This is a genomic window from Nitrospira sp. CR1.1 (assembly GCA_014055465.1).
GTDB lineage: Bacteria > Nitrospirota > Nitrospiria > Nitrospirales > Nitrospiraceae > Nitrospira_A.
In genome coordinates this window covers 1-115343 of sequence record WIAF01000009.1, presented here as the reverse complement: position 1 = coordinate 115343, position 115343 = coordinate 1, and the positions used below count along the sequence as shown (strand labels likewise).

Annotated in this window: 94 protein-coding genes and 1 pseudogene (1 of these 95 running past the window's edge); 77 read left to right on the top strand and 18 right to left on the bottom strand. The window is 59.0% G+C overall.

Annotated features, from left to right (window positions below):
- From GDA65_15455 to galU, 6 genes are all read right to left on the bottom strand, one after another.
- On the bottom strand, positions 1-2616 hold the 5' portion of the coding sequence (locus GDA65_15455; GenBank protein MBA5864091.1) for a PAS domain S-box protein. It extends 168 nt beyond the left edge of the window; only the first 2616 of its 2784 coding nucleotides appear in the window; it begins with the start codon at positions 2614-2616; the stop codon falls past the left edge of the window.
- A 212-nt stretch (positions 2617-2828) separates the two neighbouring features.
- Positions 2829-4250, bottom strand: coding sequence for an HD domain-containing protein (locus GDA65_15450; GenBank protein MBA5864090.1), 1422 nt, complete (start codon positions 4248-4250; stop codon positions 2829-2831).
- A gap of 23 nt (positions 4251-4273) precedes the next feature.
- A complete protein-coding gene (locus GDA65_15445; GenBank protein MBA5864089.1) occupies positions 4274-4753 on the bottom strand; it encodes a DUF2062 domain-containing protein in 480 nt (159 codons plus the stop codon).
- Positions 4754-4776: 23 nt separating this feature from the next.
- Positions 4777-5856, bottom strand: coding sequence for a thiamine-phosphate kinase (thiL, locus tag GDA65_15440; protein MBA5864088.1), 1080 nt, complete (start codon positions 5854-5856; stop codon positions 4777-4779).
- Between the two features lie 37 nt (positions 5857-5893).
- On the bottom strand, positions 5894-8389 hold the full coding sequence (gene lon, locus GDA65_15435; protein MBA5864087.1) for an endopeptidase La: 2496 nt from the start codon (positions 8387-8389) through the stop codon (positions 5894-5896).
- 86 nt (positions 8390-8475) lie between these two features.
- Entirely contained in the window at positions 8476-9402 is a 927-nt protein-coding gene (gene galU / locus GDA65_15430) for a UTP--glucose-1-phosphate uridylyltransferase GalU (GenBank protein MBA5864086.1), read from the bottom strand.
- 315 nt (positions 9403-9717) lie between these two features.
- Here galU and bamA point away from each other — a divergent pair, with 315 nt between their 5' ends.
- The 21 genes from bamA to GDA65_15325 all read left to right on the top strand — a co-directional run bounded on the left by bamA (position 9718) and on the right by GDA65_15325 (position 33350).
- Positions 9718-12042, top strand: a complete 2325-nt coding sequence (gene bamA, locus GDA65_15425; protein MBA5864085.1) for an outer membrane protein assembly factor BamA — start codon at positions 9718-9720, stop codon at positions 12040-12042.
- Positions 12042-12659: a hypothetical protein gene (locus GDA65_15420; GenBank protein MBA5864084.1), complete on the top strand. Its 618-nt coding sequence runs from the start codon at positions 12042-12044 to the stop codon at positions 12657-12659. The genes bamA and GDA65_15420 overlap by 1 nt, the downstream gene beginning before the upstream one ends.
- A 10-nt stretch (positions 12660-12669) precedes the next feature.
- Positions 12670-13206 (top strand): hypothetical protein, encoded by a 537-nt coding sequence (locus tag GDA65_15415; protein ID MBA5864083.1) that lies wholly within the window; start codon positions 12670-12672, stop codon positions 13204-13206.
- Positions 13207-13248: 42 nt separating this feature from the next.
- Positions 13249-13698 (top strand): 3-hydroxyacyl-ACP dehydratase FabZ, encoded by a 450-nt coding sequence (gene fabZ / locus GDA65_15410; GenBank protein MBA5864082.1) that lies wholly within the window; start codon positions 13249-13251, stop codon positions 13696-13698.
- Positions 13699-13828: 130 nt separating this feature from the next.
- A complete protein-coding gene (gene lpxA, locus GDA65_15405) occupies positions 13829-14638 on the top strand; it encodes an acyl-ACP--UDP-N-acetylglucosamine O-acyltransferase (protein MBA5864081.1) in 810 nt (269 codons plus the stop codon).
- A gap of 5 nt (positions 14639-14643) precedes the next feature.
- On the top strand, positions 14644-15486 hold the full coding sequence (locus tag GDA65_15400; protein MBA5864080.1) for a DUF1009 domain-containing protein: 843 nt from the start codon (positions 14644-14646) through the stop codon (positions 15484-15486).
- A 52-nt stretch (positions 15487-15538) separates the two neighbouring features.
- A complete protein-coding gene (locus GDA65_15395) occupies positions 15539-16528 on the top strand; it encodes a gfo/Idh/MocA family oxidoreductase (protein ID MBA5864079.1) in 990 nt (329 codons plus the stop codon).
- Positions 16529-16567: 39 nt separating this feature from the next.
- Positions 16568-17701 carry a lipid-A-disaccharide synthase gene (gene lpxB / locus GDA65_15390; protein MBA5864078.1) on the top strand — a complete coding sequence of 378 codons (1134 nt, stop codon included), beginning with the start codon at positions 16568-16570 and terminating at the stop codon, positions 17699-17701.
- Entirely contained in the window at positions 17689-19434 is a 1746-nt protein-coding gene (msbA, locus tag GDA65_15385; protein ID MBA5864077.1) for a lipid A export permease/ATP-binding protein MsbA, read from the top strand. The genes lpxB and msbA overlap by 13 nt, the downstream gene beginning before the upstream one ends.
- Positions 19435-19467: 33 nt before the next feature.
- Positions 19468-20130, top strand: coding sequence for a DUF374 domain-containing protein (locus GDA65_15380; protein ID MBA5864076.1), 663 nt, complete (start codon positions 19468-19470; stop codon positions 20128-20130).
- Positions 20131-20179: 49 nt separating this feature from the next.
- Entirely contained in the window at positions 20180-21535 is a 1356-nt protein-coding gene (locus GDA65_15375) for a 3-deoxy-D-manno-octulosonic acid transferase (protein MBA5864075.1), read from the top strand.
- A complete protein-coding gene (gene lpxK, locus GDA65_15370) occupies positions 21532-22599 on the top strand; it encodes a tetraacyldisaccharide 4'-kinase (GenBank protein ID MBA5864074.1) in 1068 nt (355 codons plus the stop codon). Before GDA65_15375 ends, lpxK begins: the two co-directional genes overlap by 4 nt.
- The gene (gene waaF, locus GDA65_15365; protein ID MBA5864073.1) at positions 22592-24283 is read left to right on the top strand and encodes a lipopolysaccharide heptosyltransferase II; all 1692 of its coding nucleotides are present in this window, start codon (positions 22592-22594) and stop codon (positions 24281-24283) included. The genes lpxK and waaF overlap by 8 nt, the downstream gene beginning before the upstream one ends.
- Before the next feature lie 24 nt (positions 24284-24307).
- Complete coding sequence (locus GDA65_15360) at positions 24308-25351, top strand: lipopolysaccharide heptosyltransferase I (GenBank protein MBA5864072.1); 1044 nt, start codon at positions 24308-24310, stop codon at positions 25349-25351.
- Positions 25219-26451, top strand: coding sequence for a glycosyltransferase (locus GDA65_15355; protein MBA5864071.1), 1233 nt, complete (start codon positions 25219-25221; stop codon positions 26449-26451). The genes GDA65_15360 and GDA65_15355 overlap by 133 nt, the downstream gene beginning before the upstream one ends.
- Positions 26448-28589, top strand: a complete 2142-nt coding sequence (locus GDA65_15350; GenBank protein MBA5864070.1) for a sulfatase-like hydrolase/transferase — start codon at positions 26448-26450, stop codon at positions 28587-28589. The genes GDA65_15355 and GDA65_15350 overlap by 4 nt, the downstream gene beginning before the upstream one ends.
- A gap of 56 nt (positions 28590-28645) precedes the next feature.
- The gene (locus GDA65_15345; GenBank protein ID MBA5864069.1) at positions 28646-29443 is read left to right on the top strand and encodes a glycosyltransferase; all 798 of its coding nucleotides are present in this window, start codon (positions 28646-28648) and stop codon (positions 29441-29443) included.
- Positions 29444-29484: 41 nt separating this feature from the next.
- The gene (locus tag GDA65_15340; protein MBA5864068.1) at positions 29485-30246 is read left to right on the top strand and encodes a glycosyltransferase; all 762 of its coding nucleotides are present in this window, start codon (positions 29485-29487) and stop codon (positions 30244-30246) included.
- A gap of 49 nt (positions 30247-30295) precedes the next feature.
- Positions 30296-31399, top strand: a complete 1104-nt coding sequence (locus GDA65_15335) for a glycosyltransferase (protein MBA5864067.1) — start codon at positions 30296-30298, stop codon at positions 31397-31399.
- Complete coding sequence (gene rfaQ / locus GDA65_15330; GenBank protein MBA5864066.1) at positions 31396-32454, top strand: putative lipopolysaccharide heptosyltransferase III; 1059 nt, start codon at positions 31396-31398, stop codon at positions 32452-32454. Before GDA65_15335 ends, rfaQ begins: the two co-directional genes overlap by 4 nt.
- Entirely contained in the window at positions 32451-33350 is a 900-nt protein-coding gene (locus GDA65_15325) for a glycosyltransferase (GenBank protein ID MBA5864065.1), read from the top strand. Before rfaQ ends, GDA65_15325 begins: the two co-directional genes overlap by 4 nt.
- Positions 33351-33400: 50 nt before the next feature.
- Here the strand turns inward: GDA65_15325 and GDA65_15320 are convergent, their stop codons facing one another.
- Positions 33401-34276, bottom strand: a complete 876-nt coding sequence (locus GDA65_15320; protein ID MBA5864064.1) for a glycosyltransferase — start codon at positions 34274-34276, stop codon at positions 33401-33403.
- 117 nt (positions 34277-34393) lie between these two features.
- On the opposite strand from GDA65_15320, the gene GDA65_15315 reads away from it, so the two are divergent.
- The 41 genes from GDA65_15315 to cysE all read left to right on the top strand — a co-directional run bounded on the left by GDA65_15315 (position 34394) and on the right by cysE (position 82761).
- Positions 34394-35539 (top strand): glycosyltransferase, encoded by a 1146-nt coding sequence (locus GDA65_15315; protein MBA5864063.1) that lies wholly within the window; start codon positions 34394-34396, stop codon positions 35537-35539.
- 150 nt (positions 35540-35689) lie between these two features.
- Positions 35690-36424 (top strand): NTP transferase domain-containing protein, encoded by a 735-nt coding sequence (locus GDA65_15310; protein ID MBA5864062.1) that lies wholly within the window; start codon positions 35690-35692, stop codon positions 36422-36424.
- Positions 36425-37456, top strand: a complete 1032-nt coding sequence (rfbB, locus tag GDA65_15305; protein ID MBA5864061.1) for a dTDP-glucose 4,6-dehydratase — start codon at positions 36425-36427, stop codon at positions 37454-37456.
- The gene (gene rfbD, locus GDA65_15300) at positions 37441-38298 is read left to right on the top strand and encodes a dTDP-4-dehydrorhamnose reductase (protein MBA5864060.1); all 858 of its coding nucleotides are present in this window, start codon (positions 37441-37443) and stop codon (positions 38296-38298) included. The genes rfbB and rfbD overlap by 16 nt, the downstream gene beginning before the upstream one ends.
- A 375-nt stretch (positions 38299-38673) precedes the next feature.
- A complete protein-coding gene (locus GDA65_15295) occupies positions 38674-40053 on the top strand; it encodes a hypothetical protein (GenBank protein MBA5864059.1) in 1380 nt (459 codons plus the stop codon).
- A gap of 152 nt (positions 40054-40205) precedes the next feature.
- Entirely contained in the window at positions 40206-41213 is a 1008-nt protein-coding gene (gene gmd / locus GDA65_15290; protein ID MBA5864058.1) for a GDP-mannose 4,6-dehydratase, read from the top strand.
- A gap of 4 nt (positions 41214-41217) precedes the next feature.
- A complete protein-coding gene (locus GDA65_15285) occupies positions 41218-42141 on the top strand; it encodes an NAD-dependent epimerase/dehydratase family protein (GenBank protein ID MBA5864057.1) in 924 nt (307 codons plus the stop codon).
- Positions 42142-42808: 667 nt separating this feature from the next.
- Positions 42809-43801, top strand: a complete 993-nt coding sequence (pseB, locus tag GDA65_15280) for a UDP-N-acetylglucosamine 4,6-dehydratase (inverting) (GenBank protein MBA5864056.1) — start codon at positions 42809-42811, stop codon at positions 43799-43801.
- Positions 43801-44946, top strand: coding sequence for a UDP-4-amino-4,6-dideoxy-N-acetyl-beta-L-altrosamine transaminase (gene pseC / locus GDA65_15275; GenBank protein MBA5864055.1), 1146 nt, complete (start codon positions 43801-43803; stop codon positions 44944-44946). The genes pseB and pseC overlap by 1 nt, the downstream gene beginning before the upstream one ends.
- Positions 44943-45668 (top strand): pseudaminic acid cytidylyltransferase, encoded by a 726-nt coding sequence (gene pseF / locus GDA65_15270; protein ID MBA5864054.1) that lies wholly within the window; start codon positions 44943-44945, stop codon positions 45666-45668. Before pseC ends, pseF begins: the two co-directional genes overlap by 4 nt.
- A 44-nt stretch (positions 45669-45712) precedes the next feature.
- Positions 45713-47488 carry a UDP-2,4-diacetamido-2,4,6-trideoxy-beta-L-altropyranose hydrolase gene (gene pseG / locus GDA65_15265; protein MBA5864053.1) on the top strand — a complete coding sequence of 592 codons (1776 nt, stop codon included), beginning with the start codon at positions 45713-45715 and terminating at the stop codon, positions 47486-47488.
- A gap of 8 nt (positions 47489-47496) precedes the next feature.
- On the top strand, positions 47497-48183 hold the full coding sequence (locus GDA65_15260; GenBank protein MBA5864052.1) for a methionyl-tRNA formyltransferase: 687 nt from the start codon (positions 47497-47499) through the stop codon (positions 48181-48183).
- Positions 48173-48853: a PIG-L family deacetylase gene (locus tag GDA65_15255; GenBank protein ID MBA5864051.1), complete on the top strand. Its 681-nt coding sequence runs from the start codon at positions 48173-48175 to the stop codon at positions 48851-48853. The genes GDA65_15260 and GDA65_15255 overlap by 11 nt, the downstream gene beginning before the upstream one ends.
- Positions 48854-48868: 15 nt before the next feature.
- Positions 48869-49921 carry a pseudaminic acid synthase gene (gene pseI, locus GDA65_15250; protein MBA5864050.1) on the top strand — a complete coding sequence of 351 codons (1053 nt, stop codon included), beginning with the start codon at positions 48869-48871 and terminating at the stop codon, positions 49919-49921.
- Positions 49922-49925: 4 nt separating this feature from the next.
- On the top strand, positions 49926-51725 hold the full coding sequence (locus GDA65_15245) for a hypothetical protein (protein ID MBA5864049.1): 1800 nt from the start codon (positions 49926-49928) through the stop codon (positions 51723-51725).
- A gap of 30 nt (positions 51726-51755) precedes the next feature.
- Positions 51756-53072, top strand: a complete 1317-nt coding sequence (locus tag GDA65_15240; protein ID MBA5864048.1) for a hypothetical protein — start codon at positions 51756-51758, stop codon at positions 53070-53072.
- On the top strand, positions 53011-54111 hold the full coding sequence (locus GDA65_15235) for an FkbM family methyltransferase (GenBank protein MBA5864047.1): 1101 nt from the start codon (positions 53011-53013) through the stop codon (positions 54109-54111). Before GDA65_15240 ends, GDA65_15235 begins: the two co-directional genes overlap by 62 nt.
- On the top strand, positions 54104-55909 hold the full coding sequence (locus GDA65_15230) for an ATP-binding cassette domain-containing protein (protein MBA5864046.1): 1806 nt from the start codon (positions 54104-54106) through the stop codon (positions 55907-55909). Before GDA65_15235 ends, GDA65_15230 begins: the two co-directional genes overlap by 8 nt.
- A 257-nt stretch (positions 55910-56166) precedes the next feature.
- Positions 56167-57150, top strand: coding sequence for a glycosyltransferase (locus GDA65_15225; GenBank protein MBA5864045.1), 984 nt, complete (start codon positions 56167-56169; stop codon positions 57148-57150).
- A gap of 362 nt (positions 57151-57512) precedes the next feature.
- Complete coding sequence (locus GDA65_15220; GenBank protein ID MBA5864044.1) at positions 57513-58607, top strand: exostosin; 1095 nt, start codon at positions 57513-57515, stop codon at positions 58605-58607.
- Between the two features lie 196 nt (positions 58608-58803).
- Positions 58804-60618 carry a hypothetical protein gene (locus GDA65_15215; GenBank protein MBA5864043.1) on the top strand — a complete coding sequence of 605 codons (1815 nt, stop codon included), beginning with the start codon at positions 58804-58806 and terminating at the stop codon, positions 60616-60618.
- Positions 60615-61625: a hypothetical protein gene (locus tag GDA65_15210; protein ID MBA5864042.1), complete on the top strand. Its 1011-nt coding sequence runs from the start codon at positions 60615-60617 to the stop codon at positions 61623-61625. Before GDA65_15215 ends, GDA65_15210 begins: the two co-directional genes overlap by 4 nt.
- Positions 61622-62608 carry an NAD-dependent epimerase/dehydratase family protein gene (locus GDA65_15205; GenBank protein MBA5864041.1) on the top strand — a complete coding sequence of 329 codons (987 nt, stop codon included), beginning with the start codon at positions 61622-61624 and terminating at the stop codon, positions 62606-62608. Before GDA65_15210 ends, GDA65_15205 begins: the two co-directional genes overlap by 4 nt.
- A gap of 127 nt (positions 62609-62735) precedes the next feature.
- Positions 62736-64106, top strand: coding sequence for an FkbM family methyltransferase (locus GDA65_15200; protein ID MBA5864040.1), 1371 nt, complete (start codon positions 62736-62738; stop codon positions 64104-64106).
- 485 nt (positions 64107-64591) lie between these two features.
- The gene (locus GDA65_15195) at positions 64592-65731 is read left to right on the top strand and encodes an aminotransferase class I/II-fold pyridoxal phosphate-dependent enzyme (protein MBA5864039.1); all 1140 of its coding nucleotides are present in this window, start codon (positions 64592-64594) and stop codon (positions 65729-65731) included.
- A gap of 10 nt (positions 65732-65741) precedes the next feature.
- Entirely contained in the window at positions 65742-66758 is a 1017-nt protein-coding gene (locus GDA65_15190) for a glycosyl transferase (protein MBA5864038.1), read from the top strand.
- Between the two features lies 1 nt (position 66759).
- Positions 66760-67713 carry a glycosyltransferase gene (locus GDA65_15185; GenBank protein ID MBA5864037.1) on the top strand — a complete coding sequence of 318 codons (954 nt, stop codon included), beginning with the start codon at positions 66760-66762 and terminating at the stop codon, positions 67711-67713.
- Positions 67714-67756: 43 nt separating this feature from the next.
- The gene (locus GDA65_15180) at positions 67757-68986 is read left to right on the top strand and encodes a glycosyltransferase (protein ID MBA5864036.1); all 1230 of its coding nucleotides are present in this window, start codon (positions 67757-67759) and stop codon (positions 68984-68986) included.
- Between the two features lie 73 nt (positions 68987-69059).
- Complete coding sequence (locus GDA65_15175) at positions 69060-70214, top strand: glycosyltransferase (protein ID MBA5864035.1); 1155 nt, start codon at positions 69060-69062, stop codon at positions 70212-70214.
- Positions 70215-70221: 7 nt separating this feature from the next.
- Positions 70222-71622, top strand: a complete 1401-nt coding sequence (locus GDA65_15170; GenBank protein MBA5864034.1) for an undecaprenyl-phosphate glucose phosphotransferase — start codon at positions 70222-70224, stop codon at positions 71620-71622.
- 185 nt (positions 71623-71807) lie between these two features.
- On the top strand, positions 71808-72275 hold the full coding sequence (locus tag GDA65_15165; protein MBA5864033.1) for an HAD hydrolase family protein: 468 nt from the start codon (positions 71808-71810) through the stop codon (positions 72273-72275).
- Between the two features lie 48 nt (positions 72276-72323).
- Positions 72324-73772: a mannose-1-phosphate guanylyltransferase/mannose-6-phosphate isomerase gene (locus GDA65_15160; protein MBA5864032.1), complete on the top strand. Its 1449-nt coding sequence runs from the start codon at positions 72324-72326 to the stop codon at positions 73770-73772.
- A gap of 9 nt (positions 73773-73781) precedes the next feature.
- Complete coding sequence (locus GDA65_15155; protein ID MBA5864031.1) at positions 73782-75182, top strand: phosphomannomutase; 1401 nt, start codon at positions 73782-73784, stop codon at positions 75180-75182.
- 55 nt (positions 75183-75237) lie between these two features.
- A complete protein-coding gene (locus GDA65_15150; GenBank protein MBA5864030.1) occupies positions 75238-75996 on the top strand; it encodes a DUF3108 domain-containing protein in 759 nt (252 codons plus the stop codon).
- Positions 75997-76129: 133 nt separating this feature from the next.
- Positions 76130-77122, top strand: a complete 993-nt coding sequence (locus GDA65_15145; protein MBA5864029.1) for a class 1 fructose-bisphosphatase — start codon at positions 76130-76132, stop codon at positions 77120-77122.
- Between the two features lie 30 nt (positions 77123-77152).
- Entirely contained in the window at positions 77153-78082 is a 930-nt protein-coding gene (locus GDA65_15140) for a class I fructose-bisphosphate aldolase (GenBank protein ID MBA5864028.1), read from the top strand.
- Positions 78083-78109: 27 nt separating this feature from the next.
- A complete protein-coding gene (locus tag GDA65_15135; protein ID MBA5864027.1) occupies positions 78110-79660 on the top strand; it encodes a Do family serine endopeptidase in 1551 nt (516 codons plus the stop codon).
- Between the two features lie 50 nt (positions 79661-79710).
- Positions 79711-80736 carry a TRAM domain-containing protein gene (locus GDA65_15130; GenBank protein MBA5864026.1) on the top strand — a complete coding sequence of 342 codons (1026 nt, stop codon included), beginning with the start codon at positions 79711-79713 and terminating at the stop codon, positions 80734-80736.
- 167 nt (positions 80737-80903) lie between these two features.
- A complete protein-coding gene (gene ispD / locus GDA65_15125) occupies positions 80904-81590 on the top strand; it encodes a 2-C-methyl-D-erythritol 4-phosphate cytidylyltransferase (protein ID MBA5864025.1) in 687 nt (228 codons plus the stop codon).
- Positions 81587-82072: a 2-C-methyl-D-erythritol 2,4-cyclodiphosphate synthase gene (locus tag GDA65_15120; protein MBA5864024.1), complete on the top strand. Its 486-nt coding sequence runs from the start codon at positions 81587-81589 to the stop codon at positions 82070-82072. Before ispD ends, GDA65_15120 begins: the two co-directional genes overlap by 4 nt.
- A gap of 38 nt (positions 82073-82110) precedes the next feature.
- On the top strand, positions 82111-82761 hold the full coding sequence (gene cysE, locus GDA65_15115; protein ID MBA5864023.1) for a serine O-acetyltransferase: 651 nt from the start codon (positions 82111-82113) through the stop codon (positions 82759-82761).
- A gap of 138 nt (positions 82762-82899) precedes the next feature.
- On the opposite strand, the gene GDA65_15110 is transcribed toward cysE, so the two are convergent.
- The 3 genes from GDA65_15110 to GDA65_15100 form a co-directional block, all read right to left on the bottom strand.
- Complete coding sequence (locus GDA65_15110) at positions 82900-83217, bottom strand: phosphate starvation-inducible protein PsiF (protein ID MBA5864022.1); 318 nt, start codon at positions 83215-83217, stop codon at positions 82900-82902.
- A gap of 80 nt (positions 83218-83297) precedes the next feature.
- Positions 83298-84059 carry a tRNA pseudouridine(38-40) synthase TruA gene (truA, locus tag GDA65_15105; GenBank protein MBA5864021.1) on the bottom strand — a complete coding sequence of 254 codons (762 nt, stop codon included), beginning with the start codon at positions 84057-84059 and terminating at the stop codon, positions 83298-83300.
- Positions 84060-84106: 47 nt separating this feature from the next.
- Positions 84107-85465: an AMIN domain-containing protein gene (locus GDA65_15100; protein ID MBA5864020.1), complete on the bottom strand. Its 1359-nt coding sequence runs from the start codon at positions 85463-85465 to the stop codon at positions 84107-84109.
- 63 nt (positions 85466-85528) lie between these two features.
- On the opposite strand from GDA65_15100, the gene GDA65_15095 reads away from it, so the two are divergent.
- Positions 85529-86062, top strand: a complete 534-nt coding sequence (locus tag GDA65_15095; GenBank protein ID MBA5864019.1) for a hypothetical protein — start codon at positions 85529-85531, stop codon at positions 86060-86062.
- Here GDA65_15095 and GDA65_15090 read toward each other — a convergent pair.
- Positions 86049-86828: a YchF/TatD family DNA exonuclease gene (locus GDA65_15090; GenBank protein MBA5864018.1), complete on the bottom strand. Its 780-nt coding sequence runs from the start codon at positions 86826-86828 to the stop codon at positions 86049-86051. The genes GDA65_15095 and GDA65_15090 overlap by 14 nt on opposite strands.
- A 61-nt stretch (positions 86829-86889) precedes the next feature.
- Positions 86890-87948, bottom strand: a complete 1059-nt coding sequence (locus tag GDA65_15085) for a 3-deoxy-7-phosphoheptulonate synthase (protein ID MBA5864017.1) — start codon at positions 87946-87948, stop codon at positions 86890-86892.
- A 171-nt stretch (positions 87949-88119) separates the two neighbouring features.
- On the opposite strand from GDA65_15085, the gene GDA65_15080 reads away from it, so the two are divergent.
- The 10 genes from GDA65_15080 to GDA65_15035 all read left to right on the top strand — a co-directional run bounded on the left by GDA65_15080 (position 88120) and on the right by GDA65_15035 (position 100309).
- On the top strand, positions 88120-88440 hold the full coding sequence (locus GDA65_15080; protein MBA5864016.1) for a hypothetical protein: 321 nt from the start codon (positions 88120-88122) through the stop codon (positions 88438-88440).
- A gap of 98 nt (positions 88441-88538) precedes the next feature.
- The gene (locus GDA65_15075) at positions 88539-90971 is read left to right on the top strand and encodes a TonB-dependent receptor plug domain-containing protein (GenBank protein ID MBA5864015.1); all 2433 of its coding nucleotides are present in this window, start codon (positions 88539-88541) and stop codon (positions 90969-90971) included.
- 197 nt (positions 90972-91168) lie between these two features.
- Entirely contained in the window at positions 91169-91612 is a 444-nt protein-coding gene (locus tag GDA65_15070; protein MBA5864014.1) for a hypothetical protein, read from the top strand.
- Between the two features lie 422 nt (positions 91613-92034).
- Positions 92035-92334, top strand: coding sequence for a PAS domain-containing protein (locus tag GDA65_15065; GenBank protein ID MBA5864013.1), 300 nt, complete (start codon positions 92035-92037; stop codon positions 92332-92334).
- A complete protein-coding gene (locus GDA65_15060) occupies positions 92232-92672 on the top strand; it encodes a PAS domain S-box protein (protein ID MBA5864012.1) in 441 nt (146 codons plus the stop codon). The genes GDA65_15065 and GDA65_15060 overlap by 103 nt, the downstream gene beginning before the upstream one ends.
- 5 nt (positions 92673-92677) lie before the next feature.
- A complete protein-coding gene (locus GDA65_15055; protein MBA5864011.1) occupies positions 92678-93517 on the top strand; it encodes a PAS domain S-box protein in 840 nt (279 codons plus the stop codon).
- Between the two features lie 4 nt (positions 93518-93521).
- Entirely contained in the window at positions 93522-93890 is a 369-nt protein-coding gene (locus GDA65_15050) for a response regulator (GenBank protein MBA5864010.1), read from the top strand.
- A gap of 32 nt (positions 93891-93922) precedes the next feature.
- Complete coding sequence (locus tag GDA65_15045) at positions 93923-95125, top strand: PAS domain S-box protein (GenBank protein ID MBA5864009.1); 1203 nt, start codon at positions 93923-93925, stop codon at positions 95123-95125.
- Positions 95118-95564, top strand: coding sequence for a response regulator (locus GDA65_15040; GenBank protein ID MBA5864008.1), 447 nt, complete (start codon positions 95118-95120; stop codon positions 95562-95564). The genes GDA65_15045 and GDA65_15040 overlap by 8 nt, the downstream gene beginning before the upstream one ends.
- Entirely contained in the window at positions 95561-100309 is a 4749-nt protein-coding gene (locus tag GDA65_15035; GenBank protein MBA5864007.1) for a PAS domain S-box protein, read from the top strand. Before GDA65_15040 ends, GDA65_15035 begins: the two co-directional genes overlap by 4 nt.
- A gap of 150 nt (positions 100310-100459) precedes the next feature.
- Here the strand turns inward: GDA65_15035 and GDA65_15030 are convergent, their stop codons facing one another.
- From GDA65_15030 to GDA65_15020, 3 genes and pseudogenes are all read right to left on the bottom strand, one after another.
- On the bottom strand, positions 100460-102073 hold the full coding sequence (locus tag GDA65_15030; GenBank protein ID MBA5864006.1) for an efflux transporter outer membrane subunit: 1614 nt from the start codon (positions 102071-102073) through the stop codon (positions 100460-100462).
- Between the two features lie 31 nt (positions 102074-102104).
- Entirely contained in the window at positions 102105-103292 is a 1188-nt protein-coding gene (locus GDA65_15025; protein ID MBA5864005.1) for an efflux RND transporter periplasmic adaptor subunit, read from the bottom strand.
- Positions 103285-106471 (bottom strand): annotated as a pseudogene (locus tag GDA65_15020) (MMPL family transporter). The gene GDA65_15025 and the pseudogene GDA65_15020 overlap by 8 nt, the downstream one beginning before the upstream one ends.
- A 616-nt stretch (positions 106472-107087) precedes the next feature.
- Here GDA65_15020 and modA point away from each other — a divergent pair.
- Positions 107088-107948: a molybdate ABC transporter substrate-binding protein gene (gene modA, locus GDA65_15015; GenBank protein MBA5864004.1), complete on the top strand. Its 861-nt coding sequence runs from the start codon at positions 107088-107090 to the stop codon at positions 107946-107948.
- A gap of 175 nt (positions 107949-108123) precedes the next feature.
- On the opposite strand, the gene GDA65_15010 is transcribed toward modA, so the two are convergent.
- Both GDA65_15010 and GDA65_15005 read right to left on the bottom strand, forming a co-directional pair.
- Positions 108124-111321 carry a multidrug efflux RND transporter permease subunit gene (locus tag GDA65_15010; GenBank protein ID MBA5864003.1) on the bottom strand — a complete coding sequence of 1066 codons (3198 nt, stop codon included), beginning with the start codon at positions 111319-111321 and terminating at the stop codon, positions 108124-108126.
- 11 nt (positions 111322-111332) lie between these two features.
- Positions 111333-112496: an efflux RND transporter periplasmic adaptor subunit gene (locus GDA65_15005; GenBank protein ID MBA5864002.1), complete on the bottom strand. Its 1164-nt coding sequence runs from the start codon at positions 112494-112496 to the stop codon at positions 111333-111335.
- 140 nt (positions 112497-112636) lie between these two features.
- On the opposite strand from GDA65_15005, the gene GDA65_15000 reads away from it, so the two are divergent.
- From GDA65_15000 to GDA65_14990, 3 genes are all read left to right on the top strand, one after another.
- Entirely contained in the window at positions 112637-113170 is a 534-nt protein-coding gene (locus GDA65_15000) for a MarR family transcriptional regulator (protein ID MBA5864001.1), read from the top strand.
- A gap of 823 nt (positions 113171-113993) precedes the next feature.
- Complete coding sequence (locus tag GDA65_14995; protein MBA5864000.1) at positions 113994-114161, top strand: transposase; 168 nt, start codon at positions 113994-113996, stop codon at positions 114159-114161.
- Positions 114162-114349: 188 nt separating this feature from the next.
- Positions 114350-114901, top strand: coding sequence for an IS3 family transposase (locus GDA65_14990; protein ID MBA5863999.1), 552 nt, complete (start codon positions 114350-114352; stop codon positions 114899-114901).
- 15 nt (positions 114902-114916) lie between these two features.
- Here the strand turns inward: GDA65_14990 and GDA65_14985 are convergent.
- Positions 114917-115343 (bottom strand): transposase (locus GDA65_14985; protein MBA5863998.1); only part of this gene is annotated, 427 nt, incomplete at its 5' end.

The following is a 115343-nucleotide window of genomic DNA, read 5'->3' as shown; positions in this document are numbered from 1 at the left end:
TCCGGTTCCCTCGATGTCGCGTCCCACCGCCCGCCGGAACAACTCAAAGATGCGCTCGCGCTGATCCGCTGGAACCCCCGGGCCGCGGTCTCGCACGACCAGGCCGGGCATGTCCATTCCCTCGCTATCGATCTCGAGATGCGGGGCGATCTCGATGTCCGGAGGCATCCCCGGGGAGACAAACTTCAACGCGTTGGCGACCAGGTTGTAGATGCCCTGGACCGCCCACGTCGTATTGACCCGCAGGCGCGGCAACGGCGAGTGTACGGTGATTCTGGCGCCGGTCGTCTTAATCTGGTTGTCCAGTCGTTGCAGGGCTTTTTTGACCAGAAAATCGGCGTTGACCTCGTCGAGGGGGATCTCCATGCGTTGGGCGCGGGAGAGGTCCAGAATATCCGTGAGTAATTGATCGAGCCGCCGCGTGGCCCGGATGATGCGGCGAAGGAAATCCTGGCCCTTCTCGTCAAGCCGGTTCGCATACCGCTCCTGGAGCAGCAGCGAGAAACTGGTAATGGCGCGCAACGGTTCCTTCAGGTCGTGCGAGGTCACGTAGAGCAGGGTTTCGAGATCCTTGTTCTTCTTCAAGAGCATCAATTCGGATTGGCGGCGTTCGGTGATGTCCCGGTTCGTTTCGAGGACGAGGCAGCGGCCGCCTGTTTTCATCAGCCCCCAGCGGCTCTTCACCAGCACCTCCCGTCCGCTTTTGGTGCGATGGCGTAGTTCGCCGCTCCAGGAGCCGGTGGTTTCCAATTCGGCGAGAATGGTCTCAAGCGGGCGGGGGAAGGCGGTGTCCAGCAAGGCATGGCTGCTGTGGCCTACCGCTTCCGCGCGGGTGTAACCGTACAAATGCTCGCACCCGCGATTCCAACTCAGAATGCCCCTCCGGGTATCCCAGCAGAAAATCGGGTCATGCGACAATTCGATGAGCTGGCGCTGTTGATGCAAGGTTTCCTCGGCGCGCACGCGTTCCGTGATATCGCGGGCAATCGTCGAGACCGCCACAACCTGGCCGTGCGCATCCACTATAGGAGACATGGTCAGGGATACCTGAATGGCATGGCCGTCTTTATGGACGCGCACGCTCTCGAATTGTTGGACGCGGGTGCCTGCTTTGATCTGCTCGATAAGGGCCGTCTCTTCCTCCAGCCGGTCCGGCGGGAGGATCCGGGAAATCGGCTGGCCGACAATCTCTTCGCTGGAGTAGCCGAACAACCGCTCGGCGCCCTTGTTCCAGGTCCTGATCCCTCCCCTCAGGCACTTACTCATGATGGCATCGGAGGACGATTCCACGATGGCGGCCAGCCTGGCCTGGGCTTCTTGCGTTTGTTTACGATCATCGATGTCGGTGTAGGTTCCCACCCACTTCAACACCCGGCCGTCCTGGTCCAGGACCGGTAGCGCATGGGCATGGAACCAGCGGTAGACGCCATCCGCCCGCCTGACTCGCATTTCGGTGTTGAGGGGCTGAATACGAGTCACGGTCTCGCGCCATTCCGCGCTGATTCTCTCTCTGTCTTCAGGGTGGATGTACGGGAGGCAGCCCGCGCTGTAGGGCTCGTCTGAGGGCCGTCCCGTATATTGGGCCCATTGCGGACTGAGATAGTCGCAGGTGCCGTCGGGAAGAAAGGTCCAGATCGGCAGAGGCAGCGAGTTGAGCAGGTCTTGAAACCGGTGTTCGCTGGCGGACAACGCCTGATGCATCCGGTCGCGTTCCGCCAATTCCTGTTCGAGGCGCTGATTGGTGTCTTGAAGCGCAGCCGTGCGTGTGGCCACCAGGGCTTCAAGCGACTGATGACTTTCCCGCAAGGCCTGATCCGCGCGTTTCCGATCCGTGATATCGATGAGCGTGGAGCGGGACGCGATAAACCGTCCTTCGGAATCGGTCATGGCGGTGGCGTTGAGCATGACAGGAAAGGTCGTCCCGTTTTTCCGGATCAGCTCAAACTCTACATTGTCGATGTGCCCCTCGTGGAGAATTTGCGGGAATCGCTCCTTGAACCGGGCAACCCCGGCAGGCGTGAAAAACTCGGTCATGTGTTTTTTACCGATGACTTCTTCTTTGTTGTACCCCAACCAGTCCAGCTCCGTCTGGTTCATGGCGACAATCAGGCCGGCGGCATTGAGGGAATGGTACCCGCAGGGGGACCGGTCATACAGATCCCGCATCTCTTCGGCGGCATTCCTCAGCAACTGCGATCGATCGAGTAGGGCCGCGTGTTCCTTGGTCAGGGTTGTTGACTTGACCAATTCGCAGGTCAAGCGCTTTTGTTGATCAACCACATAAGCAACGAGTGGAAAGATGATCAGGCTGATTGAGCGGCCGGCTCGCGGGAGCCAGGCTGGCACGCCGGGCACGTCGGGCGAGACGAGATAACCCAGGTAGGTGAGCCCGGTACAGACCATTGTCACGGCGGGGGAACTCCAGCGAGGGGATATCCAGAAGGTAAGGACAATCGGCAGGATATAGAGCACCCACACGGGTATGGTCCGGGGGGTCAGGTAGTCCACGAGAAAAATGCCGCCGCTCAGGACGGCAATCACCGCGAACATGCGCCGGTCGCGAATGCGAGGCGTCAGTTTCCCGGTGGTTAGCCCATGGAGACCATTCCCGGTCATGGGGCTCCTGCTGCGTGGCACACGAATCCGTCGTTCAAACCACTACAATGGCGATCAATTAATTATGCGGCGTACTATGAGTAAGAACAAGGGGACCCAGTAGATGCGATAGGCCCTAGTGAAATCACTAGGGTATTTAATTCGAGGCTTGGAATTCTTGCGGATGAAACACTATCCGCCCGGGCTTCAGACCGGTCAGCCCGAACGGACCCTTAAAAATTCGTTTCGAGGCTCGCGGACGTTTTATTGAGGACGGTGGCCGCGGCGTTCGACAAGGCGGCGTCGTGATCGTGATCCAGCGCATAGATGCGAAATTGTACAAGCCTGGTCGGCAGCAAATCAAGAAACTCTTCCAAGGGCTCGGTTGAGAGCCCCTTGGTGCCGGGATCATAGACGAGCAGGGGAATGCCGCGTGTATCCTTCGGATCCGGGCGCGGGTCCAGCGGCGCCATATCAACGCGGAACGGTAGATTCTGCAATTTGGACGGCAAGGCTTTCTGAATCTGTTGCTGAAACTGTTCGTGGCTGGGAAAGTCCATTCCCCGCTCGATCCCCTTTTCCTTGAGCACCGTGCTGTACGCCATTTTCCATTTCACGTCGCGGCTCAGGATATGCGCCCACTCGTGATGCAGGCGGCGCAGGCTGCCCTGTCCGGCTTTTTTCCATCGCCGCACATCTTCCAGCAACGACCAGTCCGTCAGCGTCAGGTAGTCGTCCATGTGCTTGGCCGGATTCGACGGGAACAGCAGCTTCATGGTGTCCCCGAAAATGTCGCGCAGATGAATGTCGATGGCCCTGGTCGTCCGGTGAAAATACACATTTGAATACAAGTACATTCTGGTATTCAAAAACATATGGAGCGCCGGGAGGCCGGTTTTATGGATGGTGAACCCTTTGTCGGTGATAATGGTGTAATGGATCAGCCGGGTGAGATCGACCGGCCCCACCGCCACCCCGCACATGTACGCGTCCCGCAGCACGTAGTCCAGATTATCGGCGGTATAACTTCCTGCAATGACCGGTTGGAGGACATTGATCCAGCGAGGAATTTTGGAGTTGTCCTTTCCCTTCTCCTTCAGGATGACATGGGCGATGTGGTCAGGATTGAGCTCCTCGCCGCGCTCGAACGGCCCCGACGGGCTGCGGCGGATTTTCTTGATGAGCGGACCGAGATGCTCGCGCACGATGATCTGGCCGAGCTTCTCATGCGAGAGGCCGAAGCCGCGCAAATAGTTATCATCGAAGAAATGACAGAACGGGCCATGGCCGATGTCGTGGACGAGGGCCGTGATGCGCAGGAACTCCTCCACAAAGGCGGCCGAGGGAAGGCCGGGGATGGCGTTGCGCAAAAACGGATACAGGTGCTGCGCGAATCGTCCGGCCACATGCATGGTCCCCAACGAGTGCACAAACCGCGTATGCTCGGCTGACGGATAGACCCAGCGGGCGCTTTGCAGCTGATAGATGTAGCGCAGCCGTTGAACCCAGGGAGAATCGATCAGGTCTTTTTCGGTGCGTTCCGACGGGTCGGGCGATGCATAGGGCACGGTGAACGACACGTATTCATGGATCGGATCGGCAATGAGGGCCGATCCGTCATACGGAGCCGGAGGAATGGCTGATGGTAACTTCATTGGTTCGCGGCCGACGAGTAATCTTAGCCCAGCCCCGGCGGCGGGGGCAAATGGGTGGGGCGTTCCATTGCTCTCGCGCGGCGGTATCTGGTGAGTAGCACATAGGCCACCGGATAAGCCAGCAGGCCGCCCGCGATGCTCAGGACCATGCCCCCGAGCACAAACGGCCAGGCATGGGGCGCCACCTGATGGTACATGCCCGTCAATGACAGGTCACTCCAATCGAAGGTGGGAAATTCGCGCCTGCCGAGCAAGGTCGCGCCGGTCCAGTATGTGGCGCCGAGGATCGGGATGAGCGTCCAGGGATTGTTGAGGAATGCCCCGGCGAGCAGCGCGATGACGTTCCATCCGAACGCCCAGGCGCAAAACCCCACCATGACCATATGAAAGCCGTATGCCGGCGAAAAGCCGATGAAGACGCCGACGGCAAACGCTAGCGCGGTCCGGTGCGGCGATTCATCAAGATGCAGAATTTGGCGAAAGAGCGATCGTACGTCGGCCATAAGGCGATGTCGCGCCGATGCGGCTACGACGGTCTTCGAAAATGTTCGTAGCTGGTGAGCGGCAGCGGTTGTGTGGCGCCCGCCTCCGTCCGCAGGCGCAGGCCGGACATTCCCGGCGTGATCGAGCCGATGCAGGTCATGCGAAACCCGGTCTTCCCGGCCAGTCGGTCAAAGCGGGATTGTTGCCGGCGAGGGACGGTGAACAGCAATTCATAATCCTCTCCGCCCTGTAACGCGATCTGCCCCGGGTCGAGCCCGCGGGCCTGGGCGTAGGCTCGACAGGCAGGTGAGATCGGCAGCGCGCCGGCGATGACGTCCGCGCCCACCCCGCTTTCCTCGCAGATGTGGCGAAGGTCGCCGGTCAGGCCGTCGGACAGGTCGATGGCCGCGCCCGCGAGTCGCTGTTCGGCCAGCCACACTCCTTCCGCGATACGGGCCGACGGGCGGTGATGGCGCGCCAGCAGAAAGCGGGCGTCTGCCGGACGGAGCGTCGGCCGCCGGCGCGACGTCAGAAGGTCGAGTCCCGCGCGGGAGTCGCCCAGGGTCCCGGTGACATAGAGCCGGTCTCCAACGCGCGCGCCGCTCCGCAGCAGGACCCGACGCGGTTTCACGACGCCGGTGAGCGTGATGTTGAGAAAGAGCCCTCCCCTGGATGCCGAGGTATCCCCGCCGATGAGGCGCACCTGATAGGGAGATCCGGCCTGCATCATGCCGCGGTACAGGTGCTGAATCTGCGCCGTGGAGCAGCTCGGCGGGATCGCAATGGAGACCAGCATGAACCGCGGCCTGCCGCCCATCGCGGCGATGTCGCTGAGATTGGCGATGGCCGCCCTGTAGCCGATATCCCGAAATGAGGAGGTGGCAGGATCGAAGTGCACCCCCTCCGCCACAAGATCCGTGGTGATGAGGGTCCATTCGGTTGACGAGGTTTTGATGATCGCGGTGTCGTCGCCGATTCCTTTGAAGACTTGCGGGTCCGGTTGCGCGGCTTGCGCCTGCAGGCTCCGGATCAAGCCGAACTCGCTGCGCACTCTGTCGGCCCGGCGGGATCGGCCCGGCGGCATCAATCCACCTGCTTCCAGGCCGGTCGCCGTACCGGGCATTGAGTGATGGCGGCAGCGATGCTCATGCAGCGGCGGGTTAAAGAGACAGGGACGGGGCGTTCCCTGTTAAGGGACGCGCGCGCCGCGGTGAGCCGGCCTTTCGCTTCGAGATGCCAGAACGCCCGGCCTTCTTCACCGGCGTTGTTGGCGCCGCGGCGCTGGCCTTGCGCGAGGGGGCCCGCCGCAAGGCGGCCTTGATGACATCATCCACCGTATCCACGAAAATCAATTCAATCCCCTTCAGGATATGTTTGGGGATCTCTTCCAAATCCTTCTTGTTGCGTTTCGGCAGCGCGACGGTGGAAAGTTTGGCCCGTTTGGCCGCGAGGATCTTCTCCTTCAAACCTCCGATCGGCAGGACCCGCCCGCGGAGAGTGATTTCTCCGGTCATGGCAAGATCGCGCCGCACGGGGATTTGGGCCAAGGCGGACGCGATGGCCGTCGCCATGGTGATTCCGGCGGAGGGCCCGTCTTTCGGCGTCGCTCCGGCGGGCACGTGGATATGAATGTCGTTCTTGGCGAAGAGGTCGGGGTTGATGCCGAGCGTCTTCTCTCGCGACCGCACATAACTCAAGGCGGCTTGGGCCGACTCTTTCATGACGTCGCCGAGATGGCCGGTCAGCGTGAGCTGGCCCTTGCCCTTCATCACGGTCGCTTCAATGTAGAGGACGTCTCCGCCGCTTTCGGTCCAGGCGAGGCCTGTGGCGACGCCGATTTCGTCCATTTCCAGTTCTGCCTCGGGAATGAATTTCGCCACACCTAAAAATTTATTCAGGTTGGTCTGATCGATGGCATGGCACTCGGCCTTGCCTTCGGCGACCTTCTTGGCCACTTTCCGCATGAGGTTGGCGATCTCGCGCTCCAGATTGCGGACGCCGGCCTCGCGCGTGTAATGAGAAATCACGTGGCGAATCGCCGTCTCTGAGACGCGGATGTGTTTCCCGGTGATCCCATGCTCGTTCATCTGGCGCGGAATGAGGTATTTCTGCGCGATGCCGAGTTTTTCCTCTTCCGTGTACCCCGGAATATCGATAACTTCCATGCGATCCCGGAGAGCGGGGAGAATCGGATCCATGAGGTTCGCCGTCGTGACGAACATGACTTCCGTCAAATCAAACGGCACGCCGAGATAGTGATCGGTGAACGTGCTGTTCTGCTCGGGGTCCAGCACTTCCAGGAGCGCCGCCGACGGGTCGCCGCGAAAATCCATGCCGACCTTGTCGACTTCGTCGAGCATGAAGACCGGGTTGTTCGTGCCCGCCTGCTTCATGCCTTGAATGATCCGTCCCGGCAGGGCGCCGACGTAGGTCCGGCGATGGCCGCGAATTTCGGCCTCGTCCCGCACGCCGCCCAGGCTGATCCGCACGAATTCGCGTCCCAGGGCGCGCGCGATGGATTTTCCCAGCGAGGTTTTGCCGACGCCGGGCGGGCCCACGAAGCACAGAATCGGGCCCTTCATTTTCTCTTTCAGCTTGCGCACGGCCAGGTATTCGACGATGCGTTCTTTGACTTTCTCCAGATCGTAGTGGTCCTCGTTCAGGACCTTCATCGCGGCTTTCAGGTCGAGATTGTCTTTCGACTTTTTATTCCAGGGTAGCTCGACCATCCATTCCAAATACGTGCGGACGGTGGCCGATTCGGCCGTGTCCGGATGCATCTTCTCCAGCCGCTTGAGCTGTTTTTCGGTTTCCCGCAGAACTTTCTCGGGCATCTTGGCGTCTTTGATGCGCTTGCGGAATTCGGCCACTTCCTCCGCCCGTTCGTCCAATTCGCCGAGTTCTTTTTGGATGGCTTTCAGTTGCTCGCGCAGGAAATATTCGCGCTGGGTCTTGTCCATCTCTCCCTTGGCCTGCGCCTGAATTTTCTGCTGCATCGAGAGGACATCGATTTCCTTCGCGAGAATTTCGCTGATCTGCCGCAGCCGCTGGATCGGGTCCACAATTTCCAGGACAGCCTGGGTGATGTCGACTTTCAACCCGAGGTTGGAGGCCACCATGTCGGCGAGGCGTCCCGGGTCCTCGAGGTTTTCGATCACGACCATTACGTCCGGGATCAGCACCTTGCCGAGGCTGACGATTTTTTCGATCTGTTCCTTGACGGTGCGCATGACCGCCTCGGTCTCCAGTGTGGAGCCGGGCTGCTTCGTCTCGACGAGTTTTTCGATCTTGACGGAGTAGTACGGGTCGTTCTGGATGTATTCTTCGATCCGGCCCTTGGCGAGGCCCTGCACCAGGATCTTGATCCGCTCGTCGGGGAGTTTGAGCATCCGCATGATGATGCCCACGGTGCCGACCGCATGAATATCCTCCGGCTGCGGGTTTTCCACATCCAGGGATTTTTGTGTCGCGAGGAACAACATCCGGTTGCCGGCCAGCGCCGCTTCGATCGCCTTGATGGACATTTCACGCCCGACGAACAGCGGGAGCACCATATAGGGAAAGACGACAATATCTCGGACGGGCAGGAGAGGCAGCTGATCCGGCGGTTCAAGGTTCTGGTTGCTTGAAAAATCTTGTTCTACTGCTTCAGCCATGAGGCTCCAGTCTGCTGGTGTATGGTCTCAGTGACGATGTTGGGCGGTGGCACGGTTCGGGTGGCGGTGATCCATCATGCCCGGGGCTAGGTCGTCGCGCGTCCTCGACCCTGGCCGCGCCGGCGGACGTCGGCGGTGGTCGGTCGGAGCCGCTGTTGCAGGAAATCGCCGAATGCAGGTCCCAGGGACGGGTTCTTCAGGGCCAGCTCCACGGTGGCGATGAGAAATCCGAGTTTGTCGCCGGCGTCATGCCGCTGCCCCTCGACTTCATGCGCGAACATCGGCGTGTTCTTCACGAGTTGCCTCAGGGCATCCGTCAATTGGATTTCTCCGTTCTTGCCCGGGGGGGTCTTGCGGAGGATCGGAAAAATTTCAGGCGGCAGCACGTATCGTCCGATGACGGCCAGGTTCGAGGGCGCATCGGCAGGCGCAGGTTTTTCGACGAGGTCGTCGACGCGGTGCAGCCCGCTGCGCACCTTGCGCGCCGAGATGATGCCGTAGCGGCTGACTTCCTGTTGCGGCACTTCCTGCACGCCGAGCACGGCGCCTTTGCGTTGCTTGTAGATATGGATCAATTGTGCGAGCCCGGGGACCGCCGCATCGATGATCTCATCGCCCAGGATGACGGCGAAGGGTTCGTCGCCGATCAGATGTTGCGCGCACAAGACGGCATGTCCCAACCCCATGGCTTCCGGCTGGCGGACGTAGCAGAAGTTCGCCAGATTGGAAATGTGCCGCATCAGGTTGAGGACCTGCCCTTTGCCGCTGCCCTTCAGATTTTCTTCCAGCTCAAGGGAACGATCGAAGTGGTCTTCGATGGCGCGCTTGCCCCGCCCCGTGATGACGATGATGTCTTCGATGCCGGATGCGACCGCTTCTTCGACGACGTACTGAATCAGCGGTTTGTCGACCAGCGGCAGCATCTCTTTCGGGGAGGCTTTGGTGGCGGGAAGAAATCGTGTGCCCAGGCCGGCAGCGGGAATAATCGCTTTACGTACGTCTGTTCTTGTCATACCGGCGATAGTATGTGATGGGGTACATGAAGTCAAGATTTCGCCGGCTCTTTTCGATCGCTGCCGGCGCGCCGCGATGCGGGGAAACTCCTTTACATTGAAAAACGCGGTTAATATAATCCGAGAGTTTTTCTGCGGATGTGCGGTGGTGTTGCAATGAACGCGGCGCATCGGTGACTCTTATGGCGACAGTTCGCGTGCCTTCGCCGGACCTTCGGTTCGGGGCAGGATGCGCGGCATGGAACGTGGCGATTTCTCATCTCGAGGGTCGAGAGAACCAGTGCTTGCTCTCCCAGGCGGTATGGAAGGAGTGCGGTGACCAAGTCGGGAGGCAGGCGGTGGGCGCCGATTCTCGTTCTTGCACTGGTGGCGCTGTTCGCGATCGGCGAGGCAGAGGGTGTGCGAGCGCAAGTGAGCGCACCGCTGGTCAGTTCCGTCACCATCCGTGGTCAGAAGCGCATTGAACTGCAGGCGATCCAGGGGCGTCTCACCCTCAAGGCCAACGATCCGTTTACTCCTGACGCGCTCCGGGAACAGGTCAAGATTCTCTACGGAACCGGCTATTTCGAGGATGTGCAGGTGGAAACGGATTCGGCCGCCGGGGGCGTGTCTGTCGGCTTCATCGTTCGCGAGAAACCGTTCATCACTGAGATTGTGTTCGATGGCAACGAGGAATTGAGCGACGACAAGCTCAAAGAAAAGATCACCATCAAGAGCCAGACCTTTCTCGATCAGCAGCAGGCGAAAGAGAGCGCGGAGAAAATCCGCCTCGCCTACCAGGAGGACGGGTTTTACAATTGCCAGGTCATTCCTGTGATTCAAGCCGTGGATGAGGACCGCAAGCGGCTGACCTATTTCATCAAGGAAGGGACCAAGGCCAAAGTCCGTCGGATCAATTTTGAAGGTATGCGAGCGGTGACCAAGGAAGAAGTGTTTAAGGTGACGGCGACGCGCGAATGGATTCCCTGGTACGGCCTGGTGACGCAGTTCAAGCTCCCGTCGCTGCTGTCGGATGCCGGCGTTCTGAAGCGCGAGGAACTCGGCAACGATATCGAGCGTATTCGTGAAGTCTACCTGAACAAGGGCTACCTCAACGTGCAGATCAGCCAGCCGACGCTGGAATTGAGCGACGATAAGAAGTGGTTCGAGATCAGCTATTCGGTCGTTGAAGGTGAGCCGTTCATCGTGCAAGAGGTCGGCTTCCGCGGCAATACGGTCTTTGAAGACCATGAATTGCGGGAAGGGTTGGGCATCCGTCCGGGCGAAATCTTTCAGCGGGCCAAGATTCGCGGCGAAATCACCCGCATCACCGATCTCTACGGAGCGAAGGGCTACGTCTTCTCGGATGTCGTGCCGAACGTGACGCCGGACAACAACGCGCGCACGGCCACGATCACCCTCAATATCAAAGAGGGGGAGATGATGCGGATCCGGGAGATCCATGTCACCGGGAACGATAAGACGCGCGACAACGTCGTGCGCCGGGAACTGCGCCTGGATGAGCAGGATGTCATCGATACGCTGGCCTTGAAGCGCAGTTTCCAGCGGTTGAACAACCTCAACTTTTTTGAAACGGTGGAAATTCTTCCCCAGCAGGTCGATGTCGATAAGGTCGACCTCAATGTGAAGGTCAAAGAAAAACCCACTGGCCAGTTCAGCATCGGCGGCGGATTCAGCACCCTGGATAAACTGGTGGCGATTGCGGATATCACGGAAGGGAACCTTGGCGGGAACGGCTGGCTGGGCCGTATCCGCGGGCAATTGGGTCAGCAGCGCTCATTAGGACTCGTCACGTTCCGGAATCCCTATGTGAACGATTCCTACAACGCCCTTCAGCTGGATATTTACCGGTCCATGACCAACTATATTTCCTACTTCGAGTCCAAGTCTGGCGCCAGCGCCACCTGGAGCCGATGGTTGTCGGAGTATGTGAACGGGAGTATCAGCCTCTTCGGCGAGCAGCTGAAGTACAGCGATCCGCAGGCGGGATTGTGCCCGGATCTGATCCCGTTGATCTGCCGTCAGCTCGGGACGCAATCGTCAACCGGGATCCGCACGTCACTGTTTCGCGACACGCGCGACTATTATCTGGATCCCCGCACCGGGTGGCGCCTCAGCGTCGGCGCCGACTACGGGACGCCCGCGCTGGGGGGATCGAACCATTTCTATAAAGTGTACTTCGACGTCATCAAGTACACGCCGCTGGTCTATGACACGCGGTTCTCGGTGCATGTCCGGTACGGGCAGACAGAGGGGATCGGGGGCCGGCCCATTCCCCTCACCGAGCGGTTCTTCGTCGGAGGCATCAATACGATGCGCGGGTTTGTGTTCGGCCGGGCGGGCCCCGTGACACCGTCGGGCTCGCTCCTGGGTTCTGCGAAGGAGCTTATTTTTAACAACGACTTTATCTTCACGATTTCGTCCGAAGCGAAGTTGAACGGCGTGTTCTTCTTCGATTACGGAAACGGATTCGACGACAACGAGCCGGTGCAATTCAGCAAGCTGCGGAGTGCGGCGGGATTTGAGGCCAGGTGGATTTCCCCGTTCGGTCCGTTGCGGGCAGCCTATGGAATCAACCTCGATCCCCGGCCGACCGAGCGTATGGGTGTCTTTGAGTTTACGATCGGATCGTTGTTCTGATGCCGGCTGTGCGTCGCGGGAGTGGGAAAGGAATTGGACAGATGCGTGGACTGCTGGGTTGGGGACGCTTCAGCGGAGCCGGGAGGAACGGATTGTGTCTGGCGCTTCTGGCCATCACGCTGCTGGCCGGCGGGTGCCGGTCGAATCACTCGACGGTGCCGGCATCCACCCGCATCGGCGTGGTCGATCCGCAGCGTATCCTGGCTGAAACCAACGCCGGCAAAAAAGCCAAGGATATGCTGGCGTCGTTTGCCAAGAACCGGCAGGCGCTGATCGAGCTGGAGGAAAAGGAACTTCGCCGGATGGAAGAAGACTTCGTCAAGCAGGGCAGCGTGCTCAGCGCACCCGCCAAGCGTGAACGCGAAGAACAGTTCCGGCGCCGGATGGCGGAATATCAACAGAAGGTGACCGATCTGAATCGCGAAGTGCAGGATAAGCAGAAGGAAGTCCTGGACGCGTTCCGGGACAAGATCGAAGCCTTGTCGGGCAAGGTGGCCAAGCAGCTGGAGTTGCAGGCGGTATTCGACCGCGGGCGCGGAGGACCGACCCTCTATTTCGATGAGGCGGTGGATGTGTCGTCGCAGGTGATCGAGGAATTCAACAAAACGTATCCATGAGAGGGATTCCATGAATGTACGCAATTGGATGGCGGCCGGTGTTCTGCCGGTGCTTGTGGCATGGGGGGCGCAGCCGGCGTCGGCTGCAGACCGCATCAAGGTGGCGATGATGGATCAGCAACAGGTCATCGAACGCAGCGTGGCGGGGAAACGCGCCCTGGAAGAACTCAAGAGTTATTCCACGACGCGCCAAAAGATCATCGACTCCGACGACCAGGAATTGAAGGAGCTGGAAAAGAGCATGCAGGAGGGCTCCTTGTCGGAGGACGCGCGCAAGGAGAAGCAAGAGCACTTCAGAACCAAACTTGAGGCCTACCAGCGCCGGATTCAGGATTTCAATCGTGAGGTGCAGGAAAAACAGCGCGGCATGGTGGCGGAGTATGCCCTGAAGATTCAGGCCGCGGCGGCGACGGTCGCGCAGAAGGAAGGGTATACGGCCGTCCTGGATCGGGGGAGCGAATCGACGGTCAAGATTGTGATCTATAGTCATCCGTCGGTCGATCTGACGGAACAGATCATCAAGGAGTTCGATCGGCAGAACAAGTAGCCGCCGGTCGTAATCGTCTACGCAACACAGGAGGCGGGGCTGATGTCAGTGATGGACAGCGTTGAGATTCAATCGATCCTTCCCCACCGGTATCCCTTTTTGCTGGTCGACCGCATTCGCGAACTCGATCCTGATCGCCGGATTGTGGGCATCAAAAATGTGACGATCAACGAACCGTTTTTTCAGGGGCACTTTCCCGGGCGGCCGGTCATGCCGGGGGTGCTGATCCTCGAGGCGTTAGCCCAGGTCGGCGGCGTGCTCGCGTTCAAGTCGCTGGGCGCAGTCGGGCGTCCGGTCGTCTACCTGACCGGAATCGATGGAGCGAAGTTCCGGAAGCCTGTCGTTCCCGGCGATATTCTGCGCCTGGAAGTGGATGTGCTCAAGAAACGCGCGCCCTTCTGGAAGATGCAGGGGAAAGCCTTTGTCGAGGCCGAATTGGTCTGCGAGGCGGAAGTGACGGCCATGGTGATGGACGAAAAAGCGGCGGGATAGCGCGCCGGATTTCCCCGGGCCGGACAGGCCGGGGAGTGCACGGGAACCGCAGGCTGCGCACAAGACCGTTCAGCGGAATGCTCGTGCTGAGGGGTGTTCCGGCGGCCTGCCAGAGGGCGAGGAGGTGTGAGTGAAGATTCATCCGACCGCGGTGATCCATCCGAAAGCGGTGCTCGCAGATGATGTGGAAGTCGGAGCCTATTCCGTTGTCGGTGAGCATGTCACCATCGGCGCCGGTACGCGCGTCCTGTCCCATGTGTCGATCGACGGGTGGACCGATATCGGGGAACGGTGCGAACTGCATCCCTTCGTGTCGGTGGGCGGGCCGCCTCAGCACATGCAGTATAAGGGCGAGCCGACGAAGGTGGTGATCGGCCACGACAACATTCTCCGCGAGTATGTGACCGTCAATCGGGCAACCGTGCAGGGCGGGGGCGTGACCACCGTGGGCCATTCCAATTTTCTGATGGCCTATGTGCATGTGGCGCACGACTGCCATCTGGGCAATCATCTCATCCTGGCGAATGCGGCCAGTTTGGCCGGGCATATTTCCATCGGCGACCATGCCATCATCGGCGGGCTCTCCGGCATTCACCAGTTCGTGCGCATCGGCGCCTATGCCATGGTGGGGGGCTGTTGCGCGCTTGGCCAAGACCTCCCCCCGTTTATGCGGGCCGCCGGCGGCTACCGCGCCCGCATGTATGGACTGAACTCGATCGGTCTGCGCCGGCATGGATTCTCGGCCGAACGGATTGCGGCGTTGAAGAAGGCCTACGAGGTGCTCTTTCGCTCCGGGCATCGTGTGGCGGAAGCCGTCAAACTGGCGCGAGAGCAGTTCGGTGCGAGCCAGGATGTCATGCAGGTCGCCGATTTCATGCAGGGGACGAAACGGGGTATTTGCCGATCGGTGGGCAAGGATCAGGAAGGCGAAGAGGAATAACGCGGGTGGGCGGGCATGCAGGGCATGACGGTCAGGCTCCCGAGGGCCGGCGGATCGGACTGATCGCGGGGAACGGCCGGTTTCCGATCATCTTCGCCGACAATGCGAAACGCCTCGGGTACACCGTCTTTGCGGTGGCGCATGAAGGGGAAACCGATCCGGAGTTGGCGCAGCACGTCGATCAGATTCACTGGATCAAGATCGGACAGTTCGGCAAGTTGATCGACGCGCTCAAGGGAGACGGCGTGCAGCAGGCCGTCATGCTGGGCGGCATCAAGAAGACGCACGTCTTCTCCACGGTCCGCCCGGACTTTCGCGCCTTGGCCCTGGCCGCCAAACTGATTCACCTCAAGGATGACGACATTCTTCGCCGGGTCGCCGAGGAAATCGAGCAGGAAGGCATTCGCATTTGCGAGTCGACCTTCGGGCTGCAAGGAATTCTTGTCGAAGCGGGCACGCTGACGCGGCGCGAGCCGAGTAAAAAGGAGTGGGACGATATCCGCTATGGCTGGGACGTGGGCAAGCAGATCGGCGCGCTCGACATCGGGCAGTGCGTCGTGGTGAAAGATCGCGTGATCGTGGCGGTCGAAGCCGTGGAAGGCACGGACGGAGCCATTCGCCGTGGCGGTGAATTGGCACAAGGGGGGGCGGTGGTCGTCAAGCGATGCAAACCCCAGCAGGATCTCCGGTTTGATCTTCCCGCCGTCGGCCCGCGTACGATCGAGGTGATGGAAAGCGTCAAGGCCTCCGTGCTGGCATTGGAGGCGGGCCGCGGCATTCTGCTGGATCGCGACGACACGATTGCGAAGGCAAACCGCGCCGGGATTGCCATCGTCGGGATGACATGAAACCAATCGCGATGGATAGAGAAGCCGGCCTCGTCGGACGGCAGAGGGCGCGATGACGGCGCTTCGTGCCGGGGTGATCGGCGTCGGCCATCTCGGGCAGCACCATGCGCGGCATTATGCGACGCTGCCGGGCGTCACGCTGGCCGGCGTGTATGATGCGTCGCCGGATCGCGCCAAGCTGATCGCCGAGCGTCATGGCGCGAAGGCCTGGACGCATCTCGCCGATTTGTTGAAGCAGGTCGATCTCGTCAGCGTGGCCGCCCCGACCTCTGCCCATTTTACGGCTGCCAAGGCCTGCCTGGAAGCCGGCAAGCATGTCCTGGTTGAAAAACCGATTGCCGTGACCTCGGCCGAGGCCCGCGAGTTGGTTGACCTCGCCGCGCGGCGCGGATGTGTGTTGCAGGTCGGACATAGCGAGCGGTTCAATCCGATCATGCAGCGCATGCGGTCCTCTATCGAACGTCCCGCCTTCATTGAAGGCCATCGGCTCAGCGCCTTCGGCGAGCGGGGCACCGATGTCGATGTGGTGCTGGATCTGATGATTCACGATCTGGATCTCGTGCTGTCGTTTCATCCCGGGCCGGTGGAGGAAGTCCGCGCCGCCGGGGTGCCCGTGCTCTCGTCCAATATCGATATCGCCAATGCCCGTATCGCCTTTGCGAGCGGATGCGTCGCGAACCTGACGGCGAGCCGCGTCTCCACGAACAAGATGCGCCGATTACGGTTCTTTCAGCGCGACTGCTATGTCTCGATCGATTTTCAAACGCGTCAGGCCATGGTGTCGCGTCGCGTGCAAGGCCGCGGGCCGCGGCCGACGATCGATGTCGAAACCTTTCAGGCGGGGGATGACGAACCGTTGCGATTGGAACTGGAGTCCTTCGTTCAGGCGGTGGCGACCGGATCGCGTCCGGTCGTGTCGGGGGAGGATGGCGAGGCTGCGCTCAATCTGGCTGCCCGGGTCTTGGACGCTATCGGTCAATTCACGCAACGCCATTCCGCCGGCGAGGTGTCCGCGGCGGCATTCGGTCATGACAGTCTCTAGGAGCGCCATATCGGTGTTGGTCCGCCTGAGCAGAGCGACATGCCGCGTATCCTAATCGTCACCGGAGAGGCTTCCGGCGATCTCCACGGAGCCCATTTGGTCAAGGCGTTGAAGGAACTGTCTCCGCCGCTCCAGATCGTGGGAATCGGCGGCGCCTCCATGCGGGCGGCCGGCGCGGAACTCGTGAAGGATATTCCTCAATTGGATGTGATGGGACTCATCGGTCTGTCGGCGGTGAAGACCATGCTGCAGAGGATTTCCCGTATCCGCGCCTTGATCAAAGGCGAACGCTGGGACCTCGTCGTGTTGATCGATAATCCCGGACTCAACTTCCATTTTGCCCGCGTCGCCCGGGCCTGCGGGCTGAAAGTCATCTACTACATTGCGCCACAAGTGTGGGCTTGGCGCCGGGGCCGGATGCGTTGGATTCAACAGCGGGTCGACCATGTCCTCGCGATTCTCCCGTTCGAGGAACCGCTCTATAAGAAAGCCGGCGTGCGCTGCACGTTTGTCGGCAATCCGATTCTCGACGAAGTGGCGCCATCATATGACCGGGACGCGCTGCGCCGCCAGTTTGGGTTATCGGATACGGGGCCGGTCATCGGGCTGTTTCCGGGCAGCCGCAAGGCCGAATTGCTGGAACATATCCCGCTGTTGCTGGAGACGGTGACGCGGCTCGCGCAACGCCACCCGACCATGCAGTTCATTCTGGCGCAAGCGTCATCGGTGCAGGATCAGTTTCTTGCCGATCTGCTGAAGGGCAGTCCGGTTCCCATTCAGGTCTTTCGCAACCAGGCCAGTGAAGTGATGGCCGCGTCGGATCTGCTGGTCGTCAAATCGGGCACCTCGACGTTGCAAGCGGCGGTGGTGGGAACACCCATGATATTGTTCTATCGGGCCCCTTCCTGGATCACCTACCGGTTGGCGAGGTTGTTGATTCGGGTGCCCTGGATCGGGCTGGCGAATCTGGTCGCAGGCAAGGGAATCGTGCCGGAGCTGATTCATGACGAAGCCACCGCGGAACGGCTGGTTCAAGAGACCGAGCGGCTGTTGGCGGATCCGCGCGCCTATGCGGAGATGAAGGCCGCCCTGCTGTCGGTGCGCCAGGCGTTGGGAACACCGGGGGCTTCCCGACGGGCAGCGGAAGCCGTGCTGGCCGAGTGCCGATCATGAAACACTATCTTCGCCTCCTCACCTATCTGAACCCCTATCGATTCCGATTGGCCGCCGCATTCGTCTGCGCGCTGCTCGTGGCCGGCCTGTCCGCCGCCTATGCCTGGCTGGTGCGCCCGGTCCTCGACGGCCTGTTCATCAGCAAGGACGAAAGCCTGCTCCTCGTCCTGCCCGTGGCGATTCTGGCCGTGGCCGTGCTCAAAGGCGTGTTCAACTACGGGCAGAACTATTTGATGAATTATGTCGGCAACCAGGTCATCGGCGACATCAGGGAGCAGCTCTTCTCGAAACTGGTTCGGCTGCCGGTCCGCTTCCATGATACGAATACCTCCGGGCGGCTTGTCTCGCGCGTCATCAACGATGTGAATCAAATGGCCAACGCCGTGGCCGGTGTCTTGAAAGATTTGTTTCAGCAAGGGCTGACGTTTCTGGCCATGATCGGGGTGATCATCTACCAGAATTGGAAGTTGGCCATGGTGTCGATGATCGTCGTGCCGCTCTCGGTGGTCACGATGGCGCGCATGGGGAAGAAGTTGCGAGGGCTCGCCACACGCGGCCAGGAGCGCATGGGCGACATGGCCTCGACGCTCCAGGAGGCCCTGGCCGGTATCCGGATGGTGAAATCCTTCGGCCGGGAGGAAGACGAGGCCAAGCGGTTTCGTCAGAGCAACGATGCGTTCATCCACACGACGATGAAGGCCATCCAGGTGTCTTCCCTGGGGTCTTCCCATATGGAAGTCATCGGTGTGCTCGGGGTGGCGGGGATCATCTGGTACGGCGGCTATCTGGTGATTCACGACGAAATGACTCCCGGCGCCTTCTTTTCCTTCTTGGCCGCGATGTTCATGGCCTACACGCCGATTCGAAGGCTGTCCGGCGCCAATAACACGGTGCAGCAGGCGCTCGCGGCCGCCGAGCGGGTCTTTGACGTGCTGGATCTTCCGACCGAACAGGTGGCCAACGGCGGACAGACGGAGTTGCCGTTGATTTCCCGTTCGCTCGAATTCCGGCAGGTCGCCTTCCAGTATGAAGGGCAGGGGGATGCGGCGCTGAAGGCCATCGATTTGACGATACGGGCGGGAGAGGTCATCGCGCTCGTGGGCAGCAGCGGAAGCGGCAAGACCACCTTAGTGAGTCTGCTGCCGAGATTTTACGACCCGAGCGGCGGCCAAATTTTGATCGATGGGGTGGATATCCGGACCTGCACCCTGCAGTCAGTGCGCGGGCAGATTGGGATTGTGTCGCAGGAAGTGGTGCTGTTCGATGATACGGTCCGCAATAACATCGGGTACGGGCGGCAGGGGGCGACGCTCGAGGACGTGACGCGGGCGGCGCAACTGGCCTATGCGCATGACTTTATCGCGCGCATGCCGGACGGCTACGATACGTTGATCGGCGAGCGCGGGCTCAAATTGTCGGGCGGCGAGCGGCAACGGTTGGCGATTGCCCGGGCGATTTTGCGCGACCCGCCGATTTTGATTCTGGATGAAGCGACCTCGGCGTTGGACACGCAGTCGGAGCGCATCGTGCAGATGGCTCTCTCCAATTTGATGCGGAACCGGACGACCCTGGTGGTCGCACACCGGTTGTCGACGATTCAAAATGCCGACCGGATTGTCGTGCTCGATCACGGCACGGTCGCGGAAATCGGCACGCATGACGAGTTGTTGCGCAAGGGCGGCCTCTACAAGCGACTGCATGCGATGCAGTTTGCCGACGCCCTTCCGCAGTAACCGGAAAGTAGGCGTGAAGACATGAGCGATTCCATGACAAACAGTTCCTCGTCTGGTCCCCAGCAGAAACAGGCGTTGACGAAGCGCGTGACGAATGCGCTCAAAGTCGCAGTGGTGCCGCCTGTCGGTTATGCTGTGATTCAACTGCTGCGACGCACGATGAGGTGGCGGACCGAAGGCGGGGAGCATGTGTCCAGGATATTCGCGCAGGGCCAGCGGGCAATTCTCACCTTTTGGCACGCCCAGCAATTGATGATGCCGCTGGCCATCCCCGGCCTTAAGGCCCATATCCTCATCAGTCAGCACCGGGATGGCGAGTTGATCTGCCGGATTGTGGCGCGTTTCGGGTTGGACGCGGTGCGGGGCTCCAGCACCAGAGGCGGCGCGGAGGCTTTTCGCCGGCTTGTTCGCCTTGGACGGTCAGGCGGCAACTTAGTGTTGACTCCCGATGGACCGAAAGGGCCCAGGCAGGTCGCGAAGGTGGGTGTGGTGCAGTTGGCGAGGGCCACCGGCTTGCCGATTGTCCCCATGGCGTTCGGCTGCTCAAAAAAAAACTCTTCGCGAGCTGGGACCGGTTCATCATGCCCTATCCGTTCTCGCAGGGGATCTTCCTCATCGGGTCGCCGCTTTCCGTGCCGCCCGAGGCATCCGCTGACGACCTGGAGCGCCTGCGCAGGGAATTGGAAGAGACCCTGAACCGCATGACGATCGAGGCCGATGCGGCGGCCCGGCGGGCTCGTCCGTAATGTGGTACCTGCTCTACAACGGTCTGCTCCTCCTTGTCTCCCCGGTCATTCTGTGCGTGTTGCTGGCGAAACAGCGGTGCCGGCGCGGATTGTCTCAGCGGCTGGGTCTGCTCGCGGAACCGCCGGTCAAGCCCGGCATGGCGACGACCTGCATCTGGATTCACGCGGTGTCCTTGGGCGAAGTGGTGGCGGTGGCGCCGCTGGTGCGGGAGCTTCGCCGGCGGTATCCCGAGGCGAGATTGGTGGTCTCGACCGTGACCGAAACGGGACGCGAAGCGGTCGAGCAGCGCCTGGAAGGCCTGGCGGAACACCGGTACGCGCCGTTGGATTTTCCCTGGGTGGTCAATCGCGCGATCGATCATCTCAGGCCGAATCTGTATGTGTTCGTCGAGACCGAGCTCTGGCCCAATCTCCTCCGGAGCCTGCGGCAGCGCCATATTCCATCGGTCCTGGTGAACGGACGGCTCTCCACACGGTCGTTTGAGCGGCAACGTTTACCCGTGATTCGGGATTTTTATCGGACGATGCTGAACATGATCACCTGTTGCCTCATGCAATCGGAGCGTGATGCGCAGCGCATGATTGACCTGGGGGCCGATCCGTCGCGGGTCCGTTGCACCGGCAATATCAAGTTCGACCAGCCTGTTCCGCAAGCTGCCGCCGGCGGCACGGTCGTGTCAAAGCAGGCACTGGGGTTTAGCGAAGGCGAGCGGTTAGTGGTCGCGGGAAGCACTCATCCCGGTGAGGAAGAAATCATCGTCGACGCCTATCAGTCTTTGTGCAAAGATTTTCCCGACCTGTGCCTGGTGCTTGCTCCCCGGCATATCGAACGGGCCGCGCAGGTTGAACAGATGGTGCGAACCAAGGGACTGGCCGTGTCCCGGCGTAGCGCCGGCAGTGCCGGATTGATATCCGGAACCGGGCCGCGCGTGGTGGTGTTGGACACACGCGGCGAATTGGCGCTGCTGTATCGGGATGCCGTGGCGGCCTTTGTGGGCGGCACACTGGTTCCGATAGGCGGGCACAATCTGTTGGAGCCGGCTGTCTGGGGAAAACCGGTGCTGTTCGGGCCGCATACCGATCATTGCGCCGAAGTGGCGGCGCTCTTGCTGAAGGCGCGGGGGGGGCGCGTCGTGGAGGGAGTTCAGGGCCTTGCGCAAGGCCTGCGGGAACTGCTCACCAACTCAGGCGCCTTGGAACGGATGGGACACGCGGCGCAGCAGGTGGTCGCGGATAACCAGGGTGCACTTCAGCGCAGTGCGGAATTCATTGCCACCGTTCTTCCACCACCGCGAACGTCGACGGAATCCGAAGGCGCGCCCCGACAAGCGTTGTCGCGACCGCATTCGTCATGACGCCGATGCTGCAATCCTGGTTGCGATGGGTGGGATACCCGTATGAGCTGGCGGCCAGGGTCCGCCTGTGGGGATACGACCGGGGCTGGTTTCGGACGCATCGGCTGCCCCGCCCCGTGATCAGCATCGGAAATCTCACCGTGGGCGGAACGGGAAAAACGCCGGTCGTCATGCATGTCGTCGACCAGTTGACCGCTCAAGGCAAACGCGTCGCCATCTTGAGCCGCGGGTACCGGCGGCGCAGCAAGGCTCCACAATTGCTGGTGTCGGACGGGCAGCAGGTGTTGGTGGGACCGGACGAGGCCGGTGATGAACCGTATCTCATGGCACGGCGTTGTCCTCATGCGGTTGTGGCAGTTGGTGCGGACCGGTATGCGCTCGGCCAATGGGTGCTGAATCGTCTGCCGGTGGATTGTTTTGTGCTGGATGACGGATTTCAACATGTGCAGCTCCACCGCGATGTGAATCTGCTGCTGGTGGATGCCACGGATCCTGCCGGGCTTAGAGCGGCGTTGCCGGCTGGTCGCTTGCGGGAGCCCCTTTCGGCGGCCGCCCGCGCGTCGGCGGTGCTTCTCACCAGGGTCGATCGCGAGCAGGCAGGGGACCAGATCTGGCGGCGACTGCTGCGGGCCTGTCCGACCCTTCCGCCTCCAGTCTGTGTGGGGTTTCCGGCTGAAGACTTCCGGCGGGTGGGACGGGATGAGCAACGTCCGCTGGAGGCCTTTCACGGCCGCTCGGCAGTGGTGTTCAGCGGGATCGGAAATGCCGGGTCTTTTCACGCACTGGTGGCGAAGTTGGGCATCACCGTCATCGAGACGCTGGCATTTCCCGACCATGTGCACTATACCCATGCCATGATGGAAACAATTCGTGCCAGAGCCGCAGCCGGCAGTGTCGATCTGTTGGTGACGACGGAGAAAGACGCCGACAAGGTGGCGCCGTTTCTGAACGCGGCTGACGACTGTTGGGCCGTCCGGCTTCGCACGCAGATTATCTCCGGGCAGGAGCGGCTGGAGCGCCTCTTGCGTCTCGATCCGGAAGGCAGGCCGGCGAGCCATGCGTAAGGAAGAGATCCGGCGCATCGTCGTCCGCGGTCCCAACTGGCTGGGCGACGCCGTCATGTGCGAACCGGCTTTAAGCCAGGTGCGCGCGTTGTTTCCGCAGGCCGAGATCACGCTCCTCGTGAAGCCGGCCATCGCGGATCTGCTCGCGCAGCATCCGGCGGTGAATCGCACCTTGGTGTATGACGACCGGGGACGTCATGCGGGGTTGACCGGCAAGTGGACCCTGGCCGGCGTCTTACGTCGTCACCGGTTTCATCTCGCCATTCTGTTTCAGAATGCGTTTGAGGCGGCGCTGATCAGCTTCCTGGCTGGCATTCCTCGCCGATTCGGGTATGCCACGGATGGCCGGAGTCTATTACTGACCGATCCGGTCGGCGTCCCGCCCCGTCGCGCGATGAAACATCACGTCGAATACTATTGGGACCTGCTCAAGCCTTTAGGGGGACAAGGGCCTGCGCCGGCGCCCCGCCTGTTCGTGACGCCGGAAGAATCCGCGTTGATTGCCCGCCGGTTGGCTGACGCCGGAATCGGACCGTCGGATCTGGTCATCGGCGTGAATCCCGGGTCGACCTACGGCCATGCCAAACGATGGTTGCCGGACCGGTATGCCGAAGCCGTCAATCGTGTCGTGAAGGACGCGCAGTCACAATCGGGGGCCCGCGTCGGTGTCGCCATTGTTGGCGCCAAAGGCGAAGAACCGTTGGGGAAAGCCATCGCCGACCGGATCAACACCCGCACGGTCGTCTGCTCAGGGCAGACCACGGTGCGGGAATTGATGGCGCTGGTGAAGCGGTGCCAGTTGTTTCTGACGAACGATACGGGTCCTATGCATGTGGCGGCCGCCTTCAATGTCCCCCTGGTGGCGGTGTTCGGTCCGACCGATTGGCAGACGACGTCGCCGTTCGGCGTCGATGCTCAGCTGGTCCGGCAACCGGTGTCTTGCGCGCCATGCCTGCTACGGGAATGTCCCATCGATCACCGGTGCATGACCGGCGTGACAGTGGAGCAGGTGTATGGAGCGGCGTTGCGCCATCTGCCGCTCGCGGCCCCTCCCCCGGTCAGTGAGCCCGAAGAGGCGACACCGGTCCTGTCACCCACGGCGCTGGCTGGAGTGACTGTGTTTTTGGATCGTGACGGGACGTTGAATGTCGACACAGGATATGTGAAGACACCGGAAGCATTCACATTGCTGCCCGGTGTGGGTGCGGCGCTCGCCAGACTGAAAGGCGGCGGCGCAAAGCTGATCGTGGTGACGAATCAGTCCGGAGTAGGGCGGGGATACTTCAGCTTAAAGGACCTTGAAGCGATCCATGCCAAGTTGCGACTCCTGCTGGCCGAAGACGGGGTGACGCTCGACGGGTTGTACTTCTGTCCCCATCATCCGGACGATCGATGTAACTGCCGGAAGCCGTCCCGGGGTATGGTCGATCGGGCCCTGGCCGAATTGCAGGTGGACCTGAGCCGGGCCTATGTCGTCGGAGACAGCGCGCGCGATGTTGAATTGGCCAGGCAGGTGGGTGCGCGCGCCGTCCTGGTCATGACCGGCCCGTCCGGGGCGGAGGCGTTGGCCGAGCTGACGTCGCGGGATCTCTCCCCGGACCATGTCGCCGCTGACTTGCCGGCTGCGGTGGAATGGACCATTGCCCATGCGACGAGCAAGCCGGTCGCCGACATGACGCGCTGACCGAGCATCATCCCTGGTGGCCGAATGACCGAGCCAGTCCGCCGAATCCTGCTCATTAAGCCGAGTTCACTTGGCGACATCGTGCATGCGATGCCGACCCTGGCCGCCTTGCGCGCGCAATTTCCGCAAGCCGCCGTGACATGGCTGGTCAAACGGCAATGGGCCTCGCTGGTGGAGATGATCGAGGGAGTCGATCACGTCTGTGCGGTTGAGCGGGGGCTGATGGGCTGGTTGGGGCGGGTGCCGGACCTCCGCGCGGCCCGGTTTGATCTGGTCGTCGATCTGCAAGGGTTGTTCAGAAGCGGCGCCATGGCCTGGCTGACCGGCTGTGGCCGGCGCGTGGGATTCGCCAATGCGCGGGAGGGAAGTCCGTATTTCTATACGCAGCGGGTGGCTGTGCCAGCCGCATCGATGCATGCCGTGGACCGGTATCTGTTGGCGGCGGAAGCGCTGGGTGCGGCGCGTCCGAACGTGCCGCGCTTTGATTTCATTGATCAGCCTAAAGACCGGCAGGCCGCGGAAGCGCTGCTCACAGCAGCCGGCGTCATTGCCCCGGCGCCATGGATCGCGATGAACGTGTCCGCTCGCTGGGAGACGAAGCGCTGGCCGCCGCAGCAGTTTGCCGCGGCGGCAGATCAACTGGCCGACGCGCAGGGCATACCGGTAGTCTTTATGGGAGGCCCGGCGGAGCGACCGGAGACGCGTGCCGTGATGGCGCGTATGCGCACGAAAGCGGTTGATCTGACGGGACAGACCCCTGTAGGCTTGCTGCCCGGTTTGTTGCGCCGCGCGGCCGTGCTGGTGACAAACGATTCCGGTCCGATGCATATCGCGGCGGCGGTCGGCACTCCGGTGGTGGCGCTGTTCGGGCCGACCGATCCGGTGAAAACAGGCCCCTATGGTCCGGGGCATGTTGTCTTGTCCAACGCGGTCGAATGCAGGCCCTGTTTTCGCCGCGAGTGCTCGCGGGCCGTCGCGCTCGAATGCCTGACCGGCGTCACACCGGAGCAAGTCGTGCGCGCTGTGCAGCAGCAGCTGGGACGAGTAGGCCAAGCAGGATCATCGTGAAGATTCTTATTGCGGAATCCAGTATGGCGGTCGGCGGGCAGGAACTCGCTGTCCTGCTGCATGCCGAACGATTGGTGGCGCGCGGCCATCACATCCGCCTGGTGTTGGAGCCGCGCAGTCCCATCATGGCGATGGCGAGAGAACGCGGGCTTCCGGTGGAGCCGTTCGTCATGCGGCAATGGCGCCTGCCTGTATCCATCCTCGCGTTCCGCCGGTTGCTTCAGCGGGAGCGCCCCGACCTCGTCCATGTGAACAGCTCGCGGGACAGCTGGATCGCAACCCTCTCCGCGCGTCTCCTCAACCCGCGCCCGAAGGTCATTCGCACGCGCCACATCTCGGCGCCGCTCAATGACAATGCCACTACGCATCTGTTGTACCGGCGCCTGTTCGACATGGTGATCGTCACCGGCGGGGAACGAAACCGGCAGGACCTGATCCATCGAGACGGCCTGTCGCCGGATCGTGTGGCGGCGTTTCCGATCGGCTTGGATGTCGAACAGTTTTCACCGGCTCAACCCAAGCAGGATATCCGCGCCGAACTCGGCATCCCGCAAGGGCACTTACTGGTCGGGATGATTTCCTATCTGCGGGACTATAAAGGCCATCGCTACCTGGTCGACGCGGCAGCCAAGGTGTTGAAGCAACATCCGGCGACGGCATTCCTCATCGTAGGAGAAGGGCCGGAGGAGCAGAATATTCGCGCCCAGATCGAACGACTCGGGCTGACGACCGATGTCCGCATGCTGGGATTCCGCGACGATCTGCTGGATGTGTTCCGGTCGTTGAACCTGTTTGTGATTCCCACGGTGGAAGGCGATACGATTCCCCAGGTGCTGATGCAGGCCCTGGCGGTCGGCCTGCCGGTCGTGTCGACGACCACCGGTTCGATTCCCGATGTGATTGCCGACGGAGAGTCGGGGATGCTCGTTCCACCGCGCGACCCCGATGCGTTGGCCGACCGGATCGTTCGCCTCTTGAAGGATGCCGACCTGCGGGCGGCGATGGGGAAACGCGGGCGTCACACCGTGGAGCAGTCCTATTCGATCGACCGGATGGTGGATGAATTGGAGCGGGTCTATCGGAAGGTCATTGCGTCATGATGCAGCGATGGGCCGAGGCGCGGGCGTCTATCCGCAAGAGCGTATTGTTCTGGTGGATCCTGTTCGTCGTCATCCAAATGGCGGAGCGGGTGTTTCTCTTGCGCGATGCGCTCGAACAAGAGACGCCTGCGCCTGGGCTCCTGCTCAAGACCCTCCTGGTCGGCGTGCGAGGAGATTTCATCACCGCCACCTTCGCCCTGGCGCTCGCCGGGATCGGGGCCGGCGTCTATGTTCTGCTGAGGCACGGATGGACCGCCCTGCGTCAATCCCCGCGAGTCTTTGCGCTCTCGTTTCGCCCGGCATTACATGTGGGGTGCGGGCTCGCCGGCTTGCTCCTGTTTGCGCTCCTCTGTGTGGATATGGGGTACTACGGATTCAATCGCCAGCACATGGATTTTGTATTTCTGGAGTACATCGGTGATCTCCTCGCGCCGGCTGCGACGACGGAGGGGACAAATGTGCAGGCGATGCAGCAGACCAGCGCCGAATTAGAGGCGACCGGGAAATGGGCCTGGCGGCTGGCGCTGTTTCTGGCCATTCAAGCGGCGGGCATTGGTGTGTGGTGGTGGAGTTTTTCCAGCGTGGTCGTGCCGGCGCTGGACCGGTGGCGGCCGGGCTCGGGTTTTCAGGCCAATGCGCTCCTGGTTGTGGCCCTGGTAGCCGGAGGCGCCGGGTTTCACCATTCCGGTCCCTATGGCATTCGCATCGCGCCGATCGGCAGCATGGTCTATTACACGCTGGCGCAGAACCCGGTGCTGTTTGCCGCCGAAGCCTTGCGCATTGCGGTGGTGTCGCGCAATCCGATCGAACGGCGGGCGAATACGGAGGCCATGCCCTATGACGCTGCCGTGCGGACCGCTCAACAACTGCTGGGCCCCGGCGAGACGTTTGTGGATTCCCGCTATCCGTTTGTGCGGACGACGTCGCCTTCTCCCGATGGCGTTCGATTACCGGAGCCGGCCAATATTTTGCTGCTGTTTCTCGAAGGATTGGATCGCCGGTATCTAGGACGGACCTATGGCGAGGTGAAGGGCACCCCCTTTCTGGACCGGCTGAAACAGGACAGCGTCTATTTTCAGAACTTTTTTTCGAACGGGGTTCAAACCTCCCGGGGACTGTTCGCAACGCTCTGCAGCACGTTTCCGCGGCAGGGCGCCGCCGCGATGAAGACGCGGTACGCTCACGACTACCTCTGCCTGCCGTCCCTTCTGCAACGTCAGGGATACAGTACGGAAATGGTGATCGGGCAGCATCGGGACCTGAACCGGCTCCAGACGTTCGCGGCCCGCAACGGCCTGCAACAATTGCGGGACGAGGGGGACTTCCCCGCCAATGCGGAACGGGCTGGACTGGGCATCGTTGACGGCGCGCTGTTCGACCTCTGTTACGAGCGGATCAAACAGCGCCAATCCCAGGGGAAGCCGTTTTTTCTGACCACGCTGACCCTCTCGACGCATCATCCTTTCGCTGCGCCCCTGACCCATCCGGAGGTTCAGTGGCTTCAGCAACAGGTACAGGACAAGTATGTCGCGGCGTTGCGCTATACGGATTTCGAACTCGAACGGGTTTTTACCAGGCTTGTCCGTGAAGGATTACTGCGGAATACCGTCGTCGTCATTCTGGGCGATCACGGCCGGCATGAACCGGTGGGTAGTTCCGATATCGAACGAAAGGCCGGGCATTTTGCCTCACCGCTGTTCATCTGGATGGACGAGTCGCTGCGGACCCCTGCGACCTACCGGCCCCGGACCGTGAGCACAATCGCCAGTCAGGTAGATCTGGCGCCGACCCTGTTGTCCTTGAACGGGAGACTGCCGGCGATGGGCTCGTTTGCGGGACATGATCTGAGCTGCCTGCTGGTGCGCGACTGTCTGCCCGGTCAGGTGGCCTATCTTACGAGCGTGTACGACAACCTGGTCGGGCTTGCGAGCGCAGAGGGCCTCTTGTTGTATTCGTTTGCGACGGAAACCTTTCAGGAAGCCACGCTGAACTTCGAGCCAATGCCCCATGAACGGACGGGCGGCGGACAACTCTCGCCTTCCCGTGATCGGGAGTTGATGGCGTTATATGAAGTGGCCAATATGGCGTTGGATGCCAACCGTCTCTGGTCTTGGCGGGAGTTCGGGACCCGATTGTGATAACCAGTCAGCGCCCAAAGCCCATCGTCGAAGCGAGTTGAGAGGAACCTCTTTCCGTGGATCGTCTACCGGTATCGGCTGTCGTCATTGCGTACAATGATGAACCCAACATGCGGGCTTGCCTGGAATCGATTACCTGGGCGGATGAAATCATCGTGGTGGATTCTCATAGCACCGACGGCACCGAACGCATCAGTCGCGAGTTCACGGATAAGGTCTACCAGCATGACTTCCACGGGTTCGGCCGCCTCCGGAACGAAGCCCTGGCGCATGCGGCGCACGACTGGGTGTTCAGTCTGGACACAGACGAACGGGCCACTCCCGAACTGCGCGAGGAGATTCGGCGCCTCCTGGCCGCGGGGCCGGAGGCCGACGCCTATTACGTGCCGCGAAAGAATTACTTCCTCGGGCGCTGGATCAAACATTGCGGCTGGTTTCCCGACTACCGGCAACCGCAATTGTTCCGCAAAAGCAAGCTGCGCTATCGGGATGAACTCGTCCATGAGAGTTTCGACCTGGACGGGCGACTGGGCTACATGACGGCCGCCGCGCTCCAGTATCCATTCCGGGACATCGACCATTTTCTGGCCAAGCAGGAGCGGTATTCCGATCTGATGGCCCGGCGTATGGTGGAACAGGGGCGATCGTTTTCGTGGCATCAGCTGGTGTCGCATCCCTGTTTTACCTTCGTGAAAATGTATGTCGGGCGGAAGGGGTGTCTGGACGGGGTGCCGGGCCTCATTTTGTCCGGTCTCTACGCCTATTACACGTTCATCAAATATGCGCGGTTCTGGGAGCTTCAGGCGCAGACGGTCCCGCAGCCGACTAATGCTGCGCCGCTGAAACAAGGCTAAGCGCGCATCTACGAGATCCGGAAGGCGCAGGACGGAGCAGCATGACGATCGCGGCGGTGGTGATCACCAAGGACGAGGCAAACAACATTACGGATTGTCTTGAGTCCCTGCGCTGGGTTGATGAGCTCATCGTGGTGGATGCCGAAAGCCGGGATCGAACCGTCGAGTTGGCGAAGCAGGTGACTTCTCGGGTGTGTGTCCGGCCTTGGCCCGGGTACGGGCCGCAAAAGAACTTCGGGATCGACCAAGCCGGAGCCGACTGGATCCTGGTGGTGGATGCCGATGAACGGGTGCCGGACGCCCTGCGCCTGGAGATTCAGGCGGTGTTGGCCGGTCGTCCGCCAGCCGATATCGGCGGCTACGAAATCCCCCGCCGGAACTTTTTCTACGGGAAATGGATTCAAGGCGGCGGAATGTACCCGGACTATCAATTGCGGCTGTTCCGCAAGACGGCCGGGAGATACGACGACGTGCGGCTGCACGAAAACCTCGCGTTGAGCGGACGGCGGGAGCGGCTTCGAGAGCCGTTCATTCATTACAGCATGCCGACCGTGAATCACCACATCCGCAAGATGATGCGGTATACCACGCTGGGCGCCGATGAAAAGCTGAAGCGTGTCCGCCATATCAGCGGCTGGACCATTGGCGCCCATCACATCGGGACCATTCTGAAAACGCTGTTCACGCGCGGCGGATATCGCGACGGCGTGCACGGGCTGGTGGTGGCCATGTTTGCCGGCCTCCATACCTTTGTGAAGTACGCCAAAGCCTGGGAGCGGTTGAACGTCAGGCGCGGCGTATGATCGCACGCGTCACTTCCCGTCGCCCTTCGGCTGAGGGCTCTTTCTTCTGATGCGTATCGGGATCGACGCGGCCTCACTGGTGGGAGACAAGGGCGGGGTTGGCTGGCATACCCATCATCTGCTCAAAGCCCTGCTGGAACTGGACGAGAAGACTGACTATGTCGGATACCTCCGGCCCGGATCGCTGCGAGCCGGCCGACTCAGCGGTTGGCCGACGGCGTCACGCATGCGGTGGATCGAGACGCCGCGGTGGCTGCTGTCCTGGCGAGGCCGGTGGGATCGCCTGGACCTCTATCACGGTCCAAACTTTAAGATGCACACGGCGGGACGGTACGGGGGTATTGTCACCATCCATGATCTGTGGCTGGCCCGGCGCCCTGAATATTCACGCAAACTGTTGGGGCAGGCGGGCTCATCCCGGCGGGCCATCGCGACGGCCAAGCGGGCGCGGAAGGTCGTGACGGTGTCGGAGTTTTCGGCCCGGGAGATCGAGTCCCTGTATGGCATTTCGCGGGACCATGTCACGGTCATCCATAACGGCGTCTCTCAAGATTTCACCCCTCTGTGCAACGAGCAGATCAAAGCGGAGTTACGGACACGTTGGTCCATCCCTCCGGCCGGCTTCATTCTCTTCGTTGGCGGGGCGGACCCGAGAAAAAACCACGCGGGATTTTTGCAAGCGGTGGCGAAGTGCCGCTCGCAGTTGGGGGGGCGAGCCATCGTGCTGGTAGGGGACGCGGACCATCCGCAGGGTAGTTATGCCGCGACGGCTCAGTCGCTCGGCTTGGAGCAGGAGGTTCGTTGCACCGGGCGTCTCGACCGGGAAGACCTGCGCCGTTTATATTCCTGCGCCGATGTATTCGTGTTCCCCTCCCGTTATGAAGGATTCGGCATGCCGGTGCTGGAGGCGATGGCCTGCGGGGCGCCGACCATTACGTCCTCGACCTCGTCGTTGCCGGAGGTGGCGGGTGACGCGGCGTTGCTGGTCGATCCCGACGATGTGGAGGGATTGGCCCGGGCGATGGTGAACATCCTGTCCGACGCGGATCTTCAACGGAGCCTGCGGCGGCGCGGATACGAACGGGCCCGGCTCTTTACGTGGCAGCGCGCGGCCGCGTCGACTAGCGCCCTCTATCGCGAGCTCTGTAGATGACGCCCATTGGCATGCTGCATCCGAAGAAGATCTTGATCATCAAGTTGCGGCACATCGGCGATGTGCTGTTGTCGACGCCGGTGTTACGCGCATTGCGGGACGCGTTTCCCGACGCCCGGCTCACCATGTTGGTCAATCGCGGGACGGAAGGGGTGCTCGCGCATCATCCGGATGTGGACGAGGTGTTGTGTCTTGAGAAGGGCGCATGGAATGCCCAGTGCAAGTTTGTCTATCGGCTTCGAGAGCGGAGTTTTGATTGCGTGATCGACCTGACCGACGGGGACCGTTCCGCCGTCATCAGCTTCGCGACCGGGGCGCCCATCCGCATCGGATTTAATGCGGAACATCGCTGGCGGGGGCTGCTGTACAGCCAGGTGGCGAAACCGCGTTCAGAGGATCAGCATCGAGTGGAGTACGACCTCTGCGCTCTCCGGGCGCTGGGCCTCGAGCCTAAACGAGGGATGCCATCGGTCTCTGTTTCCGAGTCGGAGGAGCAGATGACAGACCAATGGCTGAAAGAACATGGATTGGCCGGGGAGCATTCCCCGCCGCTGGTGCTCCTGCAACCGGGCGCGCGGTATTCGTTGAAAGTCTGGCCTCCTGAACGGTTTGCTCAGCTGGCTGATCGTCTCGTTGAACGGTTCAACTGCCGGATTCTGCTGGGCGGGGATCAACGGGAACGTGAGGTCGCCGAACAAGTCGCCCGCAACACGCATTGCGCGCCACTCGTCGTGGCGGGCAAGTTTTCCCTGTTGCAGTACGCCGCGCTGGTGAAACAGTGCGCCTTGTTCGTGGGCAACGACGGCGGCGCCATGCATATTGCCGCGACAGTGGGCACTCCGGTGGTCGCGTTGTTCGGGCCCACCTATCCGGAACGGTGGGGACCGCGCGGCGGACTGACGCAGGTGATCTATAAAGGTCTGGATTGCCGGGCCTGTTACCATCCCAGTTGTTTGCGCGGCGACGACAGCTGCATGCGCCAGATCACGGTCGATGAGGTGTTCGAAGCGGCCGGCCGGATTCTCGACCGGAAGGGTGCGAGGGTGGTGTCGTGAACGATGAGTTGGTCAGTGTCGTCATCCCGGTCTTCAACGGGGCGCCGTTTGTCGCAAAGGCGGTGGCCAGCGTTCGGGCACAGGGGCACCGCGAGGTGGAGATCCTTGTGGTCGATGACGGATCGACGGATGGGACGCAAGACGTGCTGAAGCGTCTGGAGCAGCGCGACGGCATCCGGTGGTTTCAGCGCAGCCACGGCGGACCGGCCCGTAGCCGCAATTACGGTATTGAAGCGGCGCGCGGGCAGTATGTTGCGCTGCTGGACTGCGATGATGAGTGGCTGCCGGGCAAATTGGCCGCGCAGTTGGCGGTCATGCGCGCACGTCCGGATGTGGGAGTGGTCCATACGGATTTTGACGTGCGCTTTGAAGACGGAACTCTGGAAGAGCGCGTCACCGCCCGTTCGAGCCGCGAGCCGATGGTGCAGGCCTTCGCCGGAGGCCATGTGGCCTTGCCCTCGACTTTGTTGATCCGGAAGAACGTGCTCGACCAGGTGGGGCGGTTGGATCCGGAACTGTATGGATCGGAAGATTCCGACCTGACAATCAGGCTATTCCGGGTGACCGCCTTCGAATGCATCGATCAGGTGCTGGTCACCAAGCTGCAACGGGGGCATGGCTATCGGGACATGGCCTTCGATGAGCAGACTCATCGGGAGCGGGTGCTGGCCAGCCGGGATCGCTTTCTGATGCGCCTCGAAGGGTTTGCGCCGCTGACGACCGCACAACGCGCCGCGCTGGATCGGGAATGGGCCAACTATTATCTGCTGAAGGGCGCGGCCGCAGAACGGGCAGGCCGGGCGGCCGAGGCGCGGAGCCAGTATCGGAAGGCGATCCGCAAGGCTCCGACCCGGATTCGATGTTATACGCGTTGGCTGCGCACCTGGACGTCCTGACCGTAGTCGCGTCACGTTCCATTCAGCGCGTTGCGCAGCCTCGGCTACGGCTAGACAAAGTACGACCTGAGAAGCCGGGACCAGGTTTTGACGTTGAGCGGTTGGTGATGCAGGGCGAGGCGAAATGCCTGCCGCGCCTGCTGAGGAGCATGCGCTCGCAGGTGATGCTTGCCAAGATCGGCATAATAAATGGCCCAGTCGTTCGCGAGGGCTTCGCCTTCCGGCGTCCCAGGCTGGCAGGCGGCGGCATGTTTGTCGAGAAATCGCCGGCGGCCGTCCAGTGCGCGCAGGGAGGGAATATCTCTCGACGCATTGTGGCCGTACAGCCGATGACGGTACATGGGTTGCGGGACATAGATAAATCGCCCGGGCCCATAGAGCCGAATGGCGAGATCGATGTCTTCCCAGATCGACAGGTCTTCGTCGTAGCCTCCCACCGCGTCGAAGCAGGTTTTTCGGAACAATGAGCCGGATGTGGCGGCATCGTGTCCGCCGCGGAGCAGCTGCGTAACGCTGCGCTGATGTTTCATGGCGGCGTCATATTCAAGGATCTCGTTCCGTTCATTGACCTGATAACCGTCACAGTGGACGAGCGCTGCCTCTGTGGCCGGTTCGAGGATCGCCAGCGTCGTCTCTAAAAACGTCGGTTCCCAGAGATCATCCTGGTCCAGAAACGCCAGGTACGGACTCTGCGCAAGGCGCGCGCCGGTATTGCGTGCGGCGGCTTGCCCGGCATTCCGGGAGTGGCGCGTGTATCGGACCTGAGGAATGGCCCGCACCAACGCATCGGTGCGATCGGTCGAGGCATCGTCCACGACGATGATCTCGTGATCCGCATAACTTTGCGCCAGGACCGAGCGGATGGCTTGCTCCAGGTATCGGGAGGTGCCGTTGTAGGCGGGGATGACGACGCTGACGTGTGCCACAACTAGAAGTTCCTCGTGCGGTCAATCGGTAACATAGGCGCTCCAACCAGTCAACCGCCGCGCCTTTCAGCCAACCGGTGCGATGCCCTCGGCCTGCCTTGACTTGCCGGGTGGGCTATGGTTCCATCCGTTCGCATCGCGCGCAATCTCCTCCACCATGAGTTGATCCAACGCAACCTTGTGAAAATCGTCATCGCCGCCTGGCATCTGAAGAACGTTAACGTGGGGATCGGGCGTTATGCCCGGGAATTGATCGCGGCGCTGGGGCAGGTCGATCAGGCCAATCACTATGACATTCTGCTGCCCCAAGCGGAACATCCCTTCATGGCGCGTCCGAACATGCGGTATCGCGTGGTGCGGTTTCCGCTGTTTCGCCGGCGATTCTGGGAGCAGGTCGCGCCGCTGCTGGTCGGCTCTTACGACGTGCTGCATTTTCCTTATGATTCCTGTGTGGCCTGGAAGCGCGGGAGGTTTGTGACGACCATTCACGATGTCAAACCGCTGTTGTTTCCGGAACTCCGCCCCCGGACGAATCTCAACAGTCGCGTCGAAGACTGGCTGGTGGGGGATCGTTGGCGGACGATCGACCAGGTGATCACGGTTTCAGAACATTCCCGGCGCGACCTGTTGGCGCATGCGCCGCTTCGTCCGGACCAGGTGAGTGTGACGCCGCTTGGTCTTGACGCCGAGCGATTCCGGCCGGCCGAAAAGCGGCATGAGGGCAGGCCGTACGTGCTGTGTGTCGCCGGAACAGATCCGACCAAAAATGTCGGCCTGCTGATTGACGCCTTCGCGGCACTTCCCGGCGACTTGCGCAGCCGGTTCGATCTGGTCCTGGCGGGTGATGTCTGCAAACGTGAGGATATCCGCGCCGCGATTGCCCGGCGGGGGCTGAGCGCTCAGGCCAAACTGGTCGGCCTCCTGTCCGATGCCGCGCTCGTGACCTGCTACCAGCAGGCCACGGTGTTCGTCTTTCCCTCCCTCTATGAGGGATTCGGTCTGCCGGTCTTGGAGGCCATGGGCTGTGGCTGTCCGGTAATCTGCTCCAACGCGTCATCGCTACCCGAAGTGGCCGGCGAGGCGGCGGTGCTCGTCGATCCTCGCCGGGCCGACCAATTGACGCAGGAACTGGCCAGAGTGCTAGAATCAGCGGATTTGCGGGAGTCTCTAAGGGCGCGCGCCCTTGCCCGCGCGAAAGAATATGTGTGGGAACGTACGGCAAGACAAACGGTCGCGGTGTACGAACGGACGGTCGGCCGGTGAGGCCGCGGGACCAGACGATATCGACGAATTTTCTAGTCTGAACCAGGGGCGGGACGTTACGATTCAATTCAAGAATGAGCCGGTTCGTTGGCGGACCGCGCATGTGCCGGCTCGCATAATGAGAAGATCGAGTTGCGGAAGGGGGGAAGGATGAAGGGTGTCGTACTCGCCGGAGGGCTCGGATCACGCCTGCTCCCGCTCACCAAAGTGACCAACAAACATCTGCTCCCCGTCTACGACAAGCCGATGATCTACTATCCCATCCAAACGCTCGTGAACGCCGGCATCACGGAAATCATGTTGGTGACCGGCGGAAACAGCGCCGGTGATTTCCTGAAATTGCTGGGGAATGGCCGGGATTTCGGCCTGAAACATCTCAGCTATACCTATCAGCAGGGCGAGGGGGGGATCGCCGATGCATTACGGCTCGCGGAGCATTTTGCCGATGATGGTCCGCTTTGCGTCGTGCTGGGAGACAATTTGATCCAGGGCAACATTGCGAAGGCCGCCGAGTCGTTCCGGGCACAGAAGAGCGGCGCCAAGATTTTGCTGAAGGACGTGAAAGATCCGCAGCGTTTTGGTGTGCCCCACCTCGAAGGGAACCGGGTGCTTAGTATCGAGGAGAAGCCGGCTCATCCAAAGTCCTCGTACGCGGTCACGGGCATTTATTTTTACGATGCGCGCGTGTTTGAGATTACCCGGACGCTCACGCCGTCCGGGCGAGGCGAATTAGAGATTACCGATGTCAACAATGCCTACATTGCCTCCGGGGAGTTGACGTGGGACGTGCTCGACGGTTGGTGGACGGATGCCGGCACGATTGAATCGCTCCTTGCCGCCAACCAGCTGGTTGCGCAGACCGGGGCAAACAGGATGGAGTTCTAAATGCGTATTCTCGTCACGGGAGGCGCCGGCTTCATTGGATCCCATCTGGTGCGCCGCTTGATCCAGAGCGGCCGCCATTCGGTCGTGAATCTCGATGCGCTCAAGTATTCCGGCAACCTGGAAAACCTTGCGGACCTGGCCGGCCACCCTCAGTACCGCTTCGTCCATGCGGATATCGGCGATCAGCAGGCCGTGCATGCCGCGTTGCAGGAACACCGGATTGAGGGCATCATCAACTGCGCCGCCGAAACCCATGTCGATCGGTCGATTCTTGATCCGGGGGCGTTCGCCCGCACCGATGTGGTGGGGACGGGCATTCTGCTGGAGGAGGCGCGGCAGGCAGGGGTGCAGCGGTTCCTGCAAGTCAGCACCGATGAAGTGTACGGCAGCGTCGAGCAGGGGAGTTCCACGGAAGGCGACCGCCTGGAACCGCGCAGCCCCTATTCGGCCAGCAAGGCGGGCGGGGATCTGCTCGTTCTGAGTTACTGGACGACCTACCGCTTTCCTGTCGTGGTCACCCGTGGCAGTAACACCTATGGTCCAAACCAGTACCCTGAGAAATTCATTCCCCTGTTTGCCACGAATGCGATCGACGGCGAGCCGCTTCCGCTCTACGGCGATGGCAGGCAGTGCCGGGATTGGTTGTCGGTCTATGATCATGCGGCGGGAATTCAGCATGTGTTCGAACAGGGCGAGCCGGGCGCCGTCTACAATGTCGGCGGCGGGAACGAACGCGAGAATATTGCGGTCGCCGAACGGATCGTGGCGGCGCTTGGAAAGTCTCGCTCGCTGATCCGGTTGGTCCAGGACCGGCCCGGGCACGACCGCCGCTATTCGATTGATTGCAGCCGGTTGCGTGCTCTGGGCTGGTCGCCCCAAGTGCCGTTCGAAGAAGGGCTGACGCAGACGGTTGAGTGGTATCGCACGCATGAAGCGTGGTGGCGAAAGATTAAGTCCGGCGAGTTCAAGGACTACTACCGCCAGCAATATGGCCAGCGTTTGGAAAAGGGGACGGCGTGCGGATCGTCATAACCGGGGCGCGGGGACAACTCGGCGCGGATCTCCAGCAGGTTCTGCAGGGGCATCAGCTGACGTTACTGGATCTCCCGACATTTGACCTGACGCATGAGGACTGCGGCCGCCCGATCGTCGATGCCGTACCCGACGCGGTGATACACGCCGGCGCGCATACGGATGTGGATGGGGCTGAACGTCATCCGGGGTTGGCCATGGCGATCAATGCCGACGGGACCGAACGCGTCGCGCGCGCGGCCGCTCAGGTGGGAGCCAGGCTCGTATATATCTCGACCGACTACGTTTTTGATGGCCGTGGCACGCGTCCCTACGTTGAAACCGATCAGACCAACCCTGTGAGCGCCTATGGGGCGTCCAAATGTGCCGGTGAGGAGCGGGCCTTGGCCTGCTGCGAGAATACGCTGGTGGTGCGGACCGCGTGGCTTTATGGCTTGCAGGGGAAGAATTTTGTGAAGACCATGCTCCAATTGGCTGCGGAACGTCCCTGCTTGAAAGTCGTCGCGGATCAGCAGGGTTGCCCGACCTTTGCCGAGGATCTCGCTCGTATGATCGGACAGCTCGTGACGCATCCGGTACGCGGTCTCTTGCATGTCACGAATGAAGGCCACTGCACCTGGCATGAGTTTGCGACGGAGATCATGCGACGATCCGGACAGGCCGTGCCGGTCGAAGCTATCACAACGGCCGACATGCCCCGTCCGGCCAAGCGCCCGGCCTATTCGGTCCTTTCGGCTGAGCGGCTCCACCATCTCGGCTTCCGAATGCCGTCCTGGCAGGACGGGCTGCAGCGATTTCTGCAAGCCCTGCCGGCCGGGTCTTCAGCGGCTCTCCGCGGATAAATTTGCTTCAGGCTCCTTCCTGCCCAAATCGTGATCCGCTGATTGCGCGAGTTCTATCCGGGACAACGCCAGAGAAAAGGCTGTGTCCGGCCGGCAGGTTTCTTGTGCAAGTGCCACGAGTTCTCTATACTGCGATCGCGCAGAGCGCATCATGTGGTCTGCGCCATGGGGTGGACAAGGTGTCGCGCGGTGTACCCGTGTGGCTTGGCTCCGTGAGTGTCGTGGACCGTTCATTCACATGACTCCACGTGCCCGGTGCGTTCGGGTGTGGGAGTTGAGCGCCGCAACCGCGGGTGGCCCTGTCCTAGCGCCATCCAGGCTGTGTGCTGTCCCAGTGGCGGGCAATCTGGAATCGCAGGGTGTCGCAGCCGGTGAATGCATGCGGTTTCGCGACCGGCAGTCGCTGAAGGCATGAATAGCACCACCTCATCATCTGCGCATACCGTCGTCCGGCCGGTCGAGGGAGAACTCAGATCTGGCTCTGTCCGAGGGCTGTTCTGGGGATTGCAGGGGTATGTGATGGTGGCCCTTGCCTGCTCGAGTTTTTTCCCGCCCCTGTTCCGCTATCAGGAGCATACCGTCATCATTCTCATCGTCCTCTGCTTTGGGATGTGCGCGGTGGAACGGACGAATCCGTGGGTTCGGACACCGCTGGACCGTCCGCTCTGGTTCTTCATGGTCTGGGTGCTCTGCACCGTTCCCTTCGCCACCGATCCTGCGTACAGTTTTGCCGAGTGGAAGAAGTTTGTGGCCCAGGCCGGTGTCTTTTACTGGTCGCTGCTGGTTCTGGCGCGCTGCCGCAATGAACGTTTGCCGCAACAGGTGCTTCAGGCTCTCGTCGTCGGAGCCGCACTGCTGGCCTCTTACGCCCTTGTCGCATTTATTCAGCAAGGCGGCACGTGGCGGGACCGGTTTGTTCGAGCCCATGCCTACGGTTCCGACTATAACTGGCTCAGCACCTACATGGTGGTGGCGATTCCTGTGGCCGGCACTCTTCTGGCCCTGGAGCGCACGGCGTGGAGTCGTGCCGCACAGGGATTGGCTCTTGTTCTGGCAGGGGCGGCGCAGTTGTTTTCTTATACACGCGGCGGCTGGCTTGGACATGCGGCGCAAGGCGTCACGCTCGCGTTGATGATCGGAGGCCGGCGTCTGGTCTTCGGAGTGTTGGGGGTGCTTGCCATGATCGGTGCCGGATTAGTGGTGGCCTCGCAATCTGGCTTTCAAACGGACACGGTGAATGCTAAGACCGTCGACACCAGGTTGATAGTGTGGACCATCGGGTTGGGTGAGGTGGCGACCCATCCCGTAGTCGGGATCGGTTTCGGGAATAATTCCTTCATCAAAAAATTTCCGGAGTATGCCGTCGAAAAACAGGAGCACCTTCCTGAGCGCGAACGGATTATTCCGGCCATGCACAACACCTTCCTGATGGTGACGCTGGGAAGTGGCATCCCTGCCTTGGTCAGCTTTGTGTGGATCTTTGTCGCCCTTCTACGCCGTCTCATCCCGCTTCCCCTGGCAGGCGGCAAGGAACATGCGGGAAGGATGATCGCCGCCGGAATCGCCTTGGCTGTCATCGGCCTGGTGGTGCGCAATTGTTTCGACTATATGTTTATGGGGAGTCTCGCGCATCTGTTCTGGTTGGTGGCGGCGGTGGGAATGACCGTGACCGGATCGGACGGCGCCGCATCTGTGGCGGGAGACGGATTGGAACTGGGGCGGCCGGTCATGGGGGAAGGCCGGATTTCTGCGTAGCTCATGAGACCGCGTCATCTCGCGCTGCAGTGTCGACCTCACGCCTTGACAAGATCTCGAAGATCCATCACAAGGTACGTGCATGAGCGCGAGCGAGGCGGTCCATCCGACGCCGGAGTCGCAGGCCGCAATCTGATGGGAGCGCATACTGAGTGAAAGCGTTGATCACAGGAATTACGGGTCAGGACGGGTCCTATCTCGCAGAGTTTCTCCTGGCCAAGGGGTATGACGTTTTTGGAATCATTCGTCGATCCAGTTCGTTCAACACAGGACGGATAGACGGAATTTATCAGGATCCACACACATCAGGGGCCAAACTGCATCTGGTGTATGGAGATTTGAACGATGCTAGCTCGTTAAACAGGATTATACGAACGGTCCGTCCCGACGAAATCTACAATCTTGGAGCGCAGAGCCATGTTCGGGTCAGTTTCGATATTCCTGAATACACCGCTGAAATTACGGCCCTCGGAACCGTCCGATTGCTGGAAGCGATTCGCGAGTCGGGGCTGCGGCCCAAGTTTTATCAGGCCTCGTCGAGTGAAATGTACGGCAAAGTGCAGGAAGTCCCGCAGCGCGAAACCACGCCGTTTTATCCCCGGAGTCCATACGGCGCGGCGAAAGTCTATGCCCATTGGATCACGGTCAATTATCGTGAGGCCTATGGGTTGTTCGCCTGTAACGGCATTCTCTTCAATCATGAATCGCCGCGCCGAGGTGAAACCTTCGTGACACGCAAAATCACCAAGGCAGCAGCCCGGATCAAACTGGGATTGCAGCAGGAATTGTTCCTCGGCAACCTGGATGCCAAACGGGATTGGGGATATGCCGGCGATTATGTCGAGGCCATGTGGCTCATGCTGCAGCAGGACCATCCCGATGATTATGTCGTGGCGACCGGGGAAACGCATACCGTGCGGGAATTTCTCGATGTGGCGTTCGGGCATTTGGGCCTCGACTGGCAGCGTTATGTGCAGATCGATCCGCGGTATTATCGCCCGACGGAGGTCGATCTGCTGATCGGTGATCCGGCAAAGGCGCAGCGGCAGCTCGGATGGAAACCGACCGTAGATTTTCACCAGCTGGGGATCATGATGGTCGAGGCGGACATGGAAGCTGAACGGCTGAAGATGCGGGGCACGGCGTCGAAGGGAGCCTAGAGTGATCGACAGACACGCGCGGGTTTACGTGGCCGGGCATCGGGGAATGGTGGGTTCTGCGATCGTCCGCGCCCTCACGGCCCGCGGGTATGACAATCTGGTTGTGCGCACTAGCACCGAAGTGGATTTGCGCGACAACAGGCAAGTCGCCGGATTCTTTTCGGAGACGAAGCCCGAATACGTCTATCTGGCTGCGGCCAAAGTGGGCGGCATTCTCGCCAACAGCACCTTGCCGGCGGAGTTCATTTACGACAACCTGGCGATTCAAACCAACGTTGTGCATCAAGCGTACCTCCATGGGGTGAAGAAACTGTTGCTGCTGGGTTCGTCCTGCATCTACCCGAGGGATGCTCCTCAGCCGATGAAGGAAGAATATCTGTTGACAGGCCCGCTCGAACCCACCAATGAGTGGTATGCCGTGGCGAAAATCGCCGGGATCAAGATGTGCCAGGCCTACCGGCGGCAATACGGGTGTGATTTTATTGCGGCGATGCCCACGAACCTGTATGGCCCGAACGATAACTTTGATCTCCAGCATTCTCATGTGCTGGCGGCATTGATCCGTCGATTCCATGAGGCGCGGGAGCAGGGGCAGGCGCCCACGCTCTGGGGCTCGGGGACTCCGATGCGGGAGTTTCTCCACGCGGATGATTGTGCGGAAGCCTGTTTGTTTTTGATGGACAGGTATTCCGATCCCATGATCGTAAACGTTGGTGCGGGGGAAGAGATTTCGATCGCGGATCTTGCGGCGCTGGTCGCCGAGGTGACCGGGTATCGAGGCGACATCCACTGGGATCGAAGCAAGCCGGACGGCATGCCGCGGAAGCTCATGGATTGCAGCCGGATGACGGCATTGGGATGGAAACCAAGAATCGCGCTCCGAAACGGGTTGGTGGATGCCTATGCTTGGTATCGGAGGTCACAATGAGGAGCGCCACGATTGAATCTCGGCCGCTCTGATCGGTTAAGGAGGGGCCGGCCACCCCATTGCCTGTGTCAGTGGCAGGCGGGCAATGCGGCGATTCATTGGAGTTCCCCTCATTACATCCAGCTTCATCGACCGGGCGTACATCTTCTAAGGCCCCTCGCCTAACCTGACAGGGAGCCGGGCAGATTCCACTTTGAGGTTGATTGGTCGTCCGGCTCCTACTGTGTTCATCAGTCCGCTTGTACGGAGGTTCAGATTTGGCGGGAGGAAGATATCCTTGTGGAATCAAGGGGCGTTCACTATACTTCCACGCCACGTGTCACCAGAGATTTCCTGGTCGGGTGGCCGCTCGACCGCTGTTTGAGGAGTAGAAGGGTTGGTTTGTGTCCGGTCTCCGATCTTTCAGGCGTATCAGGAAATTTACTTTCCGTCGACGTGCTGCCATGCCAAGGACCTGAGGGGTACGTTGCAGGGTCGTGACGTCGCCCCGGCTCATCTTTTACGAGAGCCGGACTCTGTGAATGTGAAGTGAAATCACAATGGACATTGAAGCAGAGAAAACTGATTTCTGTTGCCGGCGATCTTCAACCCTGACAAGGCTCCGGTCGAGCACTCTAATCCCTGATCGGCGAAATCCTCATGTTATAACCATGCAAAGGGCAGGGTGATGCTCAACGGTAAATCCATACTTCTGACCGGAGGCACGGGCTCCTTCGGCCGGCAGTTTGTTCGATCAGTGCTGAGTCGGTACAATCCCAAGCGGCTGATCGTCTTTTCGCGAGATGAGCTCAAGCAGTTCGAAATGCAGCAGGAGTTCCCTGCCTCCGCAATGCGTTTTTTTCTGGGTGATGTGCGTGATGCCGAGCGGCTCATGCAAGCAATGCGAGGTGTGGACATTGTGGTGCATGTCGCAGCCTTGAAGCAGGTGCCGGCAGCGGAATACAACCCGACAGAGTGCGTCAAAACTAATGTGCACGGAGCCGAGAATGTGATCGCGGCGGCTATTGCCAATGAGGTGGAGAAAGTGGTGGCGCTTTCTTCCGATAAGGCTGCGAATCCCATCAATCTGTATGGGGCCACCAAACTGGTTTCGGACAAGCTGTTCGTTGCCGCAAATAATATCGCTGGCGGACACCGTACGCGTTTTTCCGTGGTGCGGTACGGGAATGTTGTGGGCTCCCGAGGCTCAGTTATTCCATATTTCCGGAAGCTCCTCGCTGAAGGAGCGAAAGAGCTCCCGGTCACGGATCTCCGGATGACAAGGTTTTGGATCACGCTTCAGCAAGGGGTCGATTTCGCGTTGCGAGATTTTGAACGGATGCAGGGCGGGGAAGTTTTCGTGCCGAAGATCCCCTCCGCCAAGGTTGTCGACTTAGCGACCGCCATGGCCCCAAACCTCCCGATACGGGTAGTTGGAATCAGGGCGGGTGAAAAACTGCACGAAGTGATGTGTCCGTCGGACGACTCTCATTTGACGCTGGAATTTGACGATCACTATGTCGTGTGTCCTTCGATACAGTTTTCCCGGCCGGTCGATTACCGGCGGAATGGCCTTCAGGAGGAGGGACGTCCAGTTCAGGATGGTTTTGAATATAGTTCCGGAACAAATAACTGGTTCCTCACTAATGATGAACTGGTAAAGCTAGTGGCCGAAAACTGATGATTCCGTATGGACGACAAGCCATATCCGAGGAAGACATTCAGGCAGTGACGGCCGTGCTCCGTTCTGATTGGATCACCCAAGGCCCCGCCATTCCCCGGTTTGAACAGGCAGTCGCCACCTATTGTCATGTGCCATATAGTGTGGCTGTGAGCAGCGCGACGGCGGCGCTTCATCTGGCGTGTTTGGCTCTAGAGGTAGGCCCCGGCGATCGCGTGTGGACTACGCCCAACACGTTTGTGGCCAGCGCAAATTGCGCGTTGTATTGCAATGCCACAGTTGATTTTGTCGATATCGATCCTGCTACCGCGAATATGGGTGTGCCAGCACTCGCGAGAAAGTTGCAAGATGCAGAGGCCAGGGGCGGCTTGCCCAAAGTCGTGATCCCGGTCCATTTTTCGGGAGAGCCTTGCGATATGGTGGAGATTGCGAAACTCGCCCATCGTTATGGGTTTCGGATCATCGAAGATGCCTCGCACGCGATCGGAGCACGATATTCTGACGGGGTCGTGGGGGATTGCCGTCATAGTGACATGACCGTATTTAGTTTTCATCCGGTCAAGATCATTACAACCGGTGAGGGTGGCGGGCTGACCACGCAACGGCCCGAGTTGGCCAGGAAGCTCACACTCCTGAGGACTCACGGCATCACGCGCGACACGACGGAAATGACAGGGGGTACGCATGGGCCTTGGTATTATGAGCAGGTCATGCTGGGATTCAATTATCGCATGACCGATCTTCAGGCTGCGCTGGGAATAAGCCAGCTTTCTCGCATTGAAGAGTTTGTATCGCGACGCCACCTGTTGGCGTCCCGCTACGACGCGGCTCTTCCAGGCTTGCCTGTCCGATTGCTCTCACGATCAACTGCCAGCCGCTCTGCCTTGCACCTCTATGTGGTGTATGTGTCTGCTGATCGACGCCGGCAGGTGTTCGATCAACTGCGCGAGCGGGATGTTGGCGTAAATGTCCATTATATTCCCGTGCACCTGCAACCCTACTACCGACGTTTCGGGTTTCGCGAAGGGGATTTTCCTGCAGCTGAACGACACTATCAAGAAGCGATCAGTCTCCCGCTCTATCCTGGTCTCAAAGAATCCGAGCAAGACCGGATAATCACTGCGCTTAGGGAGGTATTGCAATAAACATCGCCGTAATTCCTGCCCGTGGAGGCAGTAAGCGGATTCCAAAGAAGAACATCAAGCTCTTTGGAGGACTGCCGATTCTTGCCTATTCGATCAAGGCCGCGCAGTCCTGCGGTCTCTTCGAGAAGGTGATCGTCTCCACAGACCAGGAAGAAATTGCCTCCGTTGCGGCTCAATTTGGCGCAGAGACTCCGTTCTTGCGTCCCCCTGAATTATCTGATGACTTCACCGGGACCAATGCGGTTACCAAACACGCGATCCAGTGGTTGAACCAACGGGGAGTGTCCATCACCCACGCCTGTTGCATCTACGCTACGGCGCCCTTCATCCAGGCGCGCTTTCTCCGGCAGGGGTTTGAGCTGTTGCACAGATCCGAGCGGTCCTTTGCCTTTTCAGTAACCTCCTACGCTGCTCCTATCCAGCGGGCCTTGCGCCGAAGGCCGGATGGGACGGTTGAACCCTTCCAGCCTGAGTACATCATGACGCGATCGCAGGACCTCGAAGAGGCCTATCATGACGCGGGGCAGTTCTATTGGGGCACAGCCGGAGCGTTTCTGGAGGATGTCCCGCTTTTCTCCCCCGCTTCCATAGGAGTTGTAGTCCCTCGATATTTGGTTAAAGACATTGATACGATTGAAGATTGGCGTCAGGCTGAACTTATGCACGCAGCACTCACTCACTTTTCCGAGATGTGGGAGCAGGAATCGGGCGAAGAACAGTAACCTCCACACTCAAGTGGAGCGTCAAGCCCAGGGGGGGAGGGAGTGTGGAGACAGCTTTCGATGGAGCGCCGGCAGGCCGGGTAGCATTTCGTGTCGATGCTTCCATGCAAGTTGGTATCGGGCATGTGATGAGGTGTCTAGCCTTAGCCGACGTATTGCGGGCTCAAGGGGTCGAGGTTCATTTTGTGTGTCGCGCTCTTGCGGGGCACATGATGGATCTCATCCGGGAGTGGGGCTTTTCGGTCCTTCACTTGCGTGCTCCCCGTTCCGGAGAAATGGTGACAGACCGTCGGACCAAACATGCTGGTTGGCTGGAGGTTGATTGGTCAATCGATTGCACGGAGACGATTGCCGCCCTCCAGGCGGTCGGTCCGATTGATTGGCTAATTGTGGACAGTTATGCCCTCGACAAAGCGTGGGAGCAGATGATTGGGCCGAAGGTGCGACGGGTCCTCGTGATCGATGATCTTGCTGACCGTGCGCATCATTGCGATGTGTTGCTCGACCAGAACTATTACCATGACCCTCGCCTGCGTTATCACGACTACCTTGACGGTTCCTCGAGACTGTTGGCGGGTCCGCAGTATGCTCTCCTGCGGCAAGAGTTCGCTGCCCTGCGCGCAACGCTCGGGAAGCGCCCCACTGTGCTTAAGAGGGTGCTTGTCTTCATGGGGGGCGCTGATCCCACCAACGAGACCTCGAAGGTTTTAGAAGCATTCGACAATCCGGCTCTTGCCGGCTTAGAGGTCGACGTCGTGATTGGGGCTTCGAACCCACACAGGGCATCGATTCAGGAGCGATGTGCAGGGCGCTCCAAATGGCGAGTGCATTCACATAGCAGAGCGTTTCACCGATTGATGGGCGATGCCGATCTGGCGATCGGTGCGGCGGGGTCTGCGGCATGGGAACGCTGCGTTCTCGGGCTGCCCTCTCTCATGCTTGCAGTGGCTGACAATCAACGCCACATTGGCGAGGCGGTTGCAAGTTTCGGGGCTGGCGCGTATTTGGGGCCCTCGGCAGAGGTGTCTGTTTCGGATATTGTAGCTTCAGTGGAAGCATGCATGCGTGATCCGGGTCGGTTGGGAGTCATGCGGCAAGCTGCGCGTAAGTTAGTGGATGGAAAAGGCGCGCAACGGGTCTCGTTGGCTCTGTTCCCACGGAAACTCTCGATCGCCGTCGTGTCGGACAAGGAAAGCTGGTTGAACGAATTCTTGCCGGCTCTTATTGAGTGGTTCAGAGATCAGGGACACCTCGTTTCGTGGGTTCACCAGGTCGCAGACATTCCCCCCGGGGATTGCGCGTTTTACCTAAGCTGCGGCCAACTCGCGCGCCCTCAGGTATTAGCGCGTAATACCAACAACCTTGTCGTTCATGAAAGCTCGTTGCCGTTAGGGAAGGGATGGGCCCCTCTCACGTGGCAACTTCTCGAAGGGAAAAACGAGATTCCCGTCTTGTTGCTTGAGGCCGCTGAGGCGGTTGACGCAGGGGACGTTTATCTTGCCGATCAGCTCAGATTTACTGGCTATGAACTATGTGGCGACCTTCGGCGGGAGCAGGCTCGCGCAACGCTTGCACTCTGCCGTCGTTTCGTGGAAAGTTACCCCTGGCTTCTGACTGACGCGACGGTCCAGCGAGGGGAGAGTAGTTATTATCCCCGAAGAACTCCAGAAGACAGCCGGTTGAATCTTGATAAAACGCTGCGGGAACAATTCGCCTTGCTGCGGGTTGTGGACAATGACCGCTATCCGGCTTTTTTTGAATTGGATGGGCATCAGTACGTTGTCCGAATTGAGCACCGACGAATCCCTGGGGGAGGCTAGTGTGCGTCATGGCGTCTTGCGTGATCGCGTCGAGTCGAGTATGGCGGCCACAGATGACCGAGGAAGTGGTTCGACGGACTGGTGTCGCCTGTTCGCTGGTCACCACGAAAGATGCGCTCACCAGCGAGTATCTCAGCCGGCTGAAGCCTGACTATGTGTTTTTTCCGCATTGGTCCTATCTCGTCCCGCAGGAGATTTATGAACAGTTTGAGTGTGTGATTTTTCACATGACAGATGTGCCTTTTGGTCGGGGCGGCAGTCCGCTTCAGAACCTCATTATCCGGGGGGTAAGTGAGACCAAAGTTTCCGCTCTGCGCTGCGTGGCAGAGGTGGATGCTGGCCCAGTCTATTTGAAGCGTCCCCTGTCTTTGCAGGGGACGGCGCAGGACATTTATTCCCAGGCGAGTCGTCTCATCGAGGACATGATCGTTGAGATCCTGCAGACTCGTCCAGTGCCAAGGCCGCAGGAGGGAACTCCGGTGGCTTTTAAACGGAGAAAACCATCAGAAGGGAATCTTGCCGATCTGCGGACGGTCCAAGAGACCTATGATGTCATCCGCATGCTGGATGCCGAAGGGTATCCGCCCGCGTTTCTCCAGGTCGGAAAATTGCGGTTTGAGTTTTCTCGCGCGGCGCTCAGGGAGGACCGGCTACGGGCGGATGTGGTGATTACGGTGGTCAATGATGACAAATAAGATAGGTGTCATTTGTGCCCATCCCGACGATGAAGTCCTCGGGTGTGGCGGTACCATGGCGCGGCTGGCTGATTCCGGCCACGAGGTGCATGTCCTGGTACTTGGGGAGGGGGCGACTAGCCGTAGTCCTTTGGGCCATGAAGAGGGGAAGAATCATGAACTCGATATGCTGAGACGGGCCGCTCTTGCCGCGGCCAAGGTGCTCGGCGCGCAGAGTGTTGCGTTTGGAGGGTTTCCAGACAATCGGATGGATGGGATGAATTTGCTGGATATCGTCAAGCGCGTAGAACGGTTTCTCGCGGAGAGACAGATTCATACGGTGATGACCCACCACCGCGGGGATCTCAATATCGACCATCAGATCGTTCATCGTGCAGTCCACACTGCCTGCCGTCCGCTCCCCGGTTCGACGACTCAAACCCTGTTGTGTTTTGAGGTGCCGTCCAGTACGGAATGGAGCATCGCTCAACCATTTCACCCTAACTGGCATGAGGATATCGAACATACCCTGGCCCGAAAGCTCGAGGCGCTTCAGTGTTATGAGATGGAGATGCGTCCGTGGCCTCATCCTCGTTCGTATCAAGGAGTCGAAGCTCTTGCCCGCTGGCGTGGTGCAAGTGTCGGGAAGCAGGCCGCTGAGGCGTTCGAGTTGTCACGGCTCGTCAGGTAAGGGGACTGAAGACAAATGTTAGAGATCCACATACAAGGGCGAGTTGTGGGTAAGAGCTCGTCGCCATTCATCATTGCGGAGATGTCTGGAAACCATAACCAGTCTCTTGATCGTGCAATGGCCATTGTTGAAGCGGTCGCTCGTTCGGGGGCGCATGCCCTGAAATTGCAGACGTATACCGCAGATACCATGACCCTTGATGTCCGTGAGGGGGAGTTCTTTATCTCAGACCCGCAAAGCCTGTGGCGGGGACATTCGTTGTATGAGCTGTATCAGAAGGCGTATACGCCGTGGGAATGGCATGAGCCGATTTTCCAGCGATGCCGTGAGTTGGGGTTGATCGTGTTCAGTACTCCGTTCGATTCCACGGCGGTGGACTTCCTGGAGCGATTGGAAGCGCCCTGCTACAAGATCGCCTCTTTTGAGAATAGCGACCTTCCGTTAATCCGCAGGGTTGCTAAGACCGGCAAGCCCCTGATTCTATCTACGGGGATGGCCAGCCTTTCTGACATCGAGGAGGCGGTATCCGCCGCTCGCAACGCCGGATGTCGAGAACTCCTGTTGCTCAAATGCACAAGCAGCTATCCCGCCTCGCCGGAGCATAGCCATCTGCTGACCATTCCCCATATGCGGGCGACGTTCGATTGCCCGGTCGGCTTGTCCGATCATACGCTAGGAATTGGCGCCGCAGTGGCAAGCGTGGCGCTTGGCGCGGTGGCCATCGAGAAGCACGTGACCTTACAACGCAGTGACGGAGGGGTTGACGCAGACTTCTCCTTGGAGCCCGGAGAACTGGCCAGTTTGGTGAATGAGACGAGTCGCGCGTGGCAGGCGTTGGGATCAGTCACCTACGGAGTTCTCGATGAAGAGCGGCCTTCCCTGGTGTTCCGGCGCTCATTATATGTTGCGCGGGATATGAAGGCAGGGGAACGGTTCACTCCCGAAACGCTCCGCATTGTGCGGCCAGGAATGGGGCTTCCGCCTAAATTCTACGACGTCCTTATAGGGAGGTCGGTCGCCAAAAATGTGAAGAAGGGGACGGCCGTGACGTGGGAGTTGGTGAGGTAATGCGATGAGCAAGGTGCTGTTCTTTGCGCCGCACTCGGGAATTTGGGTGCATGCCTTTCCCGAAGCACTTGTGGCAGAGACCTTGCTGAAGCATGGTCATGAGCTGGTCTACATCACATGCGGCCAGGTGTTTTCACAGCAGTGCGTGGTCATGGATGCGGCTCGGGTTGGATGGCAGAGCGATGGGCAGCAGCGGGAAGACATCTGCCGGCAATGTGTGGCTTCGAGAGACCTCCTGCGGCGAGAGTTTAAATTGCCCGGATATGATCTTGGGCAAGTACTCGACGCCGATGACCATAACCGGGTTGAGGAGATTCTGGGGCACACCACCCCGGAGAATTTTCCGGATCTGGTTGTTGATCATGTGCCAGTCGGGAATCTGGCCACCTATGAAATGTTGCTCAGGCACAAGAAATTGAGCCTAGCGTTGAACGACTTTGAATGGAGGGAGTATCAGATCAGTCTCCGGTATGTGCTGCTATCACTATTTGGCGCCCGAAAGATACTGGATCGAGAGCGTCCCGATCACATCGTCGCCTACAACTCTCTCTATTCCGTGAACCGGACCGTGTGCATGCTTGGCGAGCGACGCGGCATTCCCCACTATTTTCTGCATGCCGGAGGCAACCTTGCTCATCGCCTGCAATCCCTCATGATTGGTCGGGACTATACCTTTCGGTATGTGAAACGTTTAGTTGAGAAGTGGCCGGAATTTCAACAACGACCGTGCTCCCCTGCAGTGATGCGGCAAATCACTGATCATTTTCTTGTCTTGCTTGGCGGCAGCAGCGCCTTCACCTTTTCGTCGGGCGCCGGCAGGGGCCCCCAGGATTTGTCTCGCTTCTTTGGGGTTGCCGCAGCCCAACGGGTATTAGTTGCGACAATGAGCAGCTACGATGAGCGTTTTGCCGCCGAGGTTGTGGGAGCATTGCCATTGGACGATGCACCGTTGTTCCCTCGCCAGGTGGATTGGATTCGGGCCCTGGTTAAATGGGTATCGACCAGGCCGGATCTCTTTCTGATTATTCGAGTCCATCCGCGGGAGTTTCCCGGGACCATGCGCAGCGGGGGAAAATCGGAACATGCCAGGTTGTTGGAACAAGTGTTTGCGACCCTTCCCTCCAATGTTCGCGTGAATTGGCCGACGGACGACGTGTCGATTTACGATTTAGCCGACATTACCGATGTGTTTTTGAATGCATGGTCGACCGCCGGAAAAGAAATGAGCCTCTTTGGGCTTCCCGTGGTAATCTACTCGCCGGAGTTGGTATTTTACCCATCGGACCTGAATTATGTGGGGACGACCGAAAAAGATTACTTTGCCCAGATTGAGCGCGCCCTCATGGACGGATGGAGCCTTGAACATGTGCGGATGGCCTATCGATGGTTAGCTGTGGAGTATGGGCATGGGGTGATCGATATCCAGGATGGATATCCGAAAAGAGAACATGTGAAGCCTGCTCACCTTTCATTCGGGAAACATATTCTTCACCGGCTTCGGAGGAAATTTGATCCGCATTTTGATCAGCGAGGCGACTGTCGCCGGCGGCCGAAGGTGCTTGCGGGCGGAAATGATATTGATGCGTTGCTGCGAGGAAACCTCGAGACGCCATTAGAGCTTGCCTCTCGAATGCAAGCGAGTGAGGTGACGCTTGAGGTGGAAGACCGCATGTTGCGAGCTGAGGTCGCCCGCATCGCTCAGGCACTGTACGACTCTCAGCGGTCCTCCTTCGGAGGAAACCTGGCACGGCGGCTGCTGGCCTTGGGCGAAGAACGCCGGGATGCCGCGGTCTCTACCGTGTAATGTTGCCCACGCATTCTTCGATCGGACACTATGATGGAATCCGACCTGACGCTTCCTCGTATTCAGTATGATCAGCATCCAGCGTTCAGTGGCCTCAATGTCAAATGTACGCTGGACGACACCCTCGTGTTCCGATTCATCGAGTCGATCGACAATGCCTATCTAGCTTTGCTTCAGGTCGGAAGACCCGATTCTGAAAAGGTGTCGAGTGAATTTGCGGCAAAGGTAGGGCCGGTCATCACAGAATTGGAACAATACGTCCTGAGCGCGGAAATGCGTATCGAACTACGCCGGACCACGAAGCAAGCCATTAGTCAGGCCCGGCAATTTCTGAGCGATCAGCTTGTGTTCGATCGCCGCCGCGCAGAGAACCCTACGGATCCTCGTGCATTGCCGGCGAACCTGACGGGGTTCGTCGATGGTCTTCGGACGAACGGGTACTACCAATGTCCGGTGACTGCTGATCTGGCATCCTCTGTGTGGCGCCACACCTGGTGGGAACGTGCTGTGCTGCGAAAGCGAAAAGAGGCCAGCCCGGCACGCCATTGTGCGATGCCCCTCGATCCATGTTCGCCCGCCGCGGGCTCCATTCAGCGAGCGCTCCACTCGAAAGGCATTGTGTCGGCGGTGTCGCACTACATGGGATGTGAAATGGAATGGCTGTATGCAGCCTTGGATTTTTCGCATCCTTGCCAGAATTGGTATAAGAACTGCTACGTGGATAGTGATTTGCCCACAGCAAAAACGGTGTACATGCATTTCGACGCGGATCCGGATATTGTGAAGGCGATGCTCTATCTTTCCGCCGTTGACGCGGCGTCCGGTCCTTTTCGGTATGTGAGAGGCAGCCATCGATGGCGCCGCTCTCCGTTTCTGTTTGCGCTCCACAAGGGATTTGATATGGAGCAGACAAAGTCGTTCCCAATGGAAGCCGATCGATTGGACTATAAGCTGGGTTATTATCGTCCCCGGTTTTTTCTAAAGGATCATAGGCGAGACCTCCTGACCTTACCGTCTGCGTTTCGCGGGACCACGCATTTCGGTGATGACATCGTGGATGAGAGCGATCTGTCGCGTCGTTTGCTAGCTGGCGAGGATACGTTTCTGGGACCCCCGGGCACTCTCATTGTGTTTGATGGCTCCGCGGGAATCCACCGCGGGTCACAGGTTGAGAGGGGGGAGCGGTGGGCGGTTCAAATTGCCCTGCGGGCAGTGGCTTCGCGGCGACAACCTCCTGCGTCCCGTAGGAGTATCGTAAAGGCGGCGATACAAGGTCGTATGCGGTATGAGCTTTCCCGCGCGAAGGATGTCATCAGTCAGGGATTTTCAACCCAGCGAGTCAGTTGATTCACCAATGGTCTCTTTCGATCACGCGCTCGAACTTCTTCTCGATGCAGAGGATCTCGTCATTGCGGATGTGGGGGCGGCCTACGGGTTGCCCTGGTATCTTCAGGTGCTGGACGAGTGGGCTACCCTGTGTCTGTTTGAACCGAACGCGGCGCGGGCCGAAGAGTTGCGAAAGGCATACAAGAAATCAAATCGCCGGAAGAAGGCTCATGTATTTGAAACGGCCTTGTCCGCATCGGGTGGCGAGCGAGTCCTGTACGAGACGAATGTTCCAACCGGGAGTTCCCTGCTGAAGCCTGGTAGCGATGCACTCAATGAATTTGGTGATCCATCATATTTTTTCCCCATTCATGCGCATAGGATTCAGACCCGTCGCCTGGATGACGTCTTGAATGAGGCCGGTATTCAACAAGTTGATTTTCTTAAATTAGATGTTCAGGGGGCAGAGATCGAAGTGCTGCATGGTTTGGGGGAACGGCTTCGACAGTCGACCCTGGGCGTCGAGCTGGAAGTGGGGCTTCCCGGTGGCTATCTTGAGCAACCGTCAATGGGGGAGGTAGACGAGTTTCTCCGTTCTCGCGGGTTTACGTTGTTCGACCTGCGTCCCGTTCGGTTACATCGGCCGGTGCACGGTGACCGTACCTATTACCCTCGGCAAGTTTTCGGAGTGCACGAAAGTTCCACGAGTCTGTCCAAACGAATTTGGGAAGTTGATGCCTTGTATTTTCGTGGAGCGGAACATCTCCTAAAAGCTGGCGACAGATCTGGCTTGCGCAAGCTGGTTGTCTTGTATTGTGCGTATGGGTTCTTTGCCGAAGCACACTATCTCCTGACGCGTGTGATGGAGGACCATATTCTTCCGAGCCCTGAAGCCGAGGGCTTACGCAATGCGGTAATGGCCTGGCATCGCCATCGGCACTATTCCATGAAGGAGTCTCCGCGAGGATGGACGATCAGGGAGTTCGTTTCCTCATGGAGGAATCGTCTGTCCCGGCTGTTCTATCGCCCCCGGAGCTCGACCTGGTTGGTCAATGAATAGTGATGATCCCGTCAAGCCCGGAGTGATTGGCCGGGGCAAGGCCTTGGTGGGACTTCTTTCGTATTCGTTTCGCCAGTTCCCCATCCTGTTTCTTGCGACCCTCCTTTCCCTCCTTTCTGTTGGTCTTGAATTGGCGGCCATGATGAGTTTGTTCCCGGTTACCCACTTGGCCTCCGGTGATGACATTGCTGCAGACAGTCGATGGCGATGGCTTATGGATGCCGTCGGCGCCCCATCGACCCTTCGCTCGTTCCTGCTCCTGTTCCTCGGCCTCATGACGACGAGGCTGCTCACTGATACCGCTGCGAGCCTGACGGTGAGTCATGTGTATCGGGATCTGATCGCACATTTTTCATCCCGTGCGTTCAAGGCATTCGTGCAGGGATTAAGCTTCCGCGACGTCCAGAAGAATACCATCGGCTATTACATTAGCCTCGCGGGCGACGAAGCGAACCGGGCTAGTCAGATCGTGATGTCGGTGAGTCGATTGGTGCCAGTCATGGCGCTTGCCGGACTCTATTGGCTGGCGATCACCGTGAAGTCACCATGGACAGGCGGGGGCGTGTCACTCTTTATTGCCATCGCAGGGGTGGCACTGCTGGGATCATTCCGTCGCTCGCATCAACTGGGGACGGAGCAGCAACTGCAATCGCGGATTCTGAACACGCATTTTGTAGAATGTTTGAATTCCCTGCGAACGATTCGGGCCTACAATGCCGAAGGCTTTGTTTCGACACGCTATGCGGACATGATTGGCACGTACGTGTGGACGTGCTTCAAGGTGGATGCCCTCAAGGACCTGGCACGGACAGGGCCTTCATTGGTGTTGGTGTTTGGAGCGGCTGTTGGCGCCGCTCTCCTACTTGGTAATGGCAGCTTTACAGATCGCTATGCGGATTTCGTGGTTCTTGCGATCTTACTCCTGCGTTTCTTCCCGCTTCTTGGCCAGTCCCTCGACATCTTTATGCGAACGGTGTCTGATCTTATGGCAGGGGAGGAGGTCACCCGTGCGATGTCCCTCGTGGCGGCGCTTGAATCGACTCCCGCGGAGGTCGGCATCCAGCTGGATAAAGGGATTTCTTCCATTGAGTTTGAATCGGTCGGTTTTCGGTATCATCGTGCGAAGCCCGTCATTGATCACTTAAACGCCCGGTTTGAGAGGGGGCAGAGTTATGCCCTGATCGGACCGTCGGGAGCCGGAAAATCAACCCTGATCGATCTTTTGCTGAAGTTGTACGCCCCCACCGAAGGCCGGATTCTTGTGAATGGAGGTGATCTTGCGGGAATCAGCTCCTTTTCAGTGCGGCAGCATGTGGGGGTTGTCGAGCAGCAAGTTCCCTTGTTTCATGACTCAATTCTTCACAACCTGACTCTGGGCGTCTCCATCGATCGCGAGGTTGTGCGGCATGCCTGCGAGATTGCGTGCCTCAACGACGTGATCGCCCGGTTGCCTCAGGGGGAGGAGACCGTGCTGCACTATCAAGGAAGCAACCTGTCCGGCGGGCAACGCCAGCGTTTGGGTATTGCCCGTGCCGTGTTGCGGAGGCCGGAAGTTCTTGTGCTGGATGAAAGCACCGCCGCATTGGATCATGATATTCGTGAACGTGTGGTGACGAACTTGATTGAAGAATTTCGTGACAGGATTCTTCTGTTTGTTACGCACGATCGCGGGATCGCTTCCCGTGTGTCCCAGGTCTTGGACCTCGCGCGGCTCACTCAAGCGCCGATTTGCTCCGGGCGGCAACCCGGCGGAGTTACAACCAGCCCTTCAACTAAGGTGAACTCAGCGGCAGAATAGCGCTATGCGGTGCTCAGAGCGTATGGTTTGACGGAGGTGTTCCGTCATCGCGCGGAACCGCATGGCATCGGCGAGACAGCTCTGTGGCGACAATGGGCGGTCTCCAGCAACACGCAAGATCGTGCGAAGAACGGTGTTCCATCCCTGCTCGCGGCGCCATCGTATCCAAGTGAGATGACGATTTCTTGGAAAGGTGATTTTCTCAGTTTCAGGGATGATCCCTACGGGCATTGGAATAACCACACCTTCCAGAATGTATGTGCGACAGTAGGTATATGAAAAAGGTTCAAGCGGTCAGCAAGTCTTGGGAAGCACTGTCGCAACAAATAGAGGGTTTCACGAGGGATCTTCTCTGCTCGCCGAGTACTCGGCCACCTGTAGACAATCGGTTTCCCAGGATTTCAGTCATCATTCCTTCCTATAACCAGGGGCAATTTTTGGAAATGACCCTGCGGTCGATTTTGAACCAGGAGTATCCCAATACTGAAATTATCGTTATGGATGGGGGATCCACAGACGGTACTCTCGATGTGCTGAAAAGATATGACCGCTATGTGTCCTATTGGGTCAGCGAGCCAGATAACGGCCAGGCTGCAGCCATAAACAGGGGAATGGCGATGGCGACGGGCCAGTTGATTGGGTGGCAGAATTCAGATGATCTTTATCTCCCTGGATTCTTTCATGCGGTAACAGAGGCGTTGCGCAGAAATCCGGATGGCGACCTGTTTTTTGGCAATGTGTATTTAATTGATGATCAGAGCAGAGTGTATCAGGAGTCTCGCTTTGTGCCGTTTGCCTTGCGTGAACTGACTTGTCTCGGCTGGAATCTCTCGAGCCAGGCCGTTTTCATTCAGAGAGGCCTTCTGGCCAGGGTCGGACCTCTGCGCGAAGACATCTCGGTAGGGTTCGATTGGGACTGGTTCATCAGAGTTGGCCAAGTGGTTTCTCGACCCGTTCTGCTTGGCCGATCCGGCGGGTGCTATAGAGTCCATCCGGCTTCCAAGTTGTCGACGGAGTCAGCGGCAAAAAGGGCACAGATTGAACAGGATATTCGGCGTGCGCATGGCATTCCGTCTCCTGAGCAGAAGGGCAAAGTCTCCTGGCAGAGGACCTGGTTTGTGCTGAGGAGGAAGTGCTATAGGGTGCTCCTTTACGGCAGGTTGCCGTGTTCTGCCTGGTTCAGGCCCCTGGCTGTGTGGGGATTAAAACGCGTGGGCATTGTTTGCGAGGGATTTGCCTAACCCGCCTTGGCCCCTCAACGTCCTGTACGAGGACGCCACGGGTTCTCCCGGCTCCGCGCGCCGGTCTCCCAACGTGCCCGGGCGACTTCACGACGAACCGTCATGAATCATGCGGGCTAAGCGCTTCGAGGCGGTGGTTTGTCTAGAGGTTGCGGAAAACCTCATTTTTTGCACGCTACGCCGCGATCAGCTCATGTGGCGTGTTGGTATCAGGATAGTAGGCAGGATGCGCAGAAAGGCCATCCAGCAAGGCCGCAGCGAGTGAAGCGGCGAATCGTACTCTTGTCGTACGTTGAGCCGCTGAACGAGGCGAGAACGCCGCTGGTGGACTTTTTCAGCATCCTGCTAGAGGTTGCGGGACGATGATGTTGAAGTTCTTCACGGATCGGGCGTATCTCCCGGCAGGGTTGCCGCATGTCACCCTGCTCTATCCGTTTTGGGGTACAAATCCCGAGCCTCAGGGTGATCCGAATACCGGCCGTTTTGATCAACTTGCCGAACGTGGTCGTCAGTTTCTCTCTCTCACTTCTTTGAAGGATGCCGATGTTGCAATACTCCCGTTTGGCTGGGAGCACGGTGCCTTCAGTAAAGAGGGGATTGTTTTGGCAGAACAATTGAGTCAGGAAGCACAGGCCGCAGGGAAGCCCATGGCACTATTTTTTTCGAGTGATTCCATGAAAACGCTGCCGAATTCCCGCTGGCTGGCCTTTCGCACCTCGGTGTTTCGATCACGGAAGTCTCCGAATGAATTTGCCTTGCCGGCGTGGAGTGAGGATTTTGTCGATCGATATCTCCAAGGTGAGAGCCCGGTTCGTCCCAAGCGAGGGAAGCCTGTCGTCGGTTTTTGCGGCTTCGCGCCATCCCGACCCATGATGCTGAAACGAGTTGCGCTGGGGGTGAGGGATTATTGGAAGGCTCAATCGACCGGCGCAGATACCAGGGGCCGGTACCTCCGGGCAGCGGCCGTGCAGGTACTGGAAGAAAGCTCTCGTGTAGAAACAAATTTTGTGCTAAGGGATCGATTTCTTGGAGGGGCGCTGTCGCCGACCGGAGAACCGGATTGGCATGTATTGGCGCAGGCTCGTAAAGAGTACGTGGAGAATATCTGTGGCAGTGACTACGTGCTCTGTGTCAGAGGCGCCGGAAACTTTTCCTACAGATTGTACGAAACACTCTCCTGCGGACGAATTCCTGTGTTTGTCGATACCGACTGTTTGTTACCATACCACTCGTCGATTGCCTGGAAGCAGCACTGTGTGTGGGTTGATCAAAGCGAGCTTGAGCGATTGCCTGAAAAGATTACACAATTTCATGATGCTTTGACAGACCAGCAATTTAGAGACCTGCAGAGAAGCTGTCGGGAGTTTTGGCGGACGTTTCTTTCTCCCGAGGGGTATTTTCGAAATTTCTACCGGCACTTTCATAGCCGGGAAGGAGAGGCGGCCAGCCCTAACTGATGCAAGCGGCATGCAGGTTCCAAGGATTAAGATTTATCCTGAACACACAGGTGCGAGGAATGGATGAGTGGATAGGCTTGCCTCAGGAGCTCTTCTCATGGGCTGTCAACGGTGGCACTGTCCCGCCTTGTAGTCAGCATGAAGCGCCGATAAATCAGGAAGGCCCGAAAAGATGTTGTTGCTTGGGGAGGACGACGTGACGAACATAGTCCCGGTAGTGCTGTTCGCCTATGCTCGTCCGAGGCATTTGCTGCAGACCCTGGCTTGCTTGGAGCGAGAGAAGATCCCGCTCCTGTATGTATTCAGCGACGGTCCGAGGAATGCAGAGGCGGCGTCCCGTGTGGAGGCTGTGCGTGAGATTCTTCACGGCATTTCCTGGTGTAAAACAGTGGTATGCGAAAGAGAGCGGAATTGGGGGCTCGGCCGATCCATTCTTGATGGTGTGCAGCAGGTGCTCAAAACCCATGAACGCGTCATCGTTTTTGAGGATGATCTTGTGTGTGTGCCGGGGACGTATCAGTACTTGTGCGCGGCCTTAGATGCATACGCGCAGAGCCCGGAGGTTTTTAGTGTGACGGGGTGGACTCACCCGAGAGTCACTCCGGAGGATGTCGGTGATCAGCCGTATTTCGATGGAAGATCCGAGTGTTGGGTATGGGGTACTTGGGCCCGGGCCTGGCAGGGTATGGATGTCGATGCGCTAGGGTTCATGCGCGAGTGTCAACGGATAGGGAAGGATATTTATCGGTACGGAGCGGATTTGCCCGCGATGGCCGATGAAGAACAACGCAAAAATATTTGGGCGGTGCGATGGCTCTATCGGCACATTGTCGCAGGCGGATTGTGTTTTCGCCCGCCTCGCACCCTCGTAGAACATATCGGGTTTGATGCTGATGCGACGCATGCGAGCGACGGTAGTTATTGGTCGAATCCATCGTTGGAACCTTGCCCGGCCATCCCTTCCAAGTGGCCGACACCCATGGAGCATCCTGCTTGCTCCTCTCTGTGGCGTAGTGCCTGTGGCGAAGAGCCGTCGTGGCCGTCACGGTGGCGTAACGCTGTACGGAAAAGATTGCCTGAGCCGGTTTTGAATGTGCTCCGAACGGTCAAGCGCAGTGTGCGGATGCTCGCTGACACGAACGTTCTAAGGATGATACTGCCACCTGTGCTTGTTGCGGCCCTGCGGCCGCTCGTGCGATCGCGTGGTCGAGAAGCCAGTGAATGGGAGTATATTCCGGAGGGTTTCGGCCGGATGGAGACAGATCCGGCCATCAAGGGCTGGAATGTGCCTGCGGTTCGTGCTTCTCAACGGTCCAGATGGACGGCCTTTTCCCGCAAACTCGCTCTTGACGGACCGCTGGGATTTTCTTTCGATTCGGATCCCGATACGTATAAGAATCTTGCCTGTCACAATATTGTCATGAGCTATGCGTATGTGCTCGGCCTGTGCGCGCTGGAGTCATCGAAGATCTCGATGCTTGATTGGGGAGGCGGCCTCGGGCACTACGGCCTACTCAACAGGGCGTTGTATCCGCAGTTGATCATTGATTATTACTGTAAAGATGTGGAGTTGCTGGTGGCAGAAGGACGAGCTCTCAATCCTGGCGTAGAGTTCTGCACTGACGAAGCGTGTCTGACTAGAACGTACGACCTTGTGAATGCAAGTACCTCCCTGCAATATGCGAGAGACTGGGTTGCTACCCTTCAAGGGCTCGCGCGTGCTACAGGTCGGTATTTGTTGGTTACGCAACTGCCGGTGGTCAGCAATGCCAAATCGTTCGTCTTTGTTCAGCGGCCCTATCAATATGGATACAACACGGAGTATTTGGCCTGGTGCCTGAACCGCCAGGAATTTCTGGATGCGGCAAGGGTCGCCGGTCTGCAGCTGGTCCGTGAATTTATCGTGGGCTTTCAGCCTGTCATTAAGAATGCGCCAGAGCAAAATGAGTATCAAGGATTCCTCTTCAGGCCCGTGCTGGCCGCCGGGAATGAGAAAGCCCCACGGTCATGAACATCCCTGTGAATCGCTTGCTTCACGAGTTACAAATTCACCCCATATTGGCGGACATTGGGGCCTCGGTCGGGTTCCCGGAGATGTGGGGACCCATTGCCACACAGTCAATCTATCTCGGGTTTGACCCCGACCTACGCGAGCCCAGGGAAGAAACACAAGGAGTGTTTTGGAAATCTGTGGTTGTCGATGAGGCTGTCACGGCAGATCCCGCAGTCACCGAGGCCGTGTTTTATTTTACAAAGTCGCCTACCTGTTCCAGTACCCTTCGCCCGGATGCACAATCGCTGTCAAACTATGTGTTTTCCGATCTCTTTACAGTCGAAAAAGAGGCGCAGGTTCGGGCGACCACGCTCAACGCAGTGCTCGAACGATTTCAATTGTCCGGTATCGATTGGTTGAAGGTTGACTCGCAGGGGACGGATTACCGTCTTTTTGAAAGTCTGCGCCCTGATGTTCGTTCTCGAGTGCTCGCGCTGGATATTGAGCCCGGTTTGATGGACGCGTACCTTGGCGAAGATCTGTTTGTCGAAGCCCATCAGAAACTTGTGCGGAGCGGGTTTTGGTTGTCGAATCTTGATGTCCAGGGAACGGCTCGTATGAGCGAAACGACAGTGTCTCATTTGCTCACGAATCATCAGCGATTATCCAAGGAGGGGCTCATGCAGGCGATCCGGACGAGTCCGGGTTGGGTCAATGCTCGATACCTTCGAACACTATCGTCGTTAGCCTCGGCTCGATGCGACTCCCGGCAATACGTTCTCCTCTGGGTCTTTTCGCTCATTGACAATCAAATCGGGTATGCGGCGGATATTGTCCTGGAGTACGAGAAGAAATTTGGCCATGACAACGCCAGTCGTCTGATGAATGCCGAGACGATCGGGGCGCTCCAGCGTTTGGCAAGGCGGCGGCACAGCATGCGTCAATTGGTAAAACGGTTGGTTCCTGCGCCGGTCAAGACCTGGATCAAAAGGACATTTCCGGCGCTCAGGAGAGCGGGGTCGTGACGAGTCAGGCATTCTGCGATAGTCGCATTCTGATCACGGGTGGCCTGGGATTTATCGGCTCGACACTCGCGATGAAACTAGTGGACCTTGGGGCCGATGTCACGGTCGTTGATAGCCTGATTCCCGAGTATGGCGGCAACTTGTCGAATACAAGCGGGTACGAGTCGCGGTTGCACATTAATATTTCCGATGTGCGTGACGAGCATAGCATGCGGTATCTGGTGCAGGGAAAGGACTATCTGTTTAATCTGGCGGGTCAGACGAGTCATATGGACTCTATGCAAGATCCCTCGACGGACCTGGAAATTAATTGCCGTGCCCAGCTGTCCATTCTGGAGGCCTGCAGAAGATACAACCCGCGTGTGAAGATCGTCTTCGCCAGCACTCGGCAGATCTATGGGAAGCCTGATTCGCTCCCCGTGGCCGAAGATCATTTATTGAGGCCTGTGGACGTCAACGGGATCAATAAGATGGCCGGAGAGTGGTATCACATTTTATACAACAACGTGTACGATCTCCGCGCGTGCGCGTTGCGTCTGACCAATACCTACGGACCCAGGATGCGGATAAAAGACGCCCGCCAGACCTTTCTCGGCATCTGGGTTCGACAGGTGATTCAAGGCAATGCCTTCGATGTGTGGGATGGCCACCAGGTAAGAGACTTTACGTATGTCGATGACGCGGTGGAGGCATTTCTGTTGGCGGCTGCGAGCGATGCGGCTAATGGGCAAGTGTTCAATCTTGGGGGGGAGGCCGTCATCAGTTTAAAGAGTTTGGCCGAGTTGCTTGTGAAGGTCAGTGGTTCCGGCGCCTATGCACTGAAGACCTTTCCCAGCGATCGGAAGAAGATCGATATCGGCGACTATTATTCAAACTTCGACAGGATCCGTTCCATGCTGGGATGGGAGCCTAGAGTGCCATTGTCCGATGGGCTGGCTCGTACCGTGGCCTTCTATCGCCAGCATCTCGCACAGTACCTATGAGAGAGCTTCCCGGGCAGAAATCCCCAGGCTGGCAGACGCCAATGGCTGAGTCGGACGATCGATGTCACACGCCATTCGGTAGAAGGACAGGGGCCTTCACGTACCGAAATCGCGGTTAAGGAATGTCATGCGGGGGACATACGAACTTCCACGCTACATTTACGAATGTCTCAAGTTATCGATCAAACATCGGCCATATTGTAGCCGTGAAGCGCTCTCCCGGTGGTATTCCGATTGGGCGCACAGCCTGCAGTCTGGCGGAAATAGATTCGGTGATCGTCGCCCGTGGATCAACTTCGATGCGGTGGCCTTATTAGAAAAGTCGGTATCCCATACCTCTCGCGTCTTCGAGTATGGGTGCGGGGGGGCAACGCTATTTTTTGCCGACCGTGTTCGTGAACTTGTGTCCGTCGAGCATGACCTCGAATGGTTTAAATGTGTGCAAGCAGAAATGGGTGGGCGCAGTCAGGCGCGCTGGATCCCGCACCTTGTTTCTCCGTCTCCCTCTGCTGTCTCTGCCCTGCATCTCGCAAGTGATCCGGATGCGTATGTTTCAGCCGAAGTCCGATTTTCCGGTTGCGCCTTCCGCGATTATGCGGCAACGATTGATACGTATCAGGATCACTCCTTCGACCTTGTCTTGATTGACGGCCGTGCGCGACCCTCCTGCTTTAAACATGCCCTCCATAAATTGAAGTTTGGAGGCACGATCGTCCTGAATAATGCCGAGCGGCCACAGTATGCATCTATTGACATGGCGGCTCGTGCTCTCGGGTTCGAAATTCAGGAATTTTGGGGGCCAGCTCCCTACCAGCGGCACTTTTCACGGGTGCTTCTCATGCGTAAGGTGCAGCGCTACTTTGCCTTGAACGACCTCGACAAGAAACTTGAGCAGTATCTCAACTTTGACGGTGGCGTCTTTGTCGAGGCAGGGGCGAACGACGGCGTAAAGCAAAGTAATACGTTGCACTTTGAGGCTTGCCGCGGGTGGCACGGGTTGCTGGTCGAGCCTCTTCCAGAACTTGCGCGTAAATGCCGGCTTCATAGGCCACGGTCCATAGTAGAAGCGGTTGCTTTGGTTGCTCCAATGGAGGCAGGCAAGTCAGTTACGTTGAGGTACGCGGATCTCATGTCGGTTATCAAGGGAGGAATGAAGACCGCGGAAGAAGAGGAACAGCACGTGAAAGCGGGGATACAGGTGCAGGCGCTCTCTAATACCTTTGAAATGGAGGTGCCAAGTGCGACTCTAAGCGGATTGCTCGACAAGCATGGGATTAGTCAGGTTCACCTCTTGTCACTGGATCTGGAAGGGTACGAACGCAAGGCATTGGAGGGGTTGGATCTTTCTCGTCACCGGCCTCAATTTATCCTCGTCGAGGCGCGATACCGCAAAGAGATCGAGCAGTATCTGGCGCCGTATTATGAGTTGAAAGAGGAACTCTCCCATCACGATTTGCTTTTTCAGTGCCGCGAACACGTGCATTCCGGCACTCAATGACAGCCAGGCGGGTGGTAGGCGTTATCTATTGCGTCCGGTGACCGTTGAATCGTTTGACAGCGGCAGTTGGGGCCAGGGCACTCACTATCACGGCCCTGTTCCGTAACAGGTGATGTGGAGCAGACGTGCATCTGCGCCCACCGAGGGGGCTTGCGCCGATTGCGGACGCGATGACAAGATGCAACGCTGCGCACTCAAGCCTTGCCTCTATCATGCATGATTGTGCTTGAAGCGGCCGGTTTGCGTCGACGTTTTCCGGGAAATTGCCCGCTCGGGTTCAATGAACTGAGGGAGCAAGGATGCGTGGCCCCTGACACCGCAGGTGCTGCCGGACGATCGCAAAAAGATCGATGTCGGCGATTGCTAGTCACTGTTCGATAAGATTTGCTCCGCGCTGGGATGGGTGCCCGGTGCGCTATTATTCGATGGGCTGGCTCGTACTGGGACCTACTATCGCCAGCATTTAAGGCAGTATTTATGAAGGTATTTCTGTGACGGAACACTCTTCTATTGCAGCCGCGAATCCGCTAGCCGATTATGAGGCGCACCGGCAGGAAATCGATGAAGCCGTGCAGCGGGTTCTTTCGGGCGGGCGATACATTTTGGGCCCGGAAGTCGCCGCATTCGAGCAAGAATTTGCATCTTTTTTGGGTGTGTCCGACGCGGTGGGGGTTGGCAGCGGAACCGATGCCTTGCATGTCGCGCTTCGCGTCTGCGGAGTAGGCCCCGGAGACGGAGTTATCACGGTCTCTCATACTGCAGTGGCCACTGTCGCAGCGATCGAACTGGCCGGGGCGGTGCCCGTGTTAATTGACGTGGATCCACACACCCAGACGATGGACCCGCATCACCTGGAACATGCGTTGAGGAGGAAAGCTGAACGGCGAATTAAGGCGGTAATTCCTGTGCATCTGTACGGCCATCCGGCTGATATGCCGGCCATACTCCAAATCGCGAAGAAACAGGATCTCAAGGTAATTGAGGACTGCGCTCAGTCCCATGGAGCAACCATTCACGGGCGCCAGACCGGGACGTGGGGGGATGCGGCCGCATTCAGCTTTTATCCCACGAAGAATCTGGGGGCCATTGGTGATGGCGGGGCGATTGTGTCGAATGATCGGTCTCTCTGTGTGGCCGCCAGATTAGTTCGTGAGTATGGATGGCGAGAGCGATATGTGAGTGATCTGCCCGGACTCAACTCGCGCCTTGATGAAGTCCAAGCGGCTATTTTGCGCGTAAAGCTGCGATACCTCAGTCAGGACAATGCTCGGCGGCAGCAGGTGGCCAGGCAGTATGACACGGCCTTGGCGACGTCGGGCTTGGTCCTGCCCGCTCGTCGAGCGGGATACGATCATGTCTTTCATCAGTATGTGGTCAGGAGCACTCGCCGGGATGATCTGAAGAACCACTTGGGCAGCCATTCAATCGGAACTGCCATTCACTACCCGGTCCCTATCCATCGTCAGCCGGCCTATCGAGATCGTGTGTGCATTGACGGTCCTTGCCTGGAACACACTGAGCGGCTGTCTCAGGAGGTTCTTAGTCTTCCCATGCACCCCCATGTCACGGGCGAGCAGCTTCGTCGCATTACGGATTCAATCGCCGCCTGGAGAACGCGGCCTTAGAGAACGTGTAATGCGCTATTTTTGCACATATTTTGATCAGCACTACCTGACGAGAGGCCTTGCGCTGCATCGTTCCCTCACTCAGCATTGCGGCTCCTTCCGGTTGTGGGTGCTGTGTTTGGATCAGGCGTGTTTTGACGTGCTTCGCCGGATGGATTTGCCGGGGGTTATTCCGCTCTCGCTCGACGAATTGGAGCGCGGGGATGATGAACTCCTCATGGCGAAACAAAATCGATCCCGCATTGAGTATTACTTTACATGCACGCCCGTCTTGCCCCGATTTATTTTGGAGCGCGAGACTGAAGTTGATCTGTTGACCTATCTCGATTCCGATTTATTCTTCTTCTCCGATGTTTCACCGCTGTATAAGGAAATCGGGAACAATTCGGTGGCCATCATCGCTCATCGATTCCCGTCCTTCTTAAAGGAATTGGAAGAGGCCGGGATATACAATGTGGGATGGCTGAGTTTTCGAAACGATGAGCGGGGGCGTGCATGCTTGTCGTGGTGGAGAAATCGATGCATTGAATGGTGTTATGATCGACGCGAAGATGGCAAGTATGGCGACCAAAAATATCTGGACGATTGGCCAGCACGGTTTCCGGGCACGATTGTGTTGCAACATAAGGGCGCCAATGTCGCACCATGGAATTTGGCAACCTATCCGCTGGAAGGGAAAGACGGCAGAGTCGTGGTCGCGGGCGATCCTCTCGTCTTCTATCATTTCCATGGTCTCAAGCAATTAAATCAATGGGTGTACGATCCGAGTATTCACTGGTATAAGCAGCAACTATCCCCTCTGGTTCGTCGATTCGTCTACGTGCCATATATTGGAGCGCTTCTTGACGCCGCACACATGACAGCCCCATTTCTGGGAGCATCCTCCGTTGCGAGAGGCCTCAGGGACCAGGTGCAGGTTGAGCCCCTTTTTATTCGAATGGCTAAGAAAGTGAGGCTCGTTATCCAGCGTGTTCGGCTTCTGGTCAAGCGCCAGTACCTGTTCGTCCTTGACAGGCAAGTGCTCTAACGTGATGGCTTTCCGTGAGCAGGAGCCTGCCTGCGCGACACGCGCTTCTGATCCACAGATTTTTCCCACCGTCACCGTCGTCACTCCCTCCTACAATCAGGGCCGCTTCATACGTGAAACCATCGAAAGCGTGCTCTCTCAGGACTATCCGGCAGTCGAATACATGGTGATAGATGGTGATTCTACGGATGAGACGGTATCGATATTGAAAAGTTACGGGAGCAGGATTTCCTGGGTTTCTGAACCAGATAGGGGACAATCGGAGGCGATCAATAAGGGGTGGAAAAGAGCCACTGGAGAGATTGTGGCGTGGCTGAATTCCGATGATATCTACCTCCCGGGCGCGATTTCGACGGCGGTCAGCTATTTGCAGAATCATCCAGATGTCGCGCTCATCTATGGCGATGGTTTTCACATCTCTCAGGATGGAACATCGCTCGGGCGGTTTCCTTCCGAACCCTTCTCGGCGGATCGCCTCAAGGAAACCTGTTTTATCGCCCAACCAGCGACGTTTGTGCGACGATCGGTGATAGAGCAGGTCGGGTTTATCCGCGATTCCCTCCGCTACTGTATGGATTATGATCTGTGGATTAGGATCTCGAAGCGATATCGGCTTCAGTATGTGCCGGTCCCGCTGGCCAGTATTCGACTGCACAACGACTGCAAAACCGTGAAAGACCGTGTCGCCACCTACGCAGAAACTGTCAGGATGTTGAGGTCCAATTATGGATATGCCGCGCCGCGATGGTCGTGCGGCTATGCCTATCGTCTGCTGGATGCGCGATTGGATCGGTCGCGCGTTTGGGGTAGAGTACTGTTTACGGCCAGTTTGCCGGGGCTCTGTGCTTGGAATTTGGTACGGTTCAGTAGAAAGGCACCAGTCAGAGAATTCTGGCGATGGGCAATCGGCTTGAGAGGGCGGTACGGAAAACTTCTGAACGAAGAGGGCAGCTGAGGCTATGGCTGGAGTGTATCGATGATGCTACTGGTCGGTTGTCATGCGCCCGCGTGATATAACGATTCTGGTCCTCAACGATTTTGCGTATGTGAACGGCGGGTCCGCCCAAGTGGCCTTGGCCAGTGCCAAGGCACTGGCCTCAAGAGGCTACAAGGTTATCTTGTTTGCTGCCGTCGGGCCGATCTCAATAGACCTTCAGCAGCCGAATCTTTCTACCATCTGCCTCGGACAACATGAAATCGTGGAGGATCCCAATCGCCTTCGTGCATTTGTTCAGGGGATGTGGAATTTCAGGGCCTCACGGGAAATGGCCCTTCTCCTGAAGCAACTCAGTCCGGCGACGACCATCGTCCATGTTCATGGATGGACGAAAGCACTGTCTGCGAGCGTGGTGCGCCAGGCTGCGGTGCGTGGTTTCAGAGTCGTATGCACGCTGCATGATTACTTTTCAGCCTGCCCGAACGGGGCCTTCTTTCACTACCCGAAAGGGGAGGCCTGTCATCTTCGCCCGCTCTCTCTCTCTTGTATTGCGAGCGCCTGTGATAAGCGAAATTTTGGGCACAAAATCTGGCGGGTGGTGCGGCAAATCGTACAGCAGCGAATGGGGCGTTTGCCAGGCTGTGTCCAACAGTTTATTGTTCCCTCACGGTTGTGCCAAGGTGTGCTGCGCGAGACCCTGCCTCCCCGTTCGACCACGCATGTGGTCCGGAATCCGATCGATATGCCAAAATGTGATCCGGTCACTGTCGAGGACCATTCAGCGTATATCTTCGTGGGCAGATTGGCACGCGAAAAGGGATGTCTGCTGCTCGCCCTCGCAGGGCAGAAGACAGGTTATCCGGTGACCTTTGTGGGTGAGGGCGAGTGCCGCAAATCTATTGAACAAGAACTCCCGTCCGCGGAGATTACTGGATGGTGTGACCGGCCTGAACTCATGCAGGCCCTGTCCAAAGCGCGGGTGTTGGTGGCTCCGTCACTCTGTTATGAAACGCAAGGGCTTGCCGTTGTAGAGGCCGCGGCATTGGGCATTCCCGCGATTGTTCCGGATACGTCGGCTGCCAGGGAAAGTGTTGCTGACGGCGTGACTGGACTGTGGTTCAAGGGAGGCGATCTCGAAGATCTTGCCGCAAAAATGCGGGTCATGCGCGACGATCAGACTGTGCGCCGAATGGGACGTGCAGCCTATCATCGATACTGGTCTTCCCCTGATCATCTTGAGTCACACATCGACAGGCTCGAAGAGATGTATGAGAAGGCGTTGGCCGGATAAAAGAACGGTTGTGACACAGCGGGAAGCTGTGCTCGTCAGAATGTCGGTAAGACTCTCGATGGCTACGGACTAAATGCAATCAGGTAGTCTGCGAGTTGCCATCGTTCATGACTGGTTGACCGGCATGCGAGGGGGAGAGCGTTGTCTCGAGGCCTTTTGTGAATTGTTTCCGAATGCTGACCTGTACACCCTGCTCCACATCAAAGGCACGGTCTCTCCGACGATTGAACGCCGCCATATCCGGACGAGTTGTATTCAGTCTCTTCCCTTTGCTGATCGGTTCTATCGTTATTACCTGCCGCTGTTTCCTGCGGCGATCGAGCGATTTCGTCTGCCGGCCTACGACCTGGTCTTAAGCTCGAGCCATTGCGTCGCCAAGGGCATTCGTCCACCGGCAGGCGCAAAACACCTCTGCTACATCCATGCGCCGATGCGGTATGTGTGGGATCAGTTCGAAAACTACGCCGGCAGCGGAAGGTCGGGAGTTCTGGCGAGACTGGGCATGACGCTGTTCAGGGAGCGTTTACAGGCGTGGGACGTGACCTCCGCCGCGCGAGTGGATCAATTCGTCGCGAATTCGCACAACATCGCCCGGAAGGTGGAGAGGTATTACCACCGGCCGGCGGCAGTGCTGCATCCGCCGGTCGATTGGCAGACCTTTCAAGCCTCGGAGCAATCAGAGGACTTTTATTTCATGGTCACGGCCTTTGCCCCGTATAAGCGGGTTGATCTGGCCATTCAGGCATGTAATGTTATGAAACGGCGACTAAAGATCATCGGCAAGGGGCAGGAAGAGGCACGGTTGCGCAAGCTTGCCGGACCGACGGTGGAGTTTCTCGGCTGGCAACCGGACAGCGTCGTACGGGATCATTATGCACGCTGTCGCGCACTGCTCTTTCCCGGGGAGGAGGATTTTGGTATCGTCCCGCTGGAAGCAATGGCCTGCGGTAAGCCCGTGGTGGCTTTTGGGCGTGGGGGCGCGCTGGAGACCGTGGTGCCGTTGCAGGGGGCCGGTTCTGTGGCCGTCGCGGGACCGTCCGGCACAGGAGTGTTTTTCTTCACGCAATCGGTCGAGGCTCTCGTCGAGGCCATGGAGACGTGCGAGCGTCGCCGGGCGGAATTTGACCCGCAGGCCATTCGTGCCCACGTGGCCGCATTCGACCGCCGGATCTTCAAGGAGCGTATGAACGCCTTCGCCATGGAGGCGTTGACGGGGACGGCTTCATAGAGGGCGCATGCTCAAACGCCACTCCCAGTTTCTCAAGAGCCTCCTATTCTGTATCGACCTGGGGCTGATCTGCGCCTGTTGGGTCGGGGCCTACTACCTGCGTTTTTCAGAGATCGTTGAGCCTGCCACTAAAGGAATTCCTCCGCTCCGGATCTATCTGTTGTTGTTGGTCCCGATCATCGCCGTCTGGGGCGTGTCGTTCCAGGCCTTCGATCTCTACCGCCCGCGGCGGATGGGCACGCGATTGTCTGAGTTTTTCGACGTAGCGAAAGCCAATTCGTTGTCCGTGTTGATCCTCGTGGCTCTCACGTTCTTCTTCCGGCAATACGAATATTCCCGGTTGGTGTTGCTGTATTTCTGGCTGTTGAACCTCATCACCTTGGGGTTTTCACGGGTGCTGTTCCGGGAGGCGCTCCGTTTTCTGCGTCGTCATGGATACAACCAGCGCCATGCGTTAGTTATCGGCACCAGTCGATTGGGACGCCGGGTGGTGGACGCACTTGCTCAGCACCCGGAACTGGGCGTGAGGGTGCATGGGTTTTTGAGCGCCGATTCCCGGAAAGTGGGCGAGCGGATCAACGGGGTGCCGGTGCTCGGACGGTATGATGATCTCCAGGAACGTGTTCAGTCCGGGATCGATATCGTGTTCGTCTGCCTTCCTCCGGAAGATGAGCAGTGGGCGGAGAAGATGTTCGGGTTCCTGGCCACCACCATGGTCGAGGTGAAGGCGTTGCCGGCGATGTGTGAATTCGTGAGTCTGCGGGCGGAAGCGGAAATGTTCGAAGGCCTTCCGTTGATTACGTTGCAAGGGTCGCCTCTCCACGGCTGGAATCTGGTCATCAAGCGGGTGTTGGATATTGTCGGGGCGTTTGCGGCCCTGGTAGCGTTTTCGCCGGTCTTATGCCTGGTCGCCGCGTTGGTGAAACTGACGTCTCCCGGCCCGATCTTTTTCCGTCAGCTCCGGATGGGGCTGGATGGGCAGGCGTTTGAGATGTTGAAGTTTCGCTCGATGAAAATGGACGCGGAATCCGAGACGGGGCCGGTCTGGACGCAACCCAACGACGATCGGCGGACGCCCATCGGAGCGTTCTTGCGGCGGACCAGTTTGGATGAGCTCCCTCAATTTTGGAATGTCTTGCGAGGGGAAATGAGCATTGTTGGTCCGCGGCCCGAGCGGCCCGAATTCATCGCGCGATTCCGCGAAACCCTGCCTCAATACATGCTGCGTCATAAGATGAAGGCTGGAATCACCGGATGGGCCCAAATCAACGGCTGGCGGGGAAACACGTCACTGGAAAAGCGGATCGAGCATGATCTGTATTACATCGAGCATTGGTCGATCTGGTTTGACATCAAAATCATGTTGCTCACGGTTTGGCGGGGATTTGTTCACCGGCATGCCTATTGAGAGTTCTGTCCTTCGTTCAAGCTCCCATCGGCCCGAACGATCCCTTCGCATTGGGCTGAGTTTTCTTGAGTTTCATGTGATGGCTTGTTAACATCGCCCCCGAAAGCCTTCGCATGCCTAGCACGACACGTCGAACCAGCACTCTATCGAAGCCATCTGTTTCCCTCCTGAGGATTCTCCGCGGCATTCGTTTATTCGCCACGGATGTCGATGGCGTGCTGACGGACGCCGGCATGTACTATTCCGAATCCGGAGACGAATGGAAAAAGTTCAATACGCGTGACGGGATGGGGATCAAGCTGTTGCAAAAGGCGGGAATCGTGACGGCGATCATCACCCAGGAATCGACGAAAATCGTCATGCGTAGGGCGCAGAAACTCACAATCCCCGAGGTCCACCAAGGGGCCTATGATAAGCTCGCAGTGTTGAAAGATCTGATCGCGCGGCATGGCCTCACAATGAAGCAAGTGGCCTACATCGGTGATGATGTGAATGACCTCCAGGCGTTGGGCGCGGTCGGATTCTCTGCGTCTCCGGCCGATGGCATGCCTCCCGTGTTGAAGGTCGTACGGTATGTGTGCAAGAAAAACGGCGGGGAGGGCGCCGTGAGGGAATTGGCGGATCTCATCCTGGCAGCGCAACAACCCCGGTGAAGCGATGGCCATCCCTGTCCTGTTGAACGGAAGCGGAGCCCTGGAGATATGGTAGACCACCTCTATCCGGTTATTTTGGCGGGCGGCAGCGGGACCCGGTTTTGGCCGTTGAGCCGGCATCTTTATCCCAAGCAACTTCTACGCATCATCGGCGAGGAGACGCTCATTCAGCAGACCATGCGGCGCGTGCTCTCCTGTGCCAGACCCGATCGGGTGCTCATCTCCACCAATCCCGGGCAGGCGGATTCGATTCGCGTGCAATTGGGAGAGTGGAAGTCCGACCTCAAAGACAACTATGTGATTGAGCCGGTCGGGCGCAATACCGCCCCGGCCATTGCGCTGGTGGCGGCGGAGCTGCTTCGGCGCGATCCCGAGGCGATGATGCTGGTCTTGCCGGCGGATCATGTCGTTACCGGAAAAAAGGCGTTTCAGGCCGCGGTGGCGTTGGGTGTGCAGCTTGCCGAAAAGGGGCATTTGGTGACGTTCGGCATCGAGCCGACCAGGCCGGAGACCGGATACGGATACATTCAGCCGAATCGGCGAACCGTGTTGGCCAAAAAGGGTCGGCTGACCGGCCACCCGGTCGCTCGATTTGTCGAGAAGCCGAACCGGACAAAGGCGGCGCAGTACCTCCGCAACGGCAATTACTTTTGGAATAGCGGGATGTTCCTCTGGAAGGCAGCCACCATTCGAGACGAAATCAGCCGCCACCAGCCGCCACTGGCTAAAGCCGTGCAGAAGGTCCATTCCCTGATGATGTCGGGCGCCGCCCCCCAGCAGATTGAAGCGGCCTACAAGAAAGTTCCGTCGGTATCGATCGACAACGGCGTGATGGAGCTGTCGGCGCATGCGGCCATGATTCCGGTGGGGTTCGGCTGGTCGGATGTGGGCAATTGGAGCAGCCTTGAAGAGGTCGCGCCGCGCGACAAGGCCGGCAATGTGGTCAGCGGTCGAGTCATCGATTTGGACAGCACCAATTCCGTCCTCTATGCCGATCGCCGGGTTGTCGCCACCATCGGCCTCACGGATATGGTTGTGGTCGATACGCCGGATGCCACGTTGATCTGCCCGAAGTCCCGCTCGCAAGACGTGAAGCAGATGGTGGAAATTCTCAAGCAGCAGGGAGCGCCGGAACATCTGGAACACCTAACGGTGTTCCGCCCCTGGGGGTCCTATACCGTGTTGGAGGAAGGGCCGGGATACAAAGTGAAGCGTGTGACGGTGAACCCGGGGGGACGGTTGTCATTACAGCTCCACCATAAGCGTAGCGAACACTGGGTGGTGATCACGGGAACTGCCCGGGTGACCCGCGGCGACGAGGTCCTGGATCTGCAGGTGGGGCAGAGCACGGCGATTCCTGTGGAAACGGCCCATCGTCTCGAAAATCTTGGCGCGGAAGTCCTCCATATCATCGAAGTACAGAATGGGCCCTATCTCGGAGAAGATGACATTGTGCGGTTCCAAGACGATTACGGGCGGCTCGGCCGGGCACGTTAGGAGACTGGAATGGCGTTGTTTCGGGAATATGATCTCAGGGGCATTGTCGGAGAAGACCTCACGGAAGCGATCGCCGAGCAGGTGGGGCGCGCCTATGCGACCATGGCCAGGAAGCAAGGTGCCTCGCGAATCAGTCTCGGGCGGGACGGACGTCTGAGCTCGCCTGCCTTACAGCAGGCATTACTTCGAGGGTTGCTTGCCGGCGGGCTTGATGTGGTGGATTTGGGACTCTGTGCATCGCCGCTACTGTATTTTTCCTTGTTCACGTTGCCGGTCCAGGGCGGGATCATGATCACCGGCAGTCACAATGCCGCCGAATACAATGGCTTCAAGATCTGCATTGGGAAGGAAGCGATCCATGGCGAAGAGATTCAGCAATTGCGGCGCGTCATGGAGGTGGGCCAATTCAGTTCCGGGCCTGGGAAATTGTCCTCTCATCCCATCATTCCGGACTACCTGCAGCATCTCAAAACTGTATTCTCGGGCGTCCGTGCCGACCACCTGCATGTGATTATCGATTGCGGGAACGGCGCGGCGTCATTGGTCGCCAAGCAAGCGTTGGAGCAGATGGGATGTCGGGTCACCGGGCTCTATGATGAGTTGGACGGGCGTTTTCCAAACCACCATCCCGATCCCACAGTGGTGGAGAATCTTCAAGATCTGATTGCCACTGTGCGGGAGCACAAAGCGGACGCCGGCATCGGGTACGACGGAGATGCCGATCGCATCGGCGCCATCGATGAGCGGGGAGAGATTCTCTGGGGTGACCGCCTCATGATCGTGTATGCGCGCGATATTCTGGCCCAGAGACCTGGCACTACTTTTATCTCTGAGGTCAAGGCTTCGCAATGTTTGTACGACGACATCGCGGCCAAGGGCGGGCGCCCGATCATGTGGAAAACCGGCCATTCCCTGATGAAGGCGAAATTGAAAGCCGAATCGGCCGTCCTTGCAGGCGAAATGTCCGGCCATATGTTTTTTGCCGACCGATACTTTGGGTTTGACGACGCGATCTATGCCTCCTGCCGGTTAGTGGAGATTCTGGCCAAGACCAAGCAATCGCTCTCAAGCCTGGTGGCCGATCTCCCGCAGACGACGGTGACACCGGAAATTCGGGTGGACTGTCCCGACGCCGTGAAATTTCAATTGGTCGAGCAGGTGCATCGCCAGCTGGCGTCCTATCTCGATGCCGGCCAGCCGGTTGGGGCGTCGAATCTCCGCATGCGGCAATTGGTGACGATCGACGGGGTACGCGCGGTTTTCGAGGACGGATGGGGTTTGATTCGGGCTTCCAACACGCAACCCGCGCTGGTACTCCGGTTTGAGGCTCCTTCACCGGCCAGGTTGGACGTGATTCGCGCGACCATCGAAACCGAACTGGCACAGGCGCGGCGTGTGCTGTCGATCTAGGGTGCCCCTCCCCCTCTCGTCACTCCCTCTCACTCTCGTATTCATCGCGGCCATTGTGGCCTCTATCCTGGTTCCCACGGTGCCTCATGCAGAAATGGGCCCGCAGGGCCAGCCATCGGTTTCTGCGCCGCTGCCCTTTGCCAACGGTGAGCGTCTCGCCTACGACGTGACCTGGCTAGGAATGCGCGCAGGAATCGCCACAATGATCGTGCAAGAAGGGCCGGACGAACGGGGGCGGCAGCAGCTCATCCTGAACATGACGGCCCGGTCGAGCCCGACGGTGACGAAGTTTTACCCCGTCGACAATCGAGGGGTCTCGCAGGTCGATCTCGAGACATTCCTGCCGACCCACATGACGTTTGCCCGCCGGGAAGGAAAACGCTTTAACGACTTCGACTATACCTTCCGGCATCACGAAGGCCTGGTGACGGCCGTCAAAGACGGAAAAACCGACGAGCTCCCTCTTCCGCCGGATGCGCAGGACGCCATGTCCTGTCTGTACTATGTCCGCAAGGTTCTGCCGTTCGTGCCGGGGGCCTCACTCGCGATGACGGTCCATCATGACAAGAAAAATTACAAGATGGACGTGCGCGTCGAAGCCCTTGAAGCCGTGGAGGGTCGGTGGGGGAAGGCAGAAACGGCCCGTGTGGTGGTGATCATGCCGTTTCAGGGCATTTTTTTGAACGAAGGCAATATCCGTGTCTGGTTCACGACCGATCAGCACCGGGTGCCCGTGAGAATGAAGGCGAAGGTCGTGGTGGGGTCCATCGTGGCTGAACTAACGGAGGGCTATGGTTCGGCCGCCCAGCCATAACGTACCGGCCGTGGTTTGCTCGCTTGGCCGGAAACCGCTATAATCGCGCCAGGTTCGTGGGGAGGGCTTCGGCTCTGTCTGAAGCCCTCGGCGTTTCGGCCCGTCGTTGCTCAATCCATGAGGAATCCTCAGCATGGCGAAATTTCCCATTACGCTCAGCCGTTTTATTATCGAACAACAGGCCGCGCATCCTGAAGCGACCGGAGAATTTTCCGTCCTGCTGACCCAAATCGGCCTCGTCGGCAAAATGATTGCTCACGACTTGCGTCGGGCCGGGTTGAACAAGATCCTCGGCACCACTGGAGAGACGAATGTCCAGGGTGAGATCGTCAAGAAACTTGATCAGATTGCCAACGACACCTTTGTTCGCGTCTTTGAACACAGCGGTCTGGTCTGCGTCCTGGCCTCTGAAGAGATGGAAAAGCCCCTGAAAATGGTCCATGAAGGCGCGAAGTACATGTTATTGGTAGATCCTCTGGACGGATCCTCCAATACGGATGTCAATATGCCGTTAGGCGCGATTTTCTCTATCCGCAGATCCCGGACGGGGCAGTCTGTCGAGGATGAGTTGCTTCAAAAGGGAACTGAGCAGATCGCCGCCGGGTATGTGTTGTATGGGGCCAGCACCATGCTCGTGTTCACGGTCGGGCAAGGGGTGCATGGCTTCACGCTCGAGCCGTCCATCGGTGAGTATCTGCTGTCCAACGAGAATATTCGCATTCCCGCGAGTGGCAAGGTCTATTCAGTGAATGAAGGGAACTACCACCGCTGGCCTGCCGGCACACAGCGATATCTTGATTATCTGAAAGTGCAGGACAAGCCGACCGGGCGCCCCTATACCGGGCGATACAGCGGGTGTTTGGTTGCGGATGTGCATCGCATCCTCCTGGGCGGGGGCATCTATTTGTATCCGGGAGAGAAGGACAAGCCGGAAGGGAAACTACGATTGATGTATGAGGGCAACCCGCTCGCCATGGTTGTCGAACAGGCAGGGGGCAAAGCGACGACGGGGACGATGCGTATTCTCGATGTCGAGCCCAAGGCGCTCCATCAGCGGATTCCCCTGATTATCGGAAGTGCTGAGGATGTGAGTCTGGCGGAAGACTATGTGCAGGGACGGGCGTAACGGCTAATGTGATCGAGGTTTGTTGGGAGGTTGATTATGAGCAATCGGGTCCAGGAAATTTTGAGCTGGTATGAGAGCGACAATGCGGGAACAAAGACGAACATCGCGCGGCTGCTGAATCACGGCAAGCTGGCGGGCACGGGGAAATTGGTGATCCTGCCGGTGGACCAGGGGTTCGAACATGGTCCGGCCAGAAGTTTCGCGCCCAATGCCGGCGGCTACAACCCGCAGTACCATTTTCAGCTGGGGCTCGATGCCGGGTGCAACGCCTATGCGGCCCCGCTCGGGTTCATCGAGGCCGGCGCCAGCCATTTCGCCGGGCAAATCCCACTCATTCTCAAGCTCAACAGCCACGATACGCTTCACGATGAAAAGGATCCGATGCCCTCGGTGACCGGCAGCGTCCGGGATGCCTTGCGATTGGGTTGCTCGGCGGTGGGATTCACGATTTATCCGGGATCGTCCCACTGCAATGCGATGTATGAGCAATTGCGGGCGATTGCGGAAGAAGCCAAGAGTTGCGGATTGGCCGTCGTGGTCTGGTCGTACCCGCGTGGGTCAGGACTCAGCAAGGAAGGGGAGACGGCCCTCGACGTGGTCGCCTACGCTGCTCAGATCGCGGCGCAACTTGGGGCTCATATCATCAAGGTGAAATTGCCGACGGCCCACCTCGAGCAGGCTGCGGCTAAGAAGGTGTATGAGGCCGAAAAGGTTCCCACTGCGACATTGGCGGAGCGCGTGAAGCATATCGTGCAGAGTTCGTTCGACGGGCGTCGCATCGTCATTTTCTCCGGCGGCGCGAAGAGCGACGAAAAGACGGTGTTTGAAGAAGTACGGGCGATCCGCGATGGTGGCGGGTTCGGCTCGATCATCGGTCGGAATTCGTTTCAGCGGCCGAAAGCGGAAGCCGTAAAATTTTTGAACACGATCATGGGACTGTACGCGGGCGAGAAGCCGTAATCAGCTCGGCTGCCGACACGAACCACCATGGATGACGCTCCTATTCCACCCGAGCAGCGGCAATCAAGGCGATCCTGGATATTTCCGGCATTGCTGTTATCTGCAGGCGTCCTGATCGGGGTTGTTCTGACCTCCGATTTGGGATGGTTGCCGACAGGACATGCCGTTCCGGAGTCGCCCGCGGTGCAGGCCCCGGTTCCCCGGCCGGTCTCAACGGCGGTACAGCCGACGTTGCCGGGCGCCGGAGGCCAGAGTTTCGTCGATGTCGCCAAGCTCGTCAAACCCGGGGTCGTGAATATTTTCGCGACCCGCAACGGGAGCGGCGAAGAAGGCAAGGGCACGCCGTTCGATGATCCCTTTTTTCGACGCTTCTTCGGCGAGGAATGGATGAAGCGCTTCGAGGCGCCGAAGGAACGGAAGCAGCAGGGGTTGGGGTCCGGAGTGATCGTCGATGCCAACGGGTTGATCATCACGAATAACCATGTGGTGAATAAGGCCGACGAGATCAAGGTGTTCCTGTCGGATAAACGGGAATTCAAAGCGAAGCTGGTCGGAACGGATGCAAAGACCGACGTGGCAGTTCTGAAAATCGAGGCGACCGGTCTGCCGACCGTGGCCTGGGCTGATTCCGACAAGCTGGAAGTCGGCGAGTTTGTCCTGGCGGTCGGCAATCCCTTCGGTCTGACACAGACCGTCACGCTGGGCATCGTCAGCGCCCTTGGCCGGGCGGCGGGGATTGCCGAATATGAAGACTTCATTCAGACCGATGCGGCTATCAACCCCGGCAATTCCGGCGGCGCGCTGGTCAACGTCCGCGGCGAGTTGGTCGGCATCAATACCGCCATCTACAGCCAAAGCGGCGGAAACATGGGAATCGGCTTCGCCGTTCCGAGCAACATGGCCCATTCCATCATGGAGCAGCTGGTTCAGCACGGGAAAGTCGTGCGTGGCTGGTTGGGCGTCTCCATTCAGGAGCTGACGCCGGAATTGTCTTCACAATTCGGCGTGCCCAGAGATGTGAAGGGTGTGCTCGTCAGCGACATTATGGATGATAGCCCGGCGAAAAAGGCCGGGTTCGAGCGGGGAGATGTGATTGTCGAGTATGACGGCAAGCCGATGGATTCGCCTGCCCATTTGCGAAATGCCGTGGCTCAAACCGTGGTCGGGAAAAAAGTCACGGTGAAGCTCATTCGTGAAAAGAAGCCGAAGTCCATCGATCTTGCCATTGCTGAGCAGCCTAAAAATCTGTCGCAGGCTTCGGCGGAAGACAGCGGTGAGTCGATTGCGCCAGCCGGACTGCTCTCGGATATTGACGTGCGAGAGGTGAATACCGAGTTAGCCGGCCGGTATGGGCTCAAGTCGGGCGACCGCGGGATTGTGGTGGTCCGGGTCAAAGCGGGGAGTCAGGCGGAAGAGGCCGGGGTGCGCGAGGGTGACCTTGTGTTGGAGGTGAATCGCAAGGCGGTGGGCACGCTCAAGTCGTACGAACATGTGGCCGCAAATTTGCCGAAAGACCAGGCGGTCTTGCTCTTGTTAAAGCGGCAGGGGCGGGCTATTTATTTGACGCTGAGGCCGTGATTGCTTCGAATCATCTATTCGAAGCCGATCACAGAGAGGAGGAAAACAGTATGGTAACACGGGCCATATTTGTTCTTCTCAGCGCTCTTGCGGGGCTGGCCTTGTTTCTGCGGGCCCAGGACCCGAGTCGCGGGTTTTTGTTGGTAGGGTTAGGCATGGGAGCGGTCGCCGGCGGGATGATTCTCGCCGGGGAGTATGCGCTCCGGAGACTGTCATTCGGGATTATTGTCGGTGGAGCGGTGGGGCTTGCCGGCGGTCTGGTGCTGACCGGGTTGGTGGAGTGGGTGGGCAGCGCGGTATTCGATGTCGAGACCTTTCTGTTTCACATCGGCGGGCTGGTCTTTCTGTTAGGGTTTCCCTATCTTGGCTTGGCCATGGGCGCGCGGTTCGGGCAGGAACAATTTCCCGGAGTTCATCACGGGCCGTCGATGTCAGGATCCTCCCAGGCCTGTCTTAAGGTGCTGGATACGAGTGTGATCATCGACGGCCGGGTGGCAGACCTCTGCGAAACAGGGTTTCTCGAAGGCCCTTTTCTGGTGCCTCATTTTATTTTGAATGAATTGCAACATATTGCGGACTCATCCGATTCCCTAAAGCGTGCGCGCGGACGGCGCGGGTTGGATATTTTGAACAAGATTCAAAAAATGCCCGAGGTCGATGTGCGCATCATCGAGGAAGATTTCCCTCACGTCAAAGAGGTCGACGCCAAGCTGGTGGTGTTGGCCAAGAAAGTGGGGGGGCGCATTGTGACCAATGATTTGAATCTGAACAAGGTCGCCGAACTGCAGGGCGTGCGTGTGTTAAACATCAATGAGCTCTGTAACGCCTTGCGTCCGGTCGTGTTGCCGGGAGAAACCATTCGCGTCTTCGTGTTGAAGGAAGGCAAGGAAGCCGGGCAGGGCGTGGCCTATCTGGATGATGGCACGATGATCGTCGTAGACAATGCGCGGCGCTGCATCGGCCGCAATGTGGATGTCACCGTGACCAGTGTGCTCCAAACCACGGCGGGACGGATGATCTTCACCCGCCTGAAGGAGGAGTCGGAGCGGGAAGAATATCAGGTCGCGCGTGGTTAGTCGGGTGATGAACAGTCCCGGTGGGCCGGTCCTTTGTGATGGGCGGCGTCGGAGAGCCAGGTGGGGGCACCGGTGAGTAAGTTGTGGTGCATCCATGTTCCGTGAGTCTATCCGTGTCCGTTCCTGAGCCCCACTCATCACGGGCGGGTTTGAGGACAGTGGCCCTCGTGCCGGCGGCCGGCCGCGGCCTTCGTATGGGAGGGCCTGTTCCCAAGCAGTTTCTCGCCTTGGGCGGGCGACCGATTCTCGCGCAGTCTCTTCGAGTCCTCCAAGCCTCCCCGGTCATTCATGAGATCATTTTGGCCGTGCCTCAAGCGGAACGCCAATATTGCCTCGACCATTTTGTGGCGACCGGTGAATTCGGAAAGGTCACCAAGGTCGTGCCCGGCGGAGCGCAACGGCAGGATTCGGTTCGCCATGCGCTGGCCGAGGTGAGTGAGGCCGACATCGTCCTCGTTCATGATGCGGTGCGGCCTTTTTTGACCGGCGAGATGATTCGCCGGGTCGTTGACGCGGCGGCGGAGCATGGGGCGGCCATCATTGCACTCCCGATGCGTGATACGGTGAAATATGTGGGGACCGGCGGCGTGATCGAGCGGACCATCGATCGCGGTCCCTTGTGGCTTGCGCAAACTCCGCAGGCCTTTCGGCGCGCGTGCCTGGAGGACGCGCATCGTAAGGCTCTTCTGGGAAACATCCATGCGACGGATGATGCGCATCTCGTCGAGTTGTTGGGGAAGCCGGTCGTGGTGGTCGAGGGAAGCGGCGAAAATATCAAGGTCACAAGGCCGGAAGACCTCGTGATCGGAGAGGCGATTCTCCGTTCACGAACAGCAGTGAGGAGTGCAGAATGACGACGGGTGTACGCGTGGGGTGCGGGTGGGATATTCATCCCTTGGTAGCCGGACGAAAATTGATTCTCGGCGGACTCGAAATTCCGCATCACAAGGGGCTGCAAGGGCATTCCGATTCCGATGCGTTAGTGCATGCCATCTGCGATGCGCTGCTGGGGGCGATGGGGGAAGGAGATCTTGGCCGCCACTATCCGAGTTCTGACCAGCGGTTCAAAAATATCTCCAGCCTCAAGTTGCTCGAAGATGTCGTCGGCAAACTGCGCGCGAAGGGATACCGTCTTGCGAATGTCGATAGCACCATCATTGCCCAGGCGCCCCGGTTGAGTCCGCATTTGGCTGCCATGCAGAAGACGATCGCCGGGGTGCTGCAAGTCGACCCCGAACTGGTGAACGTGAAAGTGAAGAGCGGTGAAGGCTTGGATGCGGTGGGACGCGAAGAAGCGGTCGCTGCGCAAGCCGTCTGTCTGATCGAGCGCGACTGACATGCCGGGCCGATTACACGCGTGAGCCTGTTCCAGCTATGTTGAAGGAGATTTCTCAAGACCTCCAGGCGATTTTCGACCGGGATCCTGCCGCCACCAGCAGGCTCGAAGTGATTTTGACGTATGCCGGATTTCACGCCTTGCTGGCCTACCGGCTCGCGCATTGGCTGAAAGAACGCCAGGTGCCGTTTTTCCCGAGAGCGATTTCCCAACTGGCGCGATGGCTGACCGGAATCGAGATTCATCCGTCCGCAAAGATCGGCGCTTCTTTTTTTATCGACCATGGCATGGGTGTGGTGATCGGCGAAACCGCCGAAGTCGGAGACCATGTCACGCTGTTTCAGGGCGTGACTCTCGGCGGCACGGGCAAAGAGCGCGGCAAGCGCCACCCCACGTTGGGGAATCACGTGGTGGTCGGGGCGGGGGCAAAAATTCTCGGTGGAATCACCATCGGCGACAATGTGAAAATCGGCGCGAACTCCGTCGTGGTCAAATCGGTTCCTCCGAATTCGACCGTGATCGGTGTGCCGGCCAGGATCATCAAATCGCAAGGCGAGCGGCTTCCCGATGCCACGATGGATCACACGAATATGCCTGATCCTATGGCCGATCGTTTCGCCGCGCTGGAGATGGAACTGATCGAGCTACGAAAAAAACTCGAAAACCCTGACACGGATACGCGCCGCTAGCCTGCACGAATTCCAATCTGCCATCGTTTCTTTCCCGACTCGAGGTACATCGTCGCGCCGAAGGCACCGCACAGGCGTCGTGGACGCGGTGAAAACTGATCCCCGGCACAGTCTTCCGCCGTGCCGGGGTTGCTGGGCCTAGTTGGACAGGCATTCCTTCATAAACTTCTTTCGCTCCTCGCCCGCCAGATTTTTTGCCTTGGCATCCTTATTACAGGTCGTCATCTTGTTCTGCTGAGACGCACCGGCCGCAGCCTTTGCAGGCTTGGCGGAGAGACACTCTTTCATGAACGCCTTGCGCTGGTCGCCTTTGCCTTCTCCGCTGAAGCCCTTGGCGTCTGCATCGGCGTTGCAGGTCTTCATTTTGTTCTGTTGGGCTCCCGCGTGGCTGAGCTGCGGGGTGATGAGTACGGCGGCCAACACGAGCGAGGACAACACTGCGCAGAGATGTTTCATGGAAGTCTCCTGTTAAGGTGAAGGGCGGTGTCGGCGGAACTATAACAAAAATAGCCGATTCTGTCTCACCGGGAAGTCACTTAAGTGGCAGAAGGTATTGGGCGTTCATCATAGTCGACCCGCACGAGATACAACCCATGAGCCGGCGCTGTTCTGCCCGCTGCGGGGCGTGAACGGGCGGTGAGGATGCTTTCTATATCCGAGGCTGTTCTTTTTCCCCGACCCACCTCCACGAGCGTTCCGACGAGCGTACGGACCATTTGTTTGAGAAACCGGTCGGCGTAGAACGACAGCACAATCAGGACGCCCTGGCGGCGGAGCTCCGACTGCTGCAATCGACAGTGCGGATTTGTATTGTCGGTCGGCGCGGTTTCAAACGAGGAAAAATCGTGTGAACCGAGCAGGGAAGCAGCGGCTTCGGTCATCGCTGCGACGTCGAGAGGTTGGTATACCGTCCAGGCTCGTTCTCGAAGCAGGGCCGCCCGTTCCGATCGATTCAGGATATGGTACTCATAGAGCTTGCCGGTGGCGGAATATCGCGCGTGAAAACAATCCGGAACTTCGTCAACCGACAGCGCGCTGATGTCGGAGGGGAGATGGGCATTCAACGCGCGGAGCCATTCTCGCGGAGAAAGGCCGCGATCGGTTCTGAAGCTCGCGACCTGCCCGAGGGCATGCACACCGGCATCCGTGCGACCGGCTCCGACAATCGGGATCCGCGTCTGGGCAACCGCCGCAAGCGCATCTTCCACGGCGGCCTGGACGGTCGTCGCATTGAGTTGGCGTTGCCAGCCTGAGTAGTGCGTGCCGTCGTACTCGAGGACGAGCTTGAACGTAGTCATAGGGTCAAGGCGAAAAGCAGAACTCTAGCCTAACGGGGAGGCGGCTGTCATCGGGCAGGGTTGGTACGGAGATAGGTTTTGACTCCTTCGAAGATCGATTCCGCAATATGCGCCAGGAACGGCTGCGTCCGCATCTGTTCCTCTTCCGCCGGATTCGACATGAAGGCAATTTCAGCGAGAATGCTGGGCATGGTGGTGAACCGAAGGACATAAAAGGGCGCCGTCTTCACGCCATGATCGATGGTGCTATACCGTCCATTGAGATTGGTCACCATGGCCTGCTTGGCGGTCCAGGCCAGTTCTTGTGAATGCTCGATTTTTTTGGTTGTCAGGAGATCTGCGAGGATATACTCAACTCCGAGGCCGGTACTGTTCAGCGGGGTGCCGTTTTCCCGCGCGGCCACCTCCAGCGCACGCTGATCTTTCGCTTCCCCGAAATGGTAAATCTCCAGGCCGCGAACCCCTTTGTGTGGATGCGAGTTGACGTGTATGGACACGAACAGATCGGCATCCTTGCCGTTGGCAAACTTGGCCCGGTCCTCCAATTCGATGAAGGCATCCCGCTCCCGGGTCATGAGCACGCGGGTATTGGGCAGGGAACTGAGCAGATCCTTCAACAGCAGTCCGACTTTTAAGGTGACATCCTTTTCCGTCGTCCCATGTTGCCCAATGGTGCCGGGGTCTTTGCCCCCATGCCCGGGATCGATCACGATCGTCTGGATGTGACTGGCCGGTTTTGGGGCTGTCGGGCGAACTGGCTCCGTCACTGTGGGGCTTGGAATCGTCGGGGGAGTCGGGAGCGCCACAGCAGGGGCCGACGGCGAGGTAGTTGAAGTTTCACCGATCTGCCGGACTTGATCCTTCGCCTTGTGAGAGATGTCGATGACGAGACGGTCCGGGTTGTCCAGGGAGAAGACCGTATACTTCGACCCTTGAGCGCGCGCTAGGGTAATGGTCACGACTCGCGGGCGACTTTGCGTAATGTGAAACGACTGGGGAATCGTGCCGCCGGAGACACGCTGACGGGAGGACTTTCCCAGAATCGTATTCGAAATTTCTATGACGACCCGATCAGGATTTCGCGCATGAGTTTCGGTGAAGGACGCCTTGCGATTCAGGTCGAGCACCAACCGGGTGCCCTCGGGAGTGGACCAGGTGCGCAGGTCGCGGACGATGATCGGATACCGCGAAGAGCCGGCGGAGTCTTTTTTGATGAGTAGAAAGTGAGGGGGCGCCGCGTCCCCGGACATCGGGGGACTCTGCGGCCAGGCCGGCTCCGATGGCATTTCCGCGCTCGACAGAGGGGCCGGCCCAGCCAGGAACCAGGCGAGAGTCAGGATGAGGCAGGATCGGAGCAACACCATCACCCGGGGTTCGAGGCGGAACTCTGTTCGGCAAGGTACCATCTAGGCCTTTTCTCAGATGTTTATGGTATTGTCAACAAAAGCGCTGAAACCGGGTCATTGTAGATGGCGACACATCTTCTTGTCGACGGATATAACCTTCTGGGAAGCCCAGGTATGGCAGGGCCGTCCGGTTTCGGCCGCCTCGAGGCGGCGCGCGAAGGACTTCTTCAGACGTTGGCTGCATATCGTCATCGCAAAGGACATGCGGTCACCGTGGTCTTCGACGGCTGGCAGGGCGGGCTGGGCGCGGAGCAGCGTGAGTTCCAGTCGGGCGTCGAGGTCGTGTATTCCAAGCGGGGCGAGCGCGCCGATCAGGTGATTCAACGGCTCGCGAGCTTGTATGGCAGGGATTGCGCGGTGGTGTCCTCGGACCATGAAGTGGCCAACGCAGCAAGGGCCGCTGGAGCGTTCGTTATTGGATCGCCCGAGTTTCGCGCCAAACTCTACGACCGGCCGTCGCGGGCGGCTGCTCCGGCATTCAAAGAATTGGACCGGGGCGAGGCCGAGGTGGTGAAACGATCAAAGGAGAAAGGCGGCAATCCCCGCAAGCTGCCCAAGTCCCAGCGCAAACGAAACCAGCAACTCAAGGAATTTTGAACAGACGGCGCGCGTTGTCGCTGGTAAGCCGGCCGATGTCATTCGCAGTCATGGCGGCGCCGTTGGCTGCGAGCGTGGCCAGCATCTCGGCGACATGTTTCACATAGGCGGGTTCGTTGCGTTTGCCGCGATGAGGAATCGGCGTGAGGTACGGGCAATCGGTTTCGATGAGCAGCCGGTCGGCCGGCACCGTCTTGGCGATCTCGCGCAACATGGTCGCATTCTGAAATGTCAGAATGCCCGAAAACGACAGGTAGAACCCCAACTCCAGCGCATCCTTCGCCAGCCAGGCATCCCCCGAAAAACAGTGAAAGACTCCGCCGATTTCTGAAGCCCGCTCTTCTTTCAGAATGCGTATGGTATCGTCCTGCGCCTCCCGGGTATGGATGATCACGGGGAGTTTCAGTTCACGAGCCAATTGAAGCTGTTCGCGAAACCGGAGGCGTTGCTCCTCTGGATTGGAGTGGTTGTAGTGGTAGTCAAGGCCGATCTCGCCGTAGGCCACGACCTTATTGTGCCGGGCCAACTGCCGGAGGTCGTCATACCAACTGTCCGTGATGTGTTTCACTTCGTGCGGATGGACGCCGATCGAGGCGTAGACGAACGGGTAGTGGGCAGCGAGGGCGACCGCTGATCGGCTTGTCGCGAGGTCACAGCCGATCGTGATCATCGTCTCCACGCCGGCTTCCCGCGCCCTGGCGATCATGGCGTCGCGGTCGGAATTGTAGCGCGCATCGTCGAGATGCGTATGGGTATCGATCAGCATGGTGTGGATTCCAATATCGGACTGTCAGGGCGAGACCCGAAACGGCGGGACGGTGCAGCGCCTACACCGTCCTGGCCGCGAGCGCGTCCGCCATGCCGTAGAGTAAGGCTTCGGTGTCGTTCCAGCCCAGGCAGGAATCGGTAATGGACATGCCGTAGGTCAACGCCTTGTTCGGGTCCCAGCTCTGACGGCCCCCTTGGAGGTGACTTTCCAACATGAACCCCATGATCGAGCGCCGGCCCTGTTGAAATTGTTTCAGGACGTCGCTGGCCACTTGAACCTGGCGTTGATGGTTCTTGCCGGAGTTGTCGTGCGAACAGTCCACCATCACGCCGCGGGCCAAGCCTTCGCTGGCCACGGCGGCTTCCGCGCGGGCGATGTCCTCCACGCTGTAGTTGGTGCGTCCGCCGCCGCCGCGCAACACGATGTGGTGATCGGGGTTGCCGGTGGTCTTGATGATCGAGGTGATGCCGTCGGCGTTCACGCCGACAAAATGGTGGGGGCTCCGGCTGGTGATCATGGCGTTGATAGCGACCTGCAGGCTTCCATCCGTGCCGTTTTTGAAGCCAACCGGCATTGAGAGGCCGCTGGCCATTTCGCGATGAATCTGACTTTCTGTCGTTCTGGCCCCGATGGCAGTCCAGCTCAGGAGATCGGCGATGTATTGCGGCGTAACGGGATCAAGCAGTTCGGTGGCGCAGGGCAGGCCCTTGCCGTTGATGTTCAGCAGAATGGTCCTGGCCAGCTGAATGCCCTGAGCGATGTCGCAGGTGCCGTCCAGGTGAGGGTCATTGATCAGGCCCTTCCAGCCCACCGTGGTTCGGGGTTTCTCGAAATAGGTGCGCATTACGATCAGCAGTTTGTCCCGAACGGCATCAGCGACAGGCTTCAGGCGGTCGGCATACTCGTAGGCGGCATCGGGATCATGAATCGAGCAGGGGCCGACGATCACGATGAGACGGTCCATATCACGGCCGTGCAGGATGTTCCGGATTGCCTGCCGCGTCTGGAAGACCAGCTCGGAGACCTCATCGCTGATGGGGAGTTGCGTCTTTACCTCGCGGGGAGCGGGGAGCGGTCTAATCTCTATGACATGTTGGTTATCGATCGGCCTGGTCATGGTGGTCCCTTTGAAAGGTCTGGCTAGTTCGTGCGTCTATTCAAGATTTCCAGCTAAGATATCGAATTCTGTAGGATAAAGTCCAGTGTGGAGGGTTGTCGGGGGATCGGCTTGCATTCAACGCGTGCCCTTGGTACAACTCTCGCCTCACGCAGAGCTCGGTCAGGACGTATGTTTCGTCATTTCGCCCAGAAAAAATCCAGTCCGGTCGTCGCGCTCGTGCTCGCCTGCATGTTGCTCGCGATGGCGCCATTCGCCGCAGCCTTGGAGATTCATCACGAGCTGGCGGCGGCGGACCACGACGGGCATGAACACTCCGATACCGACCTGTGCCAGTGGGTGCAATATCACACGGGCCATTCCCTCGCCGGCGACGCGCCGGCCTCTTGTGCATTCCTCGCCCATGGGCCGCCGCATCCCGTGCCGGCCCCTGTCCTTGTCTCTCAGTCGCTTCCTGCATCCCGCGCCTCTCGCGCACCTCCTCAACGATAATTCCGCGCCGCCATCTGTGGATCAGTGGTCGTCCTGCGTCAAGCAACCGGGGCTCTGTCCCTGGTTTCGCGCAGGCGGGGAATATTCGTGAGGGAGCTATGATGTGGTCGTTTAGAATCTCCACGGTGTTATGTCTAGGATGCTGGCTGGGAGCGGTCGTCGGCCTGTCCGCGCACGCCCAACAGCCGACGGTGGACGTCGGTCGGACTCTGGTTGGTATCGTGCAGAACCAGGATCTCCGGCGCGTGGCCCAGGCTTCTGTCGAGGTGAAGGATCAGGAGGGGACTGTCGTCGTGACGGCGGTGGCCAATGATGCGGGAGAGTTTACGGTGGAGCTGCCATCCCAGGGCACCTATTCCGTAAGCGCCCGGCTGGATATCTATCGGAGCGAATATCTCATCCTGAAACGTGGGACGGAGCCTGTCGGACCGGTCACGCTGACGCTGGCGAAGACCACTGAGATCTCGCTTGAGGTGGTCTCGCCGCTGGCGCCGATTCAGTACAAGGCCTCGAGCGAGACCTATGCGCTCAGCCGGAAAGAGATCGAAGCCTTGCCGCGAGGCAACAATACCGATCTCCAGGATGTGCTGCTGACGATTCCGAGCGCGGTCTACGGTTCGCTCAAACAGGTGCATATCCGGCAGGACCACGCGAATCTGCAGCTGCGCATCGATGGTGTGCCGATTCCGGACACCGTCTCGTCGACCTTCTCCGATGTCATCAGCCCCCGTGCCTGGGATCGAGCCGATGTCATTCTAGGCGGGATGGAGGCGCAGTACGGCAACAAGGCGGCGGCGGTGTTGGACATTACCACCAAAAGCGGGACCAAACCGGCATTCGGGTCGGTGCAGATGATGGGGGGCTCGAATGGGACGCTCAATCCGTCATTCGAATATGGCGGCACGGTCGGTGAAAAGTTCCGATTCTATATTTTGAACAGCCATACGGCGACGAACCGCGGGATCGAGCCGCCGACGCTGGGCCATTCCGTGTTCCACGGTCAGAGCGAGCGAAACCAGACCTTTATCCGCGGCGACTACCAGCACGACAATAAGAACAACTTCACCTGGTTGTTTCTGAACTCCGTCGCGAAGTATCAGATTCCCACGACGCCGGGTCTCGAACTGGATCCAAGCGGACAGATGTTGCCGCTCCTGCAAGCGGGGCGGCCGGGGTTTACGCCGGTGGCCTCCCAGGCCATCAATGAATTTCAGAAGGAGAACAACCAATACGGCCACATGGTCTGGCGGCACGACGTCAACGCCAACAACTTCTTCAGCCTCGCCGGGTACATGCGGCACACGCGCGCGACGTTCAAAACCGACCCGCTCAATGTGCTCGCGTATACGGCCGATCCGGCTGAGCCATTCTCATCCGCCGATCAGGATCGCAATGCCTACTCGACCGGCCTGCGATTCGATTACACCTATGTGCACAGTAAAGAGCATCTCATCAAAGCTGGGTTTCAGATCGACCGCACGCAGTCGGTGAACAAGACCCGGCTCTATACCTTTGCCGACGACGGGGCGGGGAATCCGACCGGCGACCTGCTCAGTCTCAACGCCGACAATCGTCAGATCGGGTATCGGCAGGAGTTTTGGATTCAGGATCAGTGGAGCCCGAACGACAAGTGGACTTTCAACCTGGGCCTGCGCGGAGATGCCGTGCAGTATTTGCGGAACGAAGGCCAGATCAGTCCGCGGCTCGGCGCCACCTATAAGTATGACCAGTCGAACGTCTTCCATGCGTTCTATGGCCGGATGTTCACGCCGCCGAACTTGGAAGCGATTTCATTTGCGAAACTGAACACGCTTGGGACCAGGGCGCAGCCGGAGGATGTGACCAACAATACGGTGCGGGCCGAGCGCGCGCATTATTTCGAAGTCGGCAGTTACCATGCGTTGAATCGCTACGCCACCCTGCAATTCACCGGCTGGTACAAGCTCAGCAACTTCCTGTCGGATGCCGGGCAATTCGGGACAACCCCGCTCTTGAATTACTTCGCGTTCGAGCGCGGCTGGCAGCGCGGGATCGACGGCGCGTTGAAGTTGCAGTTGACCGACAATCTGACCGCGCGAGGCAACGTGGCCTGGGGACAATGCAAAGGGTACGGATTGCAGTCCGGGCATTTCCTGTTGGAGGCCAAGGAAATCGCCGACATCAATTCCCGGGGCGGAGTGTTCTGTGATCACATGCAGACACTGACAAGTTCAGCCGTGGTGACCTACAAATTCCTGGAGCGAACGACCATGACCGGCCAGATGTTGTTCGCGTCCGGGTTACGGTCCGCCGAAAATGAGGAGGCGAAGACCAATTCTACGCACAGTCCCTCCTACACCATCTATAACCTGTCCATTGCCCATGTGTTTCCATTGCCGTGGGAAGGGCAGAAGTTTCTCTTGGGATTCGACATCATCAATCTGTTGGATCAGAAGTATTACATCAACCAGGGCGAGGGGAGCATCGGTCTGGGTGTCGCCCATGCGGGGATGCCACGGTCGTTCTTTTTCCGCGGTCAATGGTTTTTCTAGGTCAGATGCCGAACAAGGTTGCCGGCGGCGTTCTCAGTCACTCGTCTCCCTGCGACGTACCGCAAGGGTACGCCTCAGTCGCCGAGTTCCCTGCGGCCTTGCCGGACGACCTTGTTGGGCATCTGTCCCGACTGTGGGAAAATGCGACCTTGCTGGATGACCCGCCCGTTTGAGCAGCCGTCAGGTCATGGGGTAGGATGGAAATTATGAAATGGATACAGGCAATTTCACTGGTAGTAGGTGTTTGGTTGCCCATTGCGGCCTTGGCTGCGACGGGGGATGAGGCGACGCATGAGGCGGATCATGCGTTGGATGCGGACATCATCGAGCTGCCCGAAGTGCATGTGCACGGGCTGCCGCTGAACAAGGATCAGCAGGTGGGGCCGGTGCCGAAATCCACGCCATGGCCGGCGATTCCTTCGTCGCTGGAGGGGAAGCCCCTCGATGATTGGATGAAGGCGCGTCTGCTCGTTTCGAAGGACGCTCAGGTGACGGTGGTTGTGCTTGAATCAGCGAAACATCGCGAACTCACGATCGCCGGCATCATTGCCCTGAACAAATGGACCTTCCTGCCTCAACTCAAAGGTGACGACCCTGTTGACGGCGAACTCACCGTGCGGATTCACTTCCGGTCGCAGTAATGAGTCCGTGCTTGTCTAGGGGTAGATTCGGAGAAAATGGATTTGAAGGCCGAATGGCGCGATGGCCGCCTGCCGATCGCCCTGGACTCGAGGCGGCGTGATTGCCTTTCAGCCTCGTCCTATCCATGCCGACACGGACCAATCCACTGGCGGTGCAATGGGCAGCCGGTGACTTTGCGGAGCGGGAGTTCTCAGGATTTCAGCAGGCAGAGGGGCTCACGCGAGTAAGGTCCCTAGGGAATTCCCTAGTTTTCACCTGTAGGAGTTTCTTTACGCTCCGGACATATAGTACAAGCATCGAGCTCCGTCGTGAAATTCGAGCAGCGGACATATCTTACTTATAATATCTTACTTCTAGTAGATAGATACCAGTATAGATAGCACGCTACCTCGCCCTCTAGCGACTCAGGGGCCCTATCTAGATGCTTGAAATCGATCTCCCCGATCTCTCCTCCAATGCCCTGATCACTAAGACGCTCGACGAGATCGTCATTGGCTGGAGCGCCGCTGCCGAAAGGCTATTCGGATATACCGCTCAAGAAATCATCGGCCAGCCGATACGACGCCTGTTTCCTGCCGACCTGAAGTCTTTTGGCATCGAAACGGCACCCCTTTCCCGGTGTCCAATACCTGTAGTCCGATCTTGGAAGAGGGCCGTCCAACCGGCGCAGTGGTCATCGTCCATGACATCACCGTGCGGAAACGCTTCGAGGAACGGTTAGGCGAGAGTGAGGTCCGATTTCGCACCTTGGCGGAAGCCGTGCCGAGTTTTTTGTTTGAAACGGACGCAGCTGGGGGGAACATCTGGATGAGTGAAGAGTGGTGCCGGTTCACCGGACGGACACCCGAGCAACTATCGGGTCACGGATGGGCCGATGCCCTGCATCCCGAGAATCGCGCGGCGAATCTTGATCAATGGCTTCATAGTATGGAGAACTGCGTGCTGTTCGAATCCCAACAACGGTTGCGCCGTATAGACGTATACTATGCCTGGGTAATCGCGCGGCGTTGCCTGTGCGCAATGACCAGGGAAAAGTCAACCGATGGGTTGGCTCGGTGACGGACGTGGACAACATCTTGCGGGCCGAACAGGAGCAGGCGAAATTGGCGGCAATCGTCGAAAGCACCGGCGACGCCATCATCAGCAAAGATCTACAGGGCACCATCACAAGTTGGAACAGGGGAGCACAGGACTTGCTGGGCTATACAGCGCTTGAAATGATCGGTCGACCGGTGACTTTGCTCTTTCCGCCTGATCGAATGGACGAAGAGCGGATCATTCTTGATCGGCTCAGGGCTGGTGAATCCATCAGGCACTATGAAACCGTGCGAAGGTGCAAAGACGGCCGGGATATTGCCGTGTCGCTCACCATTACGCCTATTCGAGACAAACAGGGCGACATCCTCGGCGCGTCGAAGATCATGCGCGTCATCACCGAGCGCAAACAGGTGGAGGAAGCCCTTCGCAAGAGCGAGCAGCATCTGGAATTGCTCAGCAACAGCGTCCCGGCGCTCATCTTTTATCTGGATATCGAACGCCGCTATGTTTCGGTCAACGAAGCCTTCACCACATGGTTCGGTGTTGAAAAGGAGCACATCCTCGGAAGCACCGTGCGTGAGTTCGTCGGCGAAGGGCGGGATGGCGTTGAGGCAGTGAAACTCGTCGACGAACTCCGACCGCAGGTGGTGATCATGGACATCAACATGCCGCCCATGAATGGGATTGAAGCGACGACACAGATTAAGATCAAATGGCCGGAGACCACGATTATTGGCATCTCCGTGAATATCGGCGACGACAACGCCGTCGCGATGAAGCGGGCCGGTGCGGTTCGGCTAATGACCAAGGAAGCGGCGACCGAAGATCTCTATGATGCCATTCTCGGAGCGGTGAAACGTGTGTAGTCCGATGCGGCCGTCTCTCAAAACACATGTGCTGCGGTCGGTCTTGGATGCCTATGCGGATATTCAGGTCGTCGGCGAAGCGGGAAGCGGCGAGGAGGCCGTCCATCTCGTGGACCAGCTGCGGCCAGCGGTGGTGGTCATGGACATCAACGGGATCGAGGAGACGACGCAGGTCAAACTCCAGTATCCGGAGACGATCATTATTGGACTGTCGGTGAATGCCGAGGGAGAGAATCAAGAGGCCATGAAGCGGGCCGGCGCGGTCCGCATCATGACGAAGGAGGCGGCGGCCGAAGATCTCTACGACGCCATCCTACACACGACACAAAGCAGGAGACAAGCGCCATTGAGTGACAGCAGCCTGGCTTCTTAGGAAGCATCGGACCTCATCGAGACACGAAAACCATGACGACACAAGGAAAGAGCGACGAGCGGTTCCGCCTGTTGGTCGAATTCTCACCGAACGCCGTCCTGATGGTCGGTCCAGACGGCGGCATCAGGCTGGCGAACCGGCAGGCGACCACGCTGTTCGGCTACACGCACGAGGAGCTCATCGGGCAGCCGGTCGAGCTGCTCATTCCGGAGCGCTTCCGCCCGCCACATATACACTACCGCGCCGGATTCGCCGCCCATCCGCAACCACGCGCGATGGGCGTTGGACGGGATCTGTTCGCCCGGCGCAAGGACGGCAGCGAAGTCCCGGTGGAGATCGGCCTGACGCCGGTGGAGATGCCCGAAGGACGCTGCACCGTGGCGACGCTGACGGATCTCACCCTGCGGAAACAGGCGGAGCGCGCGCTCCAACAGGCCCACGATGAGTTGGAACGGCGGGTCCAGGAACGCACGGCTGAACTCGTCACGGCCAACCACGCCCTTCGCCGCAGCAATAAAGAACTGGAACAATTCGCGTCGGTCGCGTCGCACGACTTGCAAGAGCCGCTGCGGAAGATTCAGGCATTCGGCGACCGCTTGCAGGCCACCAGTGCCGACGGTCTCGGGGAGAAGGGTCGGGACTACCTCGAACGCATGCAGGCGGCCGCCGCGCGAATGCGCAATCTGATCGAAGCCCTGCTGACCTTTTCGCGCGTCACCACGAAGACGCAGCCGATGGCTCCCGTGGATCTCGCCGCGACGGTCCAGGAAGTGTGCGCCGATCTGGAAGGCCGCTTGCAGCAGGCGGGCGGTCGTATCGACGTCGGCGCCCTGCCGACGATCGAGGCGGACCCTGTGCAGATGCGGCAATTGCTCCAGAACCTCATCGCGAACGGGCTCAAGTTCCATCGCCCGGGCGAACCGCCCAACGTATCGGTGCAAGGCCGGCTCGTGGGCCACAACGGCCCCGGCTCGGCCGCCTGCTCCTGTGAACTGACCGTCCAAGACCAGGGCATCGGATTCGACGTCAAATATCTTGACCGGATTTTCGAGGTGTTCCAGCGACTCCACGGTCGCCAGGAGTACGAAGGCACGGGGATGGGGCTCGCGATCTGCCGGAAGATCGTGGAACGCCATGGCGGGTCCATTACAGCCGACAGCGAGCCGGGGAAGGGCGCGACGTTCCGGATCACCCTTCCCGTTCGACACGCAAAGGAGCAGACGAACCATGCATGACAAGAATCGCACGGTGACGATTCTCATGGCCGACGATGACGCCGACGACCGGATGATGACGAAGGATGCCTTCGACACGTGCCGGCTGCTCAATGACCTGCGCTTCGTGGCCGACGGCGAAGAGCTGATGGACTACCTGAAGCGACGAGGCCCCTACAGCGACCCCGCCGCCTCGCCGCGCCCCGGCCTGCTGCTGCTCGATCTGAACATGCCGAAGAAAGACGGGCGCGAAGCGCTGCGGGAGATCAAAGCGGATCCACTCCTCAAGCACCTTCGCGTGATCATCCTCACGACCTCGAAGGCGGAAGAGGATATTCTGCGCACGTACGACCTGAGCGCGACCTCGTACATCACGAAACCCGTCACGTTCGAGCAGTTGGTCACGGTCATCAAAGCGATTGGTCAGTATTGGTTGGAAATCGTGGAGCTGCCCGCATGAGCACCGAGCACGAGCCCCCAAATGAGAAGAGGCCGGTTCGCGTCCTCCTGGTCGAAGACGATGAGGATGATTACCTGCTGACCCGAGACCTGATCGCGGATATGAATCATCGTCAGTATACGCTCGACTGGGTGCCCGATTTCGACACGGCAGTGGAGGCCATCGGACGCGGGGAGCATGACGTGTACCTGTTCGACTATCGCTTGGGCGCGCACGACGGGATCGAGCTGCTGCGCGAGGCCAAGAAGATGCGTGGGCCAGCCATTCTGCTGACCGGCCAGGGAGCGAGCGACCTCGACGTGGCGGCGTTGCAGGCGGGGGCGTCCGATTACTTGGACAAACAGCGGTTGGACGCAGGCAGCTTGGAACGCGCCATCCTCTACGGCCTTCATCAAAAGCGCCGGCAGGATGAGCTGGAGCGGCTGGTGCAAGAGCGGACGGAAACCCTGCATCGGGCGAATGCGGAATTACGAGAGAGCGAAGAGCGGCTTGCCGCCATCTTCAATCAAAGCACGACGGGTATTGCGCAGACCGACCTCATGGGGCGCTTTATCCTCGTCAACGACCGGTACTGCGACATTGTCGGCCGGTCGCGTGACGCGCTGCTGACGCTGCGGATGCAAGACCTCACGCATCCGGACGACCTGCCGGGGAACCTGGAACAATTCCGCGAGGCGGTGAACGGGCTCCGCTGCAGTTTTACCGTCGAGAAACGCTATGTGAAACCGGACGGCTCCTGGGTCTGGGTTCACAACGAGGTCTCGGTCATTCGCGATGCAGCCGGCATGCCGCGCTCGGTCGCGGCGACGGTCGCCGACATCACCGAACGCAAGCGGCAAGAGACCCTCCTTGCCGAGCAGCATCAACTCCTCGAGCGCATCGCCGGCAATCAGCCGACGAAAGAGTGCTTCGATGCGCTGACCGACATCGTGACGCGCCTACAGCCCACCGCCCGCGCGGCACTGTTGATCGCGAACACCGCCCGCAGCGTCATGGGCCATGCGTTTTCCGTTCATCTCGCGCCGACGTTCGGCGACGCCATCAAGGGCGCGCCGATCAATGACCTGCCCATCGGCACCTGCGGGACGGCGATCCATACCGGCCAGCCGATCACTTGTCAGGACATCGAAGGCAGTGAGCATTGGTCGCCGATGTGGCGGGAGTTGTGCCTCACGCACGGCATCAGGGCTTGCCATTCTCAGCCGGTCTTTGGTCATGAGGGACACGCCATCGCCTCCTTCTTTCTCTGCCTGGGAGAGGCGCGCGAGCCCACCGACTGGGAACGCCGCATCGCCGAGGTCGGCGCTCATCTCGCCGGCATCGTCATTGAGCGTGACCGGGCGGAGGAGTCGTTGCGTGAACGCACTCACCGGCTCGATCTACTCGCCAGAACCGCGCATCGATTGCTGACCAGTCAAGAGCCTGAACGGCACCTGCTTGAAAGTATATTCCAGGACATCGCCCGGCTTATCGACATGGAAATGTTCTACCACTATCGGCCTAGCGAACAGCCGGGTCTTCTCCGATTGGATATGCATGGCGGCATCACGGACGAAGACCAACGCCGCTTCGCGACGATGCGCTACGGCGAGCTGCTGTGCGGGCGTGTGGCGGAATGGCAAACACGGATTATCGTCGAAGACCTCCAACACTCGCCACATCCAGGTAGTGAGGTGCTGCGGGCAGCCGGTGCCACCAGTTATGCGGGATTTCCGCTGCTAGCTCACGGTGAACTGATTGGGACGATCGCCTTCATTTCTGGCCGACGCAGCTATTTGCGGGAGGGCGACGTGCAAATGATTCAAACCGTCTGCGATCAGCTCGCCGTCACGCTGGAACGAGCCCGGCTTGAGCGAGAGTTACGGGCAAGCGAGGCGCGATTAAGGCTGGCACTTGATGGTGCGGACTTGGGCTCCTGGGATATCGATGTGCGGACCGGGGCGGCACGTTGGAATCGGCGCCATGCGGCGATGCAAGGATATGAACCGGAGGGCGGTCCTGTGTCGATGCAAAAATGGAAAGATCGATTCCATCCCGATGATCTCGAGAGGGTGCTAACTTCTATCGAGCACGCCAGACAAGATCAGGGATTGTTCGCTGAGGAGCACCGCATTCTCCGCGCCGATACGGCGGAGGTGCGCTGGCTCTCGCTCTATGGACGCTTCTCCTACGATGAGAGCGACGAACCGGTGCGGTTCAGCGGGGTTTCGCTCGACATCACGGAGCGGAAGCAAGCCGAGCAGGCGTTGCACTGGCAGGCTCGCCGTCATGAGCTCCTCTCCGATACCGCCGCCCGACTACTTGGAAGTGAAGATCCTCAGGGTCTGGTCGAGGATCTCTGCCGAACAATCATGGAATTCCTCGACTGCGACGTTTTCTTCAACTTCCTGGCGGACGACGAAGCAGGGCGGCTGCGGCTCAACGCCTGCGCGGGCATTTCTCAGGAGGAGGTGCGCCAACTCGAATGGCTCGATTCCGGCGTAGCAGTCTGTGGCTGTGTCGCGCGCGATGGCCGGCGCATCGTGGCCGAAGATGTTGGGCACTCCGATGACCGGCGCACCGAACTGGTGAAGTCCTACGGAATCCAAGCGTACTGCTGCCATCCGTTGCAGATGCAGGGCCGCGTGATCGGCACGTTGTCGTTTGGGACCCGCTCGAGGTCCCGGTTCAGCACGGATGACATCGACGTCATGAAGGTGGTCGCCGATCTCGTGGCGGCGGCCATGCATCGTGTCGAGACGGAACGGGCGCTGCGCACAAGCGAACAGCAGATGCGGTTTGCCTTGACGTCCGGTCGCCTGGGCAGTTGGCAGTGGGACGTCCGGACCGGCGAGTGCATCTGGAACCGGGAGCATTTTGAATTTCTCGGCCTCATGCCGACACCGGGTGGGAAGGCTCACATCGATATCTTCGTGAACGCCATGCATCCGGATGACCGTCAGCCGGTGCAGCAAGAACTCTGGCGCGCACGCCGGGAGCGAACCCCCTATCAACCGGACTTCCGTGTCATCCGAGCCGATACGGAAGAGATACGATGGATTGCCGGACGGGGAGAATATGTCTTTAACGAAGAAGGAGAAGCCACCCACTCCTACGGTGTCATGACGGACATCACCGAACGCAAGCGAGCGGAAGAGGCTTTGCGGCAGAGTGAGGAATTCAACCGCAGTTTGATGAAGAGCAGTCCGGACTGCGTGAAAGTGCTTGACCTCGACGGCCATCTGCTGCTGATGAACGATCCGGGCCAGTGTCAGATGGAGATCGACGATTTCGCGTCGCAGTGTGCCGGCAAGGACTGGTGGAGTCTGTGGCCGGCTGAAGCAGAGGAGTCCATTCGCAGCTCGATCGCGGCGGCGGGGAGCGGGACAACCACTGCATTCGAGGCCTTCTGTCCCACCGCCAAGGGCCGGCCCAAGTGGTGGGAGGTCACCGTCAGTCCGGTCCGCGACACCGGCGAACGGGTTGTTCACCTGCTGGCGATCTCGCGAGACATCACCGAGCGCAAGCAGACCGAAGCCGAATTGACGAAAGCGCAAAAACAATTGCAGCATTGGAATGTCGAGCTGGAGCAGGCGGTGAGCGAGAAGACGGCTGAATTACGACAGTCGCAAGAGCGGTTGCGCGCTCTCGCAAGCGAGTTGACTCTCGCCGAACAGCGTGAGCGTAAGCGCATCGCAACCGAATTGCATGACCATCTGCAACAACTGTTGGTGTTCGGCAAAATCACGATCGGGCAAGGAAAGCGAATCGTGGCCGGCGTGCCGGGCGGTGACACCTTGCTGAAGCAGGTAGACGACATGCTGTCGGACGCACTCACTTACACCCGTACGCTTGTCGCGGACCTGAGCCCGACTGTTCTGCGGGACCACGGCCTGGCCGCCGCCCTCCAATGGCTCGGGTCATACATGCAGAAGCATCATCAATCCGTCACCGTCACCGTGCCCGACGGCGACGGACCGAAGCTCCCGGAAGACCAAGTCCTCCTCCTGTTCCAATGCGTGCGCGAACTGTTGATCAACTCCTCGAAACATGCGGCAACCGGTGAGGCCACCGTTCGAATGTCTCAGGCCGATGGCATGTTACGAATTGAGGTGCAGGACGACGGCCAAGGCTTTGATCTTGCTGCTGCTGCTGCTGCTGATATCCCTAGCGGCGGGATTTCGTCGAAGTTCGGCTTGTTCAGTATTCAAGAACGCATGAAGGCGCTCGCTGGGTCGTTCGAGATACAATCGGCGCCTGGACGGGGGACCATCGCGACCCTCACCTTGCCGTTTGCGAGCCATAGGGAGGAGCGCGTGCATCGGCTTGAGTCCTCTCACGTGCTCCCCCGTCCGCAGCACGACATCCAGCCACACGCGACAATTCGCGTGCTGATGGTCGATGACCATGCCATGGTCCGGCAAGGGTTGCGCTCCGTGTTGGATGCGTACGCGGATATCCAGGTGGTCGGCGAAGCGGGGAACGGGGAGGAGGCCATATGCCTTATGGAGCAGTTGAAGCCAACGGTGGTGATCATGGACATCAGCATGCCACGGATGAACGGCATCGAGGCGACCGAGCATATTACCCGTCGCTATCCGGAGACCGTCATCATCGGACTCTCAGTCAATGCGGCCGATGAGAACCAAGAGGCCATGAAGCGCGCAGGAGCGGTCTGCCTCATACCGAAGGAAGCAGCGGCCGAAGAGCTCTACGCTGCAATCCTAAGACGACGCAAGCAGCAGACAAGAGCCATTGAGTTGTAGGAGTCTGGCTTCTGAGGGATCGAGACCCGTCGGAAACGAGAAGAATGACGACGCCGGGAAAACCCATGACAGCAAAGAGTACAGACGACGCATCAGGCTGAATGGTCCAGTTTTTTTCGAAAGGACGGTCAGACAAAAGCAGATATACGTTTACCGAACGGCCGGTCTGGTCAGGTCATTGTGCTTCGAATTGTCGGCCGCGTTTACATCGATGCCGCGGACCGAAGGTGGTTTATCGAGATTCACGTATTGGAAGGTCCCGAACGGCTGAATCTCTTCGTCGTTCGGCAATTGACGACGGTTCCACCCTCCGCCGAGCGCCCGGATGAGCATCACCGACGTCTTGAGCAGTTCGGCTTTGATCTGTACAGACTCGATGCGTGCGATGAGTGTGCCCACCTGCGCATAAATGAGTTCCAGGCTGGACGCTAAGCCGCCAAGATACAGTTCCATGGTCAGCTCTTGTGCATGGAGGGTGGCGCCAACGGCGGCATCCTGCTTGCCGGCTGCCTCCGACAGACGATTGGTCAGACTTAGATTGTTTTCGACCTCTCGAAACGCGTTGAGGACGGTCGAACGATAGCGGTCTTCCGTCTCGCGGTAGGCCGACCAGGCCTGTTGCAATTGCGCGCGGCGATACCCGCCTTGAAATAACGGCAGTGCGACGGATGAGCCGTAGGAAAAGAAACTGTTGGCGAGGCTGAACAAGCTGATCCCGGCATCCTCAAACCCGCCTCCGGCCCGGAACGAGACGTTGGGATAAAACGCGGCGCGGGCAATCCCGATCGCGCGGTTGGCTTGCGCCATCTTGCGTTCCATCCCGGCAATGTCCGGTCGGCGCTCCAGCAGGGTGGAGGGAATAGTCTGCGGGACTTTAAACGCGGCCACTCGCAGTTCCGTGATTGGCTCGATGGTGAATCCGGCGGGGGCGCGGTTGAGCAGGATGGCGATAGCCTGTTCGGTCACCTGCCGATGGCCCTGGATCTGCGCGTACTTCGTTTCTGTGCTGAACAGAAGCGATTCAACCCGGGCGACATCCAGCGCCGAGGCGATTGCCCCCGCGAACTGGGCGTTCACGATGTCCAGCGATTCCCGATACAGGTCGATCGATTGAGAATAGATCGCGGCTTGCGCATCGTAGCCGCGTAGCAGGAAATAGTTGGCGGCGAGTTCGGCTTGCAAACTGAGACGCGCGAGTCCGTAGTCGGCGGCGCGTTCTTCGGCGCGATAGACTTCGATGCGCGTGGCATTGCGCAGAGCCGACCAAAAGTCCGGCTCCCAGGAGGCGATGCCGCCGGCGGCGACGGTCGATTCATACCGGGGAACGTCGGGTGGCCTGAACAGGTGCTCGATGGATTCCCGGTTGCCTGAGGCGTCGAACCCGAGGCCGATGCGGGGAAGGTATTGTGATCGCGCCTTCATCATCACATCACGCGCCTGCACGAACCGCTCGGCGGCCGCCTGCAAATCGGGGTTGGCCTCCATGGCCTGTGCTTCGAGCATGTTGAGTACGGGGTCGTCATACACCGTCCACCATTCCGAACGAAGTTCGCCGTCCGACGGCTTGGCTTCCACAAAGGGGCTCGACCCATGCCACGAGGCGGGCACCACGAACTGGGTCGGCTCATAGGTGGGCGACAGATCGGCAGCCGGAAAGGAGGAGCAGCCCGTCAGGACGAGCGTCAGCAGGACCACTCCGACTCGCCTGGACGTCGGCGAGAGAAGCGGCGCTCGCCCGGCGCTTTGTCTGCGAGTGCAAGTCATGGCGCCCCCGCGTCGATTGTCATGGTAGAGGTCATTCCTTGGCAGGTCCGTCCGTGCTGATCAGGTCATAGCCGGGCGCCGGCGTGACGACTCGAACCTTGTCGCCCTCCAGTAATGCGGCGCTGGGGTTGTTCACGATGCGGTCGCCCGCGGAGATTCCTGCCTCGACTTCGACGGCACTATCTAGCAAGCGACTGACCGTAATCGGCTGTAAGTGCACGTGGCTGTCTTCGGTCACGACAGCGACTTGCGTGCCGTGCTCCTGGAAGACCAGTGCGGTCGAAGGAATCGTATGGACTTTCCGGTCGACCGGCGCGGTGATTTCTACCTTGGCGTACGAGCCGGGCCAGAGGGCCCGGTCTTCGTTGTCGATGGTGAAGACGGTCACGGCCGTCCGTGTTTTGGTGTCGAATCCACGGGCGACGGTCAGGAATTTAGCCGTGAAATGGCGGCCGGGTAATTGCGGCACGGTCACGTCAGCGGTCAGGCCGGGCTGAAGAAAGGGACCGAACGCCTCCGGCACCGAGACGAACAGCCGCAACATGCTGACGTCGGCGACGGTGAACAGATTGCTGATCGAGCCGGGCGCGCTGATCGTGCCTTCCTTATTGACGTAGTCGCCGACGTTGATGTTGCGAACGGTGACGACGCCGTCATAGGGTGCGACGATGGTTTTAAACCGGATCAAGGCTTCGTAGTTGCGGACGTTCTGCTCCGCGGCCCGGACCCTGGCCAGCTCGGCTTTTGCGTTGGCTTCCTGGACCGAGATTGATTGCTCGGAGACCGCATGGTTTTTCCTGAGCGCCGTCCAGCGTTTGGCGGTCAAGTCGGCCAACGCATATTTCGCCTTCTCGGCCGCAAGATCCGCTCTGGACTGTTCATATTGGGCGTCGAGGGCCGGCGCGTTGATTTCCGCAAGGACTTCGCCTTTCTTCACAAGCGCGCCGTAGTCCTTGTACCACATCTTCACATATCCCGAGACTTGCGCGTAGATCGGTGCTTGAAACCAGGCCTGCACATTGCCGGGGAGCGTGATGGTTTCGGTTGCCGCGGTCGGGGTGGGATGGACGATCGAGACCGTGGAAACCGATTCTTCGAGCGTCTTTTCGCGCAGCAACGCGGCGTCGCTCTTGCTGGTATAGACCCGATAGCCAAGGTACAGTCCGCACAACCCGATCAGGGTGATGATCGTGAGTGTTCGACCAGAGGTGTTAGGCATGGGTGGTGACATCCTGCCGACCTGTTGATCGGCTGTTGTACATCAGTGCGTAGACGCAGGGCACGAATAACAGGGTAAAGACGGTCGCCATGAGGAGGCCGCCGATCACGGCGCGACCCAGTGGCGCATTCGTCGAATAGCCGGTCGCCATGGGCACCATACCGAGGATCATGGCTGACGCCGTCATGAGCACCGGGCGAAAGCGTGTGGTGCCCGCCTCGATCGCCGCTTGCACGGCATTGCCGTGCTCCTGAAGCCGTTCGCGGGCGTAGGAGACGACGAGGATTGAATTGGCGGTGGCCGTGCCCATGGTCATGATGGCACCGGTGAGCGCCGGTTCAGAGAGTCGTGTATGGGTGAGGAACAGGGACCACGCGATGCCGGCCAACGCGCCGGGCAAGGCGGTGATGATGATGAAGGGATCCAACCAGGATTGGAAATTGACGACGATCAGCAGATACACCAGCATGACCGCGGCAATGAGTCCAAAGATCAGCTCGAAGTAGGCGTCGTGCATGAGCGCCGCCTGGCCATGGATTTCGAGTGCGGCGCTCTTGGGCAATTCGTCGTGCATGGTCCGGGTGATCTGTTCGACATCCGCCAGCACGCCCCCGAGGTCGCGCCCTTCGGCGGAGACATAAATGTTGAACAGCGGCATGAGGTTGCCGTGCGTGATGACTCCCGGTGTGCCTTCCGCTGAAATTTCGGCCAGATTGCCGAGCAGCTGCACGTCCTGGTCGTTCGACGGGTGACCCGACGCTTCGATGGGAATGGTCTTGAGGCTATTGACGCTGTCAATCTGCGGCTGGGGCGTATACACGTTGATCAAGTAGGACATGCTGGTGCTGGGATCGAGCCAATAGACTTGATCGACCTGTTGGCTGCCGGCGGTCGTCATGAGCAGGTTTTCGGCCATATCTTTCAGGGTTCTGTTCACGCCGAGTCCGAACGTGCGGTTCCCTTCGACCGTGAGAGTCGGCGTGCGCATCGTCTGCTGAATCACCACGTCGGCCGATCCGGGAATGTCCCGTAACTTGCCGACCAGCTTACGGGCGAATTCATAGTTGGGATACATGTCCGGGCCGCTGATCTGGATATCGATCGGCGCCGGCGCGCCGAAGTTGAGAATCTTGGCGGTCAGATCGGACGGCTGAAACGTGAATTCGGTTCCCGGATAGCGCTCTCTCAAACCTTTGCGGAGAATATGCCGGTAGTCCCACACCGGAGACTTCTCGTCGTGCAAGAGGATCGTCAAGTCACAATCCTGAGAGCCGATGGTCGGAGTCGGAATGAACGCCAGGTTGTGCGGGCCCACCGGCAATCCACAATTGCTCACGATGTGTTCCACCTTGTCGGGCAGCAACTCTTCGATGCTGTTGGAGACCAGCGTGGCAATGCGCCCGGATACCTCGATCCGAGTCCCGAGCGGCGCCCGCAGATGCATTTGAATGACGCCTGACCGTATTTCTGGAAAATAGTCCCGTCCGAGAAAGTAGAACAGGGAGAGGGAGCACATGGCGACGGCCAGCGATGAGGCGACGAAGAGCCGCCGGTGAGCCAGCACCCATTCGAGGAGCGCTTCGTAGCGATCACGGAACCGGTTGAATCCGCGCTCGAACCTCTGTTGAAAACGGACGAAGATGTTCGATGCCGGGTTCACGGCGGACGGCTCGTGCGGTTCAGGCAGCTTCGGCATGGTGCGCCTTCATCAGGTATTTTGCCATGGTCGGTACCAGGGTGCGTGAAAGAATGAACGAGGCGATCATGGCGATGATGATGGCTTCCGCCATCGGCTTGAACAGGTACCCGGAGACGCCGCCGAGTTTGAACAGCGGCAGCCAGACGATGGCGATGCAGAGGGTTGCCACGAGCGTCGGGACCACGATCTGATTGGCGGCGTCGATGATGGCCTGTTCGAGCGGTTTTCCCATTTCGATATGGCGATCGATGTTTTCGATCATGACGGTCGCGTCATCGACCAGAATGCCGACAGCCAGGGCCAAGCCTCCCAGGGTCATGACGTTGATCGTCTCCTCAAGCAGATGCAGGCCGATGACGGCGATCAGAATCGAGAGTGGGATCGAGGTCCAGACAATGACCGTCGCCCGCCAGGAGCCGAGCAGCAACAGCACGATGAGGCCGACCAGCGCACCGGCCATCAGCATTTCGTGCAAGACGTCGAAGATCGAATCCTTCACGAAGGTCGAGGCGTCGTCGAGGAGCGTGATCGAGACGCCCTTCGGAGAGATTTGCTCGGCGCGCGGAATCATTTTCTTGATGCCGTCGACGACATCGAGCGTAGAGGCCTCCGTGCTTTTCATCGCGACGAGGATGACGGTCTGTTTGCCTTTCACGAGCACCGCGTTCTGTTGGACCCGGCCCATGAGGCGCACGGTGGCCACATCCCGCAGGTAGACGAAGGCATTCCCTTCCCGCTTGATCGGGATCTCGTTGAAGTCCTCGATTTTCACCGGGGACGCGTTTGTCTGGACGATCCAGTCCGTTTGCTTGATTTTGATGTCGCCGGCCGGCAGCACGAGATATTGCTTCATGAGGACGGCGTGAACATCCGCCGGCGTCAGTTGCCGGGCAAGCAGTTTCTGCTGATCGAGGTTGACCATGACCTGCATATCCTGACCTCCGTACGGGTGCGGCAGGACGATGCCCGGGACCGTGACGAGCAGGGGGCGGATGCGCATGTAGGTGAGGTTGTAGAGTTCCGCCGGCGTCAGGTGGTCGGAACTGATCTTCAGCATGGCGACCGGGATGGATGAGGGGGCGAGACGCATGATCATGGGCGGCGAAATATCCGGAGGGAGCGCCTTCACGACATTTTGAGAGATGCCGACGATATCCGCTTCGGCTCTGCCGACATCCACGCCGTCCTGCAGGAAAATATTGATGATGCTGCTGCCGAAATAGGAATGGCTGTGGATATATTTAATGCCTTCCACGGTCGAGGTCAGAAAGCGCTCGAACAGATACGTGATGCGTCCTTCCACCTGTTGCGGGAGCAGACCGGAGTAGATCCAGACCACGGAGGTGACGGGAATCGTGATGTTCGGGAAGATGTCGGTGGGCATGTGGATCACCGTTAGTCCGCCCATCAGCAGGATGAGGATGGCCATGACCACGAAGGTGTAGGGCCTTCGCAAGGCGATGAGGACAATCGCATTCATACGCGCCTCTCCCCACAAGTCCTGAAGTGCTGTGCCGTGTGCGTCACGTGATCCCTCATGAGCCTCAGTCAGATTTCGACTTCAGAAAGGGTCCGCATGTTCGCCGCTGGGATGGCCGCTCGTGTATGAGTGAGACGGTGTGAGTCGCAGCGCGCCGGATTGTGACCCAACGATCCGGTGAATTCAAGAGTGATGGAGCAAAAGGTATGCCGTTGTCTCAGTACGCATTATCCGCAGGGACTGAGAAGAGGGAACGATAGGGGAAGGAGCGAGGCAGGGGCAGAATTTCACGCGGCATCCTGCTGGCGCAGGATGCCGGCGATGTGAGCCAGTTGATCTGGTGTGTGTGAATTCGCACGGAGCGCAACGTGCGGAGGTGCGCGGTTTAACCGGGGCGAGCGTGTCGGAACGATGCCTGCGGATCGGGCAACATTGCGTGAAATATGATGATTGACTCCCGGGATGTAGAGGGCGCGCCGGATCACGTGATAGGCATTGATCTTGCGCATACTGCGGGACAGAGCGTGCGTTCCTCATCGCAGGGCAGAGCCAGTCAGCTACTATGGACGCAGACATTGCTCGGGATGCAGCTGAAGGTTAACGAAAGGATGGCGTAATGGGTATGCTGACGCAGATGATGAGGAAACCCGGAGCCGTGTGGTGTCTCCTGGTCATGGTCACGACTCTTGGCATGCATGAAGCACCGGCGCAGGCGGAACCGCTCACGATCGGAGCTGCGTATAGCCTCAAGCCGGTTTTCCAGGAAATTGTTCCGCTGTTCGAGCGGGAATATGGCACGGCCGTGCAGGTCGTGTATGGGCCTTCGCAGACGCTTCGTCGAGAGATCGAGCAGGGTGCGGCAATCGACGTGTTCTTGCCTGCCGCGGTTGAGGAGATTACGAAATTACAGAAACAAGGTCTGACAATCGGTGACAGGCCGCGAATCTACGGGCAAACCTCGCTGGTGCTGGTCATGTCGGCGACCTCACTCGCCACGCCGGTGTCCTTCCGCGAGGCCATGCCCAATCGCGCGACTCGCATTGCACTTGCCGATCCCAGGACCTCGGGGTTGGGAGATATCACGGCTCGAGCGCTTACGAAACTCGACCCGGCGTATAAGAATGGGTTCCGACCAATCTATGCCAGGCACAGCGAGGATGTGGTGAACGTCATTGTCCGCGGCGAGGCCGATGCGGGCATTCTCTATCGAGTCGATGCCATCAACAGCGGCCATGTGCGCATCATTGATGAACACCTGGCCGGCGCGCAGAGGCCGGTGTTGTTTGGCCAGGCGATGGTCTGGACCTGCCGGACCGAGTCGTTTGCGGCGGCGGAAGAATTTCTCGATTTCATGGTGAGCCCGCGCATCCAGAAGCTGTTGCTCAAATATGGATTTGAGCCGACGCCAAGTGCGGGAACGGGGGATAGAGGCAGGCCTGTTGCGCCATTGGTCGCAGGGGTGTCCGCAAGCCGTTGACACGCTGTGGTTTCGATCGAGCCAGGTTGGACGTATCACATTTTGTCAGATCACGTGAGTTTCGGCCGCACGTTTGTCGCCCACGACGTCACGAAGACGATTCGATCATGAACATGGATGAGACGATTTTCGACGAGCAGGTCGGTAGGGTATCTGTGACAACTCCTCGCCGCATTCAACGAGGAGTCTTGGCAGGGCTGTACGCCTGTTCCGGAACGTCGCGCGTCGTGGGTTCATCGTGCCTGATCAGCTGGCGTCCCGAGAGCATGCGCAGGCCGACATAAAACACCGGAGTGAGAAATAGGCCGAACAGGGTCACGCCGATCATGCCGGCGAAGACGGTGATACCGGTGGCGGAGCGTACCTCCGCGCCGGCGCCGTGAGAGAGCACGAGTGGAACCGTGCCCGCGATGAAGGCGACCGAGGTCATCACGATCGGGCGCAAACGCAGCCGGCAGGCTTCGAGCGCCGCCTCGACGATGCCCTTCCCCTGCAGTTCCAGCTCGCGCGCAAATTCGACGATCAAGATGGCGTTCTTGCACGCCAATCCCATCAGCACCACCAGCCCGACCTGCACGAAGGTATTGTTGTCACCGCCGGTGAGTTTGACGCCGGCGAGCGCGCAGAGCATGCACATCGGCACGATCAGGATCACCGCCAGCGGCAGCGTCCAGGACTCATACAGGGCAGCGAGGACGAGGAACGCTAATAAGATGGCCACGGGGAATACCAGCAGGGCCGCTCGTCCTTGCGACGCTTCCTGAAAGCTCAAATCGGTCCATTCGATGGTCATCCCGTTCGGCAGCACCTTTCCGGCGATGTCGCGAATCGTGTCCATTGCCTGTGCCGACGAGAACTTGGTCGGATCGGCCTCTCCCATGAAATCGGCGGCAGGATACCCGTTGTAGCGCAGCACAGGATCGGGTCCGTACGTTTGACTGAATTTCACCATTGAGCCGATCGGGACCATTTCGCCGCGGTCATTGCGCGTTTTGAGATTGGCGATGTCTTCGACCTTCCCGCGAAAATCGCCGTCGGCTTGTGCATAGACGCGCCAGGTGCGGCCGAACAGGTTGAAGTCGTTCACATAGGCTGAGCCGAGATAGATCTGCATCGTGGCGAAGAGGTCGGTCAACGTAATGCCTTGTGTCTTGGTCTTGACGCGGTCCACCTCGGCATCGAGCTGTGGCACGTTGGCCTGATAGCCGGAAATCGGGTAGCCCATCCCGGGAGTCTGCATGACCGCTCCCTGCAGGGCACCGACGGCATTTTGTAACGCCCCGAAACCCAATCCCGCCCGGTCTTCCACGAAGAGTCCATACCCCGCGCCGTTGCCCAGTCCGAGAATCGGCGGCGGCATCAACACGAACGTGATGCCTTCCTTAATAGCGGAGATCTTGTGATTCATCTCCTCGCTGATGTCCTTGGCGCTGCGATGGCGCTCGTCGAACGGCTTCAGGATGAGGAAGGCGAGGCCGTAGTTCGGCGTATTGGTAAACTGCAAGGGATTCAGCCCTGTCATGGCGACAGCGTGGGCGACGCCGTCCACTGTTTTACTGACCGCGACGACCTGACGCAGGACCGCATCCGTGCGGTCGAGTGAGGCGCCCTCCGGCAGCTTGACCCCGGCCATCAGATACAACTTGTCCTGGGTGGGAATGAAGCCGCGCGGCACCGCTTGGAACAGCATGCCTGTAACGACCAACAGTAGGGCATACACGGCAAAGACAGAGCCGCGATGTGTCAACGTGCGCGAGACGGTGCCCTGATACCTGTCGGAACTCGCCTTGAAGAAGCGGTTGAACGGCCGGAAGACCCAGCCGAACAGCCGCTCGATCAAGCGCGAAAGCGCGTCCTTCGGCGTCCCGTGGCTCTTGAGCAGTTTTGCCGCCAACGCCGGCGAAAGCGTCAGTGAATTGATCGCCGAAATAACCGTCGAGATGGCGATCGTCACGGCGAACTGCTTGTAGAACTGGCCGGTGACGCCGCTCAGAAAGGCCATCGGCACGAACACGGCGCACAAGACGAGCGCAATGGCGACGATGGGGCCCGAGACTTCCTGCATGGCCTGGTGTGCGGCCTGGAGTGGCGTGCGGCCTTCTTCAATGTTGCGCTCCACATTTTCCACTACCACGATCGCATCATCCACCACGATGCCGATCGCCAGCACGAGGCCGAAGAGGGTGAGCGTATTGATCGAAAATCCGAAGAGGTACAGCGCAGCAAATGTGCCGACCACCGACACCGGAACGGCGATCAACGGAATGATCGAGGCGCGCCAGGTCTGCAGGAATAGGATCACGACGAGCACGACGAGCAGGATCGCTTCCATCAGCGTCTGCACCACTGCCTGAATCGAATCACGTACGAACACCGTGGTGTCGTAGTCCGAGCGGTAGGTGAGACCGGGAGGGAAGCGTGTTTTGAGTTCTTCCATTTTGGCGATCACGGCATCGCGGACGGTCAGCGCGTTGGCGCCGGGCGCTTGGAAGATGCCGATGGGCGGAGCATCCTGATTGTCCAGCTGCCCGCGCAACGTATAGTCATTGGCGCCGAGTTCGATGCGCGCCACGTCGGACAAACGGACGACCTCGCCGCCGGTCCCGATTTTCAGCACGACATTGCCGAACTCCTGAGCGGTGCGCAGGCGGCCCTGGGCATTGATGGAGATGAGAAAGTCGGTATCTTTCGCGATGGGTTCCGCGCCTAGTTGCCCGGCCGAGACCTGGATGTTTTGCTCCCGCACGGCGGCGACGGCGTCCCCGGCGGTCATCCCGCGCGACGCGATCTTGTCCGGGTTGAGCCAGATACGCATCGCATAATCGCCGCTGCCGAAAATCTGCACCTGGCCGACACCGGGCAAGCGAGCCAGTTCGTCCTTGATTTTGATGTTGGCGTAGTTGCGCAGGTAGAGCGCATCGTATTTCCCGTCTGGTGATAGGAGCTGGACCATCACCAGAAAGGTCGGCGACTGTTTCTGCGTCGTCACGCCCAGACTGACCACTTCCGACGGCAGCCGTGACAAGGCCTGGCTCACGCGGTTTTGCACCTGGACCTGGGCGGCATCCGGGTCGGTACCAGGACGGAAGGTGATGGTCATCTGCAACACGCCGTCGGACCCGGCGACCGACTTCATGTACATCATGTTCTCGACACCGTTGATCTGTTCTTCCAGCGGTGTCGAGACGGTTTCGGCGATCACCTTGGGGTTGGCGCCAGGATAGATGGCGCGCACGATGACCGCGGGGGGGACGACTTCCGGGTACTCGCTGATCGGAAGAATAGGAATGGCGATCAAGCCGGCGGCGAAGATGACGATCGACAGCACGGCGGCGAAGATCGGCCGATCGATGAAAAACTTGGAAAAATCCACGGCCGGCCTCCCTATTGCCCGGCCATGGCTGTGGCGGGTGGCGCCGATGGTTTGCCCATCGGAACCTCTGCGGGGGCGACCGGCATGCCTGGGTAAAAGACTTTCTGCAGACCGACCACGACAATCCTGTCATCCGGCGTGAGGCCTGATTGCACGACGCGCAATCCGCCGACCATGCCGCCCAGCACGACATCTTTGCGTTGCGCCTTTTCTTCCTCATCGACCGCATAGACATATTTGCGGTCCTGATCGGTGAGAATGGCCTTGTCGTCGATCAAAAGAGCTTCGGCCTTCTGGCCGCTGACGAACTGCACGCGCGCGAAGAGACCGGGGGTTAAAATGCGGTCTGGATTGGGGAGCACGGCGCGAGCGCGCACGGTTCCGAGGGTCGGATTGACCTGCGTGTCGAGAAAGTCGACTCTTCCAGTATGCGGATAGCCGGTTTCGTTGGCGAGGCCGACGTGGACGGCATTGTCCTGCGCGCTGCGCTCGTTTTTGCGCTCCTGTTCCTTATAGCGCAGGTAGCTGTTTTCGTCGGCATCAAAATAGACATACATCGGGTCTTGCGACACCACCGTCGTCAGTAGGGTGTCGTCGGCGGTGGCCAAATTGCCGACCGTCACCAGGGCCCGGCTTGCCCGTCCTGAAACCGGAGCGCGGACCTCGGTGAAGGAGAGGTTGAGCTTCGCGGTGGCCACTGCGGCCTCGGCGGCATGCACATCCGCCGCGCTTTGCGCCTGCGCGGCGCGCCGCAAGTCGAGTTCTTCATGCGAGATCGCGTTGTCATTGATCAAGGCCTGGGCGCGCTTGTTGCGGATGGTCTCCAACTGCTGCGCCACGCGCGCGCGTGCCAGTTGCGCCTGGGCATTTTCCAATGCGGCGCGGTAGGGACGAGGGTCGATCAGGAACATCAACTCGCCCTGTTTCACATCCTGGCCTTCCTTATAAGCGACCCGGTCCACATAGCCGCTGGCGCGTGGGCGTAACTCGACCGTGTCGATCGCGCTGATGCGGCCCGTGTATTCGTCCCATTGTTGCACCGGTTTCGAGATCACTCTCGCGACCCCGACCTCGGGGGGAGGCATTTGCCCGCCGCTGCTGGCCTGTTCGTTGTTGCAAGCGGCTGCCGTCAGCAGCACTGCCAGCAGCCATGAGATATGTCGGACATTGCGCATAATGTACCTGTTGGAAGAGTGGTCGTGAACGAGGGCGTCAGATCCACATGGCATCGACGGTTCGTTATCAGTCCTGTCTGCAGTATCCGGCATGCTGTGAAGAATAGTCAATATATGAATGATGTATCTATGAATAATTTATGATTGAATGTTGTCGCGTTTTGAAGTACCGTGTCCGCACGATGAAACGTATGAAGGTTGCCCCCCGAATCAAAGCCAAGGAGAGGTTATCCGTCTCTCCCTGCATCTCGACGTTGCCGCGGCACCGGCTGGTTGAACTGCTGTGGAGCTTCGCCCCGGCCTATCAACGGTGGTCGGAATCGCTGTTAGTGGAAAAAGGGTTGTCGCCTCAGCGGTTGCGTATTCTGAGTTCAATTCATGAGCGCGGACCGAGAATCATGAGCGACCTCAAGAAGGAACTGGGCGTGACGGCGACCAACGTCACCGCGCTGGTTGATTCGCTCGAGAACGACGGATTGGTCGTGCGGCGACGGCATCCGACAGATCGCCGGGCCACCGTGATCGAACTCTCCGACAAAGTCATGACCGAGCTCTCTCCGCGCTGCACGGAGTACAAAGAACAGGTGGCGGAACTGTTCTCTGACCTCAGCGACCACGAATGCAAAACGTTTGTGAAAACGCTCGAGAAGCTCTGGAGTCGTTTGCAGGGGTAGTGGACAGGACAGTCGCAAAAAAGATTTTTTGCAGATGCCGCGGCAGAATTCAGGAAGGTTCGCGGTAGCTTCGGTTGGGCCACTTCGATTCAGCCTTGCGGTACGGGCGTGACGGAGGTTTACGAGTCACGAGACGCTTGAACAAGACGGCTAGGGTAACGAGCGACACGGTGGTGAATAGACGAGCGAACATGCCTCACGATATCGCCCTGCGACGAACATGTCAAACACGTGAGGGGTCAGCTCCATTGGGCATGCTGGTTCTGTTTCGGACCGGCCATCGCTAAACAGAAAGCGTTTGGGGACGACGTTCAGTCTGATCTCTTGATAGCCGGCTGACTCCAATGCCTCAATGACGGCCTGGTTCTTGGTCAGATCTAACATCGGGCCATTCCTCTCTCTCCGTCTATCTGTGATTCCAATAAGAATTGATCTGCTGCTGCTTCGGTCGCGGAGTATCTGAGAGCGCGCAAGGATTGCATAGTAGGGGCGTCGTAGCTCGCATGTGATGAATTGAACGCGAGAAAGCCCATATGGAAGACCGGGAATCAGTCATCTGTGCAGCGACCATGATGCGAGCCGCAGCCTTCAGCTTGTCGAATTCCGCGAACAGCGTGTTTTACTCTCGAAGTATGCGTGTTTATAACAAAAGGAGGATGTTCGCAATGTCTTGCGTCTGTTGATGGTGCCGACCACCGATGTAGCACTGCTCAAAAAAGCTCATCACCTCTCTCGAGGCACCTACCATGTCTTTCTCAAGAAATTGCAACGTGTACTTTTGACGTCTCCCCAGAAAACGACGGCAATCTAACACGAGAGTAGAATGGCGGCTTCGGCGGTCCTCGACGAAAGGAGTGGATCGATGAAGCGGTCGAAATTCTCCGAAGAACAGATCGTGTATGCCCTCCGGCAAGCCGAGAGTGGCACCCCCATCGGGGATGTCTGTCGGCAACTGGGCGTTGCCGAGCAAACCTTCTACGCCTGGAAATAGAAGTACGCGCACCTCGGCGTGAGCGAACTCCGTCGGCTGCGCCAGGTGGAAGAGGAGAACGCCCGACTCAAACGACTGGTGGCGGATCTCTCGCTCGACAAGCATATGCTCTCGGAGGCCCTGCGAAAAAAAGTCTGAGGCCCGCTCGCCGCCGGGAACTGGCCCAGTGGTTTCACGGGACGTTTCAGGTGAGTTGTGCGCGGGCCTGTCGGTTGGCGCAGTTCGGGCGGGCCTCGTGGTATCGAACCAGTCGCGCCAAGGATCAATCGGCCCTCCGGCTCCGCATTCGGGATCTGGCCCATGCCCGACCGCGATTCGGCTATCAGCGGATCTGGGTGTTGCTGCGGCGTGAGGGCTGGCTGATCAATCGGAAGCGCGTCCGACGATTGTATCGCCTGGATGGGTTACAGCTGCGCATGCGGGTGCGGCGCCGAAAACACATCGCCCTGCATCGTGGGCCGGCCCCGAGTCCAACCGGGCCGACCGAGCGCTGGAGCATGGATTTTGTCCATGATACCCTGGCCGACGGGCGGCCATTTCGAATCTTGACGGTGGTGGATAACTGGAGTCGCTGCAGTCCGGTGCTAGAGGCGAGATTCCGAATGACGGGAGAGACGGTTAGCCAGGTGCTTGATCGCGTCCTCGGGGAGGGCCAGGGGCCTCGCTCCATCACCGTCGATCATGGAACGGAATTCCAATCGCGCGCCTTGGAAGATTCGACGTCCCCCCATCTTGAGTAGCCGTAAGCTCCCCCGTCAAGGAGACAGTGTCATGGGAGAACTTCTGGCCTCCAATTGGGCCCGATACGTGGCGGGCGGTAGGCCTGCCAACGCGTCATGAGGCCGCTCTTCGTTATAACTCTGCAACCATTCGGCACTGATCTCTCGCACCTGATCCAACGACTCAAACACATACGCATTGAGGACTTCGGTTCGATACGTCCGGTTATAGCGCTCGATCAAGGCATTCTGATCCGGTTTGCCCGGTTGAATGTGCCAGAGCTGAATCGCCCGTTCCGCACACCAGGTGATGAACCGGTCGGCGAGGAATTCGGGGCCATAGTATAAGCGGAAGCGAGACCATACGCAGTTTATCTCTCCTCTAGAATGCAGGGATCCATTCACTCTAGCAGGAGGGAGACCTATGAGCCCCACGTTGGAGTCCTCGACAGGAGTCATCTTC

Coding starts and splice junctions, on each gene's coding strand:
- GDA65_15245 (MBA5864049.1), top strand. CDS start 49,926: ATGAGCAAGGTGCTGTTCTTTGCGCCGCACTCGGGAATTTGGGTGCAT.
- GDA65_15075 (MBA5864015.1), top strand. CDS start 88,539: ATGATGTGGTCGTTTAGAATCTCCACGGTGTTATGTCTAGGATGCTGG.
- GDA65_15005 (MBA5864002.1), bottom strand. CDS start 112,496: ATGCGCAATGTCCGACATATCTCATGGCTGCTGGCAGTGCTGCTGACG.
- GDA65_15135 (MBA5864027.1), top strand. CDS start 78,110: ATGGATGACGCTCCTATTCCACCCGAGCAGCGGCAATCAAGGCGATCC.
- GDA65_15415 (MBA5864083.1), top strand. CDS start 12,670: ATGAATGTACGCAATTGGATGGCGGCCGGTGTTCTGCCGGTGCTTGTG.
- truA (MBA5864021.1), bottom strand. CDS start 84,059: ATGACTACGTTCAAGCTCGTCCTCGAGTACGACGGCACGCACTACTCA.
- GDA65_15445 (MBA5864089.1), bottom strand. CDS start 4,753: ATGGCCGACGTACGATCGCTCTTTCGCCAAATTCTGCATCTTGATGAA.
- pseI (MBA5864050.1), top strand. CDS start 48,869: ATGTTAGAGATCCACATACAAGGGCGAGTTGTGGGTAAGAGCTCGTCG.
- GDA65_15335 (MBA5864067.1), top strand. CDS start 30,296: ATGCGTATCGGGATCGACGCGGCCTCACTGGTGGGAGACAAGGGCGGG.
- GDA65_15260 (MBA5864052.1), top strand. CDS start 47,497: ATGGCGTCTTGCGTGATCGCGTCGAGTCGAGTATGGCGGCCACAGATG.
- GDA65_15170 (MBA5864034.1), top strand. CDS start 70,222: ATGCTCAAACGCCACTCCCAGTTTCTCAAGAGCCTCCTATTCTGTATC.
- GDA65_15380 (MBA5864076.1), top strand. CDS start 19,468: ATGACAAACAGTTCCTCGTCTGGTCCCCAGCAGAAACAGGCGTTGACG.
- GDA65_15095 (MBA5864019.1), top strand. CDS start 85,529: ATGGCGACACATCTTCTTGTCGACGGATATAACCTTCTGGGAAGCCCA.
- GDA65_15065 (MBA5864013.1), top strand. CDS start 92,035: ATGCTTGAAATCGATCTCCCCGATCTCTCCTCCAATGCCCTGATCACT.
- thiL (MBA5864088.1), bottom strand. CDS start 5,856: ATGCCCGGTACGGCGACCGGCCTGGAAGCAGGTGGATTGATGCCGCCG.
- GDA65_15025 (MBA5864005.1), bottom strand. CDS start 103,292: ATGCCTAACACCTCTGGTCGAACACTCACGATCATCACCCTGATCGGG.
- GDA65_15340 (MBA5864068.1), top strand. CDS start 29,485: ATGACGATCGCGGCGGTGGTGATCACCAAGGACGAGGCAAACAACATT.
- lpxB (MBA5864078.1), top strand. CDS start 16,568: ATGCCGCGTATCCTAATCGTCACCGGAGAGGCTTCCGGCGATCTCCAC.
- GDA65_15395 (MBA5864079.1), top strand. CDS start 15,539: ATGACGGCGCTTCGTGCCGGGGTGATCGGCGTCGGCCATCTCGGGCAG.
- GDA65_15090 (MBA5864018.1), bottom strand. CDS start 86,828: ATGCTGATCGATACCCATACGCATCTCGACGATGCGCGCTACAATTCC.
- GDA65_15450 (MBA5864090.1), bottom strand. CDS start 4,250: ATGAAGTTACCATCAGCCATTCCTCCGGCTCCGTATGACGGATCGGCC.
- GDA65_15220 (MBA5864044.1), top strand. CDS start 57,513: ATGATGTTGAAGTTCTTCACGGATCGGGCGTATCTCCCGGCAGGGTTG.
- pseB (MBA5864056.1), top strand. CDS start 42,809: ATGCTCAACGGTAAATCCATACTTCTGACCGGAGGCACGGGCTCCTTC.
- GDA65_15120 (MBA5864024.1), top strand. CDS start 81,587: ATGACGACGGGTGTACGCGTGGGGTGCGGGTGGGATATTCATCCCTTG.
- GDA65_15235 (MBA5864047.1), top strand. CDS start 53,011: ATGAGCTTTCCCGCGCGAAGGATGTCATCAGTCAGGGATTTTCAACCC.
- GDA65_15210 (MBA5864042.1), top strand. CDS start 60,615: ATGAACATCCCTGTGAATCGCTTGCTTCACGAGTTACAAATTCACCCC.
- GDA65_15085 (MBA5864017.1), bottom strand. CDS start 87,948: ATGACCAGGCCGATCGATAACCAACATGTCATAGAGATTAGACCGCTC.
- pseC (MBA5864055.1), top strand. CDS start 43,801: ATGATTCCGTATGGACGACAAGCCATATCCGAGGAAGACATTCAGGCA.
- GDA65_15070 (MBA5864014.1), top strand. CDS start 91,169: ATGGAAATTATGAAATGGATACAGGCAATTTCACTGGTAGTAGGTGTT.
- GDA65_15050 (MBA5864010.1), top strand. CDS start 93,522: ATGCGGCCGTCTCTCAAAACACATGTGCTGCGGTCGGTCTTGGATGCC.
- GDA65_15110 (MBA5864022.1), bottom strand. CDS start 83,217: ATGAAACATCTCTGCGCAGTGTTGTCCTCGCTCGTGTTGGCCGCCGTA.
- GDA65_15375 (MBA5864075.1), top strand. CDS start 20,180: ATGTGGTACCTGCTCTACAACGGTCTGCTCCTCCTTGTCTCCCCGGTC.
- GDA65_15310 (MBA5864062.1), top strand. CDS start 35,690: ATGAAGGGTGTCGTACTCGCCGGAGGGCTCGGATCACGCCTGCTCCCG.
- waaF (MBA5864073.1), top strand. CDS start 22,592: ATGCGTAAGGAAGAGATCCGGCGCATCGTCGTCCGCGGTCCCAACTGG.
- GDA65_15000 (MBA5864001.1), top strand. CDS start 112,637: ATGATTGAATGTTGTCGCGTTTTGAAGTACCGTGTCCGCACGATGAAA.
- GDA65_15190 (MBA5864038.1), top strand. CDS start 65,742: ATGCGCTATTTTTGCACATATTTTGATCAGCACTACCTGACGAGAGGC.
- GDA65_15145 (MBA5864029.1), top strand. CDS start 76,130: ATGGCGAAATTTCCCATTACGCTCAGCCGTTTTATTATCGAACAACAG.
- GDA65_15255 (MBA5864051.1), top strand. CDS start 48,173: ATGACAAATAAGATAGGTGTCATTTGTGCCCATCCCGACGATGAAGTC.
- GDA65_15155 (MBA5864031.1), top strand. CDS start 73,782: ATGGCGTTGTTTCGGGAATATGATCTCAGGGGCATTGTCGGAGAAGAC.
- modA (MBA5864004.1), top strand. CDS start 107,088: ATGGGTATGCTGACGCAGATGATGAGGAAACCCGGAGCCGTGTGGTGT.
- GDA65_15180 (MBA5864036.1), top strand. CDS start 67,757: ATGCGCCCGCGTGATATAACGATTCTGGTCCTCAACGATTTTGCGTAT.
- GDA65_15045 (MBA5864009.1), top strand. CDS start 93,923: ATGACGACACAAGGAAAGAGCGACGAGCGGTTCCGCCTGTTGGTCGAA.
- GDA65_15350 (MBA5864070.1), top strand. CDS start 26,448: ATGATGCAGCGATGGGCCGAGGCGCGGGCGTCTATCCGCAAGAGCGTA.
- GDA65_15230 (MBA5864046.1), top strand. CDS start 54,104: ATGAATAGTGATGATCCCGTCAAGCCCGGAGTGATTGGCCGGGGCAAG.
- GDA65_15420 (MBA5864084.1), top strand. CDS start 12,042: ATGCCGGCTGTGCGTCGCGGGAGTGGGAAAGGAATTGGACAGATGCGT.
- GDA65_15240 (MBA5864048.1), top strand. CDS start 51,756: ATGATGGAATCCGACCTGACGCTTCCTCGTATTCAGTATGATCAGCAT.
- GDA65_15175 (MBA5864035.1), top strand. CDS start 69,060: ATGCAATCAGGTAGTCTGCGAGTTGCCATCGTTCATGACTGGTTGACC.
- lpxK (MBA5864074.1), top strand. CDS start 21,532: ATGACGCCGATGCTGCAATCCTGGTTGCGATGGGTGGGATACCCGTAT.
- GDA65_15160 (MBA5864032.1), top strand. CDS start 72,324: ATGGTAGACCACCTCTATCCGGTTATTTTGGCGGGCGGCAGCGGGACC.
- GDA65_15030 (MBA5864006.1), bottom strand. CDS start 102,073: ATGACTTGCACTCGCAGACAAAGCGCCGGGCGAGCGCCGCTTCTCTCG.
- GDA65_15100 (MBA5864020.1), bottom strand. CDS start 85,465: ATGGTACCTTGCCGAACAGAGTTCCGCCTCGAACCCCGGGTGATGGTG.
- GDA65_15360 (MBA5864072.1), top strand. CDS start 24,308: ATGACCGAGCCAGTCCGCCGAATCCTGCTCATTAAGCCGAGTTCACTT.
- fabZ (MBA5864082.1), top strand. CDS start 13,249: ATGTCAGTGATGGACAGCGTTGAGATTCAATCGATCCTTCCCCACCGG.
- GDA65_15130 (MBA5864026.1), top strand. CDS start 79,711: ATGGTAACACGGGCCATATTTGTTCTTCTCAGCGCTCTTGCGGGGCTG.
- GDA65_15315 (MBA5864063.1), top strand. CDS start 34,394: ATGGTTCCATCCGTTCGCATCGCGCGCAATCTCCTCCACCATGAGTTG.
- lon (MBA5864087.1), bottom strand. CDS start 8,389: ATGGCTGAAGCAGTAGAACAAGATTTTTCAAGCAACCAGAACCTTGAA.
- galU (MBA5864086.1), bottom strand. CDS start 9,402: ATGACAAGAACAGACGTACGTAAAGCGATTATTCCCGCTGCCGGCCTG.
- rfaQ (MBA5864066.1), top strand. CDS start 31,396: ATGACGCCCATTGGCATGCTGCATCCGAAGAAGATCTTGATCATCAAG.
- GDA65_15035 (MBA5864007.1), top strand. CDS start 95,561: ATGAGCACCGAGCACGAGCCCCCAAATGAGAAGAGGCCGGTTCGCGTC.
- GDA65_15040 (MBA5864008.1), top strand. CDS start 95,118: ATGCATGACAAGAATCGCACGGTGACGATTCTCATGGCCGACGATGAC.
- rfbB (MBA5864061.1), top strand. CDS start 36,425: ATGCGTATTCTCGTCACGGGAGGCGCCGGCTTCATTGGATCCCATCTG.
- GDA65_15295 (MBA5864059.1), top strand. CDS start 38,674: ATGCATGCGGTTTCGCGACCGGCAGTCGCTGAAGGCATGAATAGCACC.
- GDA65_15355 (MBA5864071.1), top strand. CDS start 25,219: ATGCAGGCCCTGTTTTCGCCGCGAGTGCTCGCGGGCCGTCGCGCTCGA.
- GDA65_15200 (MBA5864040.1), top strand. CDS start 62,736: ATGCGGGGGACATACGAACTTCCACGCTACATTTACGAATGTCTCAAG.
- GDA65_15225 (MBA5864045.1), top strand. CDS start 56,167: ATGTGCGACAGTAGGTATATGAAAAAGGTTCAAGCGGTCAGCAAGTCT.
- GDA65_14995 (MBA5864000.1), top strand. CDS start 113,994: ATGGCGGCTTCGGCGGTCCTCGACGAAAGGAGTGGATCGATGAAGCGG.
- GDA65_15080 (MBA5864016.1), top strand. CDS start 88,120: ATGTTTCGTCATTTCGCCCAGAAAAAATCCAGTCCGGTCGTCGCGCTC.
- cysE (MBA5864023.1), top strand. CDS start 82,111: ATGTTGAAGGAGATTTCTCAAGACCTCCAGGCGATTTTCGACCGGGAT.